Source organism: Lysobacter sp. ESA13C, assembly GCF_019970005.1.
Lineage (GTDB): Bacteria > Pseudomonadota > Gammaproteobacteria > Xanthomonadales > Xanthomonadaceae > Lysobacter > Lysobacter antibioticus_B.
This window is the reverse complement of record NZ_JAHXYK010000012.1, coordinates 1-115343: the sequence shown is the minus strand read 5'-3', so window position 1 is coordinate 115343 and position 115343 is coordinate 1. Positions and strand designations below refer to the sequence as shown.

The window sequence follows — 115343 nt, the reverse complement described above, 5'->3', positions numbered from 1 at the left end:
ACTGGATGTTCTTCGGCACCCTGATCGACGACCTCGAAATGGTACTGGCCAAATCCGACCCGGCGATCTTCGAGCGCTATTCCATGCTCGCCCAGGACCTGCCGGAAGGCGACCTGCATGCGCGCTTCCATCCCGGCATCGCCGAAGAATTCGAGCGCACCCGGCGCGCGGTGTTGGCGATCAAGGGCAGCGACGAATTGCTGACCGGCGACCACCGCCTGCGCCAGTCGATCCGGCTGCGCAATCCCTATGTCGACCCGATCAGCCTGCTGCAGGTCGACCTGCTGGCGCGCTGGCGCGCCGCCGGCCGCCCCGACGATGCCTTGCAGCAGGCGCTGGTGGCGACGGTCAATGGCATTGCGGCGGGTGTGCAGAATACGGGTTGATTGGGGATTCGGTTGTGCCGTCGTGCTTCCGGGGTAGGAGCGGCGTCCCACGGGTATTTCCTTCGGTCGCAAGCCGCGACCGCGCTGCTTCGGTCTCGCGCTGTTACCGTCCCTCCTGTAGGAGCGGCGTAAGCCGCGACCGCGGCCTCGCACCTACGACGCAGCTGTCGATTCGCAGTCGCGACTCACGTCGCTCCTACAAAAGCGGTGCGCCCAAGGGTAGGAGCGGCGCAAGCCGCGACCGCGTTGTGTCCTATTGCGGCGTCTGTGGCTGTAAGACGATGAAACAACTGCAAGAGCAACTGCAAAGCTTCCGTTCGCTAACGCGGCCGGGTTACTTTCTCTTGCTAAGCTTAAAAGTCCGTCTGGATTCCCTTCGGTCAAAGGTAACCAAAGAAAAGGGCTCTCCTTGCAAGGGCACAGGCCACGAGTGCGCAGCGCGCGCCGGGATTTTTCGATAGGACATCCTTGTCCTATCGAAAAACGGCGCACGTCCTGTGCGCCGCCCTCCGGGTCTCCAGGTGTTCTCGCGAGTTCGTCGCTGCGCCAAGCTCTTTAGCAACAGCAACAGCAACAGCAACAGCGGCCGTTGAACAGCCGATACAGATGTTGCTGTTGCTGTTGCTGTGCGCCATCTCAGCCTCGCGAAGGCAATAGAAGACCCGGAGGGCGGCGCGCAAGGATGCGCGCCGTTTTTCATCGGGACAGGGATGTCCCGTATGAAAAATCCCGGCGTCGGCATCGCTCGTGCGGGCCTGTGATTCAAAAGAAAAGCATTTTTCTTTGGTTAGCTTTCTTTTGTTGCTTATGACAAAAGAAAGTAACCCGCCGCTTTAGTGGCGGAAGCTTTTGGCGTTTGATCTTCTTCTTGATCCGATCTTGCTTTAGCGATGCGCGGCAAGACCATCGCAGCGCGGTCGCGACATACGCCGGCCCTACGGAGGACCTCGGTAGCGATGCGAGATCGAGGCATGGCGGTCGCGGCTCGCGCCGCTCCTACCCTGGGCGCGCTGCAGCCCTGGGCGACACCGCCCCGCAGCCCGACCAAATCGGCAATCCCAAATCCACCCGGCGCCTGATACTATCCCCCAGTATGGTAACCGGCCAGCCGTGGCCGCCGAGGTGCCGCATGCCGCATTCGCCCGCCGAGAAAAAACGCGTCCTGGCCCGGGTGCGCCGCATCAAGGGCCAGACCGAAGCCCTGGAGCGCGCGCTGGAGCAGGGCAGCGAGTGCGCGGCGGTGCTGCAGCAGATCGCGGCCATCCGCGGCGCCATCAACGGGCTGATGTCGGAAGTGCTGGAAAGCCATATCCGCGAAGAACTCGGCCAGGCCGCGTCGTCGCAGAAGAACCGCAGCGCGAGCATCGACGAAGTCGCCGCGTTGGTGCGCTCGTACCTTAAATAGAGACTCGATCGAACACCGCCGCGTCGCCCGCCCGCGACGCCGCACACCGCATCCCTCCCGCCACACGGGACGTCATTGGAGAACGCCATGAAAAGCCGCGCCGCCGTCGCCTTCGCCGCCGGACAACCCCTGCAGATCGTCGAGATCGACGTCGAGCCGCCGCGCGCCGGCGAAGTGCTGGTGCGGATCACCGCCACCGGCGTCTGCCACACCGATGCCTTCACTCTCAGCGGCGACGACCCGGAAGGCCTGTTCCCGGCCGTGCTCGGTCATGAAGGCGGCGGCGTGGTGGTCGAAGTCGGCGAGGGCGTCACCAGCGTCAAGCCGGGCGACCACGTGATCCCGCTGTATACGGCCGAATGCCGCAAGTGCAAGTTCTGCCTGTCGGGCAAGACCAACCTCTGCCAAGCGGTGCGCGCGACCCAGGGCAAGGGTGTGATGCCGGACGGCAGCAGCCGTTTCAGCTACAACGGCCAGCCGATCCATCACTACATGGGCTGCAGCACCTTCAGCGAATATACGGTGGTCGCCGAAGTCTCGCTCGCGGTGGTCAACCCCGAGGCGCCGTTGGAAAAGGTCTGCCTGCTCGGCTGCGGCGTCACCACCGGCATCGGCGCGGTCCATAACACCGCCAAGGTCCAGCCTGGCGACACGGTCGCGGTGTTCGGCCTCGGCGGCATCGGCCTGGCGGTGATCCAGGGCGCGGTGCAGGCCAAGGCCGGGCGCATCATCGGCGTCGACACCAATCCGGGCAAGTTCGAACTGGCGAAGAAGATGGGCGCGACCGACTGCGTCAATCCGAAGGACTTCGATCGCCCGATCCAGGACGTGTTGGTCGAGATGACCGACGGCGGCGTCGATTTCAGCTTCGAGTGCATCGGCAACGTCAACGTCATGCGTTCGGCGCTGGAGTGCTGCCACAAGGGTTGGGGCGAATCGGTCATCATCGGCGTCGCCGGCGCCGGCCAGGAGATCAGCACGCGTCCGTTCCAACTGGTCACCGGGCGGGTTTGGCGCGGCTCGGCCTTCGGTGGGGTCAAGGGCCGCACCCAGTTGCCGGGCATGGTCGAGCAGGCGATGAAGGGCGAGATCGACCTCGACCCCTTCATCACCCACACCCTGCCGCTGGAACGCATCAACGAAGCCTTCGACCTGATGCACGAGGGCAAGTCGATCCGGACCGTGATTCACTACTGAGCGCGGCGATGAAGCACGTCCAGGTCGTCGACGGCGCCGATAACTGCGTCTACGACGTGTATGCGATCGACGACGAAGGTTTCCGGTGCTTGTTTCCCGACGGGCAGGACGTCGCTTTCATCGATGAAGTGCTGGCCAGAGGCGATCCGGACAGGCTGGATGCCGTATTCGAACGGCTCTGGAAACAGCGAGTGGCCAAGCACGAGATCATCGGCCTGCACGGCTTGCTGTTTTATGGGTTGGAGCACAAGAAGGCTTACTATCCCGACCGCACCGATGCCGGCGCGATCAATCCGAACGGATCGAGCTTGCGTTGAGGTTGGGATGCGGCGGTGAGGCAGCGGCCCTGACCCAACCCTCTCAGCTTTGCACTTCTTGCGGTCGCAGCAAGTGGGAGAGGGAGCTGGAAGCGAATCAGTGCGGACGCTTCCTGCTCCAGCATGCGGCGCAAGCGTAAGGCTGAGAAGGCGCCCCGCAGGGGCCAATGAAGGCCAACAAGACCACCGAGGACGCCATGGAAAAAATCGAATCGCACGCTTGTTTCGGCGGACGCCAGGAAGTCTGGAGCCACACCGCGACCACGCTGGGCTGCCCGATGCGCTTCGGCGTATACCTGCCGCCGCAGGCCGAGCACGAAGACTGCCCGGTGCTGTACTGGCTGTCGGGCCTGACCTGCACCGAGCAGAACTTCATCACCAAGGCCGGCGCGCAGCAGTACGCGGCCGAGCACGGGTTGATCCTGGTCGCGGCCGATACCAGCCCGCGCGGCGAGGGCGTGCCCGATGCCGAAGGCTACGACCTGGGCCAGGGCGCGGGGTTCTATCTCAATGCGACGCGGCCGAAGTGGGCGGCGAATTTCCGCATGTACGACTACGTCGTCGACGAGTTGCCGGCGCTGGTCGACGCGCATTTCCCGACCACCAGCGCTCGGGCGATCAGCGGCCACTCGATGGGCGGCCACGGCGCCTTGATGATCGCGCTGAAGAACCCCGGTCGCTATCGCAGTGTGTCGGCGTTCTCGCCGATCGCCGCGCCGTCGCATTCGCCCTGGGGCGAGAAGGCGTTCACTGCCTATCTCGGCGAAGACCGCGAAGCGTGGAAGGCCTGGGATGCGACGGCCTTGGTCGGCGGCGCGCGCGAAAAACTGCCGCTGCTGATCGATCAGGGCGGCGAAGACGAATTCCTGGCGCCGCAGCTCAAGCCCGAGCTACTGCGCGTGGCCTGCGAAGTCGCCAAGCACCCGCTCGAACTGCGCATCCGGCCCGGTTACGATCACAGCTATTACTTCATCGCCAGCTACATCGGCGAGCACATCGCGCATCACGCACGCGCCTTGCACGGCTGAGCCGGTCTCGCCGTTGCGAACCGCGACGGCGCCGGGAATACCGGTACCGCCGCGCTCAGGCGGCGGTGACGTCGCGCAATTCCCAGCCGCTGCCGGCGAGCAGGCGCAGGCGATGCTTGATGATCGCGCCGGACAGCCCCGTGGTGATGATCAACTCCACGTGCAGATCGCGCTGAGCGCCGCGCGCCGAGGCATTCGGATCGGTCGCGCCCAGCGTGGGGTCGACCTCGTCGGGCTCGGGCTGCTTCGCGCGCCAGCGCTCGAACAAGCCGTCGCTGCGCAGCGCGGTCTGCAATTGCTCGGCGAAGCCTTCCGCGCTGACCGCGGTGAACGACAGCGAGGCGTCGCTGCCGCGTGCGCGTTGCGCATCGGGAAGGCTGATGTAGTAACGGGTGGCCATCATGGCGTCTCGTGCGGGGATGCGGCTAGCCTAGGCCGGCGAACATTGTTGGTTTGTGAACACGCGGGGTTCAGTTAGTAAGCGGCAGTCCGTTCAGCGGGCCGCTACGCGGGCTCGTCGTCCGCCCCGGCCTTGCATGGGCGCATCGCGCTCGTCCGCATACTCGCTGCGTAGTGTCTCGATCAGCGAATAGACCCAGGGCCGCGTGGCCAGCAACAGGCCGACGCTGCGCCGCTTCGACGGCGGCAGGCTGAGGTCGAGCTCTGCGGCTTCCTTGAACTCCGCCTGCAGGCGTTCCAGCTTGCGCCGCAGCACCGCCAGCGAGGCCGCGCCCAGTTCGCGGATGTCCAAGGCCAGCAGAGCATCCGACGACTGGAATCCGTCCAGCAGAAACTCGCGGCTGGCCGCGCCCAGGTAGCGTGCGCGCACGGGACCGTCGTCGCGCCAGGAGAAGTCGCGCGGCACGCGCAGGCGCACCTTGTCGCCGGGCAGCAGTTCCGCCAGCGCCAATCGGTCCAGGCGCGCCAGCAGGCGGGTGAGTTCCGGCGCGCTCAGGTCGAAGCCGGCGCGGATCGCATCGGTGCGCCAGCCCTGACAGAGCAGGTGGAACACGGTCATCAGTCGCGGCGACCGCGCCAGTTCCGCTTCCTGTTTCGGGTTCAGATGGCGGGTCTCGTCGCGCGCACCGCGCGCACGGCGTGCGAGCTCGAAGAAGTCCAGGTCGAGCACGGCGCAGATGCGCTCCAGCCGCTCCAGGTCGATGCGTCCGTTCGACAACAGGCGTTTGACGGTGGGCTCCGACAGGCCCAGCGCGCGGGCCAGGTCGGCGTAGCGCCAGCCGCGTTCCTTGAGCACGGTCTTGAGCGCAGCGAGCAGACGTTCGCGTTCGGCCATGGCGGGAAGGTGCGGGCAGTCGGGATGCCGGGGATCATAATCCGATACCTGATCCAGCGGGGTTGCGATTTTCGATACCGGCCGGCCAAGGTGGACTGGCCTCCTCAACGGTATCCGTCATGTCCGCCGCTATCGCACCGCTCTCCGCGCCGACCCTGCACCTCAACGACGTCCACTCCGGCCTCAACCGCACCGCCGTCGCCGGCCTGCTGCAGCCGCGCAGCCTGGAACAAGCCTGCGTGGCGGTGCGCGACTGCGCGCGCCTGGGCCGTTCGACCATCGCCGTGGGTGCGCGACATGCCATGGGCGGCCAGCAGTTCCTGTCCGGCGGCTGGCTGCTGGACACTTCGGGACTGGACCGCATCGTCGATTTCGACGACGAGCGCGGTCTGCTCACGGTCGAAGCCGGCGTGCAGTGGCCGGCGCTGCTGGAATGGCTGGCGCGGCATCCGGGCAACAGCCGCGGCTGGACCATCCGCCAGAAGCAGACCGGCGCCGACGGCTTCAGCCTGGGCGGCGCGTTCGCATCGAATATTCACGGCCGCGGCCTGGCCTACGCTCCGTTCGTCGAAGACGTCGAGTCGATCGTGCTGATCGACCATCGCGGCGATGCGCGCATCGCCGACCGCGAGCGCAACGCCGAATGGTTCGCGCTCGCCGCCGGCGGCTATGGCCTGTTCGGTCTGGTTGCGCGGCTGACCCTGCGGCTGGTGCCGCGTACGGTGCTGCGGCGCGAGGTCGCGCTGCTGCGGGTCGGCGAGTTGATGCCGCATCTGCAGGCGGCGATCGCAGACGGTTGCAGCTACGGCGATTTCCAATTCGCTATCGACCCGAACAGCGACGACTTCCTCGATCTGGGAATCGCGTCCTGTTATCGGCCGCTCGCCGACGCCGCACCCGACGCCGCACCGCGCCATCTCGGCGGCGAAGATTTCGCCCGCTTGCTGTGCCTGGCGCATACCGAGCCGAGCCGTGCCTTCGCCGAATACGCGGGTTTCTACCTGGCCACCGACGGTCAGCGCTATGCCTCCGACAGTCAGCAGGCCGGCGTCTACCTGGACGGCTACCACGCGAGCGTCGACGCGGCACTGGGGCATTGCGGCTCGGAGATGATCACCGAGCTGTACGTGCCACGCGCGCGTCTGGCCGAATTCATGGCCGCGGCCGCCGATTGCCTGCGACGCCACCGCGCGCAGCCGATCTACGGCACCGTGCGGCTGGTGTGCGCGGAACGCAGCAGCATGCTGGCCTGGGCGCGCGAGGACTGGGCCTGCATCGTGTTCAATCTGCACGTGCGCCACGATCCGGCCGGACGCATCGCCGCTGCGGTCGCGTTCCGCGCCCTGATCGACGAAGCCCTGGTCTGCGGCGGCAGCTACTACCTGACCTACCATCGCCATGCCACGCGCGATCAGGTCGAGGCGGCCTATCCGCAGTTTCGCGAGTTCCTGCGGCGTAAGCGCGAGCTCGACCCGGACCGGCGTTGGGACAGCGACTGGTTCCGCCATCACGAAGCGCTGTTCGCGCGAGCCGGCGCATGAGCGGCGCGCCCATGAGCAACGTGTCCACCGCGATGCTGGTCGCCGCCGCCAGCGTGCAGCACGGTTACGGACGCGTCGAATCGACGCCGCAGGCGCAACTTGCCCGGGCCTGCCTGGAGCGCTGCGGTACCAGCGGCCGCGGCCTGTTGCGGCTCGTCGATGGCGCGCTGGGGCGCGCCTGCCTGAGCGCGCTGGAAACGCTGGCCCTGCCGGGCTTGCGCGGGCACTACGCCTGGCGCAAGCGGCGCATCGCGCAATGGGCCGACCGCGCTTGCGCGGACGGTGCGGCGCAGGCAGTGCTGATCGGCAGCGGCTACGACGGCCTTGGATGGAGCCTGGCGCAACGGCACCCGATGCTGCGAGTGTTCGAACTCGACCGCACCGATAGCGTAGCGATCAAACGCGAGGCGTTGCGGCAGTTGCAAGCGGACATGTCGCGTTTGCGGCTGCTGGGGACCGATCTGGAGCGCGACGATGCGCTGGGCACGCTCCTCGCCGATCCCGCTTTCGATCCCGATCGGCCGACCCTGTGCGTGGCCGAAGGCGTGCTGATGTATCTGTCGTCGGCGCGCGCGCAGCACCTGCTGCGCGGATTGGCGCAGGGGCTGCCGCATCCGATCCTGATCGCCACGGCGATGGAACCGTGGTGTGGCCGGCCGCGCTTCCGGCGCGAACGGCCGTGGGTGCGCGGTTGGTTGCAGCGGCGCGGCGAGCCGTTCCGCTGGGGCTGCGAGCGCGGCGCGATCGGCGCGTGGCTCGGCGAGTGCGGCTGGATGCTGCGTACGTTGGTCGAACCGGGCGACCCGGAGGATCCCGATCCGAGTCCCGGCGAATGGCTGTTCCTGGCCCATTGCGCGGCGGCTTCGCCGCCGCGCTAATTCCGACGAAGAGTGCGCGGCAGTGGCGCCGCGCTAATCCGACTAAGTGCGCGGCGGCTCCGCCGCCGCGCTGGTCGCGCCTCAGTCTTCGTGTGCTGCGTGAGCCTCGTGCGGGCCATGCCCCTTCGGGCAATGGCAGACCGAGGTCGGGCCGAATTCGATGCCGAACGTCTGGCCGTCGCGATGGCGCTGCCAGTAGAAGTTCGGCGCCTTTTCGCCCAGATTGCCAAGTTCGGCCATGTCGGCATCGACGTCGAACAAACGCCCGTCGACCATCACATAGCGGGTGTCGATGGTCGCGCGGATGTTCTCCAGCGGATTGCTGTTGAGCACCACCAGGTCGGCCTTCTTGCCGGCTTCGAGCGAACCGAGCTGCTTGGACAGGCCGAGATAGTCGGCGCCGTCGATGGTGGCCGCGCGCAAAGCCTCGAAGTTGCTGAAACCGCCCTGCGGCAGCATCCAGATTTCCCAGTTCGCCGACAGGCCCTGCAACTGGCCGTGGCCGCCGACCTGGATCTTGACGCCGGCGTCGCGCAGCTTCTTCACCGACTTGGCGACCTGCACATGCCAGTAATCCCAATCCGGCGCGGTCTCGCGACGGATCGAACGCGCGTCGAGGGTTTCGCGCGGGAAGAAGCGATTGAGCTTCTTGTCTTCCCAGACGTTGTCGCGCGCATACCACCAGTACTCGCCGGACAGGCCGCCGTAGCTCACCACCAGGGTCGGGGTGTTGCGCACGTCGGTCTGCCGCCACAGTTCGACCACGTCCTTGTACAGCGGCGCGACCGGGATGTTGTGCTCGATGCCGGTGGCGCCGTCGAGGATCATCGGCAGGTTGTGGTTGAAGGTCGAACCGCCTTCCTCGACCACCAGCATGCCCAGCTCGCGCGCGGCCTGGTTGATCTGCTGGTGCTGTTCGCGGCGCGGCTGGTTATAGCTCTTGACCGAGAACGCACCGTTGGCCTTCATCCGGCGCAGGTGGCTGCGGGCGTCGTCGATCGAGTTGATCACCGCCTTGAAGTCGCCGTCGGCGCCGTACAGGATCGTGCCGGTCGAGAACACGCGCGGGCCGACCATCTTGCCGGCCTTGAGCAGCTCGGCTTCGGAGAACACGAACTCGGTGGTCGCCGAGGGGTCGTGCATGGTGGTGATGCCGAAGGCGAGGTTGGTGTAGTAGGCCCAGTTCTGCTGCGGGACTACACCTTGGCCGAAATGTGCGGCATGCGCATGCACGTCGATGTAGCCGGGCAGGATGGTCTTGCCGCTGGCGTCGATGACGCGCGCGCCGGCCGGCACCGCGACCGTGCCGCTGGCGCCGACCGCTTCGATCTTGTCGCCGCGCACCACCACGGTGCCGTCCTCGATCACTTCCTGCGCGGTCTCGGCGTTGCGCATCGTCACCACGCGTGCGTGGGTGAAAGCGACGGTGTCGCGCGCTGCGTACACCGGCAGGTCGAGGCCGACGCGCACGCCGGTTTCGTCGGCCGAGGGTTTGGCCGGCGTGGCCGGCGCGCCCGGCAGGAAAGCGAAGGCCTGGTTGAGCGGGCGCGAGTAATAACGATCGCCGACCATCCAGTGCAGCGACTTCGAATCGGCGGCCCAGTGCAGATAGCTGCCGACGTCGGCGCTGACCGGCGTCACCGGCATCGCCTTGCTGTCCTTGCTTAGTTCGACCGAGCTGCCGGTGGTCATCAGCGGCGCGACATAGGCGTTGAACAACTCGGTGAACGCCACCCACTTGCCGTCCGGGCTGATGCTGACCGAGTCGACGTACTTGAGGTTGTAGACCTCGCGCGGCTCTTCGCCCTGCAGGCCGACCGACATCAGCTTCTTCTTCAGGCCGCCGCCGGTAAGGTAATACACGCGGCTGCCGTCGGCGCTGAACTGCGGCGCTTCGCCGTTGTCGGCGATGCGGGTCGGCTTGCCGCCGTCGGCCGACATCACGTAGATGCCGCGATCGGCCGACCACAGGCTGCCGGTGAGACCGCCGCCGCCGGTCTTGGCGTAGACGATGCGCTTGCCGTCGGGCGAGAAGCGCGGGCCGTAGTAGAAGCCCTTGTCCTGGGTCAGGCGCTTGCCGCCGCCACCGCCGGCGCTGGCGACGTAGATCGCGCTGAGCGCTTCGTCGGACCAGGTCGTGTACAGCAGTTTGCCGCCGTCGGCGCTGAAGCTGGGCTGGTACTCGTAAAGGTTGTCGTTGCCGGTCAGGCGTTCGGGCTTGCCGTCGGGCAGGCGCTTGCGCCACAGATGGCCGACGGCGTGGAAGATCAGGGTCTTGCCGTCGGCACTGGTGGCGACGTCGCGGATCATTTTCGGCGCGAAGCGGCCTTCGTCGAGTTTCTGTTCGAAACGCAACGGCTCGGCCACGGTCTGTTCGATCGACGCCTGGAACGGAATCGCCTCGGGCTTGCCGCTGGCGATGCCGACGCGCCACAGCTTGCCCTGCGCCCAGATCACCACCGACTTGGAGTCGGGAGTCCAGGAGAAATTCGCGTACGGCCCGAAGATCGCCCAGGCTTCCTGCATGTCGTGCGACAGCCCGTCCCAGACCGGGCGGGTTTCGCCGCTGGCCAGGTCGAGCACGTGCAGCACCGACTTGTCGCGGATGCGTTTGACGAAGGCCAGCGACTTGCCGTCCGGCGAGGGCTGCGGCCGCACCGCGCCGCCGGGCGTGCCGATCACGGTTTCGCTCTTGCCGGTTTCGCGGTCGAAGCGCTTGATCGCGTAGACGGTGTCGTGGACGTTCTTGTTGTACTGGAAGGCCGGGCCGGCGCTGACGTCTTCGGAGTAATAGACGTAGCGGCCATCCGGCGACAGCGCCGGTTCGCCGAGGTCCTGCTGGTCGTTCTTCTGCTTGGTCAGTTGCAGGCCGCCACCGCCGCCGGCGGCATGGTAGATCCACAACTCGCCGGCGCCGAGCGAACGCTCGCCGGTGAAATGCTTGCGTCCGACCAGGAACTGGCCGTCCGGCGTCCACGCCGGGTTGTTGAGCAGGCGGAAGTCTTCCTTGGTCACCGCGACGGCGTTGCTGCCGTCGGCCTTGATCCGCCACAGGTTGTTGCCGCCGCCGCGGTCGGAGGTGAAAGCGAGTTCGCGGCCGTCGGGCGACCAACGCGGTTGCACGTCCCAGGCCGGGCCGCTGGTGATGCGCTTGGCCTGACCGCCGCCGATCGGCAGCCGGTACAGATCGCCGAGCAGCGAGAACACGATTTCGCGACCGTCGGGCGACACGTCCAGGTCCATCCAGGTGCCTTCGTCGGTGTCGAAGCGCACGGTCTTGGTCTGGCCGTGCGGCGCCGAGACGTCCCACTTCTTCTCGTCCTTGTCGCCGGGCTTGCTGACGCCCTTGGCGGTCTGCGCCGAAGCGCGCGCCGGATCGGTGCCGGCGGGTTTCAGCGCGTCCTGTTCCAACTGGGCGGCGGGCGCTTCGCCTTGTTTCTCGCCCTGTTTCTTGTCCTGCGGTGCGGGTTGCGGCGGGGTCTGGGCATAGGCCGGGACGGCGAGCGCGCTGGCGAGCGCAAGGGCGAGCAGGCGGTGATTGGGCATCGAAGCGGTTACCTGGGGCTGACGATGGTTCGAGCCTAACCCGCACGCATGCCTCGACACCTGGGCTAAAAGTCGTGCTTGGTGGGGTATGGCGAGATGTCGCTGTCGCCACGCCGTGCGAGCAAAGCAAATCTCCCCCAACCCCTCTTTGCCAAAGAGGGGAGTGCTGGCGTCGGGTCGGGGAGGATGAACTTCTTTCGAGCTGCATCGCTGCGCAAGCAAGGGATGCTGGCGGCTAGCGGGGCCGAACTGCCGGCTCTCGAATGGAAGCCGTGGACCTCATGTAACGGATGCTGCCTTCGAAGCAAGAGCGACGGTGGCCAGTTCTAATGCGTCGACGAGGTGTCGTTGCTCCCGGCAAAGCTAATCCGCTCCCCTCTTTGGAAAAGAGGGGTTGGGGGAGATTTGCTCTTGGCGCCGCCGCATCCGCATCGGCGCTCCAGCCGCTTCGTGCCCGCTCAGCCCTTGAAGTCGGCCTGCTCGGCGGCGAAGCCGACCACCACCGCGCCCTTGCCGACGTTGACCATGCCGGTCAGGCTCATGACGCTTTCGAACAGCTCGACGTTGCTGTTGCGGCAGGCTTCGCGCAGGCGCTCGTAGCCGGGCAGGGCGTGCAGTTCGGCGAGTTCGCCGCCGTAGCTGACGCACACCGTCGGCGTCAGCAGCCCGGTCTGGGCCTTGTGCGCGGTGAACTCGAACAGCTTCTGCGCGGCGTTCTCGTAGCCCTTGATCTTGGCCACCGGGCCGGTCTCGCCGCGGTTGCAGTGCAGCACCGGCTTGATGTCGAGCGCGGTGCCGAGGGTGGCGCTGAGGAAGCTGACGCTGCGGTCGCCGCGCACGCGGGTGCGCGCGCGCAGGTAGTTGAGGTCGCGCGGGATCAGATAGCCGTGGGTGTGCAGGGCCAGATACTCCAGACGCGCGCGGATCTTCGGCGCGCCTTCGCCGGCGGCGCGCAGGCGCACCGCTTCGACCGCGGTGATGCCCTGGGCGGCGAACAGGTTGAGAGTGTCGATCACCCGCAACGCGAACGGCGTGTTGATGCCGGCCGCTGAACGCACCGGCTTGTAGTCGTTGAGGATCGCGAAGCTGGCCTGATTGGCGTTCTCGTAGACCGGGCTGCGGGTCTTGGTGATCGTCATGCAGAACACGTAGTCGTAATCGATCACGAGCTGGCTGACGAACAGGTCGCGCACCTGCTGCACGGTGTAGGGCGTGGTCTCGGCCTCGAAACCGCGCTCGGCCAGGTGCGTGTGCAGGAATTGCAGGGTGGCCTGTTCGTTGCGATGGTCGGCCAGTACCGCCTGGCCGATGCGCACGGTGATCGGCAACAGATGGATGTCGTGCCGTTCCAGATATTCCAACGGCAGATCGCAAGCGGAGTCGACGACGATTCCAATGCGCATGTTCCCCCCCGGGTAGGGCGCGTGGTGATCGGATAGGACCGCAGCATACCTTTTTGAGACATGAGTCACGCGTGAGCGCGCTCCGGGGCTTGCGTCGTTCAGGCGCGGCGACGTATCCCCACCGGCAGTTGCTTCAAACGCTGCATCTCCGGGTCGTCGAGCAATTCGGGATGTTGCAGTGCGTCAAGAGCGAAGTCGTGGGCATCGTTGCCCCAAAACAACTCATCTCCAATGCTCAACGTAGGGACACCGAAGACACCGGCCACCAACGCGGCCTCGGTGTTGTCGCGCAGCGCCGCCTTGATCGCGTCGGCGCCGAGCGCTTCGGCCTCGACCCCGAGGGCATCGATCACCGGTGCCAGTGCTTCGACGCTGTCGCCGGCCTCGCCGCGCCGCCAGATCCAGTCGAAGATCGCATCGACCGCCTCGGGGGTGGAGCCGGCGACCAGGCACAACCGCAGTGCGGCGAGCGGATTGAACGGATGCGCCGGCGGGAAGCGCAGGGCGATGCCTTCGCGCCGCGCCTGCCACAGCACGTGCCGGTAGGTGAACTCGCGTTTGCCGACGATTTCGGCCGGGCCCTTCTGGCCGCGCGCCTCGAGCACGGCGCCGAATGCGACCGGCACCAGCTCGATCGCGCGCTCGCGCACCATCGGCCTGAGCTTCTGCCACTGCAGGTAGGAGAACGGCGAGATGAAGTCGAAGTACCAGCGCAGCGTGGTCATGGTCGTCGGGTCTCTTATGGCCGGCTCTGTTACTTCCAGGCGCCGAGGATCAGGCCGTACAGGGCGAACTGGAGGATGTGGTAACCGGCGTCGATCATCCACAGCATCAGGCTGCGCTGGGCGAAGGCGTAGTTGATGCCGAAGCTCATCGAGACGAAGAACAGCCCGACCACGAAGCCGACCCCGAAACCGTCGGCGGCATTGGCGCCGGGCGGCAGGAACACCGCGAACATCAGCGCGGCGAGGAAGCTGCAGGCGATGGCGGTGGCGAACACCCGGCCGGGGTGGCCGGGCTTGGCATCGGGATCGACCCCGGCTTCGCGGCACCAGCGCTTCTTGAACAAGGGCCCGTACCAGAGCCCGCCGAGCAGGAAGGACGAGGCGGTCGCCGCGAGGATCGCCAGCCAGTTGAGTTGCAAGAGGGATGCGGTCATCGCGGTGTTCTCCGGGTGTTGGGGTGAATCGGCACCGACCGATTCCCGGTGCGCGATGTCGCGCGGCAGCTCGCCGCAGCGGGCTCGGGGAAGGGGCGGGACGGGCGGCGATCCTTCGTCGGCCGACGACAGGATACGCCTGGGTCATCGGAGGCGGTGGCATGGGCCATGCCCGCGGACCGCCCCCTTGTAGGAGCGGCGTAAGCCGCGACCGCGTTCTTACCGCTTCGTCGTCGCCGTGGCTTCGCGGTCGCGGCTTACGCCGCTCCTACAAAGACCCGGCGGATTCATTGGGCCGCTTCGTCGAAGCGGCCGGGCCGCTGCCTCAGCGCGCCGGCGCCGGATACGCGCGCGGCAGGCCGGTGTCGCCGTGCAGGTAACGGTCGCGCAGCTCGGTCTGGCGGCTGCGCATCTCGATCGCGCGGCCGTCCATCCACACTTGCAGGGCGACATGGGCGACATCGAGCGGATCGCCGCTCCACAGCACCAGGTCGGCGCGCTGGCCTGGGGCGATGGCGCCGACCTGGCCGGCCACGCCGAAGGCTTCGGCCGGCACCCGGGTCAGGCCGGCCAGGCCGTCGGCCCAGGGCAGGCCCGCGGCGACGGCGTTGCCGGCGAGCTGGCGTACCTTGCGCGCGTTGTGCGAGGCGCCGCCTTCGCTGAAACCCACCGCCACGCCGGCCGCGCGCAGGCGCGCGGCGTTCTCCATGCTGGCGCCGACCTGGTCGAAATCGCTCGGCAGGTTGGACAGCGGATTGACGAACACCGGCACCTTGGCCGCGGCGAGCTGCGGCGCGAGCCGCCAGGCCTCGCCGCCGCCGGCGATGGCGATGCGCAACCGGTGCCGCGCCGACCAGCGCAGCAACTGGCGGATGTCGGCGGCGCGATCGACGCCGAACACGATGCGGCCGCCGCCGTCGAGGTATTTGAGCAGGGTCGAACGCCCGGCCGGGGTCAGCAGCGCGGCGTGGTGGCCGGGTGCGATGCGGCCGCGCGCCTCGTCGATCAACTGGTCGAGGATCATCCACTGCGCTGCACGCGAGCTGCCGCTGAGGCCCAGGCCGTCTTTGCCCAGGCGCACGAACAACACACGCGGGCCGATCGGGTCGGGGCCGCCGTCGAGCCGTTCGACGCCGCCCTGGCCGGCGACGATCGAGCCGCCGGTGGCGGTGCCGACGCCGAGCAGGGTCCAGCCGATGCCTTCGATGCGCGCGACCGGGATCAACACCGAGTCGGGGTTGTAGGCCAGGGTTACGTCGAACTCCGGCCGCACCGTCATTTCCTTGGTGTCGGCGCCCAGCGCGACGGTCTGGTCGACCGTGGATTTTTCGCCGGAGACTTCTTCCAGGCCGATCTCGGTGATGCCGCCGAACAGGGTCGGGGTCAGCGGCCGGCCTTCGGCTTCGACGACCTGGGCGCCGGCCGGCGCCGACAGCCCCCTGCCGACCGCGCGCACCACGCCGTTGCCGACCAGCACGTCGGCGTGTTCGAGCGAGCCTTGCGCGGTCGCGGTGTGCACGGTGGCGTTGCGGATCAGGACGTTCTGCGCCGCGGCGCCGAAACTCGCGCAAGCGCCGAGCAGGGCGAGCAGCAGCGCGCTGCGACGCAGCCCGCGGGTTGCAAGCTTCGCTGCAACGGCGCAGGACAAGGGTTCGATCCCGCGACGGTTCATCGCACGCCTCCGGTCTGCGTCGCCGGTTGCCCCAGCAGGAAGTCCGACTTCGGTTGCCGCGACGGGTCGGCGCGGTCGTAGACGCGCGCGCCGTCGACATAGACCTGCTCGGCCTTGGCGTAGACGCTGAAGGGGTTGCCGTTCCACACCACCACGTCGCCCATCTTGCCGGGCTCGAGGGTGCCGGTGCGTTCGAGGATGCCGAGCGCCTTGGCCGGGTTCTGGGTCAGCCAGCGGATCGCCCGTTCCGGCGCGATGTCGATGCCGGCCAGGCGCGCATGCGCGATCACCTTGGCCGCTTCCTGGTTGAGGCGCTGGATGCCCTCCTCGGAGTCCGAATGCACGATCGCGCAGCTGTTGGCGGGGCGGTCGACGATGGCGATGTTTTCCTGGATGCCGTCGAAGGCTTCCATCTTGAAGCCCCACCAGTCGGCCCACAGCGCGCCGCACACGCCTTCGGCGGCGAGGCGGTCGGCGATCTTGTAGGCCTCCACGCCGTGGTGGAAGGCGCTGACCTTGAAGCCGAACTCCTTGGCCAGGTCGAGCATGGTGGTCATCTCGTCGGCGCGGTAGCAATGGATGTGGACGAGGATGTCGCCCTTGATCGCGCCGGCCAGGGTGTCGAGCTTGAGGTCGCGCTTGCCGCCGGTGTCCTTCTCGCTGTCGGCGCCGTTGCCGTTGCCGGGCTTGGCGCTGCTCTGCCACCAGCGCTTCTTCTGCGGCGCGGCGGCCTTCGGCGCGCTCTTGCGCAGGTATTCGCTGGCGTCGATGAAGGCGGCGCGGTAACCGGCGACATTGCCCATGCGCGTGCCCGGCGGCGTGTTGCGGCTGCCGTAGACGCGCTTGGGGTTCTCGCCGCAGGCCATCTTCAGGCCCCACGGCGCGGCCGGGAACTTCATCGCCTGGTAGCTGGTGGCCGGGACGTTCTTCAGCGTCACCCCGCGTCCGCCGATCAGGTTGGCCGAGCCGGGCAGGATCTGCAGCGAGGTGATGCCGCCGGCGAGCGCCGCGGCGAAGCCGGGGTCCTGCGGCCACACCGAATGTTCGGCCCAGACGTTCGGGGTGACCGGGCCGGTCATTTCATTGCCGTCGGCGTGCGCGCCGACGCCGGGGCTCGGGTAGACGCCGAGGTGCGAGTGCACGTCGATGATGCCCGGGGTGATCCACTTGCCGCTCGCGTCGACGCGGGTGGCGTCGCTGGGTGCCTCGAGGGCGCGGCCGACCGCGACCACCTTGCCATCGCGCAGCAGCACGTCGGCGTCGTCGAGGCGCTGGCCGGCGCCGGTCAGCACGGTCGCATGCTGCAGCAGCACCGGGCCGGCGGCGATCGCCTTGTAGGTGCTCGGATACGGGTCCTGGGTGAAACGCGAGGCAGACGCGGGCGTGGCGGCCTGCACGGCGCCGGCGAGCAGCGCCAGGCCACAGCCGGCCAGTAGCGGTCGAAACATGGATTCCCCCAAGACAGAGCGAGCGACGGACAACCTTGGAACCGTAACGGCCGCCCGAGCCCCTGCCAACCCTGACTATCGTCATGGGCGGTGCGACAATGGCCGGACAACAACAAGAACAGGCACAGACCATGAAAGAGAAAGAACAGATCGTCGAAAACTGGCTGCCGCGCTACACCGGCGTGCCCCTGGACCAATTCGGCGAGCACGTCCTGCTGACCAATTTCGGCGGCTACCTGCATACCTTCGCGCGCCTGACCGGCGCCGAAGTGGTCGGCCTGGACCGACCGATGCCGAGCGCGACCTTCGACGGCATCACCATGATCAACTTCGGCATGGGCAGCCCCAACGCCGCGACCATGATGGACCTGCTGTCGGCGATCATGCCCAAGGCGGTGTTGTTCCTCGGCAAGTGCGGCGGCCTCAAGCGCAAGAACCAGCTCGGCGACCTGGTGCTGCCGATCGCCGCGATCCGCGGCGAAGGCACCTCCAACGATTACCTGCTGCCGGAAGTGCCGGCCCTGCCGGCCTTCGCCCTGCAGCGCGCGGTTTCGACCACCATCCGCGACCTCGGCCACGACTACTGGACCGGCTCGGTGTACACCACCAACCGCCGCGTCTGGGAGCACGACGAAGCCTTCAAGGAGCGCCTGCGCCAGATGCGCTGCATGGCCATCGACATGGAGACCGCGACCGTGTTCGCCGCCGGCTTCGCCAACCGCATCCCCTGCGGCGCGCTGCTGCTGGTGTCGGACCAGCCGATGATCCCCGAAGGCGTCAAGACCGAAGCCTCCGACGCCAAGGTCAGCGCGAACTTCGTCGACACCCACATCAGCGTCGGCATCGAAGCGCTGAAGCTGATTCGCCGCCACGGCAAGTCGGTGCGGCATTTGCGCTTCGACGAGTGATCGCTACGGCACGCCGGCCTTTCCGTCTTTGAGCGCTTCGCGGTGTCGTGACAGTAGTCATTCATCTGCAAGCGCCAGCGTACGAAGCCCCTCTCCCGCTTGCGGGAGAGGGGTTGGGGTGAGGGCCGCGACAGCTCTGCGCGCGCGCCGTGCCCGCCATCGCAGATCCGTCGTGCGGCCCTGAACCGTTTATCGATGAACGAGCGGATAACCCTGTTTTTATAGGGGTTCTGCGACGCCAAGCACACGACATCGCACGGCCTGAGACCTCGCGCGCCGACACTGTATTCCACGGCCGGAGGACAGGTCATGGAACAGCTCATCTTCACCGTCATCGGCGCGTTGCTTACCTGGGCGTTCTACTTCATCCAACGTTTCGCCGAACGTCGCGGCACGGTCGACGCGATCGAGCGCGGCAAGCAATTGCTGGCGCTCAAGCAAGAGCTCGACGGCGCTCACACCAGCGTCGAGGAACTGCGCCGTTTCGAAAGCCGGTTGGTCGGCAAGGCCGAAACCGCCGCGCGCATCGCCGACAGCTATTTCAGCAAGGCCGCCGCGGTCGCGCGCGACAACGAGGACGCGCGGGTCAGCGAGGCCGACATGAGCCAGCAGGCGATCGCCGAGCTCAGCCGCGAAGAAGTGCGGTTGCAGGGCTTGGTCGCGCACCTGCGCAAGCAGCTCGACGGCGACGGCCTGGCGGCGTTCGAGCGGGCGCACGAGGCATGGCTGACTTTTCGCGAATGCCATGCGCGTTTCGTCTCGCAGTCGTACTCGGCCGGGCCGATCCGTCCGCTGATCCACGCGGTGACGATGGAAAGCATTACGGTCGCATGGATCAACGAGCTGGAAACGCAGTTGGGCGAGGAAGAGGCCGCTTGATGCGGCCGGCTATGGCGGCCTTGGGCATCGCATCGGCGGTGGAAGGATGGGCAACCGCGGATCGGCCCCACCTGGCAGGCGGTTTCGACGGATCCATCGGGCCGATCGTCGCAGCGGCTTGCGGCGCGGCAGTCATCGGTCTTGCGACAGCGTGAGGTACGCGGGCTTCCGCGATTCATGTGGATGCGGCTTGATGCCCGTCGCAGGGTGAGCGCGACAGCTTCGCGCCCGGTTTGCTAGGGTTCGCCACCTGATCCTCAGCGAGAACCCGCATGCCCGTGACCGCGAAAGACGTCGTCGACTTCTGGCGAAACGCCGGCCCCAGCCGCTGGTTCGACCGCAACGACAGCTTCGATCATCAATGCCGCAGCGGTTTCCTCGAAGCCCATCACGCCGCCGCGCGGCGCGAGCACGACGACTGGGTCGAGTGCGACGCCGAATCCGCGCTGGCCTTGCTGATCCTGCTCGACCAGATTCCGCGCAACGTCTTCCGCGGCAGCGCGCATTCCTACGCGACCGATCCGCTCGCGCGGCACTACGCCCGGCGCGCGCTCGAACTCGGTCACGACCGCAGCATCGAGCCGGCGCTGCGCGCGTTCTTCTATTTGCCGTTCGAGCATTCCGAGCAACTCGACGATCAACGCCGCTCGGTCGAATTGCACCGCGGCCTGCCGCCGAACCAGGACGGCAGCGACGCCGCGCAGTGGGCCGTGGCCCATCTCGAAATCATCGAACGCTTCGGCCGCTTCCCGCACCGCAATGCCGCACTCGGCCGCGAGAGCACGGCCGAGGAACAGGCCTATCTGGATGGTGGCGGGTTCAGGGGCTGAGCCGGGGGCGTGCACCCCGCGACCGCGATGAATCAATGTAGGAGCGACGTGAGTCGCGACCACGCCATCACCCCATGCTGCGCCGCGATCCGCGAGCCCGCGGTCGCGGCTCACGCCGCTCCTACAGAGGCAGCGGCGCCGCGCTTTGGGGTAGGAGCGACGCGAGTCGCGACCGCGCACCCACCCGAGCCTGCGCGGCGATCCGTCAGCCCGCGGTCGCGGCTCACGCCGCTCCTACAGGGGCAGCGACACCGCGCTTTGGGGTAGGAGCGACGCGAGTCGCGACCGCGCATCCGCCCGAACCGGCGTCGCGATCCCGCCCGCCCGCGGTCGCGGCTTGCGCCGCTCCTACAGGGGCAGCGACGCCGCGCTTTGGGGTAGGAGCGACGTGAGTCGCGACCGCGCACCCACCCGAGCCTGCGCGGCGATCCGTCAGCCCGCGGTCGCGGCTCACGCCGCTCCTACAGGGGCGGCGACGCGGCAGCCCGCCCCACAAAACAGAACGGCCGCGACGCAGGGCGCCGCGGCCGTTCGATTCGGGCTTGCCGATCGATCAGAACTGTCGCTCGATCAATACTTCGGAATCGAAGCGTCCAGGTCGGCCCAGGCGTCGATGCCGCCTTCGATGTTGTAGACCTCGCGGAAACCGAGCTGGCGGAAGTGCTCGGCTGCCTGGGCGCTGCGGCCGCCGTGGTGGCACAGGAACGCCAGCGGGGTGTCCTTGGGCAGGCCTTCGAGGGCATCGGTGCCGCCGTCGAAGGTGTCGAAGGCGATGCCGATGCGGGCGATCGCGCGTTCGTCGGCGGGGCGCACGTCGACCACGCGCAGCGAGCCTTCGCCGGCGCGCGCGAGCGCCTGCTCGGGCGCGATCGGCTTCACCGCCGGCGGCGCGTTGGGGTTGGTGATGACCAGGCCGCGGCCGCGTTCGTCGTCGGCCCAGTCGATGCTCACGCCGTCGGCGCGGCGGGCGTTGATCCAGTCGGTCTGCACGCGCACGCCTTCGGCTTCGACCGCAATGGCGTTGGCATCGACCGGCGCCAACTGCAAACGCACGTTATGGCGCGCGTCGACTTCGAGCTGCACCGCGTAGTTGTCGCCGGCATTGGCCACCGCGTCGCGCAGCATCTGCGCCGCGGCCGGGGTGATCGTGAGCTTCGGCGGGCTGCGGTCCGGTGTGGGCAGGCCGAGCAGCTCGTGCAGTTCGCCGCTGCCGGCCATCTGCTCGATGATGTCGCTGCCGCCGACCAGTTGCGCGTCGACATACAGCTGCGGGATCGTCGGCCACTCGCCGTATTGCTTGATGCCCTCGCGGATCTCCGGGTCGGCCAGCACGTCGACATGGGCATAGCCTTGCGGCAGCAGCGCGTTGAGCGCGCCGGAGGCCTTGGCCGAGAAGCCGCACTGCGGCGCGGTGGGGCCGCCCTTCATGAACAGAACGACGCGGTTGGACTGGAGCAGGGTTTCGATGCGCGAACGCAGGGCAGGGTCGAGGGACATGGAGGTCAGCCGGGCGGGAATAGGGGCAAGGTGGGGGCGGGCAGTCTACGTCGCAAGGTAGGATGCGGCATCCGCCGGCGTCTCGGGCTGCCGCGGAGCCCCTCCCGACCGTCGGAACCGCCCGCTGCGTATGAACGCCATCCTCGTCACCCACCGTCCTCCGCGCCGCCCGGGCGTCTGGTTGTGGCTGTTCCTCGGCTCGCAGCTGCTGATGGCCGCTTTGTGGGCGCGCTACGGATGGACCGTCGGCCTGCCGGCCCTGCTGCTGAGCCACGGGGCGATGGTCTGGGGCACCCTGTGGCCGCGCTCGCGTCTGTTCAGCCCGGTGCTGTCGCGGCTGCCGACCCGCGAACGCGTGGTCTGGCTGACCATCGACGACGGCCCCTCCGACGACACCCTGGCCCTGCTCGACCTGCTCGATGAGCACCAGGCCAAGGCCACCTTCTTCGTGGTCGCGCAGCGCGCCGAACGACGCGCCGACTTGCTGCGCGAGATCGTCCGCCGCGGCCACGACCTGGGCAACCACAGCGCCAGCCATCCTTCGGCGCGGTTCTGGATGTTGGGGCCGGCGGCGATGGCCGCCGAGATCGGCGGCGCCCAGGCGCGCTTGCAGGCCTTGATCCCCGGCCTGCGCCTGCGCTGGTTTCGGGCCGTGGTGGGCATGGCCAATCCGTTCACCGCGCAACCGTTGAGCGCGCACGGTTTGATCCGGGTGGCGTGGAGCGCGCGCGGTTTCGACGCGGTCGCGGCCGACCCGGCCACGGTGGTGGCGCGGATCGAAAAAGACTTGGCGCCGGGCGCGATCGTGTTGATGCACGAAGGCGCGGGTCACGGGCGCAATGTCGAGACCATGGCGGTGTTGTTGCGGCGTTTGCGCGAGCTGGATTACCGCTGCGTGGTGCCGTCGGTCGAATGAGGGCGGCGCAGGCCGATCGGCTTGCGCTCAGGTCGGCTGGTTCGCGGTCGCGACTCGCGTCGCTCCTACTCCAAAGCCGCGTTCCAAGGGTAGGAACGGCGCAAGCCGCGACCGCGATCTATCGCGCTACCGCGCAAGCCTCACTCCGCACGCGCCGCCACGATCCGCCAGTTGTTGAATGGCGTGCGCCCGAACAGCGGCGTGAACTCGACTTCGAGCCCGGCCTCGCGCAAACGTGCCCGCAAGGCTTCGCCGTTGGGGTAATAACGCGGCATGGCATTCATCCAGCCCAGTGCGCGCGAGAACAGGTCGACCGCGAGGGTGATGCGCGCCCGGTGGGTGCCGTCGTCGAGGCCGGTACGGATCACCAGGCGTGCGCCCGGGGTCAGCATCGCGATCATGGCGTCGATTGCCCGCGCCTGCGCCGGGTAGGGAATGAACTGCAGCACGTCGAGCATCACCACGCTGCCGCGATGCTCGGGCACTTCGTGAGCGAGGTCGACGGTTTCGAATACGGCCTGATCCAGGCCGACCCGCGCCGCGGCGCGGGTGGCGCGACGGATTTTCGCTGCATCGCTGTCGACACCGCGGTAGGGCAGGCGGATGCCGTCGGCGAGCAAGGTGTGGGCGAGCAGGCCGAGGCCGCAGCCCAAGTCCAGCAGCGGCGCGCGGGTGCCGCGCAGGGCCGCGCTGACGCCCGGATAGAGCGGATCGCTGCCGAGCTTGGCGCGGCTGTAGTAATAGTCCCAGCGATTGCCGAGCGGATGCTCGGGCAGATAGGCGCGCGCGATGCGGTCCGCTTGTCCGTGGGCCATGGCTTGTACCGCTTCGTTCATTGCTGGGTCCGGACTCCGTGCGCGGCCGTGCCGCCGGCGGCAGTTTGGCATTCCAGGGGCGCCGGCGCTCGGCCATCGCCGCACGGCGTCGCAAAGCACATCGTGGGCGGCGAGGCGGCGCGCGCCGATGCCGCGACTGCGCCGCGTTCAGCCCACGTGCGCTTGCAGCAGTCGTTGCGCCACCGGCACGGCCAGCTCGGCCCACTGCGTATACATCGCCGCCGACGGATGTAGGCCGTCCTCGGCGACCATCGCCGCTTCGCTGCCGCGTGCGCGCGAGACCGGGGTGATGTCGACGAAGGCGACCTCGTGCCGCGCGCAGATCTCGCGCGCGGCCTGGTTGAAGACATCGAGCTCGGCGCCGATCGTCGCCGGGCCGCGTTTGTCGCTGGCGCCGAACGGGGTCGCGCCCCAGTCGGGGATCGACAACACCAGCACGCGATCGGCGCGGCCATGGGCGTAGCGGATCGCGCGTTCGAGCAATTCGCGGAACTCGCCGGCGTACTGCGGCGCGCTGCGGCCGCGGTACTGGTTGTTGACGCCGATCAGCAGGCTGACGAAATCCCACTGCCCCAACGGTTCGGCCAGGTCCAGCGCGAGCGCGAGCTCGTCGGTGGTCCAGCCGGTGGTCGCGATGATGCGCGGGTCGGCCAGGCCGATGCCGCGCTCGCGCAGTGCGTTCGCCATCTGCAGCGGCCAGCGCCCGGCCTCGGGCACGGCTTCGCCGATGGTGTAGCTGTCGCCGAGCGCGAGATAGGACAGCGTCATGCTTGCTTCAAGCCACCGCGGCGCGTTGGGCCTCGACCTGGGCGCCGCGTTCGGCGTAACGGTCGAGCACGCGTTCGATGCGCTGGAACACCTCGCGCACCTCGGCCGGCTGCGGCAGCAGGGTGACGCGGAAATGGTTGCGATAGGGCACGTTGAAGCTCGAGCCCGGCACCACCAGCACGTCTTCGGTTTCGAGCAGTTCGAGTGCGAACTTATGGTCGTCGAAGCCCTGCGCGGCGGCGCCGACCACGGCCGGGAACGCGTACAGGGCGCCGGCCGGGGCGACCAGTTCCAGATGCTGGCTGGCTTCGACCGACTCGATCACCGCGCGACGCGCTTCGTACAGGCGTCCGCCCGGCTCGCACAGCGGGGTGATGGTGTCTTCGCCGTTGAGCGCGGCTTCGATCGCGAACTGGCCCGGCACGTTGGCGCACAGGCGCAGCGCGCCGAGCAGGTCCATGGCGTGGTGGAAGTCGCCGCTGGCGACCGGGTCGCCCGACAGCACCGCCCAGCCCACGCGCCAGCCGCAGGCGCGGTGCACCTTGGACAGGCCGCCGAAGCTCAGGCAGGGCAGGTCGCCGGCGATCGGCGCGACCGGGGTGAACTGGGCGCCGTCGTAGAGGATCGAGTCGTAGATCTCGTCGCACATCAGCAGCAGCTTATGGCGCGCGGCGATCGCGACGATGCGTTCGATCAGCTCGCGCGGATAGGCCGCGCCGGTCGGGTTATTCGGGTTGATCAGCACGATTGCGCGGGTGCGGCTGGAGATCAGTTGCTCGATCTCGTCCGGGTCGGGCAGGAAGCCGTTCTCGGGCTGGCAGCGGTAATACACCGGACGGCCGTCGTTGAGGATGGTCGCGGCCGACCACAGCGGGTAATCGGGCGAGGGCAGCAGCACTTCGTCGCCGGGATTGAGCAGGGCGCGCAGCGACAGGTCGATCAGCTCGCTGACGCCGTTGCCGACGAACACGCGCTCGGGCGAGGCGTTGGGCGTGCCGCGGCGCTTGTGGAACGCGGCGATGGCTTCGCGCGCGGCCGGCAGGCCCTGCTGATGGGTATAGGGATCGGTGTTGGCGATGTGGTCGGCGATCGCGCGCTGCAGGTGTTCGGGCGCGCGGAAGCCGAAGGCGCCGGGGTTGCCGATGTTGAGCTTGATCTGCTTGCGCCCCTGGGCCTCCAACTCACGGGCTCGCCGGGCCAGTTCACCGCGGATTTCGTAACGGACTTCGGACAGGCGTTCGCGGGTTTTCAGGGGCGGCAATGACATCGGGGCAGGGCTGGGTAGAAGGAGAGACCCCCAGACTAGCTGAATCGGTCCGGCGAATCAGCCGGGGGCGGCGATTCCGGGCGCCCGCGATCTGCGCCGGCGCGCACGGAATGGCCGGGCCGGCGGCCCCGATCCCGGCCGCCGCCGCGTTCGCCGCCGGTCCGGAGGCCTGCGCCGAGGCCGAAACCCGCGTCCGGCCTATGTAGAATCGCGCCATGACCCTCGTTGCCCGCGCCTTTGACTCCTGAACTCGCTGCCTTGCAGGCGATCGGCTGGCCGATCACGGCCGACGAGCCGTTGCCCGCCGACCCCGTCTGGCGCCAGGCGCTGCTCGACCACCCCCAGGCCCGCCCGGCGCGGGTGACCGAACAGCACCGCAGCGGCTACGTCGTGTCCGAAGGGCCCGACAGCGGCTACCGGGTCGAATCCCTGCCCGAATGGCAACGCCCGGCCAATTACAAAAAAGGCTCGGTCGCGCCCGAACAGCGTCCCGGGGTCGGCGATTGGCTGCTGATCGACGGCGACGGCAGCGGCGGCAAGGTCGTCGCCCTGCTGCCGCGCTATAGCGCGATCAAGCGCGGCGCCGCCGGCGAGCATTACAAGCAGCAGCTGATTGCAGCGAACATCGACACGGTATTCATCGTGTGCGGTCTCGACGGGGACTTCAATCCGCGCCGGATCGAGCGCTATCTGCTGCTGGTGCGCGGCGGCGCCGAACCGGTCGTGGTGCTGACCAAGGCCGACGAAGCCATCGCCGCCGACGAGAACGCGGTCGCCGACGCGATCGGCGCCTTGGCCGAACTGGCCGAGGGCGTGGCGATCCGCGCGGTCAACGCGCGCGACCGCGACGGCAGCGTCGCGGCGATGGCGCCGTGGCTGCAGCCGGGCCGCACCGTGGTGCTGGTGGGCTCCTCCGGCGCCGGCAAATCGACCCTGACCAACAGCCTGCTCGGCATCGAGCGCATGAAGACCGGTGCGGTGCGCGAAAGCGATGCGCGCGGCCGCCACACCACCACCCATCGCGCTCTGATCCCGTTGCCGTCGGGCGCCTGCCTGATCGACACCCCGGGCATGCGCGAACTCAAGCCGACCGGCGAGGAAGACGTCGCCGAAAACTTCAGCGATGTCGAAGCCCTGGCCGAGCAGTGCAAGTTCCGCGATTGCACGCACGACCGCGAGCCCGGCTGCGCGGTGCGTGCGGCGATCGAAGGCGGTCGGCTAGCTCCGCAGCGTTTCGCCAGCTACTTGAAACTGCGCGACGAAGTCGCCGGTGCGGCCAATAAGCTGGCCAACCGGCGCGCGCAGAAAGCCGATGTGAAAGCGGTCGGCAAGGCGCCCAACAAGCGGCCGGACGCCAAGCATGGGCGCCGCTGAGCGCCCGGGTTCAGTCGCAGGGCCGAGCGCAGACGGGATGTTTGCGCAGGCCGAACAGCAAATCCCCCCAGCCCCCCTTTTGCAAAGGGGGGGACGGCACGGGCTCGTGGATGGTTGCGTCGTAATGGCCAGCCGCGAAAGCCCCAGGCAAGCGACTAACCTCGCCAGATGCCTCCCCCCTTTGCAAAAGGGGGGCAGGGGGGATTTGCTCCTGCTCTTGCCTCTGCTCTCCACCGCGAAACACCCCCAAGGCCTCGCCGCATGAGTCTGCTCAGCCCCAGCCTGCACAGCGAAATCCAGCACCACGCCGCGCTCGATGCGCGCATGGTCCGGGTCGCGCGCGGGATCAAGCTGCTGACCATGGCGAGTTGGCCGTCCGGCCTGGAAGTGCAGTTCCTCGACGACTATGCGCGCGGCGTCGCGCTGCTGCCGGTCATCGAGTACCCGAAGTACGACTTCAGCGAAGCACGCCGCGAACTCGAAGCCGTCGCCGCCGAAGCCGACCCGGATCATCCGCTCGGCGAGTACCTGATCGAATCGGCGCATTCCTGGGGCATCGCCGCGCAGTTGCTGGAATCGCTGGGCTCGACCGCGGTCACCGCCTACTCGGTGCAGTTGTTCGGCAAGCCCGATGCGGCGCTGCCCGGGCAGGGGCCGAGCACACGCGAGGCCGCCAACCATTTCATCTCGATCGCCAACGAGCTCGACCGCGAGCTGATGTCGCCGGCCGAAACGGTCGAGATCTCCGCGACCGCCCTGAGCCTGCAACTGCAGCGCGACCTCGACGACTACTTCGACGCCCGCATGATCGAAGTCGTGCTCGACCCGGACCTGATCGCCAAGGCCGCGGCCGGCGCGACCCGCATCCGCCTGCGCAGCGGCGCGGCCTTCAGCGACTACGACCGCCATCAGCTGCTGCAGCACGAAGCCTTCGTGCACTCGCTGACCGCGCTCAACGGCCGCGAACAACCGGTGCTGCCGAGCCTGGCACTATCGTCGCCGCGCACCACCGCAACGCAAGAGGGCTTGGCGACCTTCGCCGAACAGATCACCGGCAGCATCGACATTGGCCGCATGAAGCGCCTGAGCCTGCGTATCGACGCGGTGGCGATGGCGCTCGATGGCGCCGACTTCATCCAGGTGTTCCGTTACTTCATCGACGCCGGCCAATCGCCGGCCGACAGCTTTGCCTCGGCTCAGCGCGTGTTCCGCGGCGTGCCGACGAACGGCGGCTCCGCCTTCACCAAGGATGCGGTTTATCTGCGCGGCCTGGTCGGTGTGCACACCTTCTTCCGCTGGGCCTTGCGCCAACAGAAGCTGCACCTGTGCCGCTGGTTGTTCGCCGGCAAGATGACCCTGGGCGATGTGCAGCGCTTCGAGCCCTTGTTCGACAGCGGCGTGCTGGCGCCGCCGCGCTGGATGCCGCCGTGGATCACCCGCGCGAACGGCTTGGCCGGGATGCTGGCGTTCTCGCTGTTCGCCAACCGCATCCGCCTGGACCAGATGGCCGAAGGCGATTTCAGCGAAATCGGTTGATCGCCCTGCTTTAAGGGTGGGAGCGGCGCGAGTCGCGACCAACCGAAGTTACGTACGCGAAGGTCTCGTCCGAAGACCAGGCAATCGGCCGAAACGAGCACAAGCAGGTTGAGATGTCCGGACTCCGGATAAAGCGCTTGCGTACACCGCTGCGGTTGGTCGCGGCTCACGCCGCTCCTACCCAGGGCCTCAAGATAAAAACGACTTCCGGGCCGCGTGGGGGGAGGGGTAACGACGCGGCCGGAAGCCGGAAAACTCAGTTCATGTGCAGCCCGCCGTTGACCGCGTAATCCGCGCCGGTCACGAAAGCTGCGTCGTCCGACGCCAACCACGCGCACAGGCTGGCGACTTCGTCCGGCTTGCCCAGGCGGCGCACCGGCACCGATGCGGCGAGCCGGTCGAGCACGTCCGGCGGAAACGCACTGATGGCGGCGCTGGCCACATAGCCGGGCGACACCGTGTTGACGGTGACGCCGCGCGCGGCGAACTCCTGGGCCAGGGCGCGGGTGAAACCGTGCATCGCCGATTTGGCGGTGGCGTAGTTGACCTGGCCGATCTGGCCTTTCTGCGCGCTGACCGAGGCGATGTTGATGATCCGGCCCCAGCCGCGCGCCGACATGCCGTCGATGACCTGCTTGGTGATGTTGAACAGGCTATGCAGGTTGCCGGCCATCACCGCGTTCCAGTCCTCGCGCGTCATCTGCCGGAACAGCACGTCGCGGGTGCCGCCGGCGTTGTTGACCAACACGTCGATCTCGCCGACCTCGGCCTTGACCTTGGCGAATGCGGCCACGGTCGAGTCCCAGTCGGCGGCATTGCCTTCGGAGGCGATGAAGTCGAAACCCAACTCGCGCTGTTCGCGCAGCCAGGCGGCCTTGCGCGGCGAATTGGGGCCGCAGCCGGCGACCACGGTGTGGCCGCCGTGGGCGAGCTTCTGGCAGATCGCGGTGCCGAGGCTGCCCATGCCGCTGGTGACGTAGGCGATGCGGAGTGTCATGGCGCGGTTCCTAGTGATGGACGAACGACGAAGTGGGGCTATGACTTTCTGTAGGAGCGGCGTAAGCCGCGAGCAACCGAAGTGATGGTCGAAAGCGTTCTGTTCGAAGCCAGGACAAACGGCGCGACCGATCAAACAGATGGTTGCTGCAGGCTTCGGCCGCTCCGCTCGCGTACATGACTGCGGTGGTCGCGGCTCACGCCGCTCCTGCAAGGGCCGGATCAAGACGCCAGCGGATACAAGGCCAGCGCCAGCGAGGCGAACATCAGCACCAGCGAGATCAACACCGCCCATTTCAGGGTGAAGCGTTGGTGGTCGGCGAAATCGACGTTGGCCATGCCGACCAGCAGATAGGTCGAAGGCACCAGCGGGCTCAGCAGATGCACCGGCTGGCCGGCGAGCGAGGCACGGGCCATCTCGACCGGCGTGATGCCGTAGTGGCCGGCGGCTTCCGACAGAATCGGCAGCACGCCGAAGTAGAAGGCGTCGTTAGACATGAAGAAAGTGAACGGCATGCTCGCGATCGCGGTGATCACTGCCAGGTACGGGCCCCAGGCGTCGGGAATCACCGCCAGGAAGCTGCGCGACATCGCCTCGACCATGCCGGTGTTGGACAAAATGCCGGTGAAGATACCTGCGGCGAAGATCAGCGACACCACCGCGAGTACGTTGCCGGCATGGTTGCCGATGCGGCGGCGTTGTTCGGCGAGGTCGGGGTAGTTGATCACCAGGGCAAAAGCGAAGCCGATCATGAACAACACCGGCAGCGGCAGCACGCCGAGCACCAGCGCGGTCATCAGCCCGAGCGTCAGCGCGGCGTTGATCCACAGCAGCTTCGGCCGCTTGGTGTCTTCGCTGTCGGCCAGGGTCGGCAGGTTGTCGCTGGCGGTGTCGAGGTCGGGGTTCCAGTCGGCGGCATGGCCGTCCAGGGTGACGATGCCGAGGCGCTTGCGCTCGCGCAGGCCCAGGTACCAGGCCAGCAGCAGAATGCCGACTAAAGACACCGCCATCGCCGGCACCAGCGGCACGAACACGTCGCTCGGGTCGACATGCAAGGCGGTCGCCGCGCGCGCGGTCGGGCCGCCCCACGGGGTCAGGTTCATCACCCCGCCGGCGAGGATGGTCACGCAGGTCAGGTTGAGCGCGTTCATGCGCAGGCGCTGGAACAACGGCAGCATCGCCGACACAGTGATCATGTAGGTGGTCGAGCCGTCGCCGTCGAGCGAGATCAGCATCGCCAGTACCGCGGTGCCGACCACGATCTTGACCGGGTCGCCCTTGACCAGCTTGAGGATGCGCTTGACCACCGGGTCGAACAGGCCGGCGTCGATCATCACCCCGAAGTACAGGATCGCGAACATCAGCATCACGCCGGTCGGCGCGATCTTTTTGATGCCCTCGATCATCATCTCGCCGATGTCGTTCCTGAAGCCGCCGACCAGGGCGAACAGGATCGGGATCACGATCAGAGCCACCAGCGGCGACATCCGCTTGCTCATGATCAGGTACATGAAAGTCAGGACCATGCCGAAGCCGAGCGCGGTCAACATGAGGGACTCCGTTGGGGCGAGAAGTGAGATGGGAGAAGTGAGGAGTGAGAGAGGGCGAAAGCGGAGTGTTTTTACTCACTCCTCACTCCTCGCTTCTCACTCCTGCTTTAGAAGTCGTACTGAAACCGCCCGGTCAAAGCCCGAGTCCGATCCAGCGTGCGATCGGCCAGACGGTCGCGGTTGCGGCTTTCGATCCAGTCGAGCATGAAGCGCAGGTTCGAGCGCAGATGCCAGTTGACCCCGACGCTCGCCTGTTCCATCGACACGTCGCTGAAGTTGCCGCGGCCAGCGAGGTGCTGCTTGCCGCGGATCGTGTCGTAGCGCAGCGCGACCTGCCAGGCGCCCGTGCTGCGCGCCGGTTTGACCCGGGCGAAGCGGCCGGTCTTGCTGTCGTAGGGCATCGATTCGCCGGTCAGGAACCAGCCGACCAGGCCATAGGCCGAACGGACCTGACCGCGCTGGCTGCCGTCGTCGAAGTTGGCGCCGCCGAGTTCGGACTGCAGGTATAACGGCCCGTGGGCGAGGCCGAACTCGAGCGAGTATTTGTCGACATCGGTGTCGAGCCCGCGATTGAAGTTGATCAAAGTCGCGCGGCTGTTGTCGGACAGGTGCCCGGCCGGGCGCGGGGCGATACGCAACGCGTTGGCGCCGTCGCGGCCGGGATGGTCGTAGGCCTCGCGTGCCAGCGACAGCCCCAGATGCAGGGTGCGTTCGTCCGCGTGCAGCGGCGTCCAGGTGCCGCGTGCGCCGACCGCTTGGCCCTTGACCTGCCACACGTCGATGTTTTCCAGGCTATAGACGCTGCCGGCGACGGTGTAGTTCTCGCGCGCGGTGATCCAGGCGGCGCCGAGCCGGTACAGCGGCGCGACCGAGCTGGCGAACATGCTGCGCTCCATGAACACGCCGTAGTTCGAGCTGATGCGGTCGTCGAGGGTGAAGTGCTGCTTGAACTGGCCCAGGGTCAGCTTGCCGGCCTTGAAGTCGCGGGTGACGTAGACGTCCTTGGCTTCGATGCTGTCCTTGGAGAAATCGTCCTGCAGGCCGGCGAAGTCGCCTTCGATCTTGTAGCCCCAGCCGTAGAACTTGCCGGACACGTCGAGCCAGAGCCGACGCACCTCGGTGTCGTCGCCGTTGCGCAGGCCGCGCGCATCGTTGTCGAAATCGGCGAAGTCCCAATGCAGGCGGCCGCCGAGTTCGGCGGTGACCGGGCCGTCTTCGGCCAGGCATGGGGCGGCGAACAGGCACAGCGCGGCGCACGCGGCGGCGTGACGGAAAAGCACCATCGTAGGCATCTCGTTTCCCTATTTTTCTGCCGTTTTTCGACGACAGGCGCGTGTTCGTGCGCTTATAGTTGCTTCGGCCAGGACGGCCAGCCGCAACCCCTCGAGCGCAGGCTAGGCGGGCGAAGCTGTCATTGACCTGTCACTGGACCTGCCATTGGAGCTGTCCCGCCGAGATCGGCCTGGCGGGACCTGACTTCGGCAACTGCAAGGGCCCCCGTTCGATGCGCATTCTGTTAGTCGAGGACAACGCGGACTTGGCCGACGCCATCGTCAGGCGGATGCGCCGCGACGGCCACGCGGTGGACTGGCAGTCCGACGGCGTTGCCGCGGCCAGTGTGCTTCGCTACCAGGCCTTCGACCTGATCGTGCTCGACATCGGCCTGCCGCGGCTCAACGGCCTGAGCCTGCTCGCCGGTTTGCGCGAACGCGGCGACACCACCCCGGTGTTGATGCTGACCGCACGCGACGGCATCGAGGACCGGGTCAAGGCGCTCGACGTCGGCGCCGACGATTACCTCGGCAAGCCCTTCGATTTCCGCGAATTCGAGGCGCGTTGCCGGGTGCTGCTGCGGCGCAATCAAGGCCGTGCCGCCGGTGTGATCCAGGTCGGCGCCTTGGCCTTCGACAGCGCCGCGCATCGCGTCACCCTCGACGGCGAGCCGATCGAAGTGCCGAACCGCGAGTTCCGCCTGCTCGAAATCCTGATCGGCAAGCTCGGCCAGGTGGTCAGCAAGGACGAGATCGGCAACGGCCTGTTCGGTTTCGACGACGAGGCCGGGCCGAACGCGATCGAGTTGTACGTCGGCCGCCTGCGCAAACGCCTCGCCGCCGCGCCCTTGCGCATCGTCACCGTGCGCGGGGTCGGCTACATGCTCGAAGCCGCTGCGCCGGCCGCCGGGCAGGCCGATGCGGAGTCGTTCGATGCTTGAGTCCGCGCGCACGTCGCCGCCGCGGCACGGTTCGATCCGCCGCACCCTGCTGGTTTATCTGGGCGCCTTGTCGTTGATCGGCGCGGTGCTGTTGTTCGTCGCCGCGCGCAGCTACGGCCGCGCCGCCGCCGACCGTTCCTACGATCACCTGCTGATTGCGTCGGCCTTGTCGATCGCCGACAGCGTGGCCCTGGTCGACGGCCAATGGCAGGTCGACCTGCCATACGCCGCGCTCGACCTGTTGGCGATGGCGCCCGAAGACCGGGTGTTCTACCGCGTCGCCAGCCGCGAAGGCGCGACCATCACCGGCTACGACGACCTGCCGGTGCCGCCGTCGCCGCCGCGCGACGGTCAGCCGCGGCTGTTCGATGCGCTGTATCGCGGCGAACCCACCCGCTTCGTCGCGGTCTCGCGCTGGGTCGCCGGACCGGCCACGCAAGGGCAGGCGATCGTCCAGGTCGGCCAGACCCGCATCGCCCGCGAGGCCCTGGCCGACGACGTGGTGCTGCGCGCCCTGGTCGCCATCGTGGTGCTGTCGTTCGCGGCGCTGGCCCTGGTGGGGATCGGCGTGCATCGCGCGCTGCGGCCTTTGCAGAAACTCGAACGCGACCTGTCGCTGCGCGAACCCTCCGACCTCAGGCCGGTCGCCGGCGAGGTGCCCTTGGAACTCGACCAACTGGTCGGCGCCTTGAACCGCTTCATGGCGCGGCTGTCGGCGAGCAACGAGACCCTGCGCGCGTTCATGGCCGACGCCGCGCACCAGATGCGCACGCCGCTGGCGGCCTTGCGCGCCCAGGCCCAGCTCGCCCTCGACGAGGACGACCCGGCCGAGCAGCGCCGCAGCCTGGTCACCATCGAACGCAACGCCAGCCACATGAGCCGTTTGCTCAACCAGTTGCTCAGCGACGCCAGCGCGATCCATCGCTCGCACCTTCAGCAGTTCGAGACCGTCGATCTGGCCGAGTTGCTGCATCAAGCGCTGTACGAATCGATCCCGCAGTCGGCCCCGCGCCCCGACATGCGCCTGGCCGCGACCCAGGGCCCGGTGCTGGTGCGCGGCGATGCCCTGTTGCTGCGCGAGGCGATCAAGAACCTGATCGACAACGCGCTCAAGCACGGCCAGCCGCGGCCCGGCAGCGAAGGCGGGCCGCTGCAGATCGCCCTGACCGTGGCCGAAGGCGAGGGCGCCTCGACCGCGGTGTTGACCGTGGCCGACCACGGCCCCGGCATCGCCCCGGCCGATGCGCAGACCGTGTTCGAGCGTTTCGCCCGCGGCCACGATGCCGCCGCCGGCGGCGCCGGGCTCGGCCTGGCGATCGTCAAGCGCATCGTCGACAGCCACGGCGGCCGCATCGATCTGTCCAACCGCGTCGGCGGCGGGTTGGTGGTGACGTTGCGACTGCCGAGGAGCATGGTTTGAAAAACGAGTTCAGAAAAGTGAGAAACGAGAAGGTGCGCCCAGATTCGCGCTATGGCGCGGCGTTTTGCCTTTGCCTTTACTCGTTCCTCACTCTTCTCAACTCATTCCTCGCTCCTGCCGAGGAGCGTGGTTTGAAAAACGTGTACGGAAAAGTGAGGAGTGAGTGCAGAAAAGTGAGAAACGAGAAGAAGCGTTTCGGCGCTGTGCGCTGCTTTTGCCTTTACTCATTTCTCACTCTTCTCTACTCGTTCTTCGCTCCTGCCGAGGAGCATGGTTTGAAAAACGAGTTCAGAAAAGTGAGAAACGAGAAGGTGCGCCCAGATTCGCGCTATGGGGCGGCGTTTTGCCTTTGCCTTTACTCGTTCCTCACTCTTCTCAACTCATTCCTCGCTCCTGCCGAGGAGCGCGGTTTGAAAAACGTGTACGGAAAAGTGAGGAGTGAGTGCAGAAAAGTGAGAAACGAGAAGCAGCGTTTCGGCGCCGTGCGCGGCTTTTGCCTTTACTCGGTCCTCATTTTTCTCAACTCGTTCTTCGCTCCTGCCGAGGAGCGTGGTTTGAAAAACGAGTACGGAAAATGAAAAACGAGTTCAGAAAAGTGAGAAACGAGAAGAAGCGCCATGCCTCGCGCTATAGCGCCGCGCCTTGCTTTTGCCTTTACTCATTCCTCACTCTTCTCAACTCGTTCCTCGCTCCTGCCGAGGAGCGTGGTTTGAAAAACGAGTGCGGAAAATGAGAAACGAGTACGGAAAAGTGAGAAACGAGAAGAAGCGCCATGCCTCGCGCTACAGCGCCGCGCTTTGCCTTTGCCTTTACTCATTTCTCACTCTTCTCAACTCGTTCCCCGCTCCAGCCCACGCCGCGCCCGGCGACGTGCGCCTGTTCAAGGCGCCGCAGACGCGCAGCGCGCAACTGCGCATCCACGGTTCGACCGACATCGAGAACTTCGCCGCGGTCATCGCCGACTACCAGCGCCTGCATCCGGGCACCGAGGTCGAGTATTCCGACCTCGTCGCCCAGGACATCTACACCCGCCACCTCGCCGCCGGCCGCGGCCGAGTCGCCGACCTGCTGATCAGCAGCGGCATGGACCTGCAGACCAAGCTCGCCAACGACGGCCACGCGCTCGCTCACCGTTCGCCGGCCACGGTCGGCCTGCCGGCATGGTCGCACTGGCGCCACGAAGCCTTCGGCATCAGCTACGAACCCATCGTCATCGTCTACAACAAGCGCCTGCTGCCGGCGGCGCGGGTGCCACATACGCGCCGGCAGCTGCTCGCGCTGCTGCGCGACCCGGCCGCGCCGCTGGCCGGCCGGGTCGGCACCTACGATGTCGCCCGCAGCAGCGTCGGCTATCTGCTGGCGACCCAGGATCACCAGCTCGGCAGCATGGCCGGCGCCTTGCAGGCCGCGCTCGGCGACAACCGCGTGCGCCTGGAAGAGCGCACCGGCGCCTTGCTCGACCGCGTCACAAGCGGCGAACTCGCCCTGGCCTATAACGTGCTCGGCTCCTACGCCCAGGCCCGCATCGACGCCGGCGCGCCGCTCGGCATCGTCCTGCCCGAGGACTACACCCTGGTCCTGCTGCGCACCGCGCTGATCCCGCGCACCGCGCCGAACGCGGCCGAGGCCGGGCGCTTCCTCGATTACCTGTTGTCGCCGCGCGGCCAGGCCATGCTGGCCCAGCAGGTCGGCCTGCAGCCGATCCGCGCCGCCAACGGTGCGCCGCTCTCGCCGCACGCGCGCGACGGCGCGCGGGTGCGCGCCCTGCGCCCGATCCCGCTGGGGCCGGGCCTGCTGGTGTATCTGGACGCGCTGAAGCGCCGCCAGTTCCTCGAGGCCTGGCGCAGCACGGTCCAGCCCGAGCGCAAGGCGGCCGCCGATGCGCCCTGATCCCCTGCGCTTCGGCCCGGTCCGCCCATACGCCGGCGTCGGTTCGGTGGCGCGGCCGATCGCCGCGGCCGGCCCGCGCCGGGTTCGGCAAAGCGCCCGCGCTGCGCTGCGGGTACAACTCCAAAGTACTAAGGCTTTCGCCACCGCGGTCGCGCGAATCCGCGTCGGCGATCCTTTAGACTGCAAGTCCACCTTTCCTCGCGCCCTTGCCACGGCAGCCATTCCCTGATGTCCGACAACGATCTGAAAACCGCTGCGCTCGACTACCACCGCCTCAGCCCGCCGGGCAAGATCAAGGTCACCGCGACCAAGCCGATGGTGACCCAGCGCGACCTCGCCCTGGCCTATTCGCCGGGCGTGGCCTACGCCTGCGAGGCTATCGTCGAAGATCCCAACGCCGCCAGCGAGCTCACCGCCCGCGGCAACCTGGTCGCGGTCATCAGCAACGGCACCGCCGTGCTCGGCCTGGGCGACATCGGCCCGCTGGCCGGCAAGCCGGTCATGGAAGGCAAGGGCGTGCTGTTCCAGAAGTTCGCCGGCATCGACGTGTTCGACATCGAAATCGACGAGCGCGACCCCGACAAGCTGGTCGACATCATCGCCTCGCTGGAACCGACCTTCGGCGGCATCAACCTCGAAGACATCAAGGCCCCGGAGTGCTTCATCGTCGAGCGCAAGCTGCGCGAGCGCATGAAGATCCCGGTGTTCCACGACGACCAGCACGGCACCGCGATCATCGTCGGCGCCGCGGTGTTCAATGCGCTGGAAGTGGTCGGCAAGAAGATCGAAGACGTCAAGCTGGCCACTAGCGGCGCCGGCGCGGCCGGCATCGCCTGCCTCGACATGCTGGTCGCCCTGGGCATGAAGCCGGAGAACATCCTCGCGGTCGACCGCGACGGCGTGCTCTACACCGGCCGTCCCAATCTCGACCCGGACAAGGCCCGCTACGCCCGCGACACCGACAAGCGCACCCTGGCCGACATCGTCGCCGGCGCCGACGTGTTCCTCGGCCTGTCGGCCGGCGGCGTGCTCAAGGCCGAGATGGTCGCGACCATGGCCGCCAAGCCGATCATCCTGGCCCTGGCCAATCCGTATCCGGAAATCCTGCCCGAAGACGCCAAGGCCGTGCGTCCGGACTGCATCATCGCGACCGGCCGTTCGGATTACCCGAATCAGGTCAACAACGCGCTGTGCTTCCCGTACATCTTCCGCGGCGCGCTCGATGTCGGCGCGACCGTCATCAACGAAGAAATGAAGCTGGCCTGCGTGCGCGCGATCGCCCAATTGGCGCGCATGGAATCGTCCGACCTCGGCAGCGCCTACGGCGGCGACGTGCCGACCTTCGGCGCCGAATACCTGATCCCGCGCCCGTTCGACCCGCGCCTGCTGGTCATGCTGGCCCCGGCCGTGGCCAAGGCGGCGATGGACTCCGGCGTCGCCGCGCGTCCGATCGCCGACATGGACGAGTACGAGGAACGGCTCAGCCAATACATCTACCGCACCGGCCTGCTGATGAAGCCGGTCTACGACCGCGCCCGCGCCGACCGCAAGCGCGTGGTCTACGCCGAAGGCGAGGAAGAGACCGTGCTGCGCGCGGTGCAGACGGTGATCGACGAAGAGCTGGCGTTGCCGATCCTGATCGGCCGCCCCGACGTCATCGAAACCCGCATCCAGCGCCTCGGCCTGCGCATGCGCGAAGGCGTGGACTTCGAGTTGACCAACATCAACGACGACCCGCGCTTCAACGACTACTGGCAGCAGTACCACGCCCTGACCGAGCGCCGCGGCGTCAGCCCGGCGGCGGCGAAGAACCTGCTGCGTTCGCGCCCCACCTTGATCGCTGCCCTCATGGTCGAGCGTGGAGAGGCTGACGCAATGATCTCTGGGTTGGTCGGTCGCTTCCACAAGAAGCTCGGCTACATGCGCAGCATCTTCGACTTCGACCCGGGCGTGTCGGGCACTTCGGCGATGACTGGCGTGATCAACGACCAGGGCGCTTGGTTCTTCCTCGACACCCACGTGCAGGTCGACCCGACCGCCGAGCAGATCGCCGAAGCGACCCTGCAGGCGACCTACCGCCTCAAGCTGTTCGGCATCGAGCCGAAGGTCGCGTTGCTGTCGCACTCCAACTACGGCAGCCACGACAACCCGTCGGCGGCGAAGATGCGCAAAGTCCGCCAGATCATCAAGCAGCGCCAGCCCAAGCTCGAGATGGACGGCGAAATGCAGGCCGACACCGCCTGGGACGACGCACTGCGCAAGCGCATTTTCCCGAACGCGACCCTGCACGGCCGCGCCAACCTGTTCGTGCTGCCGAACCTGGATGCCGCCAACATCACCTACAACATGGTGCGGGTGATGACCGACGGCGTGGCCATCGGCCCGATCCTGATGGGCCTGGACAAGCCGGCGCACATCCTGACCCCGGCCTCGACCCCGCGCCGCGTCGTCAACATGACCGCGATCGCTGCCGTCGACGCCCAGATCCGCGCCTCGCGCGAATCCGAGCGCAAGGGCCTCGGCGAAGTCGGCGGCACCTGAGCCGCTGATTCACGGCAATAGCCGGCTGCGTCGATGACGCAGCCGGCGTCGCGGCAGCCACGCACCCCCGTGCAGTTCCGCCCTTTGTTGAGGGCGGCTAGGGATTTGCTTCAATGCGCCGTTTGCGTCGCCGATTGATTTGCGCGGTCGCGGCTTGCGCCGCTCCTACCCAAGAAGCGCAGATTCGTGGTCGCGACTCACGTCGCTCCTACAGGGGAGCGCAACGTCGCCGCATTTCCCTGCTAACCCCATGCGGTTCCCCCCTTTGGAAAAGGGGGGCAGGGGGGATTTGCTCCAGCGCTCCGTTTGCGTCGCCGATTGATTTGCGCGGTCGCGGCTTGCGCCGCTCCTACCCCAAAGCTGCGCCAGCAAAGGGTAGGAGCGGCGCGAGCCGCGACCACGATGCCGAACGCTCGCGGCGCCACATCGAACTCCCGCGTAATCCCTGCGCCCGCACCCAATCCCGATTACACCGAATCAAAGCCCTCTCCCGTTGACGGGAAAGGGGCTAGGTGAGGGGCAAGCGCCGATCAACCGCCTCAACCCAACTCCACCTCGCCCGGCAACGACTTCAACGCAAACTCCCGCAACAACTTCACCTTCGCCGACCGCCGCAGATCCGGATGCGTCGCGAACCAAAGATCCGCCCGCACCTGCGGCAACGGCGCCGAGATCCGCCGCACACCCGGCGATGCATCGGCCAGATAACACGGCAACAGCGCCCGCCCCAATCCGGCCTCGCAGGCCGCCAACGCCGCCGGCAAGGTATTGACCCGCATCGCGATGCGTTCGGCCGGCACCCGGTCGCTCAACCACTGCGCCGACGACAGATGCGCCAGGCTTTCGTCCAGCGCGACCCAATCGCCCTGTGCCAGCGCCGCTTCGTCGAGCGTCGTCTTGCCACGGCCGCCGCCACGCCCGCTGCCGCGCCTGGCCGCCTCATACGCCGCGATCGAAATTGCCGCGACCTTGCGCGAGGACAAACCTTCCGGCGGCAACACGCTCGCACGCAGCGCCACATCGGCATCCTGCTGCTGCAGGGTCAAGAACGCATTGGCCACGACCAGATCGCAGCGCAGCCCCGGTTGCTCAGCCCGAAACGCCGCGCACATGCGCGCCGCCACCGGCGCCAGGGTGTCCGGCAGGGTGATGCGGATGCGCCCCTCGGTGCGCGCGTCGCGCCCGGCCAGCTCACGCTGCAGGCGCTCGGTCTCGGCGAGCACGCGTTGCGCGCTGGCGATGGTCAACTCGCCGGCATCGGTCGGCGTATAGCCGCGGCGGCTGCGTCGGAACAGCGCCGCGCCGACCCGCGCCTCGACTGCGGCCAGGCGCCGGAACGCACTCGAATGGTCCAGCGCCAAGGCCTTGGCCGCGCCGGTCAGGCTGCCGTGCGCGCCGATCGCGCGCACCAGTTCCAGGTCGTCCAGGCTCAATCGTTCGTGTCGCATGTGCAAGCAATCCTTGTCGGTTCGCCGTGTTGGCGCGGCGTCGGGGCGCGCGGAAAGTATCGGCTTCCTTACTGGAGTACGCCATGAAGCTCTACTACACCCCCAGCACCTGCTCGTTCGCCCCGCACATCGTCATCCGCGAACTCGGCCTCGACGCCGAACTGCGCCGCGTGCGCCTCGGCGCCGAACCCCTGGTCGTCGCCGAAGGCCGCGACTTCCGCGAGCTCAACCCGCTCGGCTACGTGCCGCTGCTCGAGCTCGACGACGGCCGCGTGTTGACCGAAGGCGTGGCGATGCTGCTGCACCTGGCCGATCTGAAACCCGAAGCCGGCCTCGCCCCCGCGGTGGGCACGCCCGAGCGCGACGAACTGCACCGCTGGCTGAACTTCATCAGCTCGGAACTGCACAAGACCTTCAGCCCCTGGCTGTTCCACCCCGAATACGGCGAACAAGCCGCCAACGTCGCACGCGAACGCCTGGCCAAGCGCCTGGCCGTGGTCGAGCGCCACCTCGCCGATCGCGACTACCTGCTCGGCGACCGTTTCAGCGTCGCCGATGCCTACTTGTTCACCATCGCCGACTGGACCCGTCCGCTGAAGATCGCCCTCGACCCGTACCCCGCCTTGGCCGCCTACCTCGAGCGCGTGCGCGCCCGCGACAGCATCGCCGAAGCCTTGCGTCGCGAGAAAGCGCCATGATCGCAGAAGCCATCAAACCCTCCATGGCCTGGACCATGCTGATCGCCGCCGGCCTGATCGACGTGGCCTGGGCGCTGACCATGAAGCTGTCGCAGGGCTACACCAAGCCCGGCTGGACCGCGGCCTCGATCGTGGCCCTGATCGCCTTCGTCTGGCTGCTCGGCCGCGCCCTGACCGCCTTGCCCGTCGGCAGCGCTTATGCCGTATGGACCGGCATCGGCGCCGCCGGCACCGTGCTGATCGGCTCGATCCTGTTCGGCGAATCCATCACCCCGTTGCGCCTGGGCGGCGTGGCCCTGATCGTCGCCGGCATCGTGGTGTTGCGTAGTGCGCCGGGCTAATGCGCGGAGGAGTCTCCCCTGTAGGAGCGGCGTAAGCCGCGACCCCAAGTCGCGGCAAATCCCGACCTCCCACTCACGCCGCATCCGATGCCCGGTGCGGTGATCGACGGCCACGCTGTATCGCATGACCCCGTCTCCACCGCATCCTCCAGGACATGCCGCACTTCGCCGCGGGCGTTGCTCCGAAACCCAAGGCATCTATCTGGTCACTTCGGTCACCGACGGCCGACGCGCGTTATTCGCTGACCCGGCCCTCGCCTCCGCGGCGACCGACGCGTTGCTCGATAGGCGTCTGTGGCCGCGTTCGCGCCTGCTGGCGTGGGTGTTGATGCCCGACCACTGGCATGGTCTGGTCGAGCTCGGCGCGTGGGAAACCCTGCCGGACCTGATGCGCCGTCTGAAATCGAACACCGCGCGCCAGGTGCGCTTCGTGTTGCCGCTCGCGTGCAACGTTTGGGCCCCGGCCTATCACGACCGCGCCTTGCGGCACGAGGACTGCCTGCTTACGGCTGCCCGCTATCTGGTCGCCAACCCGCTGCGTGCCGGCTTGGTCCGTCGCGTCGGCGACTACCCGCACTGGGGCGCCTTATGGATCGAAGGCGTCCCGCCAACGGCGCGCGCCGCGCCGCCGCATACCCTTTATCGACCTACCTCCTCTGTAGGAGCGGCGTAAGCCGAGACCCAAGCCGCCGTGCACCTGCACCGCACGCCGTCGCCGGCCATGGCGTCTTAGGTCGCGATATCCCGCGCCGCGCGCCACAACCCCGCTTCGTCGGTCGCGGCTCACGCCGCTCCTACAAAAACGATGGCGCAACCCCTGTAGGAGCGGCGTAAGCCGCGACCGCGCGACCTCGAATGCCCGCGCCCCTCCAGATGACCGGCCCGGTAGGCAACGTCTGGCCCAATCCCACCCCCAACCACACGCCCGCGTATCCCAGCGCCACCCCATCCACGACCCGCCAACCCGCCCAACCCCACCCGCCACCCCAAGCACACCCCTAGCCAAAACGGACTATTCCACCCTTTACAGCCGCCACCGCAAGCCGTAACCCCGTCACCGTTTGTTAGACTCGGTGCTCTAATCCGTCCCCCACCTTTGAGGCGCGGCCACGGGGCCGCGAGATCGATGAATCAGCCGCTTGCCAGCTCTCTGCACGACCTGCTCCAGAACGACCCCGATCCGACCGAAACCCAGGAGTGGGTCGAGTCCGTACAGGCCGTCATCGCCCGCGACGGTGCCGAGCGCGCGCATCAGCTGCTCGAAGGCATGGTCGAAGTCACGCGCCGCGCCGGCGCGCACCTGCCGTTCCAGCCCACCACCGAATACATCAACACCATCCCGCCGCACCTGGAGGCCAAGAGCCCCGGCGACGCCGCGATGGAATGGCGGATCCGCTCGCTGATCCGCTGGAACGCCATGGCCATGGTGGTGCGCGCCAACCGCAAGCCCGGCGACCTCGGCGGCCACATCGCCAGCTTCGCCTCGGCGGCCACCCTGTACGACGTCGGCTTCAACCACTTCTGGCGCGGCCCCGAAGGCGACCACCCCGGCGACCTCATCGGCATCCAGGGCCACAGCTCGCCCGGCATCTACGCGCGCTCCTTCCTCGAAGGCCGCCTGAGCGAATCGCACCTCGACAACTTCCGCATGGAAGTCGACGGCCGCGGCGTCAGCTCCTACCCGCACCCCTGGCTGATGCCGGACTACTGGCAGGTGCCGACGGTGTCGATGGGCCTGGGCCCCATCAGCGCCATCTACCAGGCGCGCAACTGGAAATACCTGGAAGGCCGCGGCCTGATGCCGAAGTCCGACCGCAAGGTCTGGGCCTTCCTCGGCGACGGCGAGACGGACGAACCCGAATCGCTCGGCGCCATCTCGGTGGCCGGCCGCGAAGGCCTCGACAACCTGGTCTTCGTCATCAACTGCAACCTGCAGCGCCTCGACGGCCCGGTGCGCGGCAACGGCAAGATCATCCAGGAGCTGGAAGGCCAGTTCCGCGGTGCCGGCTGGAACGTCATCAAGACCGTCTGGGGCAGCTACTGGGACCCGCTGCTCGCGCGCGACACCACCGGCAAGCTGCGCCAGCTGATGATGGAAACCGTCGACGGCGAATACCAGAACTGCAAGGCCTTCGGCGGCAAGTACACCCGCGACAACTTCTTCGGCAAATACCCGGAAACCGCCGCGCTGGTCGCCAACCTGTCCGACGACGACATCTGGCGCCTCAACCGCGGCGGCCACGACCCGCACAAGGTCTACGCCGCCTACCACGAGGCGGTGAACACCAAGGGCATGCCCACCGTGATCCTGGCCAAGACGGTCAAGGGCTACGGCATGGGCGCGTCGGGCGAATCGCTCAACCCGACCCACGGCACCAAGAAGATGGACGACGAAGCCGTCCGCCTGTTCCGCGACCGCTTCAACATCCCGGTCAGCGACGAGCAGCTGAAAGACGGCGCCGTGCCGTTCTTCCACCCCGGCGAGAAGTCGCCGGAAGTCGAATACATGCTCGAACGCCGCAAGGCCCTCGGCGGCTTCCTGCCGCAGCGCCGCCGCAAGGCCAGCACCTCGCTCGCCGTGCCGCCGCTCGAAACCTACGATCGCCTGCTCAAGAGCACCGGCGAGCGCGAAATCAGCACCACCATGTCGTTCGTGCAGGCGCTCAACATCGCCCTGCGCGATAAACAGGTCGGCCCGCGCATCGTGCCCATCGTGGCCGACGAAGCCCGCACCTTCGGCATGGAAGGCCTGTTCCGCCAGCTCGGCATCTACGCCCCGCACGGCCAGAAGTACAAGCCGGTCGACCGCGACCAGCTGATGTACTACCGCGAAGACACCACCGGCCAGGTGCTGGAAGAAGGCATCACCGAAGCCGGCGCGTTCTCCTCGTGGCTGGCGGCAGCCACCAGCTACAGCACCAACGACCTGCAGATGCTGCCGTTCTACATCTATTACTCGATGTTCGGCTTCCAGCGCATCGGCGACAGCGCCTGGCAGGCGGCGGACATGCGCGCGCGCGGCTTCCTGCTCGGCGCCACCGCCGGCCGCACCACGCTCAACGGCGAAGGCCTGCAGCACGAAGACGGCCACAGCATGGTCCAGGCCGGGCTGATCCCGAACTGCCGCAGCTACGACCCGACCTTCAGTTACGAAGTGGTGACCCTGCTCCAGCACGGCATGCAGCGGATGCTGACCGAGCAGCGCGACGAGTACTGGTACCTCACCCTGATGAACGAGAACTACACCCACCCGGACATGCCCGAGGGCAGCGCCGAGGGGATCATCAAGGGCATGTACCTGCTGAAGGACGCCGGCAAGCCGAAGAAGGGCGAGCTGCGCGTGCAGTTGCTCGGCAGCGGCACCATCCTGCGCGAAGCCATCGCCGCGGCCGAACTGCTCGACAAGGACTTCGGCGTCACCGCCGACATCTGGTCTTGCCCGAGCTTCAACGAACTCGCCCGCGACGCCACCGACGCCGAGCGCTACAACCGCCTCAACCCGGAAGCCAAGGCCCCGCGCAAGCCCTACATCACCGAACTGCTGGAAGGCCGCCAAGGCCCGGCGATCGCCGCCACCGACTACATCCGCATGTACCCGGAGCAAGTCCGCGCCTTCGTGCCGATGCGCTACACCGTGCTGGGCACCGACGGCTTCGGCCGCAGCGACACCCGCGCCAACCTGCGCCGCCACTTCGAAGTCGACCGCTACTACATCGCCCACGCAGCCATCGCGGCCCTGGCGGCGGAAGGCAAGATGACCGGCAAGGACGTGGCCCGGGCGATCAAGCAGTACAAGATCGATGTGGAGAAGCCGAATCCGTTGGGGGTTTGACCCTATATTAGCGATCAGATGCTAGGTTGATTGTCACCCTGGCATCTGGTTGATTGATCGATTGCTATCCCCTGAGGCTTTTCCGCTCTCTTAACGACTCTCGCTTTAGATCGAGAAGCATTTCGTGATCCTCCTCAAGAGGTTCTGCCGTCTGGCCATCATTTCAGGGGCATTTAATGAATCAGAAAGTCCCGACTTCTCGCGATCTTGCGCTTAGTTCGCTTGATCTAGATGCGTCAAATCCTCGTTTTGGCGATCCAGTAGGAGGCAACCAGAGTCAGCGCTGGGTGCTGGACAAAATAGTTGAAGAGTTTGGAGTTGACGATTTACTTAGCTCGATGTCGGTAAATGGCTATTTCAGCGCCGAGCCGATAGTCGTGAGGGAGAAGGATGGCGGTCGTTATGTCGTGGTGGAAGGTAATCGACGACTGGCCGCCTGCCTCATGCTTACAGGCGATGCTCGAGCAGATAACCAAAAAAACAGAGCTTTAAAATATGTAGAAGTATGGAAGGAGCACAATTCTCCTCAACTGGATCCCATTCCTGCGATAGTTTTTGCGCCCGGAGCCATTCAGAAAAATCTACTTTCCTATCTTGGCGTGCGTCATATCGCCTCTTCAAAGAGTTGGGATTCCTATGCCAAGGCTGCATGGGTTGCGAGAGTTATTAAAGAGAACCAGCTCACGGTGCGTGAAGTGGCCTCTATGATCGGGGACCAGCATCGCACTATTGAAAGGCTTTTGCAGGGGTATCACGTCATTCAGCAGTTAATTGCGAGTGGTGATTTTCGCCCCGAGGACAGTGTCCGTAGGGGGCGCGGGAGTGTCAGTGATTATCCATTTTCATGGGTATATACGATTCTTGGATATTCCGCGGCTCGTAAGTATCTTGGAATTGAGGGGCAGGATGATGTTACCGACGCTGAGCCGATTCAGAAGCCAAATCTGAGTAAGGGTGGTGTTTTAGTTAGGGCAATGTTTGGTGATGCGAAAGCTGGCAGAAACGCAGCTGTCACCGATTCTCGCCAGTTGGGCACTTTGGCGTCAGTGCTTGTGAATCCTGAAAAGCTAGCATTACTTGAGCAAGGTAAATCCGTGGATGAGATTGAGCGGATAAGTCAGCCTACTGAAGATCAGTTGAGGTCCGGACTTGCTGGGAGCAGAGATACTCTGTCTCAGTTAATTGCGCGTGTCGAAGAGTCTCCGTTGGCGCCCGCGGTGGCCTCGACTTTCGTCGACTCGGCTGGCCGTGTGCGAAATCTAGCGTCCGCTTTGGAGCAACGAATCAAGGGAATGGCAGGGGTCTAGATAATGACGACGCCGTACGAAGATAGGTACAGGTTGCAGGCTGCTTCTGGAAATGCGGATCAAACGGAACTTGAGGCAATCAAGCGCGGCGATGTCGTAATCGATGCTGGTGTGAGAGACGACACCATTTCGGGGGCGATCGATGAACTCGAAGTGGCCGAGGATGGTGATGACGGCCCGCCCGGTAATGAAGCCTGGGCAGAGAATGACCTGAGACTTGATGCTGAAGTCGGAGCAATACGTGAAGAGCTTCAGCGAAGAGTTTCGTTGTTGGGTACTGCCTATCCCTTTGAGCTTTCCGGCGAAAGATTGATCTATCGACCAAGTGAAAGCGGGTTCTATGAGTTTTGCCTGGCAATCTGCCTCGCAAAATCGATTACTCGGAAACCATATACTGACTTGCCTCGACGATTTGAGCGCGCTACCGCGAAGCTCGTCGAGCATTATATGGGGAGTGATTCCACGTCCTTGCATGTGGGGTGGCCGCGTGACAAGGCAATTGGCCGCCGATTTCGTACGGCGATGAAGCATCTTGAGCATATGCCCTGGGAGTGGACATGGTCTCCAGAAATGGGAAAGCCACAGGATCCCGATCCTAAATATACAAAGGATGAGGGTATTGATTTCGTAGTCATCAAGCGGCTTCTAGATGATCGGGCTGGTCGACTATATATTTTGGCGCAGTGCGCGTGTGGCGACGATTGGAAAACCAAGTGGACAGAGCTGAATGTCGATCGAATAAAGAAATGGTTTCGAAACGTAACACTCGTTCCGCCTGTTAGAGCTTTTGTGACGCCGTATTTGTTAGTGGACGAAATGTTGCGTGAAACAACTGGTCAAGCGGGCTTGGTCTTCGATCGCGCCCGCTTAACGAGAATTGCAGAAGACTATTTAGAGGCTGCTCAGCGTATTCAAATGGCTCAGGCTGTTAGGCCTGCTTCAGATCTTGTTTTAGCTTAATCACCAAATGTCAGGGATCGTTCTGGCGACAGCTGCAAAAAGCGGTGGGGGGACGGCGTTACCAACAACGCGATAACGCAATGCGATTCCACAAGTGTCGGGAAATTTCATCCTGTCTGAAAAGCCCTGAATGACGGCCGCCTCTCGGTATGAAAGCCTCCTTGCAGGCGCATCACTAGAGAACTTCCACGAATCTGTATGTAAGCGGGTTAGCACCGGGCTTATTGGATGTAGTGGGACGTGACGGCTATTGGCAACAATTGTTTTACTTACTTCATGCCAGCCACGTCTTCTGTTCCGTGATAAGTAGTACCAATGGAACGGTTGTTCGTCGTATTCACCGGTAGGCCATTCGGGTAGATGTCCGATAGCATCCTTAAGTGTGGGTACGAACGGGCGCGTATCGTCGCTAGAAGAAAGTTGTACATGTGTTGGCTCCGGGAATTCATAGGTTTCTCCCAGGTCTGAGCGAATTCCCACAAAAAAAAGGCGCATGCGCTCTTGAGGGACGCCATAGTCTATTGCGGATAGCACCTTTGCTTTTACCTTGTATCCCGCCAAGCGAAATCTTCGTAGCTGATTCTCATAAAGGTGAATGGAGTCGGCTCTTCTCATGCCTGCAACATTCTCGACTATAAATGCTTTTGGCTTTATCTGGCGCAGCGCGCGGTCAAACTCCCGATACAGATAATTTATGCTGCGGCTCGGATCTCGCACGCCAGCCTGACTGAAGCCTTGGCAAGGATAACACCCCACTAACAGGTCCGCTTTGGGAAAGGATTTTATTTTTCTAATGTCACCTAGACGGTAATCTGTTTCCGGCATATTGGCTTCATAAACGTCTTTGGCATAAGCAAGGACGTCGTTTGCCATTAGGACTTCGAACCCGCAGGTGCTTAAACCCGCGTCTGAGCCTCCACAGCCAGTAAACAACGATACTGCGGTCCGCATACTTCTTAAGCCTTTTATATATTCGATGCGTTATGTGGTTGGGTGCTTCTTGCCTATTTCTAGGGGTGGTTAATAAAATAGTATTTCGCGGGCGGATGCGAGCAGTTCGTTCGAATGGTATGGATTTAGGTTTATTCTGCAATTAGTCCGAGCAGGTGCTTCTGTTTTTTTGGCTCCAACCGCCTATACCTGGTCAACAGAGTCTGTTCGTCCTGACTCTCGGCGATTCTCGGTGAAATTTCGAGCGAATTCTGCTTTTGTGGGGTCCGACTAGGTCTGGCTCCACCTGTGATTAACCAATCGAGATCTGCGCCGTCTGAAGAAAAGATTTCTAGGAGGGTTGCAAGATGTTGGAGACTCGGCTGAGCACGATCGCGCTCCCACTTCGAGACCGTCGCTCCTGTCACATCTAGCTCAAAGCCAAGTCTCTCCTGTGACCAGCCGCGTGCGTCGCGAAGTCCCCTTAGCCTTGAGCCGAATGTCTTCATACGACAAGTCTGAACTTTGGAGCAAGGTGTTTCCTTTCCAAAACGGTTGATTTTAGTCTTTCCTTTATGGAAAGATGGTCTTTGTCGGATGTAGACAACTCGCTTGATGGATGAATCGATTTAGATCTTCTCTAGGACAAGGAGCTGGGCATGAGCATAGGTCTACCGCAAGAAACCGCCGCCGTGCGGATCAACCGCTACGAGAAGGCGGTCCATGACGCCGATCTGGCGACCGCTCGCCGCATCGTCGAGGCCTTGGGCGTCCCGCTCGCCTTCCTCTACGCCGAAACCGACACCATGGCCGAGGCCATCCTGACCTTGGGCCTGTTGTCCAAACCCGAGCAGCGCAAGGCCGTGGCCGACCTCAAGGCCCGCCTGGTGAAGGCCGGCACGGCATCCGATAGGGCGTAGCCGCAACGCCCACGAGTCGCACCCGATCAGCGCGACGCGATGTGCTTTTGCCCGCGCTCGGTCGCTGCTCTAAGCTGGTTCCCGTGATCGGGAGCGGGCGTTCAAGGAGAGCGAAACGGTGAGTAACGCAGGCGTGTTCCGTAAGGAGGTGGCGACACTGGCTGTCGCCATGGCGCTGTTGATGCCAGCAGCTTGCTCGACCGCTCCGGCCCGCAGCACCCCGAAGCACGCCACGCCTACATCCGCCACCCGAATGGACGATTTTGTGCGCTGGGCCTTGCAGGGGCCGTCGGGCTACGACCAAGCGCTCGCCGAGCTGATGCGACTCTACCGCGCCCAGGCCACCAGCCAAGATCCGTCGAACGTGTACGCGCGCAACCCGATCCGTTTGGCCGACCACTTCGTCATCGCCGGCGTCCAGATCGACAACCAATACTGGTACCGCCCGGTCGTGGCGATCACGGTGGCCGGCCAGCCTTGTTATCCGATGGCCCAGGCGGCAGCCGTCGCCGGAATTGAACTTCCCCCGCCGGGATCGGACACCGGCTCGCCGGGCCGCAGCGTCAGCGCGCGCCGGAACGACATGGAGCTGACCTTGACCGAGTCACGCAGCGACCCGCGTTGCGTCGAGGACATCAGTTTTCTGCACTTGAAGACCGAGCGGCGGGCTGGGGCGAAGTAACCGCCGTTGTTTTTGAAGGACCAAAAGACCATGACTGAACCCCAAGGGCCGCGCTTGGCCGAGCAGCCGGGCTTCCAGGCGTTGCCGCAGCGCACACGCGACTGGATTCTGCAATCGCCCCATGCCACCGCCGATTTCGCCGCCTTCTTCGAAAAAGGCGGCCGTGTCGAGCCGGCGTCGCACGTGGACCTGCCGTACTACCACGCCACCGAGCCGCCGAAGATCTATATCAGCGCAAAGACCTATGCCGATCTCACCGGCCCGGACGCCCCCAATCGGATCGATACCGAGTTGCGGTTGTTCGCCACCCTGGCTCACGAGATCGGGCACGACAAGCACCATACCGGCACCGAGCCGTTTCGTGGCAAGACGGCAGACGAGTACGTCGAGTATCGAAGCCGGCTTGAAGCGAAGACGGTATTCAACGCCTACCCGATCTTCGACGATCTGCAAAAAAGCGACCCGGCGTTCCGCGCCAAGTGGGATGCGATTGGCTACGGACGGGGCAGTGGATTGGAGCCGGCCGGCATTTACTCGGAATGGAAATCCGGCCGGATCGACGACGATGCGGCGATTGCGCGTCTGGCGGCACCTATACCCAACTTCCCTTACACCCGGCGGGAGCCGCTAGCCGACCTCAGCGGCGACGGCGTGCTGACCCAGCGCGATGCCTACCTGCGCGACTTCGCCATGCTGGTAAAGCGCCCAGTTTCGGAAGAGCAAATCGAACCCTCCTCACGCCGGCAACCGCAAGGTGCCGCGCCAAGTTCTCCCATCGAGCCAGGCCATCGCGACCACGCGCTGTACACCCAGATAGCCGGCCACGTACGAGCCCAAGACCAGCAACACGGCCGTCAATGGGACCAAACCAGCGAGCGCCTCACCGCCAGCCTGCTGGCTCTGTCGAAGGAGGCCGGGCTGACCCGCGTCGACCACGTGGTATTCAGTCAGAAGACCGACCGCATTGCCGCTGGCGAGAATGTCTTCGTTGTGCAAGGCCGGCTGGACGATCCGGCCCATGTCCGCGCGCACATGAAGACCGAACAGGCCACGCGCACCCCGGAAAGCGTCTCGTTCGCCAAGGTCGAGGCGCTGAATGAGCGTGCGCAGGGGCAAGCTTCGACGCAGAGTCAGACACCGGATGAATTAATCCGTGGGCCTTCCCTTGGGCGCTAGCGGCATCGCCGGAAAGGCCGCTCACGGGCGCCGATCTGGTTGCCGCGTACCGCATTACGCCGGCGCGGAATGTCCCACTCGCGTCCCAGGGGTCGGTTGGCAAGGGTTGGCATCCGAAGCGACAACGACTAAGTTCCTGGCCCAGGAACGAGGCTAAGATCCTTCAAGGGCCGAACAAGGATGTCTATGATGACTTCGAAGAGCGCAGCGATCGTGGGATTTATCGCGAACCTGATTCCGTTATACGTAGGGGAGCGCATCGGGGACGACTACTGCGCTCGGTCCTTGACCGACGGAACCTTGATTCTTCCCGTTAGTGAGGCCGCTACCGGTAACGTTCCCGATCATGAGGAAGGGTGGGTGCGTGTCCATTGGCAAGGCGACCCAGGCCGAGAGACTGAGACGCTTGGCTCCCACATGGCTTCGCTTGCACTGGTCCGATACATTGAAATGCAAAGCCTGGGGCAACCCGCTAAGCGCGTTGCCTCGGAGTTCGCGTTCATGGCGTCTCACTTTTCGTTCAAGACCGGATGCTCATTGGATATCGAGCCTGCTGACGTATCCCCCGACTTGATTGCGCTACTCAAGGCGACAGTGGGTCGTTGGGGCGAACGAGCTGTCTTCGCTGCACTCATGAAGGCTATAGGGATGTAATGCCGCGAGCGAAAGCCTGCCGGCTTGAATTGGTATCAATGGTGCGCTTGCCTGGCGTCTCGGCAATCTCGACCGCCGCCACGCATTCAGGCTTTGCCGCGTCCGCCGAGAACGTTACCGACATGCCGCGGCCGGCTGCCAAGTAAATGCCGGTGCGCCTGTAGTGGTCGAGCTGGACAGGGTCGGGTCGGGTCAGCGAAACCGCGAGTTGCACCGGTACGCAGGGGGTCTTGGCGAACTCGGCCATCAGGTGGCGCCCGTCCTGCAGTCGGAGGTAGCGCTGCACTACGTACCCGTCTTGGAGGGTAATCGGTGTCTGTTGAGCGGTTTGCTCAATGGCTGAAGCGTTGGAGTCTGTTGGAAAACGCCGCTGCAAAGCGTTAGCCAGCTGATCGAATCCGCCAGGGCCTTGGGCCAGGGGAAGGGTAAAAAAGTCCCCGATTTGGTCTCCGACGCTAGCCCCAGGCGGTACCGGCCCGTTGCGCGCCGCAGCGCAGGCAACCAACAGCAGCAGAGCAAAGCACATTGCTGGGCGGTATCGGAGCACCTTCATCGTCTTCTCCTTGACGGGGCGACAGATTAGCAATCTTGGGTGGGACGCCAGGCGGGTGACGGCATGGAGGCCCGTCTTAGCGAGCTGATCGCCGCCCCGCAAGGCCTGATCTGGGCCGACCGAGCGGGCGGACAGGGCAGTACCTTCGAGTTATAGACGGCCGCCCGGCCGGCACTGGGAGTGCGCGCACCGGATCCGCTGGATCGAAGTGGCGCTATGGGATGGCAAGCCGTGGTGTTGGGCATCCTGGTGATGCTCAACCTGGCGGCGACGAGGGTGGTGCTGTGCAGCGGCAGGTTCTCGCCCGCTCAGCAGCGATGGCAGCTCGCCCTGATCTGGGTTGGTGCCGATCATAGGGGCGGTGGCGTGCGCGCAGTTGGCAAAGACCGATGCGCGTGAAGCCGGCTTGGTGCTCTCGCAACACGAGCCGCATCAATACCCGAGCGACGGTGCCTACGTGGAAGATGGCTCCTCGATCTGTGGCTGTGGAGGCGAAAGCGGCGATTGATAGGGTCGAGCGAAGCACGCGGCGCAGCCCTGTGAATCCAATGCAGTGGCACCAACTGAGTCGAAATGGCCGGTCGCTGTGCGCTGCATCGTTGCTTAGGGTGCCGCGGGTCACTGGACGCGAATGCCCAGGTTTCTGCCGTAAGTTGGAAAGCAACTGCATAAGTCGCTCGACCAGCCTGGCGCAGCACGACTCATCCGCGGGTCATTGCACCCAATGGAGGAGCGCCATCATGTCATCCGATAATCAATTCACCGCTTTAGGGCCGACCATCATCGGCTTTCAGACCAATGGTTCGAACATCGAGCGGGGCGCCGAGGTGCAGGGGCAAAAACTAGGTATCCGAGCCGGCGCCGATGATGGCGTCGGCGTACATGGGATATCCCACAAGTACTTCGCAGTGCTGGGCGAATCCGAGCTTTGGCATGGCGTGCAAGGAGCGTCGTCCGAGCGTGCCGGTGTCGTTGGGCTAAGCGCCAAACAAGAGGGTGTCCTAGGGATGGGGGAACCGGGAGTGCTGGGGTTGCGAGCGCAGTCGGCGGAGCATGCGCGCAACGGCGTCATGGGATTGAATGAAGGCATTGACGGCGCAGGCGTATTCGGCGGGCACCGAGCGACCGATTCATTGAATCCTCCGCTAGGACAGAGCGCGCGAGAATTTGGAACCTGCGCCGAGCCCGGTGCCGGTGTCTTCGGGAAGAGCACCGACATAGGCATCGGCGTGATGGGGCAGAGCCGATTCGGTTCGGGCGTTGTCGGGTACAGCGAAGGCGGTGTCGAGTTCACCAGCCATGGTGTCGTGGGCGTCAGCCCTCAACTCGCGGGCGTCGTCGGCATCAGCGGCGACCGACCAGAAGCCGGGACAGTGCTACCGCCCAACCATGTCGGTATCTATGGCTTCTGTGCGAGTGGACTTGGGGCGGTCGGGACGAGCCGCGATTCCGTTGGTGTTCTCGGGGTAAGCGAGAGTGATCGCGGCGGACAGTTTGAGTCCCGCAAGCTGGCGCAGATACATCTGGTCCCCATGAAGCTGGCAAGCAAAAACGACCCCAACGGCTTCGTCGAAGGAAAGGGTGGGGATCTGTTGGCGATCGAAGATGCGCGATCGGGAGCAGGAGATATTCGCCATAGCCTGTGGTTCTGTGTCGGAAAAAATCTCGATTCAGGTATGGCGGAGTGGGTTCTCATTGCTTCGTAACCGGAGAGGATGTGACCGTCGTATCGGGGCATCGAGCGTTGCCATGTCAACCGCCCGAAGGTCACCGCGTCAATGCCAGGCGCCACACTGCTGAAGCCGTGTGGCGTCTCGTTGGTCTCATCTTTAGTCCGGCGCCATACAGCTGGGCGAATCTTGAACGCTGGCGCAACCTGGAGTAGCGATTGCATCGCCGTGTGGAACTGATATCCGGCGAATGATGCTCGCCTACGCCAACCCACAAGTGTGCTTAGTTCTCGATTCTTTGTAGACAAAACGCGCTGTCGGTGCCTTTCCCCAGGTTACGCATTGTTTCCTGGCCAGGGGCTGGCGTAACCTCGGCCTGATTCCGAAGTCATAGGCATTGGGCAGGCATGGACGGGCCGCGAAACTTGCGCATGAAGCGACCACCACGGCGGGCATGGCTGGCACTAGGTGTATTACCCGTGGCGTTCCTGGCTTTGGCTGCTTGTGCGCAAGCGCCGTTGAAAGCGGCGGCTCCTAGCCACTCTTTGTCATCCGATGTCGAGACGTCTCCGGATACTTATAAGGTCAATCAAGCAAGCGAATACCCCGATCTGACGGCCGAAGAGGCCGGGCGGCGCGTTCTGAGGCTGGTCGATGGGCTTGAATCGATGGAAGAGCTTCCACTGGAGCGAGTGATCGAGCGAACGGGCTTCCCGCTCAAGTTAGCTCCTGCCCAGAATCTGCACGTCTTCTCCGTGGAACTGGCTAAAAGCTCGGGTTTCTACAGTGCCATCCATAGCGACAAGAATGGCCGACGGTTCGTCGAGATCCGATATGACGGGCCGGAGGAGCCTGGACATCCCGACGTATTTCCTTGCGTGCTGAGTGTCACTGCGGTCGCGGAGCGGTTGAAGGCATTGGGCTATATCATGAATACCGACATTGACGAGATTGGTCGCACGCTCGAATACGTGTTCACTCGGGACCGCTTGAGAGTGCGCATAGTGCCGAGCGACTACAGCATGTCGAGTCCGCTTGGGGCAGATACCTGCGTGGCAGTGCTGACAATTCAGTCAAAGGATTAGTTGATACCAGCCTGTCCAGGCTGCTATCAACGTTAGAAGGATACTAATGGCCATTGCTTGGGATCGTAAGTTTCCTGCCTCATTGGACGAAGTTCCCATGATTATTCTATTTCGAACGGTAGTAGGCGCAGCGGAGCTGGCAGGCTGCAGCCTGATGAGCGTCTCTGCCCATGCCGTCTCCCCCTCTAGGCCAAAAAGAGCCTGTCGACATGACGTCGATAGATGCCTACGGAATCAGTTCGCCCACCGAGCATCCAGAGTTGACCCCAGAGGAACTTGGGCGCCGGACCTTGCGACTGCTGGATGGGCTGAAATCCATGGACGAACTAACCGTCGACCAAGTGTCTGCGCGCACCGGAATACCGCTGAAGTACGCGCCGAAGGGAAAGGTCTATGCGTTCACTGTTCAGGAGCCGGATTCCCCTTGGTACTACGGTGTGAACTACCGCGAAGGTCTCGAAGGGAAATTGTTGGAGCTGGAGTATGCGTATGTCGGCGACGCTCGGCCTAAAGGCGCCCCCTTGTGCGGTCTGTCCGTCGATGGTCTTGTAAGGAAGCTCAAGGCAGATGGCTATTCCCTGTGGATCGATGTCGACGAGTTAGGTCAGGCCTTGGCCTACTACTTCGAGCGCTCGCCGCTTAAGGTCCGGGTGGTGCCCGCGGCGAGCGTTCCCAACGAGAAAACAGGCGCGTATCACATGTGTGTCTCGCAGTTGATGATTACTTCAGCGGATTGAGCTCGATAGAGCCTCGAATCCACGGACGAAGGGAGGCTTCCGCATGCTTGCATCAGGATCATCGTTACTCGTTCGGATCAATAACGTATGGCCAAGTCAGAACTCATGAAGCACCTAAATCATCCTTCGATCGTTAGGCTGCTGCTGGCTGCTAGTTGCACAATTTTGAGTGCTTGCACCCATGCAGCGCCTGTTAGCCCAATAGATCAGCCATTTGCCAAGGGGGCCTCCGACGTGAGCTCAACTGAGTCCTATAAGCCGCATCCTGCGAGCGACTACCCGGAGATCACGCCTGAGGAAATGGGGCGGCGTCTCCTGAAGTTGGTCGACGGGTTGAAAACGATTGAGGAGCTGACTCTGGATCGAGTCCTTGAGCAAACCAAGCTCCCCCTTCGATATGCCCCAGATGGTAGGGCATATGTGTTCGGACTGTATCTGCCGGACTCTGGCTGGCACTACGCGCTTTCCTATTTCGAAGATGCGGAAGCGAAGCTGAAGACTGTTCGTTACGACTTTGCGAACCCGGCGAATGAACAGGCGGATATGACGCCAGTGTGCGGCCTTAGCTTCGATGATTACGCAGACTCGCTGAAGAAGATCGGCTTCACCATGACGACTTCGCATGACGAAATAGGTCGAGCGATTGACTACAGCTTCTATCGGCCCGAGGTGCAAGTTATCGTCACCGAGAGGAGGGAGCGCATTGCAAGCGAAGGAGCGTTGCCGCGTTCTTGTGTTAAGTCGGTCGCGATACATTCGGTGGATTGACTATGGCCAGGCCGAATAGGGAACTTCAGGCAGCGATTGATAGGTTCGGCGCCACATCGGGCGCGAATAGTAACCAAGTGGCGCAACTGTATGCTGCGATTGATGCGGATTCGAGTCTGCTGCGAAGCTTGAATAAGGAGGCCGAGGCTGGGCGGCTAAAAGGGTTCGCATTTCACATCAGTACAAGAGACAACCTTGTTGGTGCGTACGACATACAGTCCGGGATGATCATGTTGCCCGCTTCGGGGTTCCGCGAAGCAGGCAAAGAGCCGAGTCCGAGCCTTGCTGGCGCGCTACGTATTCAGGACATGTCAGTACGTTTTGCGCATAGCAGCTATACAGATGCGGCGAACCAGCCGGCCACCGTCAGCCAGGAAATGGTCGACAATCTTCAGCGTACGATCAACGGCTCACCTGTATTGGCTGACCAAATGAAGGCGGCCACTGCGGCCGGTCATTTGAAGCAATTCGCGGTGATGGCGCCAGGAACTGGAGCGGGTGGTACTTACGATGGCTCTACTCAGACCATGAATCTCCCTGCATCGAGCCTTCAAAGTAAGACTGCAGCCAACCCCGCTGGAAAGTTCAACGTTGGCTCATTGACCTTCGTGCTCGGCCATGAAACTCAGCATGGATTCAACCATGCCGAAAAGCAGGCTGCCTATCGGGTGTTCGATTCGGAGGTCCGGAAAATTGCACGGGATAGCAATCCGATCAACGATTACACCCTGCCTATTGAGAAGTTGGTTCAAGCAGGCCGAGAAGATGAGTCAAAGGCCGAGATCGCAGGCTGGAATGCCGTTCTGAGTAGCACGCAGCAAATCAAGCCGTCGGTCGATTTGGCTGTGATGTCAAAAATCCAAGTAAATCAAGTCAGGGATTTCGTTGACTACGATATCGTTGCGCAGAAAGCCTCCCCTAAGCCGGGTCTGGTCTTCAATCCGGATTTTTCCTTGTCTCAGACTCCCGAAAATATTGCCGCGATGGGAAGGCATTACTTCGATAAACATCCTGATGGTACGCCGGGAATACCTCTGCAACAGACGTCGAGCTTGGGCCCGCATAGAGAGGCCGACTACCCCAACTACTACGGTCGTAACGCCATCCAGCGTGCCATCACGATCGATCGTAAGCAGGCGCATTCGGTCGATGGCGTCGAGCCGCAGATGCAGATCAACATGGCGCAGTTGCGTCTGGATGAGCGTCTGATCGAGCGTTTGGGGCTTGAGATCGATCCGCACCCGGAACGGCGCCAGGCTTATTACGACGCCAGTCGGTCGCCGCCGGCGCTACGGCATTTCGACCATACTGAGACGGGTCTTAACCGTTACGAGCATGTCCCGATCGATCCCGAGATCCTCGCCGGCGACGTAGTCAACAAAGACCATGCTAAGCCGAATCCCTCCCAGCCCGGCCATCCCGACCACACGCTCTACTCGCAAATCGTCACGCAAGTAAAAGAGCTGGATCGCATCAACGGCCGTAGTTGGGATCAGGTCAGCGAGCGCTTGAGCGCCAGCCTGTTATCGCTGGCGAAGGACAGCGGCGTCACCCGCGTCGACCACGTGGTCTTCAGTCAGAAGACCGACCAGGTGGCGGCCGGAGAGAACGTCTTCATCGTGCAAGGGCAATTGGACGATCCCGCTCACGTCCGGGCGCATATGAAGACTGAGGCGGCGGTACAGACGCCCGAGGCCGTGTCGTTCCAGAAGGTCGAGGCACTGAACGAGCGGTCGGCGCAGCAAGCGCTCAACACGCAGCAGAATTATCAGGCGCAAGAGGAAGTGCAGAAATCATCTGGGATGAGTCGATAAGACGCGTCTCGATAGCTGACGTTACATCCGCATGCTGCTGAGAGCTTGCCCATAGCGGCGGCTACCCGTCATCCCCAAGAAAAACCGGGCCGCTTTCGCGGCCCGATTCGTATCTATCGCAGGTCTATCGCTTAATCACTCGACAAACCGCGCCGTCCCCACGTCGTACCACGGGGTGCACAGCAGCTGGCGGCCGGTGCTGGTGTCGCCGGTGGCGGTCCAGATGGGGCCGTGGTTGGTCTTGACCGGGTTGCGGAACTGCTTTTCGTCGAACGGCGCCACCGCGACGCACCAGCGCACGCGCTTGGGGGCGCCGGCGCCGGTGAAGCGGTGGACGAACTGGTCGGCCAGTTCGCCGCCGGGCTTCAGTTCGACGGCGAGCGGGGCGGAACCGAGCGGGTCGGCCGCGGCGGTGGCCGAGGGCGCGCCGGGGGCGTGCAGCAGCACGGTGCCGCCGTCTTGCTGTTCGACGCGCGGTGCGCCGACCGGGCCGGGGTTGAAGGTGGCGCCGGCGCGGTCGCCGTACACGCCGCGGTCGAACACGGCCAGGGCGCGGTCGGCGCTGCCGTTGCGCAGGCGGTAGCGCACCAGCAGGGTGTTGGCGTCGGCGCTGTAGTGGAACTCGGCGTGCAGGCTCGCTTCCTGGCCGTCCTGCACGCGCAGGCGGGTGTCGGCGGTGGCGGTGGTGGTGTCGGGCTGAGCGTTCATTCGGGTGTCTTCTGCAGGATGCGGTAGGCCATGCGCGCAGGCGGCGGCCAGCGAGGCAGCGAACACGGCGGAGGCCTTGAGCGCGTATCGCGGGCGGGCGGCGGTCGTGTGCTTCGCTGTCATCGGGCGGGTCTCGGCATGGGTCGTTGATTCACAGGTGGGTGTGGGCGCGCCGCGCAGGCCCGGGGGCTGCGCGCGGCGGTCGCTCATCGGCGCATGCCGCCGGCGCTCTGCGCCGGTTCGGCTTGTTGTTGCTGCTGCGCCTGGGCCTGCGTTTCCGCCTGGGCTTGTTGTTCCTGGCGGTCGACGGCGTGGATGGCTTCGTGGCGCATGGCCTGGCCGGGCGGTTGTTCGGCCAGGGCGCGGGTGGCTTCGCGAGTGGCGCTGCGGTCGCCGGATTCCATCGCCTGCAACAGCGCGTCCAGGTGGGCGTGGCTGTGGTTGTGCCCGCCGTTGGGGTTGGCGCCGGTCGCGCTGGGATTGCCCGGGGCCGAGAACGCGCTCTTGGCGTCGACGCTATAGTCCGGACGTCGCGTCAGGCCCATCTCGTCGCGCATGCCGTTTTCGGTCAGGTTGCGCGGGTTGGTCTTGGTGTCCGGCGTGGCTGCGTTGTGGTCGAAGTCGAAGGCGACGCCGCTGTTGTCCAGGCCGACGGCCTGGCGCTCGAAGTTGCGCACGCTGCCCGAGTCCGGGCCGGTGCCGCTGTACACGCCCTGCTGCAGGGTGCCGCCGGTGATGTTGTAGGCGTGCGACATCTCGTGGTGCAGCACCACGGTCGGCGTTTCGAAGAAGTCGCTGTGGAACGAGGGGTTGTAGCTGATCACCGAATCCATGCCGGCGCCGCGCGTGGTCACGCCGGTGGCCGGGTCGGTCTGCAGGAAGGCGTCGTTGGTCAGCGAGGGGCCGGCGTAGCCGTTCATCTCGTTGCCCAACTCGGTGATGCTGACGCTGTGGCCGGTGCCGATGGCGGGGCTGGCGTTGCGGTCCAGCTCGCTGAGCATTTCGCGGCCGTTATTGGACGAGCGCAGCATGTCCAGGTCGGCTTCCACGCGCTGGCGGAAGGCATCCGACGAGCCGGCGGCGACGGTGACCGTGGCGCCGACGTTGGTGGTCATGTCGACTTCGACCTGGGTGTTGCGCGCGCCGCGGGCCGCGGTGATGGTGTCTTCGCCGCTCTGGCCATAGACGGTGTCGCGGCCGGAACGGTTGTCGACCGTGTCGGCGCCGGCACCGGTGTAGACGCGGTCGTTGCCCTGGCCGCCGCGCAGGATGTCGTTGTCCTGGCCGCCGGACAGGATGTCGTTGCCCTGGCCGCCTTCGAGGGTGTCGTTGCCGCGCCCGCCTTCGAGGTAGTCGCGGCCTTGGCCGCCGCGCAGGATGTCGTTGCCGTCGCCGCCGTAGACCACGTCGTTGCCGCCGCCGGCGTCGATGGTGTCGTTGCCGGTGTTGCCGAACACGTCGTCGCGGCCGCGGCCGGTGCTGATGGTGTCGTCGCCGGCGCCGCCGTCGACGCGGTCGCGCCCGCGGCCGGTGGTGATGGTGTCGTTGCCGTTGCCGCCCTGCACGTCCATGTTGACGCGCACGTTGGGGCCGGCGTGGATGATGTCGTTGCCGTCGCCGCCGCGCACGCCGAGCTGCTGCTGGGCGGCGAGGGTGATCTCGTACGGCTGGCCGTTGATCTGCACGTCGAGCACGCCGTTGGCGCGCTGGCTGACCTGCACGTTGTCGTCGCCGGCGCCGCCGTTGATGACGAGCAAATCGCTGAACTGGTCGCCGCCGGTCACTTGCTCGCGGCTGATGACGATGTCGCCCTGGCGGAACAGTTCCTGCGAGACGATGCCCTTGCCGTCGGGGGTGCTGCGCGACAGATCGGGCGGCGGACTGCCGGGCGGGACGCTACCGCCGTTGATGACGGTGGGAGTGGGGCCTGCCATAGAGATTCTCCTTGGCGTTGAAAGGCTGACGAATGGGTAAGGCGCTCGGCGCAGCCGTGTTCCTGCCGAGCGGGTTGGATTCGCCGACTATAGGCGGACTGTGGGAGCGAAGGAAATCGGGGTCTCCGACCGACGCGACCAACGGTCCGGCCCGGGTGGGCGAGGCGCTGCCCCAGTCAGGCACAGGGGTCTGAAGTGGGAGCGCAGTCACAAGAAACGCGATGGGTTCGCCGATCCGGCCAAGCCGGCCGCATCGATGGCCCTGCAACGCGCCTGTTCAGGGATATCAATGCACAGCGCCTGCGAATGCCGGCGCGCTGCCCGAGGGGCTTCATTGCGCAGAGCTTTGCAGCTAGTGCGTGGCTGAACAGGTCGCCGGCCTTGCCGTATCCTGCCGCCCCATGCCCACCTATATCGCCTTGCTGCGCGCCGTGAATGTCGGCGGCACCGGAAAGCTGCCGATGGCCGAGTTGCGCGCGATGTGCGAGGCCGCCGGCTTCGAGGACGTGCGCACCTACATCGCCAGCGGCAACGTGCTGTTCCGCACCGCCATGACCGCGAAGCGTGCGCAGGCGGCCTTGGAGCAGCGCTTGGCCGCGTATGCCGGCAAGCCGGTCGGGGTGATCGTGCGCACCCCGGCGGAGATGGCGCGCGCGTTGGCCGCGCAACCGTTCGTGGGCGCCGCGCCGAACCGCGCCGTGCTGATCTTTCTCGACGCGCCGCCGCCGGCCGATGCGCTGGCTGCGGTCAAGCATCGCAACGGCGAAGAAATCGCCCTGGGCGAGCGCGAGATCTACGTGCACTACGGCGACGGCATGGCCGATTCCAAGCTCGTCATCCCCGCGGCCAAGGCCGGCACCGCGCGCAACTTGAATACGGTGGCGAAGTTGATCGAGATGGCGAACGGTTGAGGGGCGCTGTCTTCACTGTCGTTTGCAACCGGCCTGGCATCGGCAGCCACTTCTGAAAGGACTCGGATGAAACACCGCATTGCGCTTTGCATCGGCGTGGCCGCTTATCAGCCCGCGAAGGCTGCCCTGCCCAATCCGGTCAACGATGCCAAGCGCATCCATGCCGCGCTGCGGTCGCGCGGGTTCGACTCGACCTTGCTGACTGATCCGACGGCTGCGGAGCTGAGGGCGGCGTTGGATGCTTTGCGCGCCAGAGTCGACGGCTACGCCGGCGACCGCGTCTTCAGCGTGGTGCACTACGCCGGGCATGCGGTCGAGATCGGCGGCTACGGCGTGTTGATGCCGGTCGATTCGGTGTTCCCCGCGACTCCGCTGAGCCTGAATTGCGGCGGGGTTTCGGTGCTGGAGGTCGTCGACGCGCTGAAGGCAGGGCGCGGCCCGAAGGTGGTGACGATCGACGCCTGCCGCGACGCGGCCCTGGGGTGGAACCCGCAGCAGATGCTCGATTTCACCCGTATCAGCACGCGGGAAACGCAGCGGCTCAAGCGGGCCGCGCAGGCCGACGACGTCGTCATCGCCTACTCGACCAGTGCCGGGCAGCCGGCCTACGACGGGACGGGCGGCAACAGCACCTATTGCAAGAAGCTCGAAGCGGCGTTGTTGCGGCACGACGCGACTATCGTCGAAAGCCTGGGCCAGTGCGGGCAGGAGGTGATTACCGAGAGCCACGCGCAGCAACGGCCCTGGGTCTATACCAGCGTCAGTGGACGACCCGGTTTCAGCGACCTGCCGGTGTATGCGCTGGCGTGGTCGGCTGCGCTGCACCATCCGATGCTGTCCAGCACGCGTCTGCAGGAGCGCGAGATGGATGCCGCGGTCGTGGTGAACGGCGAGGGCCGCCTGCAGTTGGTGAGGGACGGGTTCGTCCGCCGCTTCGTGGGGCATCCGAAGAAGTACACCGTAGCTACCGCCCGGGAGGACGAAGTGCTGCTCGCCGGGTCGAATGCCTTCGTGTCGCTGCAGGTGTCCGAGCCCGAGCGGGACTCGCCGTTGACGCCCGATGCGAAGCTGAAAATCAAGTGCGTCGATCCCTTCGGTATCAGCCAATCGCCCGACGGCATTCATGCCGTCGTTTATGGGCATGGCGGCTACAGCGTCATGCGTCGCGAACACGGACGCTGGCGCCTGCTTTGCTCCGACAGCCGACCTTCCGATGTCTATGGCGCGATATTCCAGTCCAACGAGGTGCTGCTTCTGTGCGGAACTTCGGACTCGGTTTGCCGCCTGGACTTGAGTGCAGACAAGCCGCTGCGCACCGACATCCCGTTGGAGAGTCGCCAACACGTCTACGACCTGGCCTGGGTCGAACACACGAAGCACCTGGTAGGCGTTTGCGACGGAGGCGTGGTGATCCGGATCGATACGCAGACCGGCAAGGTCGAGCAGCGGTCCATGTTCGAGTGGCCCAGCGTCGATGTGCTCGGCGCCTATGGCCGATTGCGCCACCACAAACTCTCGGCCGACGATGCGAATCTCTTCTTGTCCGACCCGGAGCGGTTCGAGGCCCAGCGCGGCGAGAGCATCTGGCACGAGACCGGACATGGGGGCCGACGGCCGACCTACCATCTGCTGTGTTGCTCCATGACCAAGGACCCGAGATTGCTCGCGATAGGCGCCGACCAGGGGTTGGTGTTCCTGGTCGACGTCCGCACCTTCGAGCACGTGGCGACGCTCGATGCTGGCAGCGGTATCGGGGTCGGGCTGCGCTGGATGACCTGCTCGCAGTTCGACGGCGCCATCCATGCGCTGGGGAATGATGGTGTCATCCGTTGTTTCGAGCCGATCCAGCCGTTCGTATGAAGCCCGGGCAGCGACCACCGTCTCGTTAGGCGGCTGAATCCGGGCTCAAGCCGCCTCCGGCAGGGTCGGGTTCGCAGGCTTCGGCTGCTTCCGACGTCAGGCCCGCCGTACTAGACTCCATCCCATGCGAAATCCATTGCAAGATCAATTGCTCAAGGCCGGCCTGGTCAAGAAGGCCCAGGTGTCCCAGGTCGCGCGCGAGCAGGCCAAACAGCGCCAGGGCAAGGCGCCGCCCGCGCCGACCGCGGAGCAGATCGAGGGCGAGCGGCTGCGTGCCGAACGCGCCGAGCGCGACCGCGCGTTGTCGGCCGAGCGCAACGCCCAGGCGAAGGCGCACGAGCTGCGCGCGCAGGTCCGCCAGATCGTCGAGACCCACAAGGTCAAGCGCGAGGGCGAGATCGCGTACGGCTTCACCGACGAAGGCAAGATCAAGAACGTGCTGATCAACACCGCGCTGCGCACGCAGCTGGCGAGCGGCGCGCTGGTGATCGCGCGCCACGACCAGGGCTATGAGCTGCTGCCGCGCGCCGCCGCGGAAAAGGTGTATGCCCGCGACCCGTCGATGATCGTGCTGGATCATGCCGCGCCCAAGGCCGAAACGCCGCCGAGCGAGGACGACGAGTACTACGCCCAGTTCCAGGTGCCGGACGATCTGGTCTGGTAAGGCCGTCGCGATGGTCTGTGCAAGCTCATCGCACAGACATGCCCTGCCGACCTGAAACCCTCGCTATGCATCCGCCACGGCCGGTTAGCGAACGCACTTACCGCTTCGCCTTGCGTTCGATCGAAGACCGTTTCGGCGCCGGCAACTTCGATGATGCCGGCGACGCGATCGTCGAGGCCCTGCGCGATGTCTATGACCAAGCCGAGCGCTGCGCCATCGATTTCAGCTTCGACACAGTGCATGCCAATCCTTGGTTTCATGCCTTGGTGGTGGCGATAGACCCATTGCCGGAATCGGCGCATGCAGAGTTACTGGCACGACTCATCGAAGTCGGCCTTCAGCCGGAAGGTCTCTAGATCTTCATGTGTCATCAAGCCCATTGCGCCTCTGTGCGCGTTAGCAGCTGCTTGTTGCGTCGGAAACTGTAGCGCCGACGACGTCAGCGCTACTTTCAGTTGCCGTTGTTGCGCGTGCGCGCTTGACGTAGGCTGCGAGGCATAAGAACCGATCGAGTCGAGACCGGCGAGTCATCGCCATCGTCGCGTAGTCCGAACTTTTCTTGCCATGGAGGCATCGATGCGCACCGAGTTCTGCATCTTCCCGCTAATACTGATGCTCGGGGTTTCCGCCTGCGGCGAGCACAAGCCCCGCGTGGACCGGATGACCGCGGAGCTGCAAGCCAAGTACAAGCGCAATCCGGCCCCGAAGCAGCCCTACCAGATCACCCTGACGCTGGCCGATGCACCGGGACCGTTCGCCAAGATAGAGGGCTCTGTCTACTATGAGGCGCGCGATTGCGACTACATGCCGGACCGGATCGCGGGCTTCTTCTTGACGCCGTCGGTCGACCTGCCAATGAGCTATTCCAAGGTCGACGAGACTTCTTACGTCGCCACGGTCCACGCCGATGCGATGGTCGACGAGGATTATCTGGGCAAGGGCGTGTGCCATTGGGAGCTTGTGAGCGTGAATACCTCGCTCAAGGCCACAGGAGCGAAGACCGATACCAGCTATGTCGCAAACCTGATGGGCGACGAGATGCGCGGACAAAAGACGCGCACCAACTACTACGTCAAATACGACTACCCAGGCAGCGATCCGGAAGAGTGGTCGGACTTCGGTAAGGTCGACCGCAGCCGGTACAAGCCTGAGCTCCAGGATCAGTTGTTCACGATCACCCTCACGCCAGCGGTGGGGAAGCCGTGAGCATGGAGTCGGCAATATGCTCCTGGACGGTCGCACCACCCTCGCGGCTGGCAAGGCCATCGCAACTTTCGGTTGCCGTTGCGGCAATCTCCCACCTGACGTAGGCTCGGATCCATAAAGGCCCAGCCTTGACCCGGGTCGGGACCGTCGCGGTGCTGCCGCCGCCGGCCCGTCCCTTAATCATCTCTTGCCATGGAGGCATCGATGCGCGGTGAGCTTCGCACCTTTTGTCTTCTGCTGGCGTTGAGTACTTCCGCCTGTAGCGCTCCCGAGACTGCAATGACTTCCGACAAATCCTCGCCTGGTTCCGATCCCTCCACGGCTGAGTTGGAGGCCAAGTACAAACGTAACCCGGCGCCGAAGCAGGGCTACCAGATCACGCTGAAGCTCGCGGATGCTCCGGGACCGTTCGGGTCGGTAAAGGGTTTCGTCAATTTCGAGGCTCCGGATTGCAAATACACTCCGGACCCGATCGCGGGAGTGTCGATGACGCCGTTGCATGGCTTCGAAATGGAGCTGCAACGGGTCGACGACACGACGTACACGGGCACCGTCCATACCGATGCGATGCTCGACGAGGACTATCTGGGCGAGGGCGTCTGTCATTGGCAACTGACCTCGTTGAATGCGCAGCTCAAGGCGACCGGTGCAGAGCCTGAGACGAACTTCATCGTCAGCCTGATGAATGAGGATGTGACGGCGCAGCGAGCGGTAACGAAGTACTACTGGAAAGAGCGGTACCCGCGCAGCCAAGTTACGGACTATCCGGATATGGGCAAGGAAGATCGGGATGTCTTCCGGTCCGAGATTCGCGACGAATTGTTCACCATGACTCTATTGTCGAAGGCGATGACGCCATGAGCATTGGAAGCCAGCAATACGCCGATTTGGCGAGCGACTCTTATAGAGACCCCACGAAGGGCAAGAAGGATGTGGTGATTGGTGGAGTGTCTTACGAGATTCTCGGGCATTCCGACACCAAGTCCGGTTATCAAGGCACTATTTATCAGCGCAAAGATACCGGCGAAATTGTCGTCGCGCATCGCGGCACCGAGTTCGATCGCGAGATGGTCAAGGATGGCTTGGCCGATGCGCGCATGGCGACCAACCGCACCAATGCCCAAGCCGACGATGCGATCGCCTTGACTCGGCGCGCGCTTGAAATGGCTGCGGATCAAGGCCGCGATACGGGTCGCAAGCCCGAAGTCACCGTCACCGGCCACTCCCTCGGCGGCACACTCGCGCAGATCACCGCCCACCACTACGACCTGCGCGGCGAGACCTTCAATGCCTATGGCGCGGTTAGCCTGGGCTATCGCATTCCGGAAGGCGGCAACCGCGTCACCAATCATGTGATGGCTGGCGACCCGGTCAGTGCGGCCAGCGACCACTACGGCAAGGTCAAGGTCTACGCGACGCCGCAGGAAATCGCGACGATGAAGGACCGCGGCTACGAGAATAACCGCAGTGTGTTCGACGCGCGCAACATGGGCGGCGCGGTCAAGGACATGGTCGGCACCTCGCACAGCATGCATAACTTCCTCAATGAGGATGCGAACAAAAGACCCGACCGCTCGGTGCTCGCCGATCCGCAGACGCAGCGGCTGGCGCAGCAATACGATCCGATGATCGACAAGTACCGCGGCGACGTCGAAAGCACCCGAAAGGGCGTCACCCATATTTCGCGCAATCCGCTCGAACGGGTCGGCGATGCGATCGACGATATTCGCGGCCCGATCAAGGCCGGCGAGCCCGGTCGCAAGGAAGAGCGCCACGCGCCGGCCGTGCCGGAACGGCATTCGGCGCCGCTGCACCTCAATCCCTATGCACCCGGCAAGAGCATTCCCGACTACATCCATCCGGGCAGGGAGCAGCCGTCCGGCCCCGGCATTCCGTTCCGCAACGCCACCACCTCTATCAGTGGCGACCCCTCGACCTTCCTCGACCGCATGCTGGCGGCGTCGCAGAACGGCGACCGCGATACCTTCCGGCAAATGACCCAGGACGCCGCGTCGGCGCCGCCGGGACGCGCGCTGCGCGAGGAAGCGGTGGCGACGGTGGACCGGCAGGAACAGGCGCTCGCCCAGCAGGCGTCGGTGCAGCAGCAGGCGCAGGCGGCCGAACAGGCTTCGCCGGCACGCAGCGGCCCGCGCATGGCCTGATCGACGCGTCGAGTGGTGTGAGGCAGCGGGACCTTAGGCAAACAGGCACGGTTTGAGATCGCACCGAGGAGCGGTTGGATGCAACAGGACGAGTTGATGGGCCTGGTCAGCAAGACCGCGGCCTTGATGGAGCAGTTCGAACGTCGCTGCGAAGAGATCGAGCAACACCAACGGGCGGTCTATCAGCAGTTGCAGCAGCTCGCGCAGCAAGTGCCCGGGGTGGTGCGGCAGTCGGCCGACGAGAGTCTGCGTAATCTGCCCGGCGCGGTGATGGGCAAGCTGGAGAGCGGCCTGTCGCAGCCGGTCGGCGCCTACGAGCGCCGCCTGCAGGACGCCGGTGGGCTGCTGCAGGAAGGTTCGCAATCGCTGGCGGCCCAGCTCAAGCGCATGGAGTGGCTGCACAAGCAGCTGATCTGGAAAGTGGTCGGTGCGGCGCTCGGCAGCGTGCTGTTGCTGCTTGCGGGCGGCGGTTGGCTGCTGTGGCAGTACCGTGCCGACATCAACGAGAACCGGGTCGCCGCCGACCTGCTGCGCGCCTACAACCAGGCCGACGTAACCCTGTGCGACGGCAAGCTCTGCGCCAACGTCGATCCGAAGGGCAAGACCTACGGCGACAAAAAACAGTACCGGCCGGTGCAAGCCCGCCCCTGATCGGCGTCTGACCGGTCTCGGTCTGCGCAGGTCGCCTTGGCGCCTGCGCTGGCTGCGAGATTCGCGGCCCGCTTCGCTTCCCGAAGACTTCGACTCCACCCGAGTTCGCCCGGCCGTGCGCGGCCGGCGGCCGGCCTTCGGCTTGCCGCGAACTGCGGTGACCGCCGTGTGGCTGTTCCACTCGGCCTGCATCTGATCGGCGATCGAATGCTTCGGCCTGGATCGAATTAAGGACCGATCCTGTCCTCTATGGTGGTTATCTTGGTCCTGCCGCGCAAGACCGGTATCCATCACTCCGAGGCCCTTATGCTCACTCTGATCCACGCACCGCATTCCCGCTCGACGCGCATCATCTCGCTGCTCAAGGAACTCGACGCCCTGGCCGACGTCGAGGTCCGCACGGTGGACATCCAGCGTATGGGCCAGGCGTTCGACGGCGATGCACGCAACCCGCATCCGGAAGGCAAGGTGCCGCTGTTGATCCACGACGGCGTGGAGATTTGGGAAAGCCCGGCGATCATCCTTTACCTCACCGACCTGTACGCGCACCGCAAGTTCGGCGCGGCGGTCGGCGACAAAGACCGCGGCCGTTATCTGTCGTGGCTGAGCTGGTACGGCGGCGTGGTCGAGCCGGTGCTGCTGCTGGGGGCGGCCGAGATCAGCCATCCCTATGTCCATGCCACCTTCCGCGGCCCGCAGCAGCTGCATGAGCGGCTGGCCAAGGCCTTGGCCGACCAGCCGTATCTGATGGGCGACCACTACACCGCCGCCGACCTGCTGCTGCACTCGCCGTTCGCCTGGTTCCCCGACAGCGCGCCGCAAGACCCGGCGGTGCAGGCCTGGATCAAGCGCTGCGGCGAGCGTCCGTCGCTGCAATTCGCCACCGAATACGACGCCGCGCTGGCGGCCTGAGCCGCGCCACGGATCCGGCCCGACGTATCCGCCGCGTATCCGCCGCGGCGGTGCGCAGGGCCGGACACGCGCTGCTGAACGCGCGTCCGGCGCTGCCGGCCGTCGCCGGGCGATACGCACCGTTCGCGCAATGGCGTTAATCGAATGCGCAAACGACGCTTGACCTCAATCGCACTTGAGGCCTTACCGTGGGCCGCACTTCAACGCGATCGAGGGCCACGCGATGTCGCCACGCCTGCAAGACCTCAGCACCTATCTGCAACGCCTGGGCTACCCGAGCGCGCCGCCGCCGACCCTGGACAGCCTGCGCGAGTTGCAGCGGCGGCATACCGCCGAGTTTCCGTTCGAGACCCTGGCGACCTTGCTGCGCATGCCGGTGCCGATCGACCTGGCCTCGCTGGAGCGCAAGCTGCTGCACGACGGCCGCGGCGGCTATTGTTTCGAGCTCAACCGGATGTTCCTGGCCCTGCTGCAGCAACTGGGGTTCGACGCGCGCGGCCTGACCGGCCGGGTGCTGATGGGCGGCCCCGAGGACGCCCTGCCGGCGCGCACCCATCTGCTGGTGCTGGTGACGATCGACGGCGTGCGCTACATCGCCGACGTCGGCTTCGGCGGCATGGTGCCGACCGCGCCGCTGCGCCTGGACACCGACGAGGCGCAGGCGACGCCGCACGAGTTCTACCGTGTGCAACCGCGCGACGGGCAGTACGTGTTGCGCGCCCAGGTCGGCGAGGAATGGCGGGCCATGTACGTGTTCGATCTGCAGCAGCAGGTCGACATCGATTTCGTAGTCGGCAATTGGTACGTCTCGGCGCATCCCGAATCGCCCTTCCTCGGCCAGTTGTTCGTCGCCCGCACCGGCGAGGGGTTACGCAAGACCTTCAACAACGACAGCTTCGCCGTGCACCGGCTCGGGCAAGACAGCGTGCGCCGCGAACTGCCCGATGCGGACAGCGTGATCGAGGTGCTGCGCGAGGAGTTCGATATCCGCGTGCCGGCGCATCCGCAGTTGCATGAGGCGATCGAGCGCCTGCTGGCCAAGCCGGCGGCGGCGTGAATCGGGGCGGACGGTAGTACGGCGCACCGGCTTGCAGAAATAACCGCACGAATCCTTCCCCTGCGGGAGCGACGTTCCACAGGATTTCCTTCGGTAACCCTTCGAGCGCGCGCCGTTACGGGGGGGAGAGCGCGGTCGCGGCTTGCGCCGCTCCTACCCCTTAACGGCGACGCTGCCTAGACAAGGACTGGGCGATACTGCGCCGGCATCGGAGCAGATGACCATGGCCCAGAACATCTACGACGATCCGGCCTTCTTCGAAGGCTATTCGCAGCTGCGGCGTTCGATCGAAGGCTTGGTCGGCGCGCCGGAGTGGCCGGCGCTGCAGGCGCAGCTGCCGGAACTGCGCGGGCGCCGGGTCATCGACCTGGGCTGCGGTTACGGTTGGTTCTGTCGCTACGCGCGGATGCAGGGCGCGGCGGACGTGGTGGGTGTCGACGTGTCCGAGAAGATGCTCGAACGCGCGCGGGCTACGACCCAAGACGAAGGCATTGCCTACGTTCGTGCCGATCTGGATCAATTCGAGCCCGAACAGGCCGCGTTCGATCTGGTCTACAGCTCGCTGACCTTGCATTACCTCGACGATCTGCCGGGTCTTCTGGCGAAGGTCCATCGCGCGCTGGTGCCGGGCGGCCGTTTACTGTTTTCCGTCGAGCATCCGATCTACACCGCGCCTGCGCATCCGGGCTGGTCGAGCGATGTCGACGGCCGCAAAACCTGGCCGGTCAACGGATATCAGAGCGAAGGCCCGCGCGTTACCCATTGGTTCGCTCCCGGCGTGCGCAAAGTGCACCGCACCCTCGGCACCTATCTCAACGGTTTGATCGCGGCCGGGTTCCGTATCGCCCACGTCGAGGAGTGGGGGCCGAGTGACGCCCAGGTCGCGCAGACGCCCGCGCTGGAAGAAGAACGCGAGCGGCCGATGTTGTTGCTGGTGGCGGCGCAGCGTCCAGATCGAGGATAGGAGCGACGTCCTACTGGATTTCCTGCGGTCACGAGTCGCGACCGCGAATCTGCAAGTTTGCGTCGCACGCTTCGTTTGGCGCGTCGTCGTTACGTTCGGGTGACGAACGCATGAGCGCTTCCTGAAAATCGCACCCGTGCGAGAAAAGATTCAGCCAAAGCCTTCCTTGCATCGGCGATGACCGCATGAACACGCGAGTGTTCATGCCGCGTTTGCGCGGCCTGTCGAAAATCGAGACTCCCCCACGCACAGGAGTACGCCATGAAGCCGCTCATGCTCGCGCTCGCCTTGGCGGCCTGCATTCCCGCCGCCGTTGCGCAGTCCCCGCAAGGCAGCGAAGCCCTGACCGAGCACCAGATCCGCACCCGTCTGGCCGAACAGGGCTATACCAAGGTCAACGACCTCAAGTTCGGCGATGGCGTATGGCATGCCGATGCGCGCAGCGGCGACGGCAACCGCGTGCAAGTCCGCCTCGACCCGCGCACCGGCACCGTATATCCCAACGAGCAGGTCGCGCGCATGAGCGAACGCGATGTGCGCGCGGCGCTGGCGGCGGCCGGCTACACCAACGTCCACGACGTCGATTACGAGGACGGCATCTGGAACGCCGAGGCCGACAGCCCGACCGGCAAGGATGTCGAAGTGAAGATCGATCCGAACACCGGCAAGGTCATCGGTACCGAGAAGGATTGATGCTGCGTGAGGCGATGATGCGGCCGCTTCTGGAGGGGGCGGCCGTGTCAGCGGGCGGAAGCTTTAGCTATTGAAGTTGCTTCACCGCTTTGCGGCCAGACACGCTGCCACGGCAAACTGCACGGTCGCGGCTCGCGCCGCTCCTACCCTGCGGCAGTCCCCCAGCTTCGATGAGTGACGACGGCCATGCGGTCTCTGCGCGTCCCGCGGTCGCGGCTCGCGCCGCTCCTACCCTGCGATAGTCCCCCAGCTTCGATCGATGACGCGAGCGGTGCGGTCTCTGCGCGGCCCTTGGTCGCGGCTCACGCCGCTCCTACAGGGGGGAGGGGCGAGAGGGCTGCGGGCCGGGGCCGGGGGTAAGAATTGCGGGTCCCCCAAAAAAAATTCACGAGCGTGTCGATTGCGCCGATCCTGGTTCGTCGTTGAAAGGAGCAGGCAGTAAAGGGATCCTATCCGACCCGCCCGCCAAGCCACTCCCTCCAACCGACCATATAAAGGATTCGCCATGTCCGAGCAGCCCAAGATCTTCGTCAACCTCGCCGTCAAGAACCTCGACCGCGCGGTCGCTTTCTATACCCAGCTGGGTTACACCTTCAATGCCAAGTTCACCGACGAAAACGCCACCTGCATGATCGTCGGCGAGAATATCTTCGTGATGCTGCTGGTCGAGCCGTTCTTCCAGTCCTTCACCAAGAAGTCGATCTGCGACACCTCCAAGAGCGTCGAGGCCTTGCTCGGCCTGTCGGCCGCGAGTCGCGAGAAGGTCGACGAACTGGTCGAAAAGGCTATCGCCGCCGGTGCGGTCATTCCGAAGGACCCGGTGGACTACGGTTTCATGTACCAGCGCAGCTACGAAGACCTCGACGGCCACACCTGGGAAGTGTTCTACATGGACCCGAATGCGGAACCGCACGCCGCCCAGCAGTAAGTCCCTGCGCCGGGCATCGCCATAATCGGGCGATGCCCATCTGCCGGCTGTCATCGAGGCTCTCGGCAGTGGTCGGCACCGACACTGGTTCAAAAAATCGCCCCGGATGCCATGCATCCGGGACGATCGTCGTTTCAGGGGAAGCCGCGCTCAAGGCGCGAACGCTCAGGCGCCCGGCGCCTTCAGTTCCTGCGACAGCCAGTCGTCGATCAGACGCTTCTCGTAGCGCAAGGGGTCGCTGTCGCTGACGCTGCGCGCACCGATCATGAAGCCCATGTCGCGCAGGGTGCGCTGGCCTTCCTCGACGACCTGGCCGTTGGCGTCCAGGCGCTTGAAATTCAGGACGATGCGCGGCGGATAGATCTCGCGGATGAAGCGGGTGTCGTCGAACTGCGGGCCGTGCCAGGGCTCGAAGTCGCCGGCGCGCTTGATGTCGGCGATGTCGACTTCCAGCCGCTGCCCTTCCGGCAGCCGCTTCTGCGCGCGGGTGCGCAAGTGCTGCGCCAGTTGCTCGACCCAATTGCCACGCACGGCCTCGAAGCGGTTGCGGCTGTAGCGGATTTCGGTGAACTGTGCGGGGTCTTCCCAGCGCACGGCGACCGGGCCCTGTTCGGGCAGGGCGCGTGGCGCGTCGGGATCGGTGACGTTGCGGGACTTCGCGCCGGCGTCCCCGGCCATCAGCGCGGCGGCCGAGAGCAGGACGGCGAAGGCGATGCGGAGGTTCATGACGGGCTCCGATGCGGTGGGGATACGGTCCGATTCTCCGCCTGCCACCGCATCGCCGCCAGCGACAAGGCGTTAAACCCGCGTATGCGGGAGATTCCGTTGCCGCCAATTCACGATCTTCGCCGCGTTCGCGGGTGCTTCATTCGCAGGCGACGCCGTCGCCGTCGCGATCCAGATGCCGGCCGTAGCCGGGATCGCCACGTCGTACCGGTGCGGCGCCGGCAGCGCGCGCGGCGCTGCAGTTGGCGTAAGCGCCGCCGTCGTCGGCTGCCGAGTCCGTGTTGTCGGCGGCCCACGACGAAGCGCGGTTGGGCGCACGCGGCGATGCCGGTCGCAAGCCGTCACCGCCGGCGGCGGGGCCGCGATGGCAGTGGTAGCCGCCGTGCTTGCGATCGTTATGGCAGCCCTCGGCATTGAGGCCGCCGCCGTGCGCCCAGGCGGGCGAAGCGGCGCTCAGTGCCAGTGCGGCGCCGAGCGCGATGGAATGAGCGCGCATGATGAGTCCCCCGTCTCGAACCCAACGGGTCCGGGACGGGAAAGCGGCCAAGCCTTGAGCGTGCAGCCGAGGGTATCCAAGGTCAGAGGACGGAAGCTTTGCGGTTGCCGTTGCGTTAACGAGATACGGCCGGATGCGTCCCGGCGGAGACAGCGTGGTCGCGGCTCACGCCGCTCCTACAATATTCGGTTGCCGTTGCCGTGAAAGCTTGGCGCAGTTCCGAACTTGCGATGCAACCGTAGACCCGGAGGGCGCCGCACAGGACGTGCGGCGTTTTCCGATAAGACAAGGATGTCTTATCGGAAAATCCCGACGCGCGCTGCGAACTCGCAGGGGAGCTTCGTCAAGGAGAGCCCTTTTCTTTGGTTACCTTTCTTTTGGGCTCAGCAAAAGAAAGTAACCCGGCCGCTTTAGCGGACGGAAGCTCCAGATTTTGCTGTACGGCTCTGCGGTAGGAGGCGCGGCAACGGGAAATGGCGCGGTCGCGGCTTGCGCCGCTCCTACCCATGGGGCCACTAGCCTCAGGACGCAAACTCGCGCCGCACGTCGTCGAAATCCATGACCGGCCGTACTTCCAGCCGGCCGGTGCGGCTCCACGGGAAGGACTCGGCGATGCGCACGGCTTCGGCCATGTCGGCCGCTTCGATCAGGTTGAAGCCGCCCAGGTACTCCTTGGCTTCGGCGAAGGGGCCGTCCATGAAGGTGGTGCGGCCGTTGCGCGTGCGCAGCGTGGTCGCCTGCGCCGGCGGCGCGAGCATCTGCGAATCCAGCAGCACGCCGGCGTCGCGCATCGCGTCGGCGTGGGCGAGGCAGCCGCGCATCATCGTGCCGAACTCGCCCTCGGGCAGGGCTTCGATCAGGCTGTCGTCGTTGTAGATCATGACCAGATATTTCATGGCGTCCTCTGGGGCAGGCAGGAAGGCGTTCGTCGATGGGTCCGGTAGCGGCGAGGGCTGGGAAGCGCGCCGCGAGGACTGCGGCGCCGAGCATAACGCCGTGGCCGCGCGATGCATCAGTGACGAAACTCATGCATCGCATCCGCTCGTGGCGTTCGCCGGATGAATGCGCAGGGCACCACCGCATCGGTGCGGCACTCTGCCGGGCGGCCGTCGCAGGGCCTGCGATCCCGGCTGCAGCGACGACGCCTATCTCTGCGGTGATCGACGTGCGGCGAGGGCTGCGGCGACAATGCCGAGGTTCCGCAACGCTTGGCCACGCCCGATGTCCGAAGTTTTCGCTTGCCGCCCCATCGCCTACCTGCGCTCGCCGTATGCGCAGCGCATCGATGCGCCGCACCAATCGACGGTGGTGCAGGGCACGCAGAGCGGCGAGGTGGTCGAGGCTCGGCTGGAATTCGTCGACGACCTGGCGCCGGAGGCCTATGCCGACCTGGCCGGATTCGAACGCATCTGGCTGATCTTCGCGTTTCATCGCAGCCAGGGCTGGAAGGCGCAGGTGAAGCCGCCGCGCGGCGGGCCCAAGCGCGGGGTGTTGGCGACGCGTTCGCCGCACCGGCCCAATCCGCTGGGGCTGTCGGCGGTGGAACTGGTCGCGGTCGAACCCGGTGCGTTGATCCTGCGCGGCGTCGACCTGCTCGACGGCACCCCGGTGCTCGACATCAAACCCTACGTGCCTTACGCCGATGCCTTCGCCGGATCGCGCGCCGGCTGGATCGACGAGATCGACGCCGCGCAGGGCCGGCAATCGGCGCCGGGGCCGAAGCGCCCGCGCAAACCCCCGGGCGGCCGCGCCGGTTGAGACCTGGCGGCTCGTCTGGTGACGGCCGCGAATCGATCGAAACGAAGGGCTTGACCGCTACGGCCTGTCGCTGTAATTTCCGTTTTGGTTAATTAGCTGATTGGTTTAGATGTAGGTCCTGCAAGGCCCGGCGCCCTTCGGGGCGAGCGGCTTCCCCTTTCGCCCGAGGAATTCCTATGACGTTCGATGGCTCCAGCACCGCCGACACCGCTTCCGCCGACCGCACCACCCACAGCGTCGACGACCACAGCATCACCTTGCAGCGCGTCCTCAACGCCCCGCGCGAGCTGGTGTTCGCGGCCTGGACCGACCCCGTGCAGGTAGCGAAGTGGTGGGGGCCGCACGGCTTCAACAGCGAAGTGCGGCAGATGGACGTCGCGGTCGGCCGCATGTTCCGCATCTGCATGGTCGCGTCCGACGGCGCCGAGTACCCGATCAAGGGCACCTATCAGGAGATCGTCGCGCCCGAGCGCCTGGTCTACATCGACGATTGGGACGACGACAGCAAGCCCTCGCAGCAGTCGCGTGTCACCGTGACCTTCGCCGAACACGGTGCCGGCAAGACCTTGCTGACCCTGGAGATGCGCTTCGGTTCGATCGCCGAGCGCGTCGAAGCCGAGCAGCAGGAAGTCATCCCGGGTTGGGGCGAATGCTTCGAACGCCTGGACGCGCTGGTGTCCGCGCACTGACGCACGAAGCGTGCACGCCATCGCGCGCCGGCCCGCACCGCCGGCGCGCGACGGTCGTACACTGGGCGACCGCACGCGCCCGGCGCGACTCTCGCGCCGTCGTCCGCGTCATCGCCTCCGCGGAGTGTCCATGCCGTCCGTTTCCGAAGCTTCCCCGCTGTCCGCGCATGCGCGCAGCGACGCGCCCGCGATCGTTTCGATCAAGGGCCTGACCAAGACCTATGCCGGCGGTTTCCAGGCGCTCAAGGGCGTCGACCTCGACATCCGCCGCGGCGAGATCTTCGCCCTGCTCGGGCCCAATGGGGCCGGCAAGACCACCCTGATCAGCATCGTCTGCGGCATCGTCAATCCCAGCGGCGGCCAGGTGCTCGCCGACGGCCACGACATTGTCCGCGACTACCGCGCCGCGCGCTCGGCGATCGGCCTGGTGCCGCAGGAACTGCACACCGACGCCTTCGAGACGGTGTGGGACACGGTCAAGTTCAGCCGCGGCCTCTACGGGCGGGCGCCGAATGCGGCGTACCTGGAAAAAGTCCTGCGCGACCTGTCGCTGTGGGACAAACGCGGCGAGAAGATCATGGCCCTGTCCGGCGGCATGAAGCGGCGCGTGCTGATCGCCAAGGCGTTGTCGCACGAGCCGACGATTCTGTTCCTGGACGAGCCGACTGCGGGCGTCGACGTCGAACTGCGCCGCGAGATGTGGGCGATGGTGTCGCAGCTGCGCGACAGCGGCGTCACCATCATCCTGACCACGCACTACATCGACGAGGCCGAGGAAATGGCCGACCGGGTCGGGGTGATCAACCACGGCGAGATCGTGTTGGTCGAGGAAAAGCGCGCGCTGATGCGCAAGCTCGGCAAGAAACAGCTGACCCTGCAGTTGCAGACCGCCTTGTCGACCCTGCCCGAGGCCCTGGCCAGCGATGCGCTGAGCCTGTCGGACGACGGCCACGAGCTGGTCTATACCTTCGATGCTCAATCCGAGGAGACCGGCATCGCCGCCCTGCTGCGGCGCCTGGGCGAGCACGGCATCGACTTCAAGGACCTGCACACCAGCCAGAGCTCGCTCGAGGAAATCTTCGTCAACCTGGTCAAATCGCCGCGCCAGGCCGGCGCGGAGGTGCGCGCATGAACCGGCACGCGATCAAGGCGATTTATTTCTTCGAGATGCACCGCACCTTCCGCACCCTGATGCAGTCCATCGCCACGCCGGTGCTGTCGACCTCGCTGTACTTCATCGTGTTCGGCTCGGCGATCGGCTCGCGCATGGTCGAGATCGGCGGGGTCAGCTACGGCGCCTTCATCGTGCCGGGCCTGATCATGATGGCCTTGCTGACCGAGAGCATTTCCAACGCCTCCTTCGGCATCTACCTTCCGAAATGGTCGGGCACGATCTACGAGCTGCTGTCGGCGCCGGTGTCGTTCCTGGAGGTGATCGCCGGCTACGTCGGCGCGGCGGCGACCAAGTCGGTGATGCTGGGCATCCTGATGCTGATCACCGCGCGCTTCTTCGTCGATTTCGAGATCGTGCACCCGGTCTGGATGGCGGTGTTCCTGGTCCTGACCGCGGTCACCTTCAGCCTGTTCGGCTTCATCATCGGGGTGTGGGCCGACGGCTTCGAGAAGCTGCAGATGATCCCGATGATGATCGTGATGCCGTTGACCTTCCTCGGCGGCAGTTTCTACTCGATCGACATGCTGCCGCCGTTCTGGCGCAGCGTCTCGCTGTTCAACCCGGTGGTCTACCTGGTCAACGGCTTCCGCTGGAGCTTCTACGGCAAGTCCGATGTCGACATCGTCCTCAGCGTCGGCATGACCACGGGTTTCATGCTGCTGTGCCTGGTCGCGGTGTGGTGGATCTTCCGGACCGGGTACAAGTTGAAGAGTTGAGGTGTGCGCGGGATGAGGCGGGCTTGCCCTTCTCCCGCGAGCCATTCCTTCTCGCGCAAGCGGGAGGTTTCCTCACTTTCCTTCTCCCGCAAGCGGGGATTTGCCTTTCCCTTCTCCCGCAAGCGGGCATTTGCCTTTCCCTTCTCCCGCAAGCGGGAGAAGGTGGCCCGAAGGGCCGGATGATGGCAGGCGTGTTGCCATAACTGCCTCGCGTGCCCTCACCCCAACCCCTCTCAGCCTTGCACTCCCTGCGGTCGCCGCAAGCGAGAGAGGGGCTTCAATCGAAAGGGAGAAGGGGAATCGAGGCGGCTTGGGGTTTCGGCCGGGAGTCGCTTCAGCCCGCCTGCCGCACCGCCTCACCCCAGGGTATGCTTCGCCGATTCCGGTCCGGCCGCGTTGAGCGCAGCGCGGGCGTCGTGCCGGACCGATTCCGGGAGCCTCGCCGATGCAGACGAACCAGCAGGAACTTCATCGCGGTCTGAGCGAACGCCATATCCGCCTGATGGCGCTCGGCGCCGCGATCGGCGTCGGCCTGTTCCTCGGCTCGGCCAATGCCATCAAGTTGGCCGGCCCCGGCATCCTGCTGGCCTATCTGCTCGGCGGCGCGGCGATCTTCATCATCATGCGCGCGCTCGGCGAGATGGCCGTGCACAACCCGGTCGCCGGCTCCTTCAGCCGCTATGCCCGCGACTACCTCGGGCCGCTCGCCGGTTATCTGACCGGCTGGAACTACTGGTTCCTGTGGCTGGTGACCTGCGTGGCCGAGATCACCGCGGTCGGCATCTACATGCAGGTCTGGTTCCCGGATACGCCGCAGTGGATCTGGGCGCTGGCCGCGCTGATCGCGATGGGCTCGGTCAACCTGATCACGGTCAAAGCCTACGGCGAGTTCGAGTTCTGGTTCGCGATGATCAAGGTCGTGACCATCGTGGTGATGATCCTCGCCGGCCTGGCGATGATCGTGTTCGGCTTCGGCAACAACGGCGTGGCCATCGGCATCAGCAACCTGTGGGCGCACGGCGGCTTCTTCCCGAACGGCGCGCAGGGCGTGCTGATGTCGCTGCAGATGGTGATGTTCGCCTACCTCGGCGTGGAAATGATCGGCCTGACCGCCGGCGAGGCCGCCAACCCCGGCAAGTCGATTCCCGATGCGATCAACTCGGTGTTCTGGCGCATCGTGATCTTCTACGTCGGCGCACTGTTCGTGATCCTGTCGCTGTACCCCTGGAACGAGCTCGGCACCACCGGCAGCCCGTTCGTGATGACCTTCGAGCGCCTGGGCATCCGCGAGGCCGCCGGCATCATCAACTTCGTGGTCCTGACCGCGGCGCTGTCCTCCTGCAACGGCGGCATCTTCAGCACCGGCCGCATGCTCTACAACCTGGCCCAGCAGAAGCAGGCGCCGGCGTTCTTCGCCAACACCTCGCGCGGCGGCGTGCCGCGCGCGGCGATCCTGGTGTCGGTGGTGGCGCTGCTGTTCGGCGTGCTGCTGAACTACCTGGCGCCGAAGGAAGTGTTCGTCTGGGTGACCTCGATCTCGACCTTCGGCGCGATCTGGACCTGGGCGGTGATCCTGGTTTCGCACATGCGCTTCCGCAAGGCGCTCAGCGCCGAGGAACGCGCGCGCCTGGCCTTCAAGATGCCGATGTATCCGGTGGCTTCGTGGGTCGCGCTGGCCTTCCTGGTGCTGGTGGTCGGCCTGATGGCGTACTTCCCGGATACGCGCGTGGCGCTGTATGTCGGCCCCGCGTTCCTGATCCTGCTGGTAGTGCTGTACTACGCGGTCGGCTTCCACAAGCGCGACACCGCGGTGGCGCAGGGCGCCTGATCGCTCCGCTCAACGCCCCTCTCCCGCGTGCGGGAGAGGGGTTGGGGGGAGGGCGCAGCGCTGGTAGGCCGTAGTTAGTTATTCGAGACCAAGCTAAAGAGCGTCCTCACCCCGGTCCTCTGCGCCATGCACTTCCTGCGGTCGCCGCAAGCGGAGAGAGGATGACCGCGGCTCACTCCCCGCCGACCGCCGCACCGCGCGCCGGCGCCGAGGCCTGCAGCCCGCGCGCCGTTTCCGCCAGCCGCAGGAATTCGCCGCGATAACCGTTGCGGTCGTCGCCGCGCGCATCCGCCGCGATAACCGTTGCGGTCGTCGCCGCGCGCATCCGCCGCGAGTTTGATCACGCCGTCCCAGCCGAAGTTCGCGTCGACGTGGGTACCGCCGCGCAGCAGGTCGCCGAAACCGGCCACCGAGGCGGCGAAGCGCAGGCGTTCGCTCGCTTGCGCGGCGATGTCCTGGCGTCGCAACGGGGTCTCGATCAGGCGGCTGTCGTTCTCGCCGGGACGCTTGTAGCGCAGGCGCAGCAGAGCGAGTTCGTCCTTGCGCACGCCGTCGTCGGCCTTGGCCTCGCCGGCCGGCTTGGCCGCCGCGTAACGCAGCGGATCGACCGACTCGCCGCCGGACCCGACCAGGGCCACTTCGTACAAGGCGGTGACATCGTGGCCGGCGCCGATCTCGCCGGCGTCGACGCGGTCGTTGTTGAAGTCCTCGCGCCGCAGCAGGCGGTTTTCGTAGCCGATCAAACGGTACTCGGCGACCACCGCCGGGTTGAACTCGACCTGGATCTTGACGTCGCCGGCGATGGTCAGCAGGGTCGAGCCGAGTTCTTCGCCGAGCACTTTCTGAGCTTCCAGGGCGCTGTCGATGTAGGCGTGGTTACCGTTGCCGACGTCGGCCAGCTGCTCGGCCATGGCGTCGTTGTAGTTGCCGCTGCCGAAACCGAGCGTGCTCAGGGCGATGCCCGACTTGCGCTGGTCGGCGACCAGGGTCTCCAGCGCCTTCTGGTCGACCGTGCCGACGTTGAAGTCGCCGTCGGTGGCGAGCAGGACGCGATTGATGCCGTCGGGGATGAAGGCCTGGCGCGCGGTGGCGTAGGCCAACTGGATGCCGTCGCCGCCGTTGGTCGAGCCGCCGGCCTGCAGGCGTTCGAGCGCATCGAGGATCTCGCCGCCGCGGTCGCCCGGCGTCGGCGGCAGCACCAGGCCGGCCGAGCCGGCATAGACCACGATCGAGATCCGGTCCTGCGGGCGCAGTTGTTTGACCAACTGGGCGAAGGCTTTCTTCAGCAGCGGCAGCTTGTCGGGCTCGTCCATCGAGCCGGAGGTGTCGATCAACAGCACCAGGTTGGCCGGCGGCAATTCGCTGCGGTCGACGTCGTAGCCCTGGATGCCGATCTGCATCAGCACGTGCTTGGCGTTCCACGGTGCCGGCGCGAGCTCGGTGCTGACCTTGAACGGCGTGTCCTTCGAGTCCGGCGCCGGGTAGCCGTAGTCGAAATAGTTGATGAGCTCCTCGACCCGCACCGCGTCCTTCGGCGGCAGTTCGCCGGCGGCGAGCATACGGCGCACGTTGGCGTAGCTGCCGGTGTCGACGTCGATGGAAAAGGTCGAGACCGGTTGCTCGGCGGCGCGGTGGATCGGGTTGGGTTCGATCTCGGCGTATTTCTCGGTGTTGGCGGGGGCCGACTGGTCGGGCTCGGCCATCATGACTTTCGCGGGCATCGGCATCGACACCGCTTCGGCCGAAGCCGGCGCGTCGGCGCGTTCGACTTTCTTGCTGCAGGCGCCCAGCAGCAGGGCGAAGGCGATGCCGCAGGCGAGGGCGGCAGCGGGCAAGCGGGTGGGGGTGGGGCGGTTGCGCAGCAACATGGTGATCCTCCGTTGATCGGGTTGTGCGTCTTGGGAACGTCGGCCGGCGCGCGATGGGGTCGAGGCGACGGCGATGGCCACACTAGGCAAGTGCGTCTTCGCTTTTCGTTATGACCGCCGTCGTTTTCCGTTGGCCCGGCTTGGTCCACAATCTGCGTTCATTACGAATGCCGGCGCCGGGGAGGCGCCAGGCCCCGATGACCCCCGACCGGCTCGCCACCGCCGACCTGCTGCGGCTCGCGCTCGACGCCATCCACCAGGCGCGCGACGTCGAGGCCGTGCGCCTGCTGCAGCGCGTGCTCGAACGCGAACCGGACAATCTGCACGTGCAGTACCTGCTGGCGATCCAACACGCCCAGCTCGGCTTGTTCGATCGCGCCGAGGAACGCTTGCGCGCGGTGCTGGCGGTGTTGCCGGAATTCGTCGTCGCCCGTTTCCAGTTGGCGCAGTTGCTGTTGATGCGCGGCACCGCCAAGGACGCGTGCGAATGGCTGGCGCCGGTGCTGGCCCAGGCCGATCCGCTCGGCGCTTATGCGCGCGGCCTGTCGGCCGCGGCCGAAGGCGACCGCGACCGCGCCTGCGCCGTGCTCGAAGCGGCGCTGCGCTTGCCGCAACCGGTGCCGGCCCTGGCCGGCGACATGCGCCGGCTGTGCGAGCAGTGGCGCGAGACCGCCACCGCCTGAGCAGGCCCGGGCGCTGCGCTCAGGGGCGCAGATTGACCGCGAGCAGGCCGAGCACGGCCACCGCGACCAGGACGAAGTGGATCAGTTGCAGGTTGTCCTGGCGGATGTAATAGGCGAACCAGCTGCCGCCGACCGCCATCAGGAAGCTGGTCGCCATCAGCGCGGTCAGCGCCAGGTTGGCCAGGATGATCGCGTCGGCGGAGGTGGCGAGGCCGGCCAAGGCGGCGACCGTCGCCCACAACAGCACCACCGTGACCATCTCGGCGCCGAGCACGATCGAGAATGCGGCGCGGTGCCAGGAAGTTTGCTCGATCCTGCGCGACAGCAGGGGCGATTGGATCGCCGGGGCTTGTTCGAACGGCGCCATGCGCATGATCGAACCGAGCGCGAACACGCCGTTGCGGAAGGCGATGAGGTTGTTGAACGCGACCACGGTGAGCCACAACGCCAGACCGGCGATGAAGACGAGTTTGAACAACAACAGGCTGGCAGCGAGGGACATGCGGATCTCCGGAAGGTCGTAGCGGTGCGCCCCGCCGCGGGCGCGGCATTTGGGGGCTGTTGCTGTATCGACGATCCAGGAGGCGGGTTTAAGACATCGCCCGCGAAAAAAATGTCAGCAAACAACATGACGACGCGCCGTGCCCCGGTGGGCAACGGCGCGGCGCGGGCAGGCGGACTCAGTCGGCCTGCGGTGCTTCGGTCAGGTAATAGGGCTCGACCTGGCCCTTGACCTTCATCGTCATCGGGTTGCCGCGGCGGTCGAGCGACTTGCCGACCGGCAGGCGCACCCAGCCTTCGCTGACGCAGTATTCCTCGACGTTGTTCTTCTCCACGCCGTTGAAGCGCAGGCCGATCCCGCGTTCGAGCACGGCCGGGTCGTAATAGGGGCTGCGCGTGTCGTTGGAGAGGCGGTCGGGCGGGGTGTCGGTCATGCTGGCGCTCTTTCGGTAGTGAACTGACGTGGTACGAGGCCGACCCGGCGCGGGGCGACCGGGGCGTTGGAGATTCGGCGCTCAGGATACGCGCACCGTCGTGCCCGGCCCAGTCCGCGCGGCGGCGGGTTTTGGCGCGGTGCCTCCGCGGCCGCGTCGATGCCGGCGGTGAGCCCGGGGCGCCGTGAAAGTCCGGCGCCCGGACAAACGCGGGAAACCGCGGGCGAATTCGCCCCACTGCCGGCCGCGACGGCTGCGGTGAAATTACAAGGCAAGCGCCGCGCCCCCCAGGCTTGGCCATCGCGGCGCGCTGGTGCAGGATCGGGCGTCGCGCCGCCGGCGCCGGAGAGCCCGATGATCCTGCGATCCCCCCTGCTTGCCTGGAGCCTGTCGATGACGCTTGTTACCGCACCCGCCACCGCCGCCGAACAGCGCGCGCAGCCCGAGTTGTTGGTGGGCTGCTACACCGGTGCGGTCTGCAAGGGCATCGGCCGCTATCGTTTCGACCCCGCCCAGGGGCGCATCGAGCCGCAGCCGCTGGAAGTGATCGAGACCGACAACCCCTCGTGGTTCGCCTTTTCCGCCGATGGCCGCCGCTTGTTCGCGGTCAACGAGAACGGCCCCGAGTCGGACGACCCGGTCGGCCGCGCCAGCAGCTTCGCCCTCGCGCGCGGAGACGGCCGCTCGCGGCCGCTGTCGCAGGCCAACTGTCTCGGCGACGAGCCCGCGCATGCGGCGCTGAGCCTGGACGGGCGCTATTTGTTCGTCGCCAACTATTCGGTCAACGCCGATCCCGGCGGCACGCTCGCGGTGATGCCGGTCGACGGCGACGGCCGCCTGCAGTCGGCGGTGCAGGTGCTGACCCATCGCGCCAGCCAGGCCGATCGCGAACGCCAGCTGTCGACCCATGTGCATGCCGCGGTGCCGTCGCCGGACGGCCGGCATGTGTTCGCCGCCGACCTCGGCGCCGACAAGGTCTATGCCTATCGCTACGACCCGGCGCGCAGCGGCGAACGTCCGCTGCGCGCGGCGGCGACGCCGTTCCTGGAACTGCCGCCCGGCAGCGGCCCGCGTCATCTGCTGTTCGATGCCTCCGGACGGCATGCGTATCTGACGCTGGAGATGAGCGGCGAGGTAGTGGTGCTCGACTACGCCGATGGCCGCCTGCAACCGGTGCAGACGCTGGCGATGGACCCGGGCCGGAGCAGCGGCAATGCCGCCGCGGCGCTGCATCTGTCCGCCGACGGCCGCTTTTTGTATGCGAGCAACCGCGGCGAGGACAACCACATCGCCGTGTACGCGGTCGATGCGGACAGCGGGCGTTTGTCGGCGCTGCAGCGCCGCAGCAGCGAAGGCCGCGGGCCGCGCGAATTCGCGCTCTCGCCCGATGGCCGTCATCTGATCGTCGCCAACCAACACAGCGGCAACCTGGTGGTGATCGAGCGCGATCCCGCCGAGGGCAGGCTCGGCAAGACCGTGCAAACGCTGGAAGCCGTGGCGCCGTCGGACATCAAGTTCGCGCCGGCTAACTGAGTTCGCTGGCCGTTCGCGGCGACACGCCACCGCATCCGCACCTGGTTTCGCCCTCGCAAGGCCCGGCATGTCCGGGCCTTGTAGTTTCCGAAACCCGGCATGTCAGGGCCTTGTGCGTTTCGTAGCCCGGCATGTCCGGGCCTCGTACGTTTCCGGGCTGCGGCGAGGCGCTTGGGCTGGGCGCGCGCGGAGCCGGCAGACCCCACTGGGGTCAGCCCGAGGATGAAGGCCGTCGGCCGCCGGAGGAAGATGACGCGGTGCAGCGCAGCGTGTGGCCTGCATCGGAGTAGGCCGGATCGGCGCTCGTGAGACCAGGCGCCAACCGGCGCAGTTCAGGGGTGATGGAAGTCGCGGATCGCGATTTTGCTACGCAAAACCGCCTCGAACAGCACTTGCCAGTCAGGCAAATGCAGTACAAGGACCCCGCGGGGAATTTTTAATTCTCATGGGGAAACAAAAATGAACAAATATTCCGAACGCCGGTTCGCCGCCTGCCTGCCGTCGTCGCTGTCGCTCGCCGTGGTCGGCCTGTTGGCCCTCGCCGCGCCCTGGTTCGCCATCGCCGGACCGGCGCCCGAGGACCGGGGCCTGGCCCAGCGTCTGCAGGTCGAGGAATCGCTGGCGCGGGTCGACCGCGCCGTCTACGCCGACTACTTCCGCCAGGCCTATGCGCGCTATCCGGCGATCCCGGCCGGCACGCTCGAATCGGTCGCCTACGTCATGAGCCGTTGGCAGCACCTGCAGCCGAGCACAGCCCAATACGGCGAGCAGCACCAACACATGCCGCGCTCCTACGGCGTCATGGGCCTGTACCGCGGCGAAGGCTTCGCCGACCAGGTCGGCGAGGGCGCCCGGCTGCTCGGCGTGCCGGCGGCGCGGGTGCAGCGCGATCCCTTGAGCAACATCCTCGCTGCCGCCGCCTTGCTCGATCGCGAGCTGCGCGCCGATGGCGTCGGTGCGAAGGCTACGCCCGAGGCCACGCGCCCGGCGCTGGAGCGTTATGCCGGCTTCGCCCGCGGCGGCAACGCGCTCGCGCGCAGCGCCATCCAGGACCACGCGCGTTCGAGCTTCGCCTTCGATGTGCTGCTGGCCCAGGACAAGGGCGTCAACGACCGCGGCATCGTCGTGCCGGAGCGCCCGGTGGCCTGGGAGCGCGCCTTCGACGCGCGCAAGCTGGTGCAACTGCGCGCGCCGTTCGTGCGCCTGGACCTGGCCCGCGATCGGGTCGAGACGCAGGGCCTGAAAAGCGGCGACTACGCCATCGACCCGCTCAGCGAAACCCTGACCGCGCCGAGCCTCGACAGCGCCGACACCAAGAGCACCGACTACGGTCCGGCCTTGTGGGTGGCGTCGCCGTATCACTCTCCCCGCACCTCGTACGACTCGGTCACCATCCACACGATGCAGGGCTATTACGCCGGCAGCATTTCCTGGTTCCAGAACAACCCCAAGAGTGTCAGCGCGCACTATCTGATCCGTAGCTCGGACGGCCAGATCACCCAGATGGTGCGCGAGGACCGCGCCTCGCATCACGTCGGCATACACAACAAAACCACGCTCGGTATCGAGCACGAAGGCTTCATCAACAACGCCAGCTGGTACACCAGCGCGATGTACAACGCCTCGGCGGCGCTGACCCGGCACTTCTGCGCCCGCTACAGCGCGATCAGCTGCGCCAGCGCGTTCCGCGGCCCGGGCGGCAGCGGCGTCAACGTGTTGCCGACCAGCGTCAAGGTCAAGGGCCACCAGCATTACAGCGGCCAGGATCACACCGACCCCGGCATCAACTGGGACTGGGCGCGCTACTACAACCTGCTCAACCCGGGCAGCGGCACCGGCACCGTGATCGACAGCTTCGAGAGCACGGTCGGCCACTTCGACACCGGCCCGGCCTATTCGGGCAGCACCACCGGTATCGCCGCGACTTCGCTCGGCGAGCGCAACTGCGCCACCCGCAAGAACGGCGAATGCTCCCTGCGCGTGCTGCTCAAGGACGACACCGCCAGCGCCAGCGATTGGGCGGTGCGCTTGTTGTCGGCCAGCGGCACGCCGGCCAGCAACGCCGCGCTGACGCGCGCCAACGGCAAGGTCGGGTTCTGGGTCTACACCGGCGCGACCGGCATGAGCGCCGCGCTCGGCGTCGACGACAGCGACGGCACCGAGCGTTCGATCAGCCGTGCGATCCCGGCCGGCACCTGGACCTACCTGGAGTGGCGCCTGGACGACGCCGCCCAGTGGGACGCCTGGGTCGGCAACGCCAACGGCGCGATCACCGCCAGCACGGTCAAGCTCGACGCGATCTGGCTGTACCGCGACCAGACCAGCTACGACGTCAACCTCTATCTCGACGACGTCCAGGTCAAGTACTGATCCGACCAAGCACTGATCCGAGAGTTTCACCACCGATCCCTCCGCGCGCAGGCCGGCACCCCGCAACCGGCCTGCGCGCTTCGGATCATCGCGGCCGCACGCGCACCACTTCGCACCGCCGATCGGCGTGAAGCGCGCCTGCGGACGGTTTCGTCACTCCCAGGGGATCGTCCATGTCCGAGCACCCGCAAGCGCCCGAAGCGCCGCGCCCATCGAGATCGCCGCGTCGCCTGCCAACCTGGTTGGCGGTCCTGGCCCTGCTGCTGGCCGGCGCCGTATTCGCGCAATGGCTGCGCACGCCGGGCGCGGCGCATCGCGCCAGCCGCGCCGGCTCGACCACGCCGGCATCGAACAGCGCATCCGCCAGCCGCGCGCTCGATATCCGCGTACGCGACAGCGTCAGCGGCCGCGCGCTGGATTCGCACCTGGTCGTAATCGCACGCGGCGCCGAAGCGCGCGTGCACGACCTCGGCATCACTACCCGCGGCGGCCGCGTCGCCGCCCTGGCCGAAGGCCGCTACGAGCTGATCGTCAGCGCGCCGGGCTACGACAGCCTCAGCACCCGGGTCGAGATCGACGCCGCGCCGGTATTGCCGGTGACCGTGTGGCTGTCGCCGTCGATGCCGTCCGAAGCCCTGGATCTGTTGGCGCTGAAGGCCGCGGCTTGCGCGCAGTGCGCGGTGTTCAGCGGCCATGTCTACGATCGCAGCGGCCGTCCGGTCGCCGGCGCGCAGGTGCGCAGCAGCCAAGGCGCAGGCACGACCGCCGACGGCGAGGGCTATTTCGAGTTGTCCGCGCAACTGCCGCGGGCCCTGGCGCGCGACAGCGAGGCCTTGCCGGCGACGGTGGAGATCACCGTCAGCGCCAAGGGTTACCGCAGCCAGCGCCTGACCGGGCTGCCGCTGCTCAACGACAGCCGTCACCTGATCGTCGATCTCGAAGCCGGCGCCGGTTCGACCGTGGTGATCGATCGCAGCCACGTGCAAGTGCGCGCGCGCCAGCGCGAAGACCAGCAACGGCCGCGCTCGGCCGCCGATGCGCTGCAGGCCGAATCCGACGCCGCCGCCGACGAAGACGCCGCGCTCGACCCGCGGCGCCCGGCCTCGGTCGCGATCGCGCAGCGCCTGATCGCGCAGGCGGTCAGCGTGCCGGTGCCGTCGAGCATCCGCGTCGGCACCAATTGTTCGGGGCGTTCCTGCAGCGGCGTGTCGGTCTACGGTTTCGAAGACTACGTCGGCCGCGGCCTCGACGAGGAGTGGATCCCGTCCTGGGACGCCGACTCGCTTGCGGCCGGCGCCGTCGCCTACCGCAGCTATGCAGCGTATTACGTCGCCCACCCGGTCAACAGCCGCTACGACATCTGCAACAGCACCTCCTGCCAGGCCTTCAACGCCGACAGCGTGTCGGCGACGGTCGCGGCCGCGGCGGCCACGCGCGGCGTGCTGCTGACCCGCGACGGCAAGACCGCGGCCTTCAGCGAGTACTCCTCGGAGAACAACGCCTGGGACAGCCCCAGCGACGGCCTGTCCTGCGTCAACAACGACCTCAGCTGCGGCAACGGCCGCAACGGTTCGCCGCGCAACAACTGGCCGTGCCTGTCCGATGAGGTCGGGCGCAATCGCGGTTGTTTCGGCCACGGCCGCGGCATGAGCCAATGGGGCACGCAGCGCTGGGCCGCCAACCACGGCCGCGACTGGCGCTGGATCGCCAACCACTACTTCAACAACAACAACAGCCCCGGCGGCATGCGCAATGCCTTCCTCGCCAACGAGGGCGGCGGGCCGGGCGGCGGCGCGATCGTGCTCGACGGCTTCGAGAGCGGCGTCGGCCGTTTCGCCAGCGCGCCGACCGCGTCCGGCAGCACGATCGGCGTGTCGACCGCATCCTTGGCCCAGCAGGACTGCGCCACGCGCAAGAACGGCAGTTGCTCGTTGCGGGTCTTGCTCAAGGACGACCCCGCCGTCGCCAGCGCCTGGGCGGTGCGCCTGTTGTCGGGCGGCGGCACGCCGGCCAACAACGTCGAGCTGGTGCGCAATGGCGGCAAGGTCGGCTTCTGGGTCTACACCGGCGCCAGCGGGCTCAGCGCGAGCCTGAGCATCGACGACAGCGACGGCACCGAGCGCGCGATCAGTCGCGCGATTCCGAGCGGGCAATGGACCTGGCTGGAATGGTCGCTCGGCGATGCCGCGCAGTGGAACGCCTGGGCCGGCGCCAGCAACGGCACGATCGACGCCGCCAGCGTGCGCCTGGATGCGGTGTGGTTCCTGCGCGAGCAGACCAGTTACGACGTCAACCTCTATCTGGACGACGTCCAGATCCTGCACTGACCCCCTTCAACCGCGTCGCGCCGCCGGCAACGGCGCGGCCATCACCGATGGAGTATCCCCGCCATGAACGCAGTCAACGCAAGACGTATCCGACTTCGCGGCCTGTCCGCGCTGTTCGCCTTCGCCGCCTTGTTCGCCACCGCCGCCGAGGCCGCGCCGAACTTCCAGATGCCGTTTCCCTGCGGCCAGACCTGGGCCGGCCAGACCCGCTCCAACCACCGCCCGCAGAACTCGGTCGACTTCAATCGCGCCAACGATGAGGGCGACACCGTGGTCGCCTCGGTCGGCGGCACCGTCAGCGTGGTGCGCAACCTCGGCGACACCAGCTACGGCAAGTACGTGGTGATCGATCACGGCGGCGGCTGGAGCACCCTGTATGCGCATCTGAATTCGTACTCGGTCTCGGTCGGCCAGAGCGTCGCCGCCGGCAAGGCGATCGGCACCGTCGGCAACACCGGCGGCTCGTTCGGCGCCCACCTGCACTTCGAAGAGCGCTTGAACGGCAGTGCCCAACGCATTCGTTTCAACGGCGCGTTGATCAAGTACTTCGACGAAAGCGGCAACAGCACCAACTACACCAGCCGCAACAGCTGCAGTGGCGGCGGCACCGGTTCGGGCACGGTCAATACCAACGGCACCCCGCTGAACGTGCGTTCCGGTCCCGGCACTTCGTACTCGATCGTCGGCAGCCTGGCCGACGGCACCGCGGTGACGATCCAGTGCCAGACCACCGGCACCTCGGTCACCGGCACCTACGGCACCAGCAACATCTGGAACCGGATCGGCAGCGGTCGCTTCATTCCCGATGCCTACACCTACACCGGCTCGGACGGTCGCGTCGCACCGCCTTGTTGATGCGCCGAGGGCGGTCGTAGTCCGATTGCCCTCAGTAACCCCTCTCCCGTCCACGGGAGAGGGGCTTTGTTGCGCTTGTGCCGGCGGATTCGTTTCGCAGGCGCGGAATGCAGCGCGGAACAAGCGCCGCGTTATCCTGCGACGAGGTTCCGCCGGTTTGAAACGTGTATGAAATCCAGCCAGGTGCTGTTGGTCGCCCTTATCTCCGCCGTCTTGGGCGCCGCGCTCGGCGCCTATGTGGCGCGTCGCGAGGTAACGGCCGCACCGCCGGCGGCGCCGCCGCCCTCGACGCCGGTGCAGCAGCCGACCGGGATCGATGCGGCGACGAGTCCGGAATACCTGGTGCTCGGCAACGAGCGGATCAGCTTCGAGTCGTTGCGGCAACGCGCCAGCCGCGATCCGGCTTTCCTGCAAAGTCTGTTGCAGCGCTACCGCAACGAACGCGACCTCGCCGCGCGCGGCGAACTGCTGTCCTTGCTCAATGCGGTGTCGGGCGAGGAGGTACTGCGCTTCGCCTTGTCGCTCAGCGCCAGCACCCGGCCCGAGGACGAGCGCGATGGCCTGGAGCTGTTGCGCGCGTATTCGATGGACCGCCCTGAAGTGCGGCAGACGCTGTTGGCCAAGCTCGAGCGCGGCGGCGACCCGCAGCGCATGGGCGAATTGGTGGCGATGCTGACCCCGGCGACGATGCCGAGCGAGGACGCCGCGCCGGTGGTCGCCGAACTGGCGGCGCTGGCGCGTCACCCCGATCCGAACCTACGCGCACAGGCCGTGCTGCAACTCGCGCAATGGGACGACGGCGAACAGGTCGAGGACCTGTTGCACCGCGCGATCCTCGACAACTCGGCGGAGGTACGCGCGAAAGCGATCGCCGGTGTGCTCGGTTCGGGCATCCGCAGCGAGCGCCTCAAGGAAGCCTTGCTCGCCATCGCCGCCGATCCCGAGTCGAGCGCGGCCGATCGCGGCGCAGCGACGTTCGCGCTGCAGGAGTTTCGCCTCAACCGCGCCGAGTACGGGATCTGGCGTCGCGCCCAGGCGCAGTCCGACAAGGACGGCGGCGAGGGCCGATGAAGCTTCGAACCGGGTGGTCGCCGGCCCGGGTCCCAGGGCGGATCGGCGCTGATCGGGGTTCCGCGGGCCGCCCGGGGCCTGGATCGCCCCCGGTTTGGTATCGGTTCGGGACGATCGAATATGAACGTCGTTCAGGTTCGATGCAGCGAATGGATTCGGTTTATCCGGCGCCCAGTCGTCCAATCGCCAGAAGTAAAATCGTAAAATTCAATGAAATCAATTGGATGAGGCTGGGGCGATAGCCTGCGGGGTGCCTTTGGCACCGCCCGGCTGCAAGCGGCATGTTCCAAACCGTGCACTGGATCGCCTAATCGAATGAACGCGGGTGCGTTTCTCCAATTGATTTTCCCATCGCGGGCCACTACGGTGTACGAGCTGAGTTCGTCAAGGGTCACCGTAGGTCGTGACCCGATGCCGTAGATCGCTGATCCACTCCATCGTTCCACCTCGCTTCCTCCTTGCAACCAGCCCCAACGCCGTGAAAGCGGCATTCCAACACAACGTTTCAAGGAGTAAGCAACATGTCGGATCGTGAGATCGGTACTGTCAAGTGGTTCAACGACGCCAAGGGTTTTGGTTTCATCAGCCGTGAGAGCGGCGATGACGTGTTCGTGCATTTCCGCGCGATCCAGGGCCAGGGCTTCAAGAGCCTGCAGGAAGGCCAGAAGGTCTCCTTCGTCGTGACGCAGGGCCAGAAGGGCCTGCAAGCCGACCAGGTGCAGGCGGTCTGAACCCTCGGGTTCAACGCTGACCTCGCTACCCGCGCCGCAAGGCAGGGTGGCATCGAGAAGCCCGGCGCAAGCCGGGCTTCTTCGTTTTGGGGCTCGCCGGTGGCGGGCTGCTGCATTCTTGGGCCCGGCCACGCCGTGCTTTTTCGTTTTTTGGCCCAGCTACGCCGGGCCCGCCGCATCCGTCCGTCGCCCCGGCTTTCCAATCCGGCCGCCAGGTCGCACCATTTCCCTTCCCCTACGGACGCCACCCCATGAGCGCACCCGACAACGAATCCGACTACGAGGGCGACGAAATCGACTTCGCCGGTGGCGACAGCGACGAGGAACTCGACGAAGAGGCCCTGGTCTGGCAGCTGATGCTGCTGATCAACCCCGGCGACGAGGACACCGCGCTGCAGCAGTTCGCGCGTTACCGCGAAACCTGCGAGGACGACGCCGACGCCGAGCCGGCCGAGACCATCCAGGAGGTGATCGACTGGACCTCCGGTTATCGCGTCGACTGGAAGGACACCGGCTCCTTCATCGATTCGATCGCGCAACTGGCCTCGCGCTGGAACCTCAGCGTGGACTGGGGCGTGGAAGACCCCACCGACGAGGACTTCCTCGACGCCACCGATGTGCCCGAGCTGATGGCCAAGGCCTTCGTGCGCCTGCGCGAACACGGCTACACCTTGTGGAACCGCGACACCGGCAGCGACATGTACGCCGGCTGGATCACCCTGCGTCGCGACGACGAGAACATGGAAGCGGTCGCCGCCGCGCTCGGCATCGACATCCGTCTGGGCAGCGACGCTTACTGATCCACGGGTGGCGGCTGAGCGTTGCTACCGCTCCGCTTCAGAGCAGGAGCGGCGCAAGCCGCGACCACGCCCTGGCGCGACCCGACGCCCGCCTCGGCCGCTCATCTGCTGCGCCCGCACCTCAATGCCGGCAGAACGCCGCCAGCCGCGGGTGGCGCTGCTCGAACGCCCCGAGCCTGCCGAACACGCCGTCGAAATACCCGACCGCGATGGCGACGATCTTGCGCAGCTTGTGCTCCTCGCACACCAGCACGCACAGCACCTGGTGCAGGGTCAGCAACTCGATCAGCCAATGCACCGACCAGCGCGAGGCGTTGGAGCGCAGCGCGTGCACGGCGTTGCGCGAGGCGTAGTAGCGGCGCCAGGCCACGTGATTGCTGGTCGAAAAGATCCCGCGCTTGACAAAGCGCCCGACCTGCTGGCGCATCTCGACCGCGGCGTTGACGTAGACCGGGATGCCCTGGCGGGTCGCGCGCAGGCCGTACTCGATGTCGACGTACTCGATGAAGTAGTCCTCGCGGAACGCGCCGAGCTCGCGATAGGCCGCGGCCGAGATCGCCGAACCCGACGAAATCACGAACAGGGTCGGGATCAGGCCGTCGACGCGGTCGTCGATCCGCTCCGGCCGCGGCATCCGCCCGGCCGGCGAGAATACCGGCAGATAGCGGCCGAGGTTGGCCTCGAACACCTTCGGCCCGAGCACGAAGGCCTGACTGCCGACCTGGGCGCAGGCCTGCATCATCCGGGCGAAGAATTCCGGGCCGAGCTGCGAATCCTGGTCGAGCAGGAACACCACCTGGCAGCCGCGCGCGAGCAAGGCCTCGACGCCGCGGTTGTAGGCGCCGGAGATGCCGCCGGCGTTGCGGTTGAACACCACCTCGATGCCGGCGCCGCGCAGGCGCTCGTGCAAGTCGGCATCGGCCTCGGGCGAGTTGTCGACAGCGACGACGTGGCGACAAGCGGCATGCGCATCGTCGAGATGGATCAGGTGCGACGCGTCCGGATGCCACAACACGAACACCACCCCGAAGGCGCGCGGATCGATCGCGCGCGGGATCCTGGCCGGTTCGACGGCGGTGTCGCCGGGCGGCGGACCGTAGGGCGCGTCCGCGCCTAGGTCGCGGTCCACCTTCATGCGGCTTCCCGCACCGACAGGATGTCGGTCTCGGCCGGATTGGCGGTGCGTCCGCGCTCCCACAGCGAGGCGATGACGTGGTCGCGGATCGCTTCGGCCTGCTCGCGCGGCAACGAGTGCAGGTCGGACATGAAGCTGAAATCCAGCTCGCCGGCGAAGCCCGACATCAGCACCGAGGTGGTGGTGCGCCAGGGCAGGTGCAAAGTCGGGCTGTATACGGTTTCCAGGTGGAAGCCGTGGTAGTCGCGCGGCATCTCGATGCGGCCGACGTTGGACAGGGTGACGTCGTAGGCGTCGAGGTCGGAGCGGCGCTCGGCGATGAACTGGTCGAACACCGAATGCAGCAGCTCCAGGCCGATGAAGAACTCGTAGACGTTGCGGGTCAGGCGCTCGATGCGCTGGTTGAGTCGGGCCTTGAACGCGCGCGCCTGATTCCAGTAGCCGAGTTCGTCGATCTGGTCCGGCGGGGTGCGGTTGTCGAGCGCGACGATGGCGCCGGGCGCGGACGCGAACAGGCTGTCGGCGCTGAGCCGCGGCAGGAACTTGCGGATGTCGACCGGCACGAACACCTTGCCGTTGGCGCGGTCGCTGCGGATGGTGCGGAACGCCAGCGAGAACGCGACCGCGATGGCGGCGAACACCGTCACGCCTTCGGCGCGCGCGCGCTCGGCCAGGGCCTGGCTGGCTTCGCGCGGCAGTTTCCAGCGCAACACATAAAACTCGCCCTGCGGTATCGGCGTGCGTTTGCGCCGCACCGCGAAGAACAGACGGAACGCCATCGCCTTCCAGCGCGCGTTGCGGTGGGCGCGGCGATCGTTCAGGACTTCCTCGGGCAGCAAGTCCTCCATGCCGTTGACGCTGGTATGGCGCCCGATATCGAGGTCCGGGCAGTCGCACAGGGCCAGGGTCTCGCGCAGCAGGGTCACCATCGACAAACCGTCGCAGATGCAGTGGTGGCAGGTCAGCAGCAACTCGCCGCCGTCTTCGTCGTGGATCCAGACCGCGCGCATCAGCGGCGCACGGTCGCTGGCGAACGCGGTCTCGCGTTCGATATGCGATTCGCGCAGCCAGTCCTGGTCGCTTTCGCGCGCGACCAGGCGCAGCGGGATCGGCGCGGGATCGTCCTCGAGCACGATCTGCGGCGAGTCGCCGTCGAGCACGGCGCAGCGCAGCATCGGGTGCTTGAGCTGGATGCGGTCGAGGGCGTGGCGCAACTGCTCCGGATCGAGCCGGCCGCGGATGCGCGCGGCCTGGACCAGGGTGAACGGGGTGTCGCGGTCGACGTACATGATCCGCTCGCACAGCATCATCTTTCGTTTCATCGTGTTCTCGCGATCGGGTGAATCGCCAGGCGCGCCGTCGAGGGCGCCGCTGGCCGGGAAAGCTCGGGTGCGGCCGTTCGCGCAGTGGCGCGGCGTTCATGCCGTTGCGGTGCCCTCGCCCGATCGGGACGAGGGCGCCGCGGCGAGGCGCTCGCCGGTCGGATCAACAGTCCGGAATCACCGCGCCGTTGTTGTCGCGCGCCTCGTCGTTGCCCCAGCGGCTCAGGTAATACGCCGACACCCAGGCCCCGGCCGGGCCGACGTCGAGATCGGTCTTGAGCCAGTAGTGGTTGTAGCTGGTGCCGACGCGCACTTCCTGGCCCCAGGCCTTGCAGTAGACGTAATGGGTGCCCTGGTAGAGGGTGCCGACCGGGGTCAGGGTCGACGGCCACTTGTAGCCGGTGGCATTGGCGAAGGTGTCGACCCAGTACTTGCCCGGCGGGTTCGGCGTGCCGCCGCCGTTGATCAGGCCGTAATAGCTCGACCACGGGAAGTACTTGCCGGGGTCGTAGCGGTTCTCGTTCTGGGTCAGCATGCCGTGGCCCTTGACCCGCACGCTGTCGGGGACCAGATGCCAACTGTCGTAGCCGGGGCCGTTCCAGGCCGTGCGGCAGTCGATGCCGCGGCGCGCGCAGATGCTCTTGGTCAGGCGCGCGGAGGCGTTGAGCATCGCCGCCGACCAGTTGCCGGCATCGGCGGCGCGGCCGTCGTGCTCGATGCCGACGGTGTAGTAGTTGTGGTACTTCGCATGCCAGGCCTGGCGGTTTTCCGCCACCATCTGGGTGATCTGGCCGTCGGACTTGCGGATCAGATAGTGCGCCGACACCTGCGCGCTCGGGTTCTGGAACCAGGCGATCGAGCCGGCGTAGGAGCCTTCCATCGTGTGCAGGATCACCGCGCTCATCGCGTTCGAGGCGGTGCTGTAGTTGCTCGGGCTGGCCGGGTTCCAGATCGCTTCGCCGAAATCGACGGCCTTGGCGCCGGCATCGATCGCCGGCCGGGCCAACTGATCGGCGAGTGTACGGTCGACGCGGACGCTGTCGGCGCCGGCGTCGATCAACAGGGTCGGCGCGCGCAGTTTCTGCAACTGACCGGCGCCGAAGGCGCGTTCGAGGCGCAGCGGTTGCGCCGGGATCTCGACGCCTTGGTCGCTGACGCCGCGTTCGAGCGTCTGCAGCACGCCATAAGCGAAGCTTTGACGCGCGTAGTCGGCGATGCCGCCAGTGGAGGCGCCGTAGCCGGCGTAGCGTGCCAGCACCGGGGCCAGATCCTCGGCTTGGGCGAGGGCGCGGCTGCGCCGTTCGCCCTGGCTGGCGGCGAGCGCGCGGTCGAGCAGGGCGGCGCCGGCGAGGATGTTGCTTTGCGCATCGTCGATGACCTGCTGCGCGCTGTGCCCGATCAGGCGCGCGCCTTCGCCGACCTGATCGGCGAAACCGCCGCCGTGATAAAGGCCCATGACGCCGTAGGAACGCGGCATGTGCACATCGCGCGGGTTCTGCGCTTCGGGGGCGACGTGGTTCCAGCCGGTTTCGGCATAAGCGATCGCTTCCAGCGAGCCGGCCGGCAGGTTCGGATAACGCGCATAGGCGCGGCGGAAATACTCGGGATAGGACGCGCGCCGGGCTTGCGCCAGCACTTGCGCCTGGGTCTTGTCGAATTCGAAACGCAGAACCTCGAGGTCGGGACGGTCGGCCGCGACGGCCAGCGCCGAGGTCAGCAGCAGCGAACAGCCGAGGGCTGCGGCGAGTGAGTGCACATGCATCGAACGATCTCCTTCGGAGTGTGTAGTCCGTGGAAAGCCGCGTATGGATCCCGTTCGTTCATTGTCGTGAGCAACCGCAGGGTTTACGTGACCCGTTGCCGGAAACCGGCGCTTTGCGATGCGTCGATCTGTGCCGACGCTTCCAGTCCGGCGCTGTGGTGCGCTGTAGACGCGAATATTTCACTGCGATGAATGCGTTGCGCACTGCCGGGCCCGATGCGGCGTCATGCGTCGTGCATGAGGATCACCGGCGGCGGTCGCACCCGATGGCTGGCACGGGCAGGATCGATTCACCGGAGCGCTTTCGCTTCGTTGAAGCGCTTCGTTCGCTGAGGAATTCGCGTGGAAACAAGCCGCGCCCGGTGTGCGCTTCAGCCGCCGCCGGTTCAGACCGGCAGCGCCGTCTCGTTATCAAATGGCGCCGCGTTCGCTGCGCACCAAGGCCATTCGTTGACGGCCAGACAGCGGCCGTCCGGCGCTCGTCGTGGGATCGCGATGCGTGGTGAGAGTACGAAACGGAGCACCGTCGTCAGCGCGCCTGGGCGGCGCCCGCAGTATTTGAAACCACGTTCGCTGCGGTCGAGGCTCGACGCAACCGCCGGAACCGCAAGGCGCGCGTTACCAGCTGTCTTCGAGCATGCGCGGCTTGCATGCCAGGCGCCCGCCGATGACCAGCACCAACAGGCAGGCGCCGAGCATCGCGAACGGCCACGCCCAGCCGTGGCTGAGGTCGTGCAGCCAACCGAACAACAAGGGGCCGAGGCAGCTGAGGGTGTAGCCGAGCCCCTGCATGAAGCCCGACAGCGCGGCCGAGCCGGCCGGTGTGCGCGTGCGCAGATTGATCAGGGTCAGCGACAGCGGGAAGGTGCTCGGGCCCAGGCCGATCAGCCCGACCCAGAGGAAGGTCAGGTGCATCGGCGCCAGCAGCAGGCCGGCGAAGCCGCCCAGGTAGGCCAGCATGCAGGCGATGACGATCGGAAACGGATTGGCGATGCGCACCGCGAGCGCGGGCATGCACAGCGCGCTGATCATGCCCAGGGTCGAGAACAGCGCGACCATGCTGCCGCCGAGCGCGGGGCTGCCGCCGGCTTCGATCAGCAGCTTCGGCAGCCAAGTGAACATCGAATAGGTGACCAGCGAGGTCATGCCGAACATCAGCGCCATGCCCCAGGCGACCGGCGAACGCCAGACCCGGCCGGGCGGGGTGGTGGCCGCGGGCGTGCCGAGTTCGGGCGCTTCGTCGCCGACGCAGACCGCATCGTCGTGGGCCCGCGCCAGCGCGCGCGCTTGCGCCGAGCGGCCGCGCGCCTCCATCCACAACACCGTGATCCACGGCAGCGCCGCGGCCACCGCCACCAGCGACCACGAGCCCAGCGAAGTGCGCCAACCTGCGGCCTGGGCCAGCGGCACCGCCGCCAATGCCGGCAGGATCGTGCCGAGCTGCAGCACGGTGATGTAGGCGGTGCTGACCGTGCCGACGCGATCGGCGAAATAGCGTTTGACCAGCGGCGGCAGCACGACGTTGCCGATGCCCATGCCGGCCAAGGCGAACGCCGAGGCGATCAGCAATTGCCCGGTGCTGCCGACGAAGGCGCGCGCGAGCAGGCCGAGCGCGGCCATCGCCATCGCCAGCAGGGCGGCGCGTTCCAGGCCGATGCGGTGGGCCAGTGCCGGCGTCGCCACGCCGAACAGCGCGAACGCGGCGGTCGGCACCATCCCGAACACGCCGGTCATGGTCGAACCGAAGCCGAACTCGCGGCCGAGCGCGTCGAGCAAAGGCGTCAGCGAGGTGACCGCGGTGCGCAGGGTGAACGCCGACAGGACGATGCCGACCAGCACCCAGGCGCGTCCCTGCCACAGCGGGCGTGCGATCGGGGCGGGAACGGCGGCGGTGGCGCTCATGGCAAGCTTCGTCGGAGAAAACGCGCCGGCATGCGATGCATGCGGGCGCGCGGGAAACTGGAATCGTCGGCGCCGTCGTGGACGGCGCGTCCGCAGCCGCGGACAGGCGATGGTGAGCGGACAGTGTGGCCAGTCGTACCCGCCGGCGCCAGCACCGCCGCGGCAACGGTCAGTTGCGGCAAAGTCGCGCCCGCTTCGCAGCCCCGTCACGCGCGCTGCGCTGCGGCGACCATCCTGCATCGATGCGAGGTATCGTGATCGGGCCGTCGCCCCTGCGGCGCGATCCGCGGGGCGGCGTTCAGACATTCGAGGGAGCGCGGGATCGTGGTGGCAAGCAACGAGGTCCAGGACGGCATCGGCACAGCCGACGGCGGCAACACGCACAGTGCGACGGTGCCGCCGGCAGCGCCCGCGCTGGCGCCGCTGCCTTATCACGCGGCCCTGGTCGCGTATCTCAAGCGCGCCGAAGCCGAGGTTTGGGCCTGGGCGTCCTCGCTCAGCGTGCAGGCCCAGCACGCCCAGGAACTGCGCGCCGAACTGTTGCGCAAGACCTACCGCCTGACGCCGGAATCGCACCCGCAGGCGCATGCGATCTGCGCCACGGTCATGCAACGGCTCGGCATCGAGGCGGCGACGACCCTGTACCAGGCCAGCGACGGCGCGATGGGCGCCAGCCTGTGGTACCTGCCCGGCGAAGCGCATGTGGTTCTGCAAGGGCCGGTGCTCGAACGTCTCGACGCGACCGAACTGAGCGCCTTGCTCGGTCACGAGCTCGCGCATTACCGGCTGTGGGCGCTCGACGGCGGCGACTACTACAGCGCGCAGCGCATCCTCGATCACTGTATGGCCGACCCTCAGGCCGCCGCCAGCCATGCCGAGAGCGCGCGCCTGTACAGCCTCTACACCGAGATCTACGCCGACCGCGGCGCGGCGATCGCCGCGCAGTCGGCGACGCCGGCGATCGCGATCCTGGTCAAGGTGCACACCGGCCTGGGCAGCGTCGATCCGGCGGCCTACCTGCGCCAGGCCGAGGAGCTCGAATCGACCGACGGGCGCCGCTCCGAAGGCCATTCGCATCCGGAAAGCTATCTGCGCGCGCAGGCGGTCGAACGCTGGTGGCATGGAGCCGCCGATACCGATGCCTGGCTGCGCCGGCGCCTGCAAGGCCCGCTGTCGGCCGATCGTCTCGATCTGCTCGACCAACTCGCATTGAGCGCGCTGACCCGGCGCTTCATCGCCCGTCTGCTGCGGCTCGAAGCCTTGGGCGGCGAACTGGGGCAACAGCAGGCACGCGCCTATTTTCCCGATTGGGGTGCCGACGAAGCGGTCGCCAGCGACGATGAACTGAGCGCCGAACGTATCGACGACAGCGTGCGCCGTTACCTGCACTGCGTGATGCTGGATTTCGCCCTGATCGACGAAGCGCAGCGCGAAGCGGCGGTATTCGAGGCGGCGCGCCTGGCCGAAACGATGGGCGGCCGCAGCGAGTTCATTGCTGCGCTCAAGCGCGACGCGGGGCTCGGAAAACGCGAACTCGACAAGCTCGCGCGCCGCCTCGACAAGGAACCGAGCGCATGAACGAGCCCGTGAACGAAGCGGTAAACGGACCGGCGAACGAACCGGCCCTGCCGACGCAAGCGAGCAGCCTGCGTGCGGTGGTCGAAGCCCAGTGCGGGGCCGGGCTGGCCACTGACGACGTTTTGTTCCTGGCCTTGCCGCTGTTCCGTACGGTCGCGCAGTTGCATGCGCACGGACGCGTCGCCGCGCTGGGCGCCGACGATATCGTCCAGGTCGCCGGCCAGGGCCTGAGCCTGCGCGCAGCCGACGGACGCCTGCCGCGGCTCGAACTGGACGCGATACGACGCCTGCAACCGCCGCCGGGCTCGACCTTGAACATCGTCGGCGAGTTGCGCGTCACCCAGGACGCCGCACACGGCGCACGGGTCGAGAACCTGCAAACCCAGCGCGATGCCGGGCAGCCGATCGAGCATCCGGTGTACCTGCCGGGCTATACCTCGTGGGAACTGGCGCTCGGCCATCACGACGAAATCGGCGACATCTTCCAACTCGGGCAAGTGCTCGCCAGCCTGGCTTGCGGGCTCGACTTCGACGACGGCGACGACCTGGAACTGTTCGCCGCGCAACGGCAGAACCTGTTCCGCATCAACCCGCGCCTGAACCCGGTGCTCGCCGCGATCGTGGTCGAGATGACCGCCCTGAATCGCCACGAACGCGCTACCGACCTGGCCTCGATCGTGCGCCGCCTGGAGACTTATCGCGATCAGCCGGTGGGCCTGGATGTCGAGCGCGTCCTGTCCGGCGCCCAGGGCGAGGTCTCGCGCCGCGTCGCGGTGCTGTCGCATCTGCGCGACCGTTTGTTCGACCTGTCGCGGCGCAATCGCCTGCTTCAGTTCCGCCCGACCCAGGCCAGCGTCAACCTGACCATCGCCAGCGTGCCGATCGTGCTGCAGCTCGGCAGCATCCGTCCCGAACAGCTGTGCACCTGGAGCGGCGAGTTCGCCGACGAGGTGATCGCGGGCAAGGCGGTCAGCCTGCATCGCTGGCTGCGTTTCGAAGACCAGCCGTATCTGCCGGGCGCGCTCGACCGCATCGCCCAGGAAACCCGGCGCGACCGCGCCGAGTACGGCTTCAGCCATCTGCGCCTGGTGGTCGCGTTCCTGCGCTGGCACAACCTCAAGGAAGATCCCGAACAGCGCATGGTCTCGCCGCTTTTGTGGCTGCCGGTCGAGCTGGTGCGCAAGAAGGGCGTGCGCGATCAGTACGTCATCCAGTGCGAAGACGGCGAAGCCGAGTTCAACCCGGCCCTGCGCCATTACCTGCGCCAGCTCTACGACATCCGCCTGCCCGAGACCGTCGACCTGCAGAAGGTCTCGCTGGAATCGATCCATGCCGATCTGGCCGCGCAGATCCGCGCCTCCGAGCCCGGGGTCGAGCTGCGCTTGCAACGCAAGCCGGCGATCGAGCTGATCCGCCGCAAGGCGGTGCAACGCCTGCAGCAGTATCAGCGTCGCAGCGGCGGACGCGTGCGCAGCGACGGTCAGCGCCCGGACTTCAGTTACGAACGCGACGACTACCGTCCGCTGGGTTTGGCCTTGTTCCGCCAGCACGTCCAGCCGAGCCCCTTGCCGCTGCGCGGCGCGGTCGGTGCGGCCCCGACGCCGACCCCGCTGCACATGAGCGCGAATGCGGACGAAGTCGAGCACACGACTTACGCCCTGCAGGACGACAACGGCCATGCCTATGCCTGGGATTTCGACCTGACCCAGGTCACCTTGGCCAATTTCAACTACCGCAAGATGTCGTTGGTGCGCGATTACGCGCAACTGATCGAAGAAGGCGCCGCCAACCCGGCCTTCGACAAGGTGTTCTCGATCGAGCCGCGCGAGGTCGACATCGCCGCGCCGCCGCCGATCGCGCCGGCGGAGCAGTGGAACGTGATCGCCAGCGACGCCACCCAGACCGCCGCGGTGGCCTTGGCCCGCGGCGGCCGCAGTTTCATCATCCAGGGGCCGCCCGGCACCGGTAAGTCGCAGACCATCACCAACCTGATCGCCGACTATGCCGGCCGCGGCCAGCGCGTGCTGTTCGTGTGCGAGAAGCGCGCGGCGCTGGACGTGGTGTTCCATCGTCTCAAGCAGGCCGGCCTGGATGAGCTGTGTTGCCTGATCCACGATTCGCAGACCGACAAGAAGGCCTTCGTGCAGAACCTGCGCGAGGGTTACGAACGCTGGGTCGCCCAGCCGCATCAGCACGAGCACCTGAGTCAGTCGCGCGCCGCGAGCCTGGATGAACTGGCCGCGCAACTCGGCCGGATCGAAGGCTTCGAGCGCGGCATGGCGCAGATGCCGGAACGCTTGGCCTGCAGCGTGCGCAGCCTGTTGCGGCGTTCGATCGAGCTGCCGCCGATGCAGGCCGAGATCGGTGCGGCCGAACGAGAGCGTCTGCCCGACTACGCGGTGTGGGAGCGCAATCGCGAATCCGGCGAGCGCTTGCGCGCCTTGCTGCAGGAGCGCTTCGGCCTCGATCGCCTCGCCGGTCATCCGTTCGCGCGCCTGTCGGCGGGTCTGCTCGGCGACGAACGCGCCTATGCACAGACCGTGGCCTGCCTCGACGAGTGCGAGCCGCTGCTCGACCGCCTCGATGCCGCATTCGAGGACGAGAGCAGCCTGTTGAATCCTCAGCGGGGTCTGGCCGACGCGGTGCAGGCGTCGTCGATGGCCCGGCGACTGCGCGATGCCCGATTGGCGGCGCATCCGGATTTGCTCGATGCCGGTTCGACCGCAAGCGCGCAACTGCGGCGCGAGCGCGACGAACTCGACGGCCTGGACCGGCGCCGCGCCGAAGCCGGGCAGGGCACCGTGCACTGGCGCGCGCCGTTCTCGGTGCAGGACACCGAGGCGGCCCTGGCGATCGCGCGCCGCGACGAAGCCTCGCTGCTGCGCTGGCTCAAGCCGTCGTGGTGGCGCCTGCGCGGCGTGCTGTCGCGCAGCTACGACTTCGCCCAGCACGCGGTGCATCCGAGTTATAGCCAGGTGCTGCAGGCCAAGGCCGCTCACCATCAGGCGGACGCGGCTTATGTGCAGGCCGAAGAGCGCCTGCGCGCACGCCTGGACACGCCCGCGGCGGCCGCCTGCCTGGCCACGCTCGACCAATGGACCAGCGCGTCGGCGGCCTCGCCGGTGCTGCGCGAGTTGCTCGAACGCTTACGCGCGGCGCCGGACCCGCTCGCCCATGCCGCCCGCGAAGCCGAGTACGCCGCCCCGCTGGTGCGCCTGCAGGAGATCGTCGACGGTCGCCTCGACATGCCGAACAACGTAAGTCTCGGCGAGCTGGCGGAATGGACCCGCGACCTGCGCGAGAGCCTCGACGATTTGCCGGATTTCCTGCCGTCGCTGCGCGCGGTCCATCAGGCCGGTCCGGCCTATGCGCACGCCATGCAGCAGGTCGACCTGCCGGCACCGCAACTCGAAGCCCTGATCGCCGACGAGGCGCTGGCCCGCTTGTACCGCGAGCAACCCGAACTCGCGCGCTTCGACGGCCGCGCCCTGGCCGATGCAGCGCAGCGCGTCGCCCGCGCCGAGCGCCAGCTGCTCGAGCGCAATGCCGCGGTGGTGCGGGCGACCCTGCACCGCAGCTTTCTCGAACACGTGCGCCAGTCCTCGCTGTCGGCCAGCCAGCTCGACAGCGACGGCAAGCTGTTCAAAAAACGCTACGCGACCGGCCGGCGCGAGCTCGAGCACGAATTCGGCAAGAGCATGCGTTACCGCTCGATCCGCGAACTCGCCGGCGGCGATACCGGGCTGGTCGTCAACGACCTGAAACCGATCTGGCTGATGAGCCCGTTGTCGGTATCCGACACCTTGCCGCTCGCCGCCGATCTGTTCGATGTGGTGATCTTCGACGAAGCCAGCCAGATCCCGACCGAAGAAGCGGTGCCGGCGCTGAGTCGCGCGCGCCAGGCGGTGGTGGTCGGCGACGAGATGCAGCTGCCGCCGACCAGCTTCTTCTCCGCGGCCGGCGACGAGGACGACATGCAGGTCGTCGCCGAAGAGGACGGCGAGCGCATCGCGATCAATCTCGACGCCGACAGCCTGCTCAACCAGGCCGCGCGCAACCTGCCGGCGACCTTGCTGGCCTGGCATTACCGCAGCCGTCACGAGGCGCTGATCAGTTTCTCCAACGCCGCTTTCTACGATGGCCGCCTGATCACCATCCCCGATCGCCGGCTCGATGCGCGCGTCGACGAGTCCCTGAGCGTACGCGCCGCCGAAGCGCAGGCCGCGGTGGCCGGCGTCGACGCGCTGCTGGCGCGGCCGATCAGCCACCACCGGGTCGAGGACGGCGTCTACGCCAACCGCTGCAACCTGGCCGAGGCGCGCTACATCGCCGGTCTGGTGCGCGAGCTGCTGCGCCGCGAGACCGGCCTGAGCCTGGGCGTGGTCGCCTTTTCCGAAGCGCAGCAGGGCGAGATCGAATCGGCGCTGGAGGCCTTGGCGGCCGAAGACGCCGACTTCGCGATGCGCCTGGAGCGCGAGTACCTGCGCGAAGACGACGACCAGTTCTGCGGCTTGTTCGTCAAGAACCTGGAAAACGTACAGGGCGACGAACGCGACCTGATCCTGCTGAGCATCTGCTACGCGCCCGGCGCCGACGGCCGTATGTTGATGAACTTCGGTCCGATCAACCAGCGCGGCGGCGAGAAGCGCCTCAACGTGATCTTCAGCCGTGCCAAGCACCGCATGGCCGTGGTCAGCACGATCCGCGCCGACGCGATCACCAACACCCACAACGACGGCGCCGCCGCCTTGCGCGCCTTCCTGCAGTTCGCAGAGGCCAGCGCGCGCGGCGAATCCGAACGCTCGCAGACCGTGCTGGGCGCGTTGAACCCCGGCGCCGAGCGGGCCTTCGCCAGTGCGCCGAAGCGCGACGCCTTCCGCGCCGCGCTGTTGCGCGCCCTGCGCGAACGCGGCCATGTCGTCCACGAACATGTCGGGCGCTCGCAGTTCCGCTGCGACCTGGGCATCGCCGACCCGGGCGGCGAAGGTTATGCGCTGGCGATCCTGCTCGATGCGCCCGATGTCGACGGCGAGGCGGTGCCCGTGGACGTGCGCGAACGCTATGTGTTCCGCCCCGGCATCCTGCGCGCCTTCGGTTGGCGGGTGATCGACCTGCCATCGAGCGAGTGGTTGCGCAACCCGCAGGCGATGCTGGAACGCATCGAAGCCAGCATGCAGGCCGATCAGGGTGCGGCCGAGGAAGCGCCGGCCGCTGATGCAGCCGTGGCCGACGATACCGCCAGCAAGGTCGAGACCGTTTCGATGCCGATGGACACGGCTGTGCCGGAGGCGGCCGTGTCGACGCCGACGGCCGCACCGGTCCTGCGCGAGTTCCTGCTGCAACAGGGCAGCTCGAACAAGTTCTGGCGCATCGGTCAGTACGAGGGCGAGATGACCGTGGTGTTTGGCCGGGTCGGCACGCGCGGGCAAACACTGATCAAGCAGTTCGACACGCCGGAACGCGCCGAGCGCGAAGTCATCAAGCTGGTCGAGGAAAAGCTGCGCAAGGGCTATACGGAGGCCGCGCTGGGCTGAGCCGATGGAACGCTCCGATCCGCTGGTGCGGCACGGAGCCGGTTGAACCTCATCGGTTCAGGCCGCATCGTGAAGGTTCATTCCAACCGCCTCGTGCGCAGCCTTCCCATGACCCAGCCCGCCTCCAACCCGACGCCGCGCGTCAAGATCGACTTCGTTTCCGACGTGGTCTGCCCCTGGTGCGCGGTCGGCCTGAAATCGCTGGAGCAAGCCATCGCCCGGATCGGCGACGAGGTCGAGGTCGAACTGCATTTCCAGCCGTTCGAACTCAACCCGCAGATGGCGCCCGAAGGCGAGAGCATCGACGAGCATCTGGCGCACAAATACGGCCTGACCCCGCAGCAGCTCGCCCAGAACCGCGATGCCCTGCGCCAGCGCGGCGCCGCGGTCGGTTTCGAGTTCAACGCGCGCGACCGCATCTACAACACCTTCGATGCCCACCGTCTGCTGCACTGGGCCGCCACCGAAGGCGCCGCCCAGGAACACGCGCTCAAGAACGCCCTGCTCAAGGCCTATTTCACCGACAGCCAGGACGTGTCCGCCCACGAAGTCCTCACCCGCGCCGCCGCCGAAGCCGGTCTCGACGGAGCCCGCGCACGCGCGGTGCTGGCATCCGACGAATACGCCGACGACGTCCGCGAGCAGGAACGCTTCTACCAGAGCCAGGGCATCCGCGCCGTGCCCTCGGTGATCATCAACGACCGCCACCTGATCCAGGGCGGCCAACCGGTCGAACAGTTCGAAGCCGCGCTGCGGCAGATCGCGGGCTTGCCCGTGTCCGGCAAGGCCTGATCGCCAGCGTTATCGGCGGACAGGGGCGCGATGGCGCCCTTGTTCGTTGTGGTTCGTCGAATCCTCCGGCAGCGCCATCCCGTTCGCTATCGGGGATGGCGTTGTCGTTATCACCATTACCGCCAGCATCGTTGATTCAAGCTCAATCCCGATTCCTGGGGTGGGATGCGCCGGGTTGAGCGAGTCTGCCAAGGTTGCACCGGTCATCGAAGTACCGTCGGCTTGTGGCGAGGGCGTATGCCATCAAGCCTTGTCTTGATCCCGTCCGATCCGTAGCATGCGCCTCGCGATCAACAGGGTCGCATCCCCTCTTTGCCAGCCACGGCTCCGCGCCTGCCAGCTTCTTTTTTCGTTGTCCGGGGGCTAGGGCGAGACACCCGCATACCGATAGGCTTCGTCGGCAGTGGCCCAAGACGGATTGCGTAGTGCGCCTACGTTCCATCAACTACTACCTGTTGCTCATGCTTGGCGTAGCCACGGCTACGGTCGTGCTGTCCATTGCGAGGACGCTCTACTACTTTGCGATCGATCGGCAGCCCGAAATGTCGCCGATGATGTTCATTCTCTTTGCGCCTATCGTGGCTTTGCCTTTCATGTTCATCGCCGCACTCGCCGAGTTCGTAGCACGACGATTCCTGCCGCAGTGGAAGCAACCGAGTCGGTCGTGGTCTTTCTTGATCGGCGCGTCCTACACCTCGCCGCTGTTCGGGCTGATCGACACGCGCTTGCTCGTGCTCTGTCTGTTGATCAATCCCGTCGTCATGCATGTCCTGCTCGCGCGGCGCGAGCGCGCTGACGCGCTCGACCGTTCACTGAGTTGATGGCTCACCGCCGGCAGTCGCCCGCGGTCCCGCGTCACGGCGTCCGATGCCGGCATGTCTGCTTCGCCCGCAATCCGGCCTTTGCCGACTCGGCCGAAAGCCCAAGCCCTCCCGATCGCTCGGCCTTGCCGAATGAGCGCTTTCGGCGCTGCTTTGCACAAAAACGCGCCGGAAGCCCGAAAAACGCATGGAAAACCCGCCTGAACGGCGTTGGGGCGGCTTGACCTGAGTCGGCTTAAAAAAGAGAATGATCGTTCATTCTTTGAAGTGGCCGCGGTCCGTCCGACCGCCACAACGTCCTGAGGCTCCCCCATGCCGTCGCGCAAGTCCATGTCCTATAAGGCAATTCTCACCGTTTCCGTACTCGCCCTGGCGCTCGCCGCCTGCGGCAAGGGCGGCGATCAGCAGGGCGGTCCCGGTGGTCCCGGCGGCCAGAAGGGGCAGGTCACGGTGGTGACCCTGAAGCCCGAAACCATCACCCTGACCCGCGAACTGCCGGGGCGCACCAGCGCCTCGCTGATCGCCGAGGTCCGGCCGCAGGTCAACGGCATCGTCGAGAAGCGTCTGTTCACCGAAGGCGGCCTGGTCCGCGCCGGGCAGCCGCTGTATCAGCTCGACGACAAGACCTATGCCGCCGATCTCGAAACCGCGCGCGCCACCCTGGCGCGCGGCGAAGCGGCGTTGAACTCGGCGCGTCTCAATGCGCGCCGCTCCAGCGACCTGGTCAAGATCGACGCGGTCAGCAAGCAGGACGACGAAACCGCGGTCGCCACGCTCAAGCAGAGCCAGGCCGACGTGTCCGCCGGCCGCGCTTCGGTGCAGAGCGCCAGCGTCATTTTGGGCCGTGCGCGCATCACTTCGCCGATCGGCGGCCGCATCGGCAAGTCCGCGGTGACGCAGGGCGCGCTGGTCACGGCCAACCAGGCCGAACCGCTGGCGGTGGTGCAGCAGCTCGACCCGGTCCACGTCGACATCAGACAGTCCAGCGCCGAACTGCTCGCCCTGCGCAAGCAGATCGCCGCCGGCACCCTGACCGAGGCGACCACGCCGGTGACGATCCTGCTCGAAGACGGCAGCAAGTACCCGCTGGAAGGCAAGCTGGCGTTCTCGGAAGTCACCGTCGACGAAGGCACCGGCAGCTTCCTGCTGCGCGTGGTGGTGCCGAACCCCGACAACATCCTGATGCCCGGCATGTACGTGCGGGCCCTGGTCGGTACCGGCGTGCGCCAGAACGCGTTGCTCGTGCCGCAGCAGGGCATTTCGCGCGATCCCAAGGGCGCGGCGACCGCGATGGTCGTCAACGCCAAGGGTCAGGTCGAGCCGCGCGAGGTCCAGGTCAGCCAGGCCATCGGCGACAAGTGGCTGGTCGAAGGCGGCCTGAAGGCCGGCGACAAGGTCATCGTCGAAGGCCTGCAGAAAATCGGCCCCGGCATGCCGGTCGACGCGACCGAAAAGGGCGCAGCGCCGGCCAAGCCGGCCGCGGCCGCCGCCGCGCCGAAGCAGTAATCGGAGAAATTCATGGCACGGTTCTTTATCGATCGCCCGATCTTTGCCTGGGTCCTGGCGATCATCATCATGCTCGGTGGCGCGATTGCGATCACCCAGCTGCCGATCTCGCAGTACCCCACCATCGCGCCGCCGACCGTATCGGTGAACGCGTCCTACCCCGGCGCCTCGGCTAAGGCCGTCGAAAACTCGGTGACCCAGATCATCGAGCAGAACATGAAGGGCATCGACGGCCTGATGTACATGTCGGCGACCAGTTCGTCCGACGGCCAGTCCGGCGTCACTCTGACCTTCGAAAGCGGTACCGACCCCGACATCGCCCAGGTGCAGGTGCAGAACAAGCTGCAGCTGGCCACGCCGTTGCTGCCGCAGATCGTGCAGCAGCAGGGCGTGAGCGTGTCGAAGGCGAACTCGGCCTTCCTGCTGGTGATCGGCTTCGTGTCCGAAGACGGCAGCATGAGCGGCGCCGACATCGCCGACTACGTCGCCGCCAACCTGGTCGATCCGCTCGCCCGCGTCGACGGCGTCGGCAGCACCCAGCTGTTCGGCACCAAGTACGCGATGCGCATCTGGCTCGACCCGGACAAGCTCAACACCTACAAGCTGACCCCGACCGACGTCATCAACGCCCTGCGCGCGCAGAACGCCCAGGTCGCGGTAGGCCAGCTCGGCGGCACGCCGTCGGTGAAGGGCCAGCAGCTCAACGCCACCGTCACCGCGCAGGACCGTCTGCAGACGGCCGAACAGTTCCAGAACATCGTCGTGCGCGCCAACAGCAGCGGCGCGGTGTTGAAGCTGTCCGACGTGGCCCGGGTCGAACTCGGCCAGGAGGACTACAGCACCATCGCCCGCTTCAACGGCAAGCCGGCGACCGGTATCGCCATTTCGCTGGCGACCGGCGCCAACGCGCTGGCCACCGCGCAGGCCATCCAGGCCGAGCTCGAGCAGCTCAAGCCCTCGTTCCCGCAGGGCCTGAAGGCGGTAACGCCGTTCGACACCACGCCGTTCGTGCGCGTGGCGATCGAGGAAGTGGTAAAGACCCTGCTCGAAGCGATCCTGCTGGTGTTCCTGGTCATGTACCTGTTCCTGCAGAACTTCCGCGCCACCCTGATCCCGACGATCGCGGTGCCGGTGGTGTTGCTGGGTACGTTCGGCTTGCTCGCGCTGTTCGGTTATTCGGTCAACATGCTGACCATGTTCGCGGTGGTGCTGGCGATCGGCCTGTTGGTCGACGACGCCATCGTCGTGGTCGAGAACGTCGAACGCGTGATGAGCGAAGAAGGGCTGTCGCCCATCGAAGCCACGCGCAAATCGATGGACCAGATCACCGGCGCGCTGGTCGGCATCGGCCTGGTGCTGTCGGCGGTGTTCGTGCCGATGGCCTTCCTCGGCGGCGCGACGGGCGTGATCTATCGCCAGTTCTCGGTCACCATCGTCTCGGCGATGGCGCTGTCGGTGCTGGTCGCGATCGTGCTGACCCCGGCGCTGTGCGCGACCATGCTCAAGCAGATCGAGAAGGGGCACCACGCTTCCGACAAGGGCTTCTTCGGCTGGTTCAACGACAAGTTCGACCGCGGCAACAAGAAGTACCAGGGCGCGGTGCACGGCATCGTCACCCGCACCGGCCGCTTCATGATGGTGTTCGCGGCGATGGCGGCCTTGATGGCGGTGTTGTTCTTCCGTCTGCCGTCTTCGTTCCTGCCGCAGGAAGACCAGGGCTTCTTGTTCACCATCGTGCAGGCCCCGGTCGGCGCCACCCAGGAACGCACCGGCGAAGTGCTCAAGAAGGTCGAAGAGCAGTTCCTCGGCGACAAGGCGGTGGACTCGCTGTTCACCGTGCAGGGCTTCAGCTTCGCCGGTAACGGCCAGAATGCCGGTATGGCGTTCTCGCAGCTCAAGTCGTGGGAAGAGCGCGAAGCGACCTGGGGCGACCGCTGGCGTTGGTTGACCAGCTTCGGCAAGACGCCGATGCCGGACAACAGCGTCAACGCCGTGGTCGGCCGCGCCATGGGCAGCTTCATGCAGATCAAGGACGCGTTCGTGTTCGCGCTGGCGCCGCCGGCGGTGTTCGAACTCGGCAACTCCAACGGCTTCGTGTTCTACCTCAAGGACAACGGTGCGCTCGGCCACGATGCGTTGGTCGCCGCGCGTAACCAGTTCCTCGGCGCGGCCGGTCAAAGCGCGCTGCTGCAGAACGTGCGTCCGAACGGCATGGAAGACACGCCGCAGTTCCGCGTCGACGTCGACAACCAGAAGGCTTCGGCCCTGGGCCTGAACATCGCCGACATCAACTCGACCCTGCAGGCGGCCTGGGGCGGCCAGTACATCGACGACTTCGTCGACCGCGGCCGGGTCAAGCGCGTCTACATCCAGGCCGATGCGCCGTTCCGCATGGCGCCGACCGACTTCAACCGTTGGTACGTGCGCAACGACAAGGGCGAGATGGTGCCGTTCTCGGCGTTCGCCACCACCCGTTGGGAGTTCGGTTCGCCGCGTCTTGAGCGCTATAACGGCGTTTCGGCGCTGGAAATCAACGGCGAAGCCAAGCCGGGCGTGAGCTCGGGCGAGGCGATGGCCGAAGTCGAGAAGCTGGTCGCGCAACTGCCGGCGGGCATCGGTCTGGAATGGACCGGCCTGTCGTACCAGGAGCGTCAGGCCGGTGCGCAGACGCCGCTGTTGTACACGTTGTCGTTGCTGATCGTGTTCCTGTGTCTGGCCGCGATGTACGAAAGCTGGGCGATCCCGACCTCGGTGCTGCTGATCGCGCCGATGGGCATCCTCGGCACCGTGCTGGCGACCTGGATGCGCGGCATGGAGCGCGACGTCTACTTCCAGGTGGCGATGCTCACTACCGTGGGTCTATCGAGCAAGAACGCGATCCTGATCGTGGAGTTCGCCAAGGAAAACCTCGAGAAGGGCATGGACCTGATCGCGGCGACCCTGGCCGCGGTCGGCGACCGTCTGCGCCCGATCATCATGACCTCGCTGGCATTCGGTCTCGGCGTGTTGCCGCTGGCGTTGGCGAGCGGCGCGGGTTCCGGCGCGCAGCGCGCGATCGGCACCGGCGTGCTCGGCGGCATGGTCGTGGGCACCTTCCTGGGTATCTTCTTCGTGCCGCTGTTCTTCGTGGTGGTCGAGAAGCTGTTCGTGAGAAAGAAGAAACATGCGGCCAAGGACATCCCTGCGCCTTCGCAGCCTGCCGCGGAAGGAGCGCAGAGCCATGAATAAGTTCGCTACCCATGCCCTGGCGCTCGCGGTGACGTTGGCCATGACCGGCTGCGTCAGCCTGGCGCCGAAGCTGCCCGCCGCCGATGCGGCGATCCCGGGCGAGTGGCCGTTGCCGCCGACCACCCAGGCGTTCGCCGGCACCGCGCCGGCGGCCGTCGGGTCGACGACATCGGCCGACCCCGCGACGGCTTCGGCCGTCGCGGTGGCCGACATCGGCTGGCGCGACTTCTTCGTCGACCAGAACCTGGAAGACCTGATCGGCCGCGCCCTCGACAACAACCGCGATCTGCGCGTGGCCGTGCTCAACGTCGAGAAGGCGCGGGCGCAGTACCGCATCCAGCGCGCCGACCGCCTGCCCGCGGTCGGCGTCAGCGCCGAGTTGCAGCGCAGCGGCGGCGACAACCGTCAGGTCAGCGACGTCTACACCGCCGGTGTCGGCATCGCCAACTTCGAGCTCGACCTGTTCGGCCGCGTGCGCAGCCTCAGCCAGGCCGCGTTGCAGCGTTACTTCGCCGAAGAGGAAAACCGCCGCAGCGCCCAGCTCAGCCTGATCGCCGAAGTCGCCAACGCCTACCTGACCCTGGCCGCCGACCGCGAGCTGTTGTCGGTGTCGGAAGCGACCTTGAAGAATCAGCAGGCCGCCTACGATTTGACCGAGAAGCGCCGCGAACTCGGTGCGGTGTCGGGGCTGGAAGTCAGCCAGGCCCGCACCCAGGTCGAGACCGCGCGCGCCGATGCGGCGCGCTACGCCGGCCAGGTCGCGCAGGACATCAACGCGCTCAACCTGCTGGTCGGCGAGCCGGTCGATGCGGCCTTGTTGCCGCAGCGCCTGACCGACGGCACCACCGGCATCGGTGCCTTGCCGGCCGGCCTGCCTTCGGAAGTCTTGCTGCGTCGCCCCGACGTGCAACAGGCCGAGCATCTGCTGCGTGCGGCCAACGCCAATATCGGCGCCGCGCGCGCCGCGTTCTTCCCGTCGATCAGCCTGACCGGCCTGCTCGGCAGCTCCAGCAACGAGCTGTCGGGTCTGTTCGACTCGAACACGCGCGTGTGGACGGTCAACCCGGTGGTCAACATCCCGATCTTCCAGGGCGGCAAGCTGCGCGCCGGGCTGGGTTCGGCGAAGGCCGACCAGGGCATCGCGTTGGCCCAGTACGAGAAGGCGATCCAGTCCGGTTTCCGCGACGTCGCCGATGCGCTGGCGCTGACTGCGACCCTGGCCGAACAGCGCCAGGCGCAGGAAGCCCTGGTCGAAGCGGCGACCCGCGCCGACCAGTTGTCGACCGCACGCTACAAGGCCGGCCGCGACAGCTACCTCAACCAGCTCGATGCGCAGCGCACGCTGTATGCCGCGCAACAGGGCCTGGTGTCGACGCGCCGGGCCGAACAGGCCAATCGCGTCACGCTCTACAAAGTCCTTGGAGGTGGCTGGAACGAGCGCAGCCAATGAGCACCCCGGGCAAGCCCACCGCCAAGGCCGAGGCGCGCGCGCTGGCTCAGCGCGAGCGCATCCTGACCGCGGCCCAGAAATGCTTCGTCGTGCATGGTTTCCATGCGGCGAGCATGGCCAATATCGCCGATACGGCCGGCATGAGCGCCGGCCTGATCTACCGGTATTTCAAAGGCAAGAACGACATCATCCTGGCGATCATCGAGCGTCAGCTCGAAGAGGCGCGGGCCGATATCGCCAAGCTGCACGCGACCAGCGACCTGGTGTCGGGCATCGCCGAAGTCTTCCAGCAATGGCAGGCCAACGATCCCAACATCACCAGCGCCGCCTTGTTCCTGGAGCTGACCGCCGAGGCGACGCGCGACGAGGAAATCGCCGCCGCCACCCATGCCTCGGACCGGGTGTTCCGCTCCGATCTCGCGGCCTGGTTCGCGCGCAGCGCCAAGGACGGCGGTCTCGGCATTCCGAAGGCCGCGGTCGATACGCGGGTGTTGATTCTGCAATGCCTGATCGAAGGCCTGGCGATGCGGGCGATTTCGCAACCCGACCTCGACGTGGAACAGGTGAAGACGGCGTTGGATCAGTTTCTGCCTAGCCTGCTGACGGCATGAATCGGATTGCCGAAGATTGAGTGGTTAAACGTCGCCAGTTGGCGACGGTGCGAAAGGCCGCCTTCGGGCGGCCTTTTTGTTTGCGATGGAGCGAATGCGCGCCGTCGCCTTTCGGCAATGGCGCCGACCATGCTGTTGCGCAGCGATCGGCTACTGCGCGGTCGCGGCTCGCGCCGCTCCTACCCAGCAACTGCGCAAGCAAAGGGTAGGAGCGGCGCGAGC

Annotated in this window: 97 protein-coding genes (1 of these 97 running past the window's edge); 66 read left to right on the top strand and 31 right to left on the bottom strand. The window is 66.2% G+C overall.

Annotated elements, in window-relative coordinates; translation table 11 throughout:
• The 5 genes from ppc to fghA form a co-directional block, all read left to right on the top strand.
• Positions 1-386, top strand: the end of a protein-coding gene (gene ppc, locus LC490_RS20715; RefSeq protein ID WP_223621457.1) for a phosphoenolpyruvate carboxylase. Its footprint begins 2362 nt before the window's first position; 386 of the gene's 2748 nt are visible here — the last part of the coding sequence; the start codon falls outside the window, past its left edge; the stop codon is at positions 384-386.
• Positions 387-1515: 1129 nt separating this feature from the next.
• A complete protein-coding gene (gene frmR / locus LC490_RS20710; protein WP_031370984.1) occupies positions 1516-1791 on the top strand; it encodes a formaldehyde-responsive transcriptional repressor FrmR in 276 nt (91 codons plus the stop codon).
• Positions 1792-1878: 87 nt separating this feature from the next.
• Positions 1879-2988 carry an S-(hydroxymethyl)glutathione dehydrogenase/class III alcohol dehydrogenase gene (locus LC490_RS20705; protein ID WP_223621456.1) on the top strand — a complete coding sequence of 370 codons (1110 nt, stop codon included), beginning with the start codon at positions 1879-1881 and terminating at the stop codon, positions 2986-2988.
• 8 nt (positions 2989-2996) lie between these two features.
• Positions 2997-3305 (top strand): hypothetical protein, encoded by a 309-nt coding sequence (locus LC490_RS20700; protein WP_223621455.1) that lies wholly within the window; start codon positions 2997-2999, stop codon positions 3303-3305.
• 197 nt (positions 3306-3502) lie between these two features.
• A complete protein-coding gene (gene fghA / locus LC490_RS20695) occupies positions 3503-4333 on the top strand; it encodes an S-formylglutathione hydrolase (protein WP_223621501.1) in 831 nt (276 codons plus the stop codon).
• A gap of 55 nt (positions 4334-4388) precedes the next feature.
• Here fghA and LC490_RS20690 read toward each other — a convergent pair whose 3' ends face one another.
• The gene (locus LC490_RS20690) at positions 4389-4733 is read right to left on the bottom strand and encodes a hypothetical protein (protein ID WP_031370988.1); all 345 of its coding nucleotides are present in this window, start codon (positions 4731-4733) and stop codon (positions 4389-4391) included.
• Between the two features lie 93 nt (positions 4734-4826).
• Positions 4827-5627: a helix-turn-helix transcriptional regulator gene (locus LC490_RS20685; protein WP_223621454.1), complete on the bottom strand. Its 801-nt coding sequence runs from the start codon at positions 5625-5627 to the stop codon at positions 4827-4829.
• Between the two features lie 119 nt (positions 5628-5746).
• Between LC490_RS20685 and LC490_RS20680 the strand changes: the two genes are divergently transcribed.
• Both LC490_RS20680 and LC490_RS20675 read left to right on the top strand, forming a co-directional pair.
• Positions 5747-7168: an FAD-binding oxidoreductase gene (locus tag LC490_RS20680; protein WP_223621453.1), complete on the top strand. Its 1422-nt coding sequence runs from the start codon at positions 5747-5749 to the stop codon at positions 7166-7168.
• The gene (locus LC490_RS20675; protein ID WP_223621452.1) at positions 7165-8046 is read left to right on the top strand and encodes a class I SAM-dependent methyltransferase; all 882 of its coding nucleotides are present in this window, start codon (positions 7165-7167) and stop codon (positions 8044-8046) included. Before LC490_RS20680 ends, LC490_RS20675 begins: the two co-directional genes overlap by 4 nt.
• 81 nt (positions 8047-8127) lie before the next feature.
• Here the strand turns inward: LC490_RS20675 and LC490_RS20670 are convergent, their stop codons facing one another.
• The 6 genes from LC490_RS20670 to LC490_RS20645 form a co-directional block, all read right to left on the bottom strand.
• The gene (locus tag LC490_RS20670) at positions 8128-11592 is read right to left on the bottom strand and encodes an amidohydrolase family protein (protein WP_223621451.1); all 3465 of its coding nucleotides are present in this window, start codon (positions 11590-11592) and stop codon (positions 8128-8130) included.
• Between the two features lie 458 nt (positions 11593-12050).
• Positions 12051-12995 (bottom strand): DegV family protein, encoded by a 945-nt coding sequence (locus LC490_RS20665; protein WP_223621450.1) that lies wholly within the window; start codon positions 12993-12995, stop codon positions 12051-12053.
• Between the two features lie 98 nt (positions 12996-13093).
• Positions 13094-13720, bottom strand: coding sequence for a 2-hydroxychromene-2-carboxylate isomerase (locus LC490_RS20660; protein WP_223621449.1), 627 nt, complete (start codon positions 13718-13720; stop codon positions 13094-13096).
• A gap of 29 nt (positions 13721-13749) precedes the next feature.
• Positions 13750-14154: a DUF1761 domain-containing protein gene (locus LC490_RS20655; protein ID WP_031370995.1), complete on the bottom strand. Its 405-nt coding sequence runs from the start codon at positions 14152-14154 to the stop codon at positions 13750-13752.
• Between the two features lie 325 nt (positions 14155-14479).
• On the bottom strand, positions 14480-15826 hold the full coding sequence (locus LC490_RS20650; RefSeq protein ID WP_223621448.1) for an amidohydrolase family protein: 1347 nt from the start codon (positions 15824-15826) through the stop codon (positions 14480-14482).
• A complete protein-coding gene (locus tag LC490_RS20645) occupies positions 15823-17274 on the bottom strand; it encodes an amidohydrolase (protein WP_223621447.1) in 1452 nt (483 codons plus the stop codon). Before LC490_RS20645 ends, LC490_RS20650 begins: the two co-directional genes overlap by 4 nt.
• Before the next feature lie 131 nt (positions 17275-17405).
• On the opposite strand from LC490_RS20645, the gene LC490_RS20640 reads away from it, so the two are divergent.
• The 3 genes from LC490_RS20640 to LC490_RS20630 all read left to right on the top strand — a co-directional run bounded on the left by LC490_RS20640 (position 17406) and on the right by LC490_RS20630 (position 19891).
• Positions 17406-18182, top strand: coding sequence for an AMP nucleosidase (locus tag LC490_RS20640; RefSeq protein WP_057919309.1), 777 nt, complete (start codon positions 17406-17408; stop codon positions 18180-18182).
• 309 nt (positions 18183-18491) lie between these two features.
• On the top strand, positions 18492-19061 hold the full coding sequence (locus tag LC490_RS20635) for a lysozyme inhibitor LprI family protein (RefSeq protein WP_223621446.1): 570 nt from the start codon (positions 18492-18494) through the stop codon (positions 19059-19061).
• Between the two features lie 272 nt (positions 19062-19333).
• Positions 19334-19891: a DUF924 family protein gene (locus LC490_RS20630; protein WP_223621445.1), complete on the top strand. Its 558-nt coding sequence runs from the start codon at positions 19334-19336 to the stop codon at positions 19889-19891.
• 570 nt (positions 19892-20461) lie between these two features.
• Here LC490_RS20630 and grxD read toward each other — a convergent pair.
• Positions 20462-21388: a Grx4 family monothiol glutaredoxin gene (grxD, locus tag LC490_RS20625; protein ID WP_223621444.1), complete on the bottom strand. Its 927-nt coding sequence runs from the start codon at positions 21386-21388 to the stop codon at positions 20462-20464.
• Between the two features lie 130 nt (positions 21389-21518).
• Here grxD and LC490_RS20620 point away from each other — a divergent pair, with 130 nt between their 5' ends.
• Positions 21519-22304: a polysaccharide deacetylase family protein gene (locus LC490_RS20620; RefSeq protein ID WP_223621443.1), complete on the top strand. Its 786-nt coding sequence runs from the start codon at positions 21519-21521 to the stop codon at positions 22302-22304.
• 140 nt (positions 22305-22444) lie between these two features.
• On the opposite strand, the gene LC490_RS20615 is transcribed toward LC490_RS20620, so the two are convergent.
• The 3 genes from LC490_RS20615 to LC490_RS20605 form a co-directional block, all read right to left on the bottom strand.
• On the bottom strand, positions 22445-23119 hold the full coding sequence (locus LC490_RS20615) for a methyltransferase domain-containing protein (RefSeq protein ID WP_031371003.1): 675 nt from the start codon (positions 23117-23119) through the stop codon (positions 22445-22447).
• A 168-nt stretch (positions 23120-23287) separates the two neighbouring features.
• On the bottom strand, positions 23288-23908 hold the full coding sequence (locus LC490_RS20610; protein ID WP_223621442.1) for an SGNH/GDSL hydrolase family protein: 621 nt from the start codon (positions 23906-23908) through the stop codon (positions 23288-23290).
• A 7-nt stretch (positions 23909-23915) separates the two neighbouring features.
• Positions 23916-25175: a pyridoxal phosphate-dependent aminotransferase gene (locus LC490_RS20605; protein ID WP_223621441.1), complete on the bottom strand. Its 1260-nt coding sequence runs from the start codon at positions 25173-25175 to the stop codon at positions 23916-23918.
• 279 nt (positions 25176-25454) lie between these two features.
• On the opposite strand from LC490_RS20605, the gene rsgA reads away from it, so the two are divergent.
• Together rsgA and LC490_RS20595 are read left to right on the top strand one after the other, a co-directional pair.
• On the top strand, positions 25455-26549 hold the full coding sequence (gene rsgA, locus LC490_RS20600; RefSeq protein ID WP_223621500.1) for a ribosome small subunit-dependent GTPase A: 1095 nt from the start codon (positions 25455-25457) through the stop codon (positions 26547-26549).
• A gap of 261 nt (positions 26550-26810) precedes the next feature.
• Positions 26811-28085 carry a flavohemoglobin expression-modulating QEGLA motif protein gene (locus tag LC490_RS20595; RefSeq protein WP_223621440.1) on the top strand — a complete coding sequence of 425 codons (1275 nt, stop codon included), beginning with the start codon at positions 26811-26813 and terminating at the stop codon, positions 28083-28085.
• A gap of 256 nt (positions 28086-28341) precedes the next feature.
• Here LC490_RS20595 and phbB read toward each other — a convergent pair whose 3' ends face one another.
• The 3 genes from phbB to LC490_RS20580 all read right to left on the bottom strand — a co-directional run bounded on the left by phbB (position 28342) and on the right by LC490_RS20580 (position 31924).
• A complete protein-coding gene (gene phbB / locus LC490_RS20590; RefSeq protein ID WP_223621439.1) occupies positions 28342-29082 on the bottom strand; it encodes an acetoacetyl-CoA reductase in 741 nt (246 codons plus the stop codon).
• A gap of 221 nt (positions 29083-29303) precedes the next feature.
• The gene (locus tag LC490_RS20585; protein WP_057919299.1) at positions 29304-30632 is read right to left on the bottom strand and encodes a CitMHS family transporter; all 1329 of its coding nucleotides are present in this window, start codon (positions 30630-30632) and stop codon (positions 29304-29306) included.
• Between the two features lie 107 nt (positions 30633-30739).
• Positions 30740-31924 (bottom strand): porin, encoded by a 1185-nt coding sequence (locus tag LC490_RS20580; RefSeq protein WP_223621438.1) that lies wholly within the window; start codon positions 31922-31924, stop codon positions 30740-30742.
• 212 nt (positions 31925-32136) lie between these two features.
• Between LC490_RS20580 and LC490_RS20575 the strand changes: the two genes are divergently transcribed.
• From LC490_RS20575 to LC490_RS20555, 5 genes are all read left to right on the top strand, one after another.
• The gene (locus tag LC490_RS20575; RefSeq protein WP_223621437.1) at positions 32137-32844 is read left to right on the top strand and encodes a response regulator transcription factor; all 708 of its coding nucleotides are present in this window, start codon (positions 32137-32139) and stop codon (positions 32842-32844) included.
• On the top strand, positions 32837-34264 hold the full coding sequence (locus tag LC490_RS20570) for a sensor histidine kinase (protein WP_223621436.1): 1428 nt from the start codon (positions 32837-32839) through the stop codon (positions 34262-34264). Before LC490_RS20575 ends, LC490_RS20570 begins: the two co-directional genes overlap by 8 nt.
• A complete protein-coding gene (locus LC490_RS20565; protein WP_223621435.1) occupies positions 34261-34842 on the top strand; it encodes a hypothetical protein in 582 nt (193 codons plus the stop codon). The genes LC490_RS20570 and LC490_RS20565 overlap by 4 nt, the downstream gene beginning before the upstream one ends.
• A 292-nt stretch (positions 34843-35134) precedes the next feature.
• Positions 35135-36154 (top strand): ABC transporter substrate-binding protein, encoded by a 1020-nt coding sequence (locus LC490_RS20560; RefSeq protein WP_223621499.1) that lies wholly within the window; start codon positions 35135-35137, stop codon positions 36152-36154.
• A gap of 228 nt (positions 36155-36382) precedes the next feature.
• A complete protein-coding gene (locus LC490_RS20555; RefSeq protein ID WP_223621434.1) occupies positions 36383-38695 on the top strand; it encodes an NADP-dependent malic enzyme in 2313 nt (770 codons plus the stop codon).
• Positions 38696-39234: 539 nt separating this feature from the next.
• Here LC490_RS20555 and LC490_RS20550 read toward each other — a convergent pair.
• Entirely contained in the window at positions 39235-40143 is a 909-nt protein-coding gene (locus LC490_RS20550; RefSeq protein WP_223621432.1) for a LysR family transcriptional regulator, read from the bottom strand.
• A gap of 83 nt (positions 40144-40226) precedes the next feature.
• Between LC490_RS20550 and LC490_RS20545 the strand changes: the two genes are divergently transcribed.
• The 6 genes from LC490_RS20545 (at position 40227) to LC490_RS20520 (ending at position 47281) form a co-directional block, all read left to right on the top strand.
• Complete coding sequence (locus LC490_RS20545; protein ID WP_223621431.1) at positions 40227-40841, top strand: glutathione binding-like protein; 615 nt, start codon at positions 40227-40229, stop codon at positions 40839-40841.
• Positions 40838-41182, top strand: coding sequence for a multidrug efflux SMR transporter (locus LC490_RS20540; protein WP_223621430.1), 345 nt, complete (start codon positions 40838-40840; stop codon positions 41180-41182). Before LC490_RS20545 ends, LC490_RS20540 begins: the two co-directional genes overlap by 4 nt.
• A 124-nt stretch (positions 41183-41306) precedes the next feature.
• Complete coding sequence (locus tag LC490_RS20535) at positions 41307-41855, top strand: transposase (RefSeq protein WP_223621429.1); 549 nt, start codon at positions 41307-41309, stop codon at positions 41853-41855.
• Positions 41856-42308: 453 nt separating this feature from the next.
• The gene (gene aceE, locus LC490_RS20530; protein ID WP_031371020.1) at positions 42309-45014 is read left to right on the top strand and encodes a pyruvate dehydrogenase (acetyl-transferring), homodimeric type; all 2706 of its coding nucleotides are present in this window, start codon (positions 42309-42311) and stop codon (positions 45012-45014) included.
• A gap of 176 nt (positions 45015-45190) precedes the next feature.
• On the top strand, positions 45191-46321 hold the full coding sequence (locus LC490_RS20525) for a ParB N-terminal domain-containing protein (RefSeq protein ID WP_223621427.1): 1131 nt from the start codon (positions 45191-45193) through the stop codon (positions 46319-46321).
• Between the two features lie 3 nt (positions 46322-46324).
• Positions 46325-47281 (top strand): hypothetical protein, encoded by a 957-nt coding sequence (locus LC490_RS20520; RefSeq protein ID WP_223621426.1) that lies wholly within the window; start codon positions 46325-46327, stop codon positions 47279-47281.
• On the opposite strand, the gene dcm is transcribed toward LC490_RS20520, so the two are convergent.
• Entirely contained in the window at positions 47282-48232 is a 951-nt protein-coding gene (dcm, locus tag LC490_RS20515; RefSeq protein ID WP_223621425.1) for a DNA (cytosine-5-)-methyltransferase, read from the bottom strand. It abuts the gene before it with no gap.
• Between the two features lie 638 nt (positions 48233-48870).
• Between dcm and LC490_RS20505 the strand changes: the two genes are divergently transcribed.
• The 3 genes from LC490_RS20505 to LC490_RS20495 all read left to right on the top strand — a co-directional run bounded on the left by LC490_RS20505 (position 48871) and on the right by LC490_RS20495 (position 50989).
• The gene (locus LC490_RS20505; protein ID WP_223621423.1) at positions 48871-49131 is read left to right on the top strand and encodes a transcriptional regulator; all 261 of its coding nucleotides are present in this window, start codon (positions 48871-48873) and stop codon (positions 49129-49131) included.
• 118 nt (positions 49132-49249) lie between these two features.
• On the top strand, positions 49250-49813 hold the full coding sequence (locus tag LC490_RS20500; protein WP_223621422.1) for a hypothetical protein: 564 nt from the start codon (positions 49250-49252) through the stop codon (positions 49811-49813).
• Between the two features lie 30 nt (positions 49814-49843).
• Positions 49844-50989 (top strand): XVIPCD domain-containing protein, encoded by a 1146-nt coding sequence (locus LC490_RS20495; protein ID WP_223621421.1) that lies wholly within the window; start codon positions 49844-49846, stop codon positions 50987-50989.
• Between the two features lie 640 nt (positions 50990-51629).
• On the opposite strand, the gene LC490_RS20490 is transcribed toward LC490_RS20495, so the two are convergent.
• Positions 51630-52196 (bottom strand): hypothetical protein, encoded by a 567-nt coding sequence (locus tag LC490_RS20490; protein WP_223621420.1) that lies wholly within the window; start codon positions 52194-52196, stop codon positions 51630-51632.
• A 740-nt stretch (positions 52197-52936) separates the two neighbouring features.
• On the opposite strand from LC490_RS20490, the gene LC490_RS20485 reads away from it, so the two are divergent.
• The 5 genes from LC490_RS20485 to LC490_RS20465 all read left to right on the top strand — a co-directional run bounded on the left by LC490_RS20485 (position 52937) and on the right by LC490_RS20465 (position 58270).
• The gene (locus LC490_RS20485) at positions 52937-53902 is read left to right on the top strand and encodes a hypothetical protein (protein WP_223621419.1); all 966 of its coding nucleotides are present in this window, start codon (positions 52937-52939) and stop codon (positions 53900-53902) included.
• A gap of 395 nt (positions 53903-54297) precedes the next feature.
• Positions 54298-54951 (top strand): hypothetical protein, encoded by a 654-nt coding sequence (locus LC490_RS20480; RefSeq protein WP_223621418.1) that lies wholly within the window; start codon positions 54298-54300, stop codon positions 54949-54951.
• 209 nt (positions 54952-55160) lie between these two features.
• Positions 55161-55688, top strand: a complete 528-nt coding sequence (locus LC490_RS20475; RefSeq protein WP_223621417.1) for a hypothetical protein — start codon at positions 55161-55163, stop codon at positions 55686-55688.
• A gap of 87 nt (positions 55689-55775) precedes the next feature.
• Complete coding sequence (locus tag LC490_RS20470) at positions 55776-56456, top strand: hypothetical protein (RefSeq protein ID WP_223621416.1); 681 nt, start codon at positions 55776-55778, stop codon at positions 56454-56456.
• Between the two features lie 2 nt (positions 56457-56458).
• Entirely contained in the window at positions 56459-58270 is a 1812-nt protein-coding gene (locus tag LC490_RS20465) for an XVIPCD domain-containing protein (RefSeq protein ID WP_223621415.1), read from the top strand.
• A gap of 135 nt (positions 58271-58405) precedes the next feature.
• On the opposite strand, the gene LC490_RS20460 is transcribed toward LC490_RS20465, so the two are convergent.
• Together LC490_RS20460 and LC490_RS20455 are read right to left on the bottom strand one after the other, a co-directional pair.
• Positions 58406-58978, bottom strand: coding sequence for a hypothetical protein (locus LC490_RS20460; protein WP_223621414.1), 573 nt, complete (start codon positions 58976-58978; stop codon positions 58406-58408).
• A gap of 206 nt (positions 58979-59184) precedes the next feature.
• Positions 59185-60912 carry a M91 family zinc metallopeptidase gene (locus LC490_RS20455; RefSeq protein WP_223621413.1) on the bottom strand — a complete coding sequence of 576 codons (1728 nt, stop codon included), beginning with the start codon at positions 60910-60912 and terminating at the stop codon, positions 59185-59187.
• A gap of 401 nt (positions 60913-61313) precedes the next feature.
• On the opposite strand from LC490_RS20455, the gene LC490_RS20450 reads away from it, so the two are divergent.
• From LC490_RS20450 to LC490_RS20390, 13 genes are all read left to right on the top strand, one after another.
• Positions 61314-61823, top strand: a complete 510-nt coding sequence (locus LC490_RS20450) for a DUF1697 domain-containing protein (protein ID WP_223621411.1) — start codon at positions 61314-61316, stop codon at positions 61821-61823.
• Between the two features lie 66 nt (positions 61824-61889).
• The gene (locus LC490_RS20445; protein ID WP_223621410.1) at positions 61890-63683 is read left to right on the top strand and encodes a caspase family protein; all 1794 of its coding nucleotides are present in this window, start codon (positions 61890-61892) and stop codon (positions 63681-63683) included.
• A 124-nt stretch (positions 63684-63807) separates the two neighbouring features.
• On the top strand, positions 63808-64347 hold the full coding sequence (locus tag LC490_RS20440) for a DUF2058 domain-containing protein (protein WP_223621408.1): 540 nt from the start codon (positions 63808-63810) through the stop codon (positions 64345-64347).
• A 110-nt stretch (positions 64348-64457) separates the two neighbouring features.
• Positions 64458-64703, top strand: coding sequence for a hypothetical protein (locus LC490_RS20435; protein ID WP_223621407.1), 246 nt, complete (start codon positions 64458-64460; stop codon positions 64701-64703).
• A 220-nt stretch (positions 64704-64923) separates the two neighbouring features.
• Entirely contained in the window at positions 64924-65553 is a 630-nt protein-coding gene (locus tag LC490_RS20430; RefSeq protein WP_223621406.1) for a hypothetical protein, read from the top strand.
• Between the two features lie 279 nt (positions 65554-65832).
• Positions 65833-66414 carry a hypothetical protein gene (locus LC490_RS20425; RefSeq protein WP_223621405.1) on the top strand — a complete coding sequence of 194 codons (582 nt, stop codon included), beginning with the start codon at positions 65833-65835 and terminating at the stop codon, positions 66412-66414.
• On the top strand, positions 66411-67715 hold the full coding sequence (locus LC490_RS20420; protein WP_223621404.1) for a lipase: 1305 nt from the start codon (positions 66411-66413) through the stop codon (positions 67713-67715). Before LC490_RS20425 ends, LC490_RS20420 begins: the two co-directional genes overlap by 4 nt.
• A gap of 78 nt (positions 67716-67793) precedes the next feature.
• Positions 67794-68366, top strand: a complete 573-nt coding sequence (locus tag LC490_RS20415) for a hypothetical protein (RefSeq protein WP_031371038.1) — start codon at positions 67794-67796, stop codon at positions 68364-68366.
• Positions 68367-68672: 306 nt separating this feature from the next.
• The gene (locus LC490_RS20410; RefSeq protein WP_223621403.1) at positions 68673-69278 is read left to right on the top strand and encodes a glutathione S-transferase family protein; all 606 of its coding nucleotides are present in this window, start codon (positions 68673-68675) and stop codon (positions 69276-69278) included.
• A gap of 223 nt (positions 69279-69501) precedes the next feature.
• A complete protein-coding gene (locus LC490_RS20405) occupies positions 69502-70335 on the top strand; it encodes an arylamine N-acetyltransferase (protein ID WP_223621402.1) in 834 nt (277 codons plus the stop codon).
• A gap of 223 nt (positions 70336-70558) precedes the next feature.
• Entirely contained in the window at positions 70559-71299 is a 741-nt protein-coding gene (locus LC490_RS20400) for a class I SAM-dependent methyltransferase (protein WP_223621401.1), read from the top strand.
• A gap of 261 nt (positions 71300-71560) precedes the next feature.
• Positions 71561-71992, top strand: a complete 432-nt coding sequence (locus tag LC490_RS20395) for a PepSY domain-containing protein (RefSeq protein WP_223621400.1) — start codon at positions 71561-71563, stop codon at positions 71990-71992.
• A gap of 505 nt (positions 71993-72497) precedes the next feature.
• Positions 72498-72920: a VOC family protein gene (locus LC490_RS20390; protein WP_223621399.1), complete on the top strand. Its 423-nt coding sequence runs from the start codon at positions 72498-72500 to the stop codon at positions 72918-72920.
• Between the two features lie 165 nt (positions 72921-73085).
• On the opposite strand, the gene LC490_RS20385 is transcribed toward LC490_RS20390, so the two are convergent.
• The 3 genes from LC490_RS20385 to LC490_RS20375 form a co-directional block, all read right to left on the bottom strand.
• On the bottom strand, positions 73086-73646 hold the full coding sequence (locus LC490_RS20385; protein WP_223621398.1) for a DUF3016 domain-containing protein: 561 nt from the start codon (positions 73644-73646) through the stop codon (positions 73086-73088).
• Positions 73647-73785: 139 nt separating this feature from the next.
• The gene (locus LC490_RS20380) at positions 73786-74142 is read right to left on the bottom strand and encodes an excalibur calcium-binding domain-containing protein (RefSeq protein ID WP_223621397.1); all 357 of its coding nucleotides are present in this window, start codon (positions 74140-74142) and stop codon (positions 73786-73788) included.
• Between the two features lie 521 nt (positions 74143-74663).
• Entirely contained in the window at positions 74664-75038 is a 375-nt protein-coding gene (locus LC490_RS20375) for a YciI family protein (protein ID WP_223621396.1), read from the bottom strand.
• 325 nt (positions 75039-75363) lie between these two features.
• Between LC490_RS20375 and tsaA the strand changes: the two genes are divergently transcribed.
• The 5 genes from tsaA to LC490_RS20350 all read left to right on the top strand — a co-directional run bounded on the left by tsaA (position 75364) and on the right by LC490_RS20350 (position 80307).
• Positions 75364-75900: a tRNA (N6-threonylcarbamoyladenosine(37)-N6)-methyltransferase TrmO gene (gene tsaA, locus LC490_RS20370; RefSeq protein ID WP_223621395.1), complete on the top strand. Its 537-nt coding sequence runs from the start codon at positions 75364-75366 to the stop codon at positions 75898-75900.
• A 176-nt stretch (positions 75901-76076) separates the two neighbouring features.
• Positions 76077-76589 (top strand): SRPBCC domain-containing protein, encoded by a 513-nt coding sequence (locus LC490_RS20365; RefSeq protein WP_223621394.1) that lies wholly within the window; start codon positions 76077-76079, stop codon positions 76587-76589.
• Positions 76590-76719: 130 nt separating this feature from the next.
• Positions 76720-77721, top strand: a complete 1002-nt coding sequence (locus LC490_RS20360; protein ID WP_223621393.1) for an ABC transporter ATP-binding protein — start codon at positions 76720-76722, stop codon at positions 77719-77721.
• Positions 77718-78479 carry an ABC transporter permease gene (locus LC490_RS20355; protein ID WP_031371050.1) on the top strand — a complete coding sequence of 254 codons (762 nt, stop codon included), beginning with the start codon at positions 77718-77720 and terminating at the stop codon, positions 78477-78479. The genes LC490_RS20360 and LC490_RS20355 overlap by 4 nt, the downstream gene beginning before the upstream one ends.
• A gap of 445 nt (positions 78480-78924) precedes the next feature.
• Positions 78925-80307: an amino acid permease gene (locus LC490_RS20350; RefSeq protein WP_223621392.1), complete on the top strand. Its 1383-nt coding sequence runs from the start codon at positions 78925-78927 to the stop codon at positions 80305-80307.
• Between the two features lie 74 nt (positions 80308-80381).
• Here the strand turns inward: LC490_RS20350 and LC490_RS20345 are convergent, their stop codons facing one another.
• On the bottom strand, positions 80382-82175 hold the full coding sequence (locus tag LC490_RS20345) for a VWA domain-containing protein (RefSeq protein WP_343223029.1): 1794 nt from the start codon (positions 82173-82175) through the stop codon (positions 80382-80384).
• Between the two features lie 197 nt (positions 82176-82372).
• On the opposite strand from LC490_RS20345, the gene LC490_RS20340 reads away from it, so the two are divergent.
• Positions 82373-82858 (top strand): tetratricopeptide repeat protein, encoded by a 486-nt coding sequence (locus LC490_RS20340; RefSeq protein ID WP_051884577.1) that lies wholly within the window; start codon positions 82373-82375, stop codon positions 82856-82858.
• A gap of 19 nt (positions 82859-82877) precedes the next feature.
• Here LC490_RS20340 and LC490_RS20335 read toward each other — a convergent pair whose 3' ends face one another.
• Together LC490_RS20335 and LC490_RS20330 are read right to left on the bottom strand one after the other, a co-directional pair.
• On the bottom strand, positions 82878-83360 hold the full coding sequence (locus LC490_RS20335; protein WP_031371054.1) for a DUF2165 family protein: 483 nt from the start codon (positions 83358-83360) through the stop codon (positions 82878-82880).
• Positions 83361-83538: 178 nt separating this feature from the next.
• Positions 83539-83793, bottom strand: coding sequence for a DUF3297 family protein (locus LC490_RS20330; protein WP_031371055.1), 255 nt, complete (start codon positions 83791-83793; stop codon positions 83539-83541).
• A 354-nt stretch (positions 83794-84147) separates the two neighbouring features.
• Between LC490_RS20330 and LC490_RS20325 the strand changes: the two genes are divergently transcribed.
• The 7 genes from LC490_RS20325 (at position 84148) to LC490_RS20295 (ending at position 93480) form a co-directional block, all read left to right on the top strand.
• On the top strand, positions 84148-85326 hold the full coding sequence (locus tag LC490_RS20325; protein WP_223621391.1) for a lactonase family protein: 1179 nt from the start codon (positions 84148-84150) through the stop codon (positions 85324-85326).
• 459 nt (positions 85327-85785) lie between these two features.
• Positions 85786-87696 carry a peptidoglycan recognition family protein gene (locus LC490_RS20320; RefSeq protein WP_223621390.1) on the top strand — a complete coding sequence of 637 codons (1911 nt, stop codon included), beginning with the start codon at positions 85786-85788 and terminating at the stop codon, positions 87694-87696.
• 173 nt (positions 87697-87869) lie between these two features.
• Positions 87870-90023: a SpoIID/LytB domain-containing protein gene (locus tag LC490_RS20315; RefSeq protein ID WP_223621389.1), complete on the top strand. Its 2154-nt coding sequence runs from the start codon at positions 87870-87872 to the stop codon at positions 90021-90023.
• A gap of 63 nt (positions 90024-90086) precedes the next feature.
• Positions 90087-90878 (top strand): M23 family metallopeptidase, encoded by a 792-nt coding sequence (locus tag LC490_RS20310; RefSeq protein WP_051884580.1) that lies wholly within the window; start codon positions 90087-90089, stop codon positions 90876-90878.
• Between the two features lie 168 nt (positions 90879-91046).
• Positions 91047-91949, top strand: a complete 903-nt coding sequence (locus LC490_RS20305; protein ID WP_223621388.1) for a HEAT repeat domain-containing protein — start codon at positions 91047-91049, stop codon at positions 91947-91949.
• A gap of 521 nt (positions 91950-92470) precedes the next feature.
• Entirely contained in the window at positions 92471-92680 is a 210-nt protein-coding gene (locus LC490_RS20300) for a cold-shock protein (RefSeq protein WP_031371060.1), read from the top strand.
• A 251-nt stretch (positions 92681-92931) separates the two neighbouring features.
• A complete protein-coding gene (locus LC490_RS20295; protein ID WP_223621387.1) occupies positions 92932-93480 on the top strand; it encodes a hypothetical protein in 549 nt (182 codons plus the stop codon).
• 121 nt (positions 93481-93601) lie between these two features.
• Here LC490_RS20295 and LC490_RS20290 read toward each other — a convergent pair whose 3' ends face one another.
• From LC490_RS20290 to LC490_RS20275, 4 genes are all read right to left on the bottom strand, one after another.
• A complete protein-coding gene (locus LC490_RS20290; protein WP_223621386.1) occupies positions 93602-94615 on the bottom strand; it encodes a glycosyltransferase in 1014 nt (337 codons plus the stop codon).
• Positions 94612-95937 carry a condensation domain-containing protein gene (locus tag LC490_RS20285; protein WP_223621385.1) on the bottom strand — a complete coding sequence of 442 codons (1326 nt, stop codon included), beginning with the start codon at positions 95935-95937 and terminating at the stop codon, positions 94612-94614. The genes LC490_RS20290 and LC490_RS20285 overlap by 4 nt, the downstream gene beginning before the upstream one ends.
• Positions 95938-96100: 163 nt before the next feature.
• Positions 96101-97699 (bottom strand): peptidoglycan recognition family protein, encoded by a 1599-nt coding sequence (locus tag LC490_RS20280; protein ID WP_223621384.1) that lies wholly within the window; start codon positions 97697-97699, stop codon positions 96101-96103.
• A gap of 618 nt (positions 97700-98317) precedes the next feature.
• A complete protein-coding gene (locus LC490_RS20275) occupies positions 98318-99601 on the bottom strand; it encodes an MFS transporter (protein WP_223621383.1) in 1284 nt (427 codons plus the stop codon).
• A gap of 324 nt (positions 99602-99925) precedes the next feature.
• Here LC490_RS20275 and LC490_RS20270 point away from each other — a divergent pair, with 324 nt between their 5' ends.
• From LC490_RS20270 to LC490_RS20235, 8 genes are all read left to right on the top strand, one after another.
• Positions 99926-101179, top strand: a complete 1254-nt coding sequence (locus tag LC490_RS20270) for a hypothetical protein (RefSeq protein ID WP_223621382.1) — start codon at positions 99926-99928, stop codon at positions 101177-101179.
• On the top strand, positions 101176-106713 hold the full coding sequence (locus LC490_RS20265; RefSeq protein ID WP_223621381.1) for an AAA domain-containing protein: 5538 nt from the start codon (positions 101176-101178) through the stop codon (positions 106711-106713). Before LC490_RS20270 ends, LC490_RS20265 begins: the two co-directional genes overlap by 4 nt.
• Positions 106714-106821: 108 nt before the next feature.
• On the top strand, positions 106822-107505 hold the full coding sequence (locus LC490_RS20260) for a DsbA family oxidoreductase (protein WP_223621380.1): 684 nt from the start codon (positions 106822-106824) through the stop codon (positions 107503-107505).
• A gap of 425 nt (positions 107506-107930) precedes the next feature.
• A complete protein-coding gene (locus LC490_RS20255; protein WP_223621379.1) occupies positions 107931-108326 on the top strand; it encodes a hypothetical protein in 396 nt (131 codons plus the stop codon).
• Between the two features lie 330 nt (positions 108327-108656).
• Positions 108657-109832, top strand: a complete 1176-nt coding sequence (locus LC490_RS20250) for an efflux RND transporter periplasmic adaptor subunit (protein WP_223621378.1) — start codon at positions 108657-108659, stop codon at positions 109830-109832.
• Positions 109833-109844: 12 nt separating this feature from the next.
• Entirely contained in the window at positions 109845-113060 is a 3216-nt protein-coding gene (locus tag LC490_RS20245; protein ID WP_223621377.1) for an efflux RND transporter permease subunit, read from the top strand.
• Positions 113053-114510, top strand: a complete 1458-nt coding sequence (locus LC490_RS20240; RefSeq protein ID WP_223621376.1) for an efflux transporter outer membrane subunit — start codon at positions 113053-113055, stop codon at positions 114508-114510. Before LC490_RS20245 ends, LC490_RS20240 begins: the two co-directional genes overlap by 8 nt.
• Positions 114507-115121 (top strand): TetR/AcrR family transcriptional regulator, encoded by a 615-nt coding sequence (locus LC490_RS20235; protein WP_051884589.1) that lies wholly within the window; start codon positions 114507-114509, stop codon positions 115119-115121. Before LC490_RS20240 ends, LC490_RS20235 begins: the two co-directional genes overlap by 4 nt.
• On the opposite strand, the gene LC490_RS20230 is transcribed toward LC490_RS20235, so the two are convergent.
• Positions 115102-115343, bottom strand: a 242-nt coding sequence (locus LC490_RS20230) for a hypothetical protein (RefSeq protein ID WP_223621375.1), incomplete at its 5' end; no start/stop codon positions are given. The two genes, LC490_RS20235 and LC490_RS20230, sit on opposite strands and share 20 nt — an antisense overlap.

Excerpts from the sequence above, each read along its gene's own strand:
- LC490_RS20385 (WP_223621398.1), bottom strand. The coding sequence starts at position 73,646 with ATGAACCTCCGCATCGCCTTCGCCGTCCTGCTCTCGGCCGCCGCGCTG.
- LC490_RS20505 (WP_223621423.1), top strand. The coding sequence starts at position 48,871 with ATGAGCATAGGTCTACCGCAAGAAACCGCCGCCGTGCGGATCAACCGC.
- LC490_RS20665 (WP_223621450.1), bottom strand. The coding sequence starts at position 12,995 with ATGCGCATTGGAATCGTCGTCGACTCCGCTTGCGATCTGCCGTTGGAA.
- LC490_RS20280 (WP_223621384.1), bottom strand. The coding sequence starts at position 97,699 with ATGCATGTGCACTCACTCGCCGCAGCCCTCGGCTGTTCGCTGCTGCTG.
- LC490_RS20290 (WP_223621386.1), bottom strand. The coding sequence starts at position 94,615 with ATGAAGGTGGACCGCGACCTAGGCGCGGACGCGCCCTACGGTCCGCCG.
- LC490_RS20655 (WP_031370995.1), bottom strand. The coding sequence starts at position 14,154 with ATGACCGCATCCCTCTTGCAACTCAACTGGCTGGCGATCCTCGCGGCG.
- LC490_RS20405 (WP_223621402.1), top strand. The coding sequence starts at position 69,502 with ATGTCGCCACGCCTGCAAGACCTCAGCACCTATCTGCAACGCCTGGGC.
- LC490_RS20540 (WP_223621430.1), top strand. The coding sequence starts at position 40,838 with ATGATCGCAGAAGCCATCAAACCCTCCATGGCCTGGACCATGCTGATC.
- LC490_RS20340 (WP_051884577.1), top strand. The coding sequence starts at position 82,373 with ATGACCCCCGACCGGCTCGCCACCGCCGACCTGCTGCGGCTCGCGCTC.
- LC490_RS20425 (WP_223621405.1), top strand. The coding sequence starts at position 65,833 with ATGACTTCCGACAAATCCTCGCCTGGTTCCGATCCCTCCACGGCTGAG.
- LC490_RS20320 (WP_223621390.1), top strand. The coding sequence starts at position 85,786 with ATGAACAAATATTCCGAACGCCGGTTCGCCGCCTGCCTGCCGTCGTCG.
- LC490_RS20610 (WP_223621442.1), bottom strand. The coding sequence starts at position 23,908 with ATGACGCTGTCCTATCTCGCGCTCGGCGACAGCTACACCATCGGCGAA.
- LC490_RS20585 (WP_057919299.1), bottom strand. The coding sequence starts at position 30,632 with ATGTTGACCGCGCTCGGCTTCGGCATGGTCCTGACTTTCATGTACCTG.
- LC490_RS20645 (WP_223621447.1), bottom strand. The coding sequence starts at position 17,274 with ATGTTTCGACCGCTACTGGCCGGCTGTGGCCTGGCGCTGCTCGCCGGC.
- LC490_RS20470 (WP_223621416.1), top strand. The coding sequence starts at position 55,776 with ATGGCCAAGTCAGAACTCATGAAGCACCTAAATCATCCTTCGATCGTT.
- LC490_RS20525 (WP_223621427.1), top strand. The coding sequence starts at position 45,191 with ATGAATCAGAAAGTCCCGACTTCTCGCGATCTTGCGCTTAGTTCGCTT.
- LC490_RS20275 (WP_223621383.1), bottom strand. The coding sequence starts at position 99,601 with ATGAGCGCCACCGCCGCCGTTCCCGCCCCGATCGCACGCCCGCTGTGG.
- LC490_RS20380 (WP_223621397.1), bottom strand. The coding sequence starts at position 74,142 with ATGCGCGCTCATTCCATCGCGCTCGGCGCCGCACTGGCACTGAGCGCC.
- LC490_RS20680 (WP_223621453.1), top strand. The coding sequence starts at position 5,747 with ATGTCCGCCGCTATCGCACCGCTCTCCGCGCCGACCCTGCACCTCAAC.
- LC490_RS20415 (WP_031371038.1), top strand. The coding sequence starts at position 67,794 with ATGCAACAGGACGAGTTGATGGGCCTGGTCAGCAAGACCGCGGCCTTG.
- LC490_RS20630 (WP_223621445.1), top strand. The coding sequence starts at position 19,334 with ATGCCCGTGACCGCGAAAGACGTCGTCGACTTCTGGCGAAACGCCGGC.
- LC490_RS20640 (WP_057919309.1), top strand. The coding sequence starts at position 17,406 with ATGAAAGAGAAAGAACAGATCGTCGAAAACTGGCTGCCGCGCTACACC.
- LC490_RS20495 (WP_223621421.1), top strand. The coding sequence starts at position 49,844 with ATGACTGAACCCCAAGGGCCGCGCTTGGCCGAGCAGCCGGGCTTCCAG.
- LC490_RS20700 (WP_223621455.1), top strand. The coding sequence starts at position 2,997 with ATGAAGCACGTCCAGGTCGTCGACGGCGCCGATAACTGCGTCTACGAC.
- phbB (WP_223621439.1), bottom strand. The coding sequence starts at position 29,082 with ATGACACTCCGCATCGCCTACGTCACCAGCGGCATGGGCAGCCTCGGC.
- LC490_RS20295 (WP_223621387.1), top strand. The coding sequence starts at position 92,932 with ATGAGCGCACCCGACAACGAATCCGACTACGAGGGCGACGAAATCGAC.
- LC490_RS20310 (WP_051884580.1), top strand. The coding sequence starts at position 90,087 with ATGAACGCAGTCAACGCAAGACGTATCCGACTTCGCGGCCTGTCCGCG.
- fghA (WP_223621501.1), top strand. The coding sequence starts at position 3,503 with ATGGAAAAAATCGAATCGCACGCTTGTTTCGGCGGACGCCAGGAAGTC.
- LC490_RS20285 (WP_223621385.1), bottom strand. The coding sequence starts at position 95,937 with ATGAAACGAAAGATGATGCTGTGCGAGCGGATCATGTACGTCGACCGC.
- LC490_RS20335 (WP_031371054.1), bottom strand. The coding sequence starts at position 83,360 with ATGTCCCTCGCTGCCAGCCTGTTGTTGTTCAAACTCGTCTTCATCGCC.
- LC490_RS20675 (WP_223621452.1), top strand. The coding sequence starts at position 7,165 with ATGAGCGGCGCGCCCATGAGCAACGTGTCCACCGCGATGCTGGTCGCC.
- LC490_RS20475 (WP_223621417.1), top strand. The coding sequence starts at position 55,161 with ATGACGTCGATAGATGCCTACGGAATCAGTTCGCCCACCGAGCATCCA.
- LC490_RS20345 (WP_343223029.1), bottom strand. The coding sequence starts at position 82,175 with ATGTTGCTGCGCAACCGCCCCACCCCCACCCGCTTGCCCGCTGCCGCC.
- LC490_RS20705 (WP_223621456.1), top strand. The coding sequence starts at position 1,879 with ATGAAAAGCCGCGCCGCCGTCGCCTTCGCCGCCGGACAACCCCTGCAG.
- LC490_RS20670 (WP_223621451.1), bottom strand. The coding sequence starts at position 11,592 with ATGCCCAATCACCGCCTGCTCGCCCTTGCGCTCGCCAGCGCGCTCGCC.
- LC490_RS20620 (WP_223621443.1), top strand. The coding sequence starts at position 21,519 with ATGAACGCCATCCTCGTCACCCACCGTCCTCCGCGCCGCCCGGGCGTC.
- LC490_RS20570 (WP_223621436.1), top strand. The coding sequence starts at position 32,837 with ATGCTTGAGTCCGCGCGCACGTCGCCGCCGCGGCACGGTTCGATCCGC.
- frmR (WP_031370984.1), top strand. The coding sequence starts at position 1,516 with ATGCCGCATTCGCCCGCCGAGAAAAAACGCGTCCTGGCCCGGGTGCGC.
- LC490_RS20460 (WP_223621414.1), bottom strand. The coding sequence starts at position 58,978 with ATGAACGCTCAGCCCGACACCACCACCGCCACCGCCGACACCCGCCTG.
- LC490_RS20580 (WP_223621438.1), bottom strand. The coding sequence starts at position 31,924 with ATGCCTACGATGGTGCTTTTCCGTCACGCCGCCGCGTGCGCCGCGCTG.
- LC490_RS20355 (WP_031371050.1), top strand. The coding sequence starts at position 77,718 with ATGAACCGGCACGCGATCAAGGCGATTTATTTCTTCGAGATGCACCGC.
- LC490_RS20490 (WP_223621420.1), bottom strand. The coding sequence starts at position 52,196 with ATGAAGGTGCTCCGATACCGCCCAGCAATGTGCTTTGCTCTGCTGCTG.
- LC490_RS20575 (WP_223621437.1), top strand. The coding sequence starts at position 32,137 with ATGCGCATTCTGTTAGTCGAGGACAACGCGGACTTGGCCGACGCCATC.
- LC490_RS20545 (WP_223621431.1), top strand. The coding sequence starts at position 40,227 with ATGAAGCTCTACTACACCCCCAGCACCTGCTCGTTCGCCCCGCACATC.
- dcm (WP_223621425.1), bottom strand. The coding sequence starts at position 48,232 with ATGCGGACCGCAGTATCGTTGTTTACTGGCTGTGGAGGCTCAGACGCG.
- LC490_RS20455 (WP_223621413.1), bottom strand. The coding sequence starts at position 60,912 with ATGGCAGGCCCCACTCCCACCGTCATCAACGGCGGTAGCGTCCCGCCC.
- LC490_RS20535 (WP_223621429.1), top strand. The coding sequence starts at position 41,307 with ATGACCCCGTCTCCACCGCATCCTCCAGGACATGCCGCACTTCGCCGC.
- LC490_RS20450 (WP_223621411.1), top strand. The coding sequence starts at position 61,314 with ATGCCCACCTATATCGCCTTGCTGCGCGCCGTGAATGTCGGCGGCACC.
- LC490_RS20480 (WP_223621418.1), top strand. The coding sequence starts at position 54,298 with ATGAAGCGACCACCACGGCGGGCATGGCTGGCACTAGGTGTATTACCC.
- LC490_RS20260 (WP_223621380.1), top strand. The coding sequence starts at position 106,822 with ATGACCCAGCCCGCCTCCAACCCGACGCCGCGCGTCAAGATCGACTTC.
- LC490_RS20265 (WP_223621381.1), top strand. The coding sequence starts at position 101,176 with ATGAACGAGCCCGTGAACGAAGCGGTAAACGGACCGGCGAACGAACCG.
- LC490_RS20330 (WP_031371055.1), bottom strand. The coding sequence starts at position 83,793 with ATGACCGACACCCCGCCCGACCGCCTCTCCAACGACACGCGCAGCCCC.
- LC490_RS20635 (WP_223621446.1), top strand. The coding sequence starts at position 18,492 with ATGGAACAGCTCATCTTCACCGTCATCGGCGCGTTGCTTACCTGGGCG.
- LC490_RS20550 (WP_223621432.1), bottom strand. The coding sequence starts at position 40,143 with ATGCGACACGAACGATTGAGCCTGGACGACCTGGAACTGGTGCGCGCG.
- LC490_RS20325 (WP_223621391.1), top strand. The coding sequence starts at position 84,148 with ATGATCCTGCGATCCCCCCTGCTTGCCTGGAGCCTGTCGATGACGCTT.
- LC490_RS20400 (WP_223621401.1), top strand. The coding sequence starts at position 70,559 with ATGGCCCAGAACATCTACGACGATCCGGCCTTCTTCGAAGGCTATTCG.
- LC490_RS20440 (WP_223621408.1), top strand. The coding sequence starts at position 63,808 with ATGCGAAATCCATTGCAAGATCAATTGCTCAAGGCCGGCCTGGTCAAG.
- grxD (WP_223621444.1), bottom strand. The coding sequence starts at position 21,388 with ATGTCCCTCGACCCTGCCCTGCGTTCGCGCATCGAAACCCTGCTCCAG.
- LC490_RS20305 (WP_223621388.1), top strand. The coding sequence starts at position 91,047 with ATGAAATCCAGCCAGGTGCTGTTGGTCGCCCTTATCTCCGCCGTCTTG.
- LC490_RS20235 (WP_051884589.1), top strand. The coding sequence starts at position 114,507 with ATGAGCACCCCGGGCAAGCCCACCGCCAAGGCCGAGGCGCGCGCGCTG.
- LC490_RS20390 (WP_223621399.1), top strand. The coding sequence starts at position 72,498 with ATGTCCGAGCAGCCCAAGATCTTCGTCAACCTCGCCGTCAAGAACCTC.
- LC490_RS20375 (WP_223621396.1), bottom strand. The coding sequence starts at position 75,038 with ATGAAATATCTGGTCATGATCTACAACGACGACAGCCTGATCGAAGCC.
- LC490_RS20360 (WP_223621393.1), top strand. The coding sequence starts at position 76,720 with ATGCCGTCCGTTTCCGAAGCTTCCCCGCTGTCCGCGCATGCGCGCAGC.
- LC490_RS20365 (WP_223621394.1), top strand. The coding sequence starts at position 76,077 with ATGACGTTCGATGGCTCCAGCACCGCCGACACCGCTTCCGCCGACCGC.
- LC490_RS20595 (WP_223621440.1), top strand. The coding sequence starts at position 26,811 with ATGAGTCTGCTCAGCCCCAGCCTGCACAGCGAAATCCAGCACCACGCC.
- LC490_RS20445 (WP_223621410.1), top strand. The coding sequence starts at position 61,890 with ATGAAACACCGCATTGCGCTTTGCATCGGCGTGGCCGCTTATCAGCCC.
- LC490_RS20555 (WP_223621434.1), top strand. The coding sequence starts at position 36,383 with ATGTCCGACAACGATCTGAAAACCGCTGCGCTCGACTACCACCGCCTC.
- LC490_RS20650 (WP_223621448.1), bottom strand. The coding sequence starts at position 15,826 with ATGAACCGTCGCGGGATCGAACCCTTGTCCTGCGCCGTTGCAGCGAAG.
- LC490_RS20685 (WP_223621454.1), bottom strand. The coding sequence starts at position 5,627 with ATGGCCGAACGCGAACGTCTGCTCGCTGCGCTCAAGACCGTGCTCAAG.
- LC490_RS20410 (WP_223621403.1), top strand. The coding sequence starts at position 68,673 with ATGCTCACTCTGATCCACGCACCGCATTCCCGCTCGACGCGCATCATC.
- LC490_RS20300 (WP_031371060.1), top strand. The coding sequence starts at position 92,471 with ATGTCGGATCGTGAGATCGGTACTGTCAAGTGGTTCAACGACGCCAAG.
- LC490_RS20430 (WP_223621406.1), top strand. The coding sequence starts at position 64,924 with ATGCGCACCGAGTTCTGCATCTTCCCGCTAATACTGATGCTCGGGGTT.
- LC490_RS20660 (WP_223621449.1), bottom strand. The coding sequence starts at position 13,720 with ATGACCACGCTGCGCTGGTACTTCGACTTCATCTCGCCGTTCTCCTAC.
- LC490_RS20690 (WP_031370988.1), bottom strand. The coding sequence starts at position 4,733 with ATGGCCACCCGTTACTACATCAGCCTTCCCGATGCGCAACGCGCACGC.
- LC490_RS20520 (WP_223621426.1), top strand. The coding sequence starts at position 46,325 with ATGACGACGCCGTACGAAGATAGGTACAGGTTGCAGGCTGCTTCTGGA.
- LC490_RS20245 (WP_223621377.1), top strand. The coding sequence starts at position 109,845 with ATGGCACGGTTCTTTATCGATCGCCCGATCTTTGCCTGGGTCCTGGCG.
- LC490_RS20605 (WP_223621441.1), bottom strand. The coding sequence starts at position 25,175 with ATGTCATTGCCGCCCCTGAAAACCCGCGAACGCCTGTCCGAAGTCCGT.
- LC490_RS20395 (WP_223621400.1), top strand. The coding sequence starts at position 71,561 with ATGAAGCCGCTCATGCTCGCGCTCGCCTTGGCGGCCTGCATTCCCGCC.
- LC490_RS20240 (WP_223621376.1), top strand. The coding sequence starts at position 113,053 with ATGAATAAGTTCGCTACCCATGCCCTGGCGCTCGCGGTGACGTTGGCC.
- LC490_RS20420 (WP_223621404.1), top strand. The coding sequence starts at position 66,411 with ATGAGCATTGGAAGCCAGCAATACGCCGATTTGGCGAGCGACTCTTAT.
- LC490_RS20250 (WP_223621378.1), top strand. The coding sequence starts at position 108,657 with ATGTCCTATAAGGCAATTCTCACCGTTTCCGTACTCGCCCTGGCGCTC.
- LC490_RS20315 (WP_223621389.1), top strand. The coding sequence starts at position 87,870 with ATGTCCGAGCACCCGCAAGCGCCCGAAGCGCCGCGCCCATCGAGATCG.
- LC490_RS20350 (WP_223621392.1), top strand. The coding sequence starts at position 78,925 with ATGCAGACGAACCAGCAGGAACTTCATCGCGGTCTGAGCGAACGCCAT.
- LC490_RS20465 (WP_223621415.1), top strand. The coding sequence starts at position 56,459 with ATGGCCAGGCCGAATAGGGAACTTCAGGCAGCGATTGATAGGTTCGGC.
- LC490_RS20615 (WP_031371003.1), bottom strand. The coding sequence starts at position 23,119 with ATGGCCCACGGACAAGCGGACCGCATCGCGCGCGCCTATCTGCCCGAG.
- LC490_RS20485 (WP_223621419.1), top strand. The coding sequence starts at position 52,937 with ATGTCATCCGATAATCAATTCACCGCTTTAGGGCCGACCATCATCGGC.
- tsaA (WP_223621395.1), top strand. The coding sequence starts at position 75,364 with ATGTCCGAAGTTTTCGCTTGCCGCCCCATCGCCTACCTGCGCTCGCCG.
- aceE (WP_031371020.1), top strand. The coding sequence starts at position 42,309 with ATGAATCAGCCGCTTGCCAGCTCTCTGCACGACCTGCTCCAGAACGAC.